The organism is Ectothiorhodospira mobilis, from assembly GCF_016584115.1.
Classification (GTDB): Bacteria; Pseudomonadota; Gammaproteobacteria; order Ectothiorhodospirales; family Ectothiorhodospiraceae; genus Ectothiorhodospira; species Ectothiorhodospira mobilis.
In genome coordinates, this window is record NZ_NRSK01000001.1 from 54,828 (window position 1) to 166,257 (window position 111,430).

Sequence of the window (111,430 nt, forward strand, 5' to 3'; positions counted from 1 at the left end):
GCGGGGGGGTACTGATGGCCGGGCGTTTCTCCCGGTTGCGCCGTCATGGGGGATGGGTCTTTCTGGGGCTGGTGCTGCTGGCCTGGGCCGGGAGTGCCCTGATGGATCCGCAAGTGACGCGTCAGGCCCTGGAGGCCTTCCTGCGGATGGCCCGGGCGGTGGCCCCGGTGCTGGTACTGGTCTTCGCGCTCATGTACCTGGTGGAACGGCTGCTGGATCCCGGGCGCACCCGGGCCTGGCTGGGGCCCGGATCCGGGGCGCGGGGATGGCTCCTGGCCCTGGCCGCGGGCGTGCTCTCCACCGGCCCCGTCTATGCCTGGTACGGCCTGCTGGCCCAGTTGCGGGACCAGGGTATGCGCACCGCCCTGGTGGCGGTGGTGCTCTATGCCCGCGCCATCAAGCTGCCGTTGCTGCCCCTGCTGGCGCACTATTTCGGCGTCACCTATGTGATGGTGCTGACCCTCCTGATGGCCCTTTCCGCCCTGATCAGCGGCTGGCTCACCGAGCGTCTGGCGGGGGGAGCCGGCGAAGGGGTCCCCGGATCTGATTCCGGAAACGGATCAGAGTCAGGGCCCTCTTCGTAACCCTTGTGGAAGATGCCGGCCTGAATCAGGAGAGTGTCGGCATGCATTACACCTTTGGGGTCATGGTTTTGCTCGGGTGTATTAACGTTTTGATATTAAATAAAAATAATTTTATGGCATGGAGGGTGCTTACATGTGCGGGTGAGATTTCCGTCACAAAGGGGGTGCTCAAATGATGAAGGAAAGATTCCTCGCTGGATGCATGGTGGGGCTGTTGTGCGCCGTATTCTCCGGGTCTGCGTCGGCGGGTCTGATCGTGGATCGGGGTCTGCCGGACTCGAATCTGAACAATGGGGCAGGCAGTGATCGCAGCAACGTGGCCTGGGACCTGGGGCCGCAGGGGGGCAGCTATATTGCGGGAGACGATTTCACCATACCGTGTAGTGAAGGCCGCTCATGCGGAACCAAATATTTTGACTATTGGCGGATCGACCGGGTCACCGTGTGGGGTGTCGCGGGGGGATATGACTCGGACTTCCAGCTCGGGGATCGCTACGATACGGTATCCCTTTTCCTGGGGCCGGATCAGGGGGAGGGGACGGTCGTTCCCCGGGTGGCGACGTCTTCGGTGACCGGCGATCAGGCCGATGCCGAGAACATCGAGATCAGCAGGGTGGATTACCCTAATAACGAGGGTGTGGCTTATCAGGGAAGCGGTGGGGGATTCATCCAGATATGGGAGTTCAATTTTGATGATCTGGGGCTCTTCAGGGAAGGAAACTTTCTCTTCGGACTCGATTTGATGGATTCCGATGGGGAAAGCTCCCCCTACTGGTTCAATCATGCCTCGAATGCCGCCTTGAGCGGCACTCCCCAGGAACAGTCGGATGATAGGTATAACTGGTATGCCGGAAATGCGGATATGACGGAAATCGTCTTTGGGGGTATGCTCGATTCCAATGGGTTTGGCTGGGATAAGTCCAGCGATATCAATATACAGGTGTATGCCACTTACCTGGAAACCCGCATTCCGGAACCGAATATCCTGGCCCTGTTCGTTGGGGGTGGGGGGCTCCTGCTGGTAATGCTGTGGGGCCGCAGGTCGTATCCCCGGTGTTAGGCCTCTGTTTCGTTTTTGAACGGCCCGCTGTGGACAGCGGGCCGTTATTCCCTTACTGGATCCCTGAAGGCAGCGTCGTCTCTGCCATCTGCCGCAGCGAGGGGACTGCCCATACGTTCCTAGGGTAAACGGTTGATTCTATGGCAGTGGGGCAGGCGATGTGCAGGGATGCGCTCATGAGGGAGCTCCCGGAATTTCATGCCTGAATTCAGGATGGAATATACCCAGGGAATAAGGGTGGATCTGCGAAAGATCAAGCCTGGATCTCCTGAAAATCAGATCCACTCCCATGGTCCATATCTAGATCCCGATTTCCTCCAGGGTCTCGCGCTTGCGGTAGACGGTGCCCTGGAAGAGGGCGATCAGGGTTTGGTCCTCGCCGGTGACCCGGATCTCGTAGGTGGCCAGTTTCGGGTTGATGGCCACCTCCCGCGCCTCGGCATGGAGGACCCCGCCGCGGGAGGCCCGCAGGAAGGAGACGGACACGTTCACCCCCAGGGCCACCGTACCGTGGGAGTTGGAGGCCATGGCGAACACCAGATCCGCCAGGCTGAAGATGGCCGCCCCGTGGGTGACCCCCGCCGCGTTGCGGTGGCGTTCGTCCAGGACCAGCCGCGCCCGGGCGCGGCCGTCCCCCGCCTGCAGCAGTTCGATGCCCACATGGGCGGCGAAGCGATCCTTCTCGAAGAAGCGGGCGAGGTCATCCTGGATCATGGCGTATCGGTGTCCGGTTGGCGTGAAGGGTGCAATATAGCGCCACATGGCGTGGGTTGTCGCTGCGTGGCCTGCGCCTTTTCAGTGTCCCCGCGGGCCGGGATATCATGGCCGGGAAGCATCCGCGACCACGTCAGCGAGCAGGAGGAGGGATGCCATGCGATGCGTGCAGATGACCGCCATCGGTGGATCGGAGGTGCTCCGGATCGCCGATCTTCCCCGCCCGGAACCGGGTCCCGGCCAGGTGCGGGTGCGCCTGGCGGCGGCCGGGGTCAATCCCGTGGACACCAAGATCCGGGCCAAGGGGTTGCTGGATCCCGAAGCCGGGCTGCCGGCGATCCTGGGCTGCGACGGTGCAGGCACGGTGGATGCCCTTGGTGAGGGGGTGGCCGGGATCGGGCCGGGGCAACGGGTGTTGTTCATGAACGGGGGGATCGGTCGGGCACCGGGGAATTATGCCGAGTACACCAGCGTCGACGCCCGCTTCGTCGTCCCCATCCCGGAGGGGGTGGACGATGTGGCGGCGGCGGCCATGCCCCTGGTGGCGCTCACCGCCTGGGAGGGGCTGTTCGACCGCGCCCGCCTGGAGCCGGGGGAATGGGTGCTGATCCATGGCGGTGCCGGTGGTGTGGGTCACGTGGCCATCCAGCTGGCCCGGCAGGCCGGTGCCCGGGTCATGACCACCGTCGGCGATGACGACAAGGCGCGTATCGCCGAGGCGCTCGGCGCCGAGGCCGTCATCCGCTACCGGGAGGAGGACTTCGTCGCCTCGGCCCGGCGCCGGACCGACGGCGAGGGCGTGGCCGTGGTCCTGGACACCGTGGGCGGCGAGACCTGTACCCGCTCGCTGCAGGCCCTGGCCACCTACGGGCGCCTGGTGTCCATCCTCACCCTGCCCGGGGATCTGGACTGGAACCATGCCCGCCTGCACAACCTGGGCGTGACCCAGGAATGGATGCTCACCCCCATGTTCCTGGGGCGGGACGATTACCGCCTGCATCAGACCGCCATCCTGCGCCAGTGCGCCGCCCGCATGGCCGATGGCCGGCTGAAGGTGCACGTGGCCGGGACCTATCCCCTGGAACAGGCGGCAGCGGCCCACCGCCGGCTGGAGGCGGGGGGGATGAGCGGCAAGCTGGTGCTGATCCCCGGTTAGCCGCGGCGGCGCGGATCCCCGGGTGCGAATGCGCCCAAGGGGCCTCCTGGGTTACACTGGCCGGATCGGCCCCGACGGCGAGATCCGCCGGGGCACACCCGCATCCCCATCCGCCCAACCCCGATCCGCCATTGGCCCAGGCTCGCCCGAAGAAACGCAAACCCGCAGACCGCTCCGCCGGGGACGCCGAAGGACCGCGTCCGCGCCGCACCCTGAGTGCCCATTTGCGCCGTGGGCTGCGGGAGGGGGCCCTGCTGGTACTCACCGCGGCGGCGGTCTATCTGTGCATCGCCCTGGTCACCTTCGATCCCGGGGATCCCGGCTGGTCCCGGACCGGGATCCACGACGGGGTGGACAATCTGGGCGGGCGTGTCGGGGCCTGGTTCGCGGACCTGTTCCTGTATCTGTTCGGTTATCTCGCCTACCTGGCCCCGGTGATGGTGGCCTACAGCGGCTGGCTGGTATTCCGCGGGCGTAGGGGGAGCGGAGAACTGGATCTGCATCTTCTGGGGGTGCGCTGGCTGGGGTTCTCCCTCACCCTGATCGCCGGATGCGGGCTGGCGACCCTGCATTTCCTGCCGGGGATATTGCCCATGAATGCCGGCGGCCTCGTGGGCGAGGTGATCGGCAAGGGATTGCTGCCCATGTTCGACCTGGTGGGGGTGACCCTCTTCCTGCTGGCGCTTTTTCTCACCGGCTTCACCTGGTTCACCGGGCTCTCCTGGTTCGTGCTCATGGACCGTACGGGGCGCTGGACCCTGTGGCTGTTGCAGCGGGCAGGGGAGCGACTGGAGCAGGCCCGGGCCCGTTACCGCGAGCGACGGGCCAGCCGGGCCCGGGCGGCGGAGGAGAAGGACGAACGCCGGGAGGAGAAACGCCGGGAGACCGAGCGCCGCCGGGCGGAGAAGCAGCGTAAGGCCGAGGCGCGCCGGGAGGCCAAGGCCAGGAAGAAGGGGGAGGAGACACCGCCCCCGTCCGCGCGCGTGGAACCGGTGCTGACGGGGGCGCCGGATGATGCGCTCACCGGGGCGCCGGAACGGGCCGGGAAGGCCGCCGGTGACGCGGCCATCGAGGAGGCCACGCTGCCGGTGCCGGAGAAACCCGAACCCTCTGCAAGGCCCCCCTCCGGGACCCCTGCCCAGGTGGAGCCGGGCACCCCGCCGCCGGTGACCCTGCTGGATGATCCCAAGCCCCAGGAGGGGGGGTTCTCGGAGGAGGACCTGGAGTCCATGTCCCGCCTTGTGGAGGAGAAATTGCGGGACTTCGGCGTGCAGGTGGAGGTGGTGGAGGTGCATCCGGGGCCGGTGATCACCCGCTTCGAGCTGCAGCCTGCGCCGGGGCTCAAGGTGAGCCGCATCTCCGGTCTCTCCAAGGACCTGGCCCGTGCCCTGTCGGTGATCAGCGTGCGCATCGTGGAGGTGATCCCCGGCAAGTCCACCGTGGGCATGGAGATCCCCAACCAGAAGCGGGAACTGGTGAGCCTCTCGGAGATCTTCCGCGCCCCGGTGTTCGACGGCGCCGGTTCGGCCCTGACCCTGGCCCTGGGCAAGGACATCGGCGGCCAGGCGGTGGTGGCGGACCTGGCGAAGATGCCTCACCTGCTGGTGGCGGGCACCACCGGATCGGGCAAGTCCGTGGCCATCAACGCCATGCTCCTCTCCCTGCTGTTCAAATCCCGGCCCGAGGAGGTGCGTCTGATCCTCATCGACCCGAAGATGCTGGAGTTGTCCATCTACGAGGGCATCCCGCATCTGCTGGCGCCGGTGGTGACCGACATGAAGGAGGCCTCCAACGCCCTGCGCTGGGGTGTGGCGGAGATGGAGCGGCGCTACAAGCTCATGTCCCACATGGGGGTGCGCAATATCGCCGGCTACAACCGCAAGATCCGGGAGGCCACGGCCCGGGGCGAGCCCATCCCCGATCCCTTCTACAACCCCCAGGGGGCCCTGGATCCGGAGGCCCCGCCGCCGCTGCTGGAGCCCCTGCCGTTCATCGTCATCGTGGTGGACGAGTTCGCCGACATGATGATGGTGGTGGGCAAGAAGGTGGAGGAGCTCATCGCCCGCCTGGCGCAGAAGGCCCGGGCCGCCGGCATTCATCTGATCCTGGCCACCCAGCGGCCCTCGGTGGATGTGATCACCGGCCTGATCAAGGCCAATATCCCCACCCGCATCGCCTTCCAGGTGTCCTCCCGGGTGGATTCCCGCACCATCCTGGACCAGATGGGGGCGGAACAGCTCCTGGGCCACGGGGACATGCTCTACCTGCCCCCGGGCAGCGGGCATCCCGTGCGCCTGCACGGGGCCTTCGTGGCGGACCACGAGGTGCATGCCGTGGTGGATTTCCTCAAGGCCCAGGGGGAACCCCACTATCTGGACGAGGTGCTGGAGGAGCCGGAATCCGGCGGGGCTTCGGTGCCCGGTCTGGAGCCGGTGGAGGGCGGCGAGGAGTCCGATCCCCTCTACGACCAGGCCGTGGCCATCGTGCTGGAGTCCCGCAAGGCCTCCATCTCCTATGTGCAGCGGCGACTGAAGATTGGCTACAACCGGGCCGCCCGCATGATCGAGGACATGGAACATGCCGGGGTGGTGAGCCCGCTGCAGTCCAACGGCAACCGCGAGGTGCTGGCCCCGGCCCCGGCGCAGGAGGATTGAGCGCCCCCGGGAACTCAGACGGTTTCGTCTGATCCCATTCCCGAAACCAGGAGACGAGCCCCCATGTACCGAATCCTGCCCCTGTTGCCCCTCCTCCTGTCCCTGGCGCTGACGCCGGCCCTGGCCGGGGAGGGACGCCAGCGCCTGGAGTCCTTCCTCCAGGAGATGGACACCTTCCGCGCCGCCTTCGAGCAGGTGGTCACCGATGAATCCGGGGAGGTGATGCAGCGCTCCGGGGGGCGGGTCTACCTCAAGCGGCCCGGCCGCTTCCGCTGGGACTACGAGACCCCCTACCGGCAGCAGATCATCGCCGACGGCGAGTCCCTGTGGACCTATGACGCGGACCTGGCCCAGGCCACGGTGCAGCCCATGGGGGAGGCCCTGGGGCGTACCCCCACCCTGCTGCTCACCGGGGACGGGGACCTGGAGGCGGCCTTCCGCCTGGAGGAGGCGGGCAGTGAGGGGGGGTTGGCCTGGGTGGAGCTGATCCCCCGGGAGGGGGGTACGGACTTCGAGCGTCTGCGCCTTGGCCTGGATGGGCAGGGCCTGCGGGAGATGGTCCTGGAGGACCAGTTCGGCCAGCGCACCCGCATCCGCTTCAGCCAGCGGGAGATGAACCCCGGCATCCCGGAGAGCCGCTTCCGCTTCGAGCCGCCGGCGGAGGTGGATGTGATGCGTAACGGATGAACACGATGGATCCTGCGCCTCACCCGGACCGCCCCCTGGCGGACCGGATGCGTCCCCGCAGCCTGGAGGCGTTCGCCGGTCAGGCCCATCTCCTCGCCCCGGGCAAGCCCCTGCGCCGTGCCATCGAGGAGGACCGCCTCCACTCCATGCTCCTCTGGGGTCCACCGGGGACGGGCAAGACCACCCTGGCGCGGCTCATCGCCGGTTCCTGCGGGGCGCATTTTCTCACCCTATCCGCCGTGCTGGCGGGGGTGAAGGAGATCCGCGAGGCGGTGGAGACGGCACGGCGGGTGCGCCGGGAGGAGGACCGCCCGACCCTGCTCTTCGTGGACGAGGTGCACCGTTTCAACAAGTCCCAGCAGGACGCCTTCCTGCCCCACGTGGAGGACGGCACCATCGCCTTCATCGGGGCCACCACGGAAAACCCCTCCTTCGAGCTGAACAACGCCCTGCTGTCCCGGGTACGCACCTATGTGCTCAAGCGCCTGGAAGTGGAGGACATCCGCGCCGTCATCGACCGCGCCCTGGCGGACACGGAGCACGGGTTGGGGACGCGGGGCCTGCACATGGAGGCGCAGCACCGGGATCTGCTGGCCCGGGTGGCGGACGGCGATGCCCGCCGTGCCCTGAACCTTTTGGAGATCGCCGCCGATCTGGCGGTGGAGGGGCCCGGGGGGCCGGTCATCGACGCCTCCGTGCTGCAGGAGGTGCTGGGTGAGGACTCGCACCGCTTCGACAAGGGGGGCGATCTCTTCTACGACCAGATCTCGGCCATGCACAAGTCGGTGCGGGGCAGCGATCCCGACGCCGCCCTGTACTGGTTCTGCCGCATGGTGGACGGCGGGGCGGACCCGGCCTACCTGGCGCGGCGCATCGTGCGCATGGCCAGCGAGGACATCGGCAACGCCGATCCCCGCGCCCTGACCCTGGCCCTGCAGGCCTGGGACACCTACGACCGTCTGGGCAGCCCCGAGGGGGAACTGACCCTGGCCCAGGCGGTGATCTATCTGGCCTGCGCCGCCAAGAGCAACGCCGTCTACACCGCCTACAAGGCGGCCATGAAGGATGTGCGCGCCCGGGGCACGGAAGAGGTGCCCATGCACCTGCGCAACGCCCCGACGCGTCTCATGAAGGCCCTGGACCACGGCAAGGGCTATCGCTACGCCCATGACGAGCCGGACGCCTTCGCCGCCGGCGAGTGCTACTTCCCGGAGGCCATGGGGGAGCCGCGCTACTACGAGCCGGTGGAACGGGGGCTGGAGATCCGCATCGGGGAGAAGCTGCGGGATCTGCGCCGGCGCAACGAGGAGGCCCGGGCCCGCGGGGGCCGGGCCGGGGGCAAGGCCTCCTCCTGAACGGCCGCTACCGGGTCAGGCCCGCATAGAGCATGGGCAGGGTCTCGGGCAGTCGCTCCACGTGATCCACCACCCGGTAGCCCCGGGGGCCGAAGATGCGTTCCACGTAGTCATCGGCGTGGGGGTCCAGGCTCAGGCAGAAGGTGTCCACCCCCAGGCGGGCCATCTCCTCCACGGCGTGATGGGCATCCTGGCGCAGGTACTGCGGGTCGCGCACATCCGTGTCCGAGGGTTCCCCGTCGGTGATGATGAGCAGCAGCTTCTTGCGCGTGGGCCGCTGTTGCAGCAGCTGCCCGGCGTGGCGGATGGCCGTGCCCATGCGCGTGGACAGCTGCCCCCGCATCCCCGCCAGACGGGCCCGGGCCTGTTCGTCATAGGGCTCGTCGAAGTCCTTGAAGCGGAAATACTCCACGTCGTGGCGGCCGTCGGAGTCGAAGCCGTGGAGGGCGAAGGGGTCGCCAATGCGGTCCATGGCCCCGGCCAGCAGGGTGGTGGCCTCCCGCGCCAGCTCCAGGATGGTGCTGTCGGTGCCGTGGACGGTGTCGTTGGTGGATTCCGACAGGTCGATGAGCACCAGCACGGAGAGATCCCGCACCCGGCGTTCGTTGCGGATGTACACCCGCGGGTCCGGCTGGCGGCCCGTGCGGTGGTCCACCATGGCCTCCACCAGGGCGTTCAGGTCTAGCTCGTCCCCCTCCGGCTGGCGCCGATGGCGCTGCATCCCCTGGGGCTGCAGCGCCTCGATGAGGTATTTCAGGCGGCTCACCAGGGGGCGGTACTTGTCCACCACCGCGTCCACCACGGCCGGATCCCCCTTGCCCGGGCGCCGTTCCAGCAGGGTGCACCAGTGGGGACGCTCCAGCTGCATCTGGTAGTCCCATTCCGGATAGTGGTAGGGCAGGGAGACCGGGGGACGGCCCTCCTGTTCGTTGAGACTGGTGTCCTCCGAGTCCCGGAAGAACTCGCTGGAGAGGATCAGGATCTGCTGGGCATCATCGCCGGCGCCGGGCACGTCCAGTTCATTGACCATCTCCATGAGAGAGACCTGGATGCGTTCCTGGGGGGCCTGGAGGAAGCCCGCCCGTTCCGCCTCCTCGCCGCTGCCCACGGCCCAGAGGTAGCGGTTGTCGTCCCGGTAGGGCACGGGGATGTGGTCGTGGACGGCGTGGAAGCGGTCCCCGCCGGGGAAGTGGGGGGCCAGGGCATGGCCCAGTTCCCAGGCCAGGCCATGGCGCTCCAGGTGCCCCTCCCGGGCGGCGAAGGCCTCCCGTGCCCGGGTGACGAAGGCATGGTCATCCGCGTAGTCCGGGTCCAGCAGTGCGCGGGCGGTGCGGCCCAGCAGGGGGGTGACCCCGTCGCCGTCCGCCGGCGTGGTGGTGTGCAGGGGGGCCCAGATCTGGCGCAGCCCCGGGAAGGCGGCCATGGCCAGGGCCTCGACCCGGGCGTCCTCCATGAGCCCGATGAGCATGCCGGTGATGCCCCCGGGGTCACTGCCGGGCATGGGGCCGCGGCTGTGCACCACGTGGGCGGCGGCGTGGGCGGTGGCGGCGCGGTAGATCTGCAGCCCCTCCACCCCGTCATGACCGTCATAGGCATCGGGGACATGGATGGTGAAGCCATCGATGAAGGGGCGGATGCCCTCCCGGGATTCGAAGTCGCCGCTGGTGGGGCGCAGGAAGAAGTCCCGGCCCCAGAGGGCCCGCAGGTACATGTTGAGGCGCCGGTGCACGTCCACGAAGAGGGTGCCGCGGCGTTCCTTCTGGAACACGGAGCGGGATTCGGGGGTCTCCAGGCCGAAATAGGCCACCTGGGCCTTGAAGTCACGGCCGTGCACCCTGGCCCCCCACAGGGCCCAGCGGCGCAGCCCCCCCAGGGTGAGGTGGGTGAGCAGGACATCCAGGTGTTCCAGCATGGGGCGGATGCCCCGGGGGGCCTGGGCCACCAGGGTGTCCAGCAACTGCAGGTAATGGCCGAAGAGGGCGGGGTCGTTGAGCCTGCGGGCGGCCACCGGGCTGGTGCCGATCACCAGGCTCACCACCGCCCCGCTGGTGCGGGAAGTGAGGCGGGCCACGGCCTCCAGCAGATCCCGTACCGCGTCCTCCCCCAGTTCCCGGGCCACCGAGGGGGCCTCCTGGATGAAGGCCACCACCGGTTCGCTGCCGCGTCCCAGGTTCTGCAGGGTGCGCGCCCCTTCCAGGTAATAGGCCTGCAGGCCCTGGCGGCTGAAGGTGCGCACCGCGTCCTGCCAGGCGGAGGCCATGACCTCGGCGGCGTGGTCCCCCAGATCGTCCAGCAGTTCGCGGTAGTCTTCCAGATTGATGCTCATGGCAATCCCCCACTGCGTCCAAGGGTACGGCGTCCGGTCCCGGGCGCCCGGCCTGCGGATGGGTCTCAGAAGAAGGTGGTCACCGCCGCATCCAGGGCGTCGCGCATGTCCGGATCGTCGGTGAGCGGCCGCACCAGGGCCATGCGGCAGGCGGCCAGGGGGGGCACGCCACGGTGGATGAGGGAACCGGCATGCACCAGCATGCGGGTGGAGATGCCCTCGTCCAGTCCGTGCCCCTTGAGGTTGCGGGCCCGCTCCGCCACGCTCACCAGCTTGCCGGCGGTGTCGGCATCCACCCCGGTCTCGTGGGCGACGATCTCCCGCTCCACCTCCGCCTCCGGGTAGCCGAAGTCCAGGGCGCCGAAGCGCTGTTTGGTGGACTGCTTCAGGTCCTTCATCAGGCTCTGGTAGCCGGGGTTGTAGGAGATCACCAGCTGGAAGTCCGGATGGGCCTGGACCAGTTCCCCCTTCTTCTCCAGGGGCAGCACCCGGCGGTTGTCGGTGAGGGGGTGGATCACCACCACGGTGTCCTGGCGGGCCTCCACCACCTCGTCCAGGTAGCAGATGGCGCCGTGGCGCGCCGCCAGGGTCAGGGGTCCGTCCTGCCAGCGGGTGCCGTCGGCATCCAGCAGGTAGCGGCCCACCAGGTCCGAGGCGGTCATGTCCTCGTTACAGGCCACGGTGATCAGGGGCTTGCCCAGTTTCCAGGCCATGTACTCCACGAACCGCGTCTTGCCGCAGCCGGTGGGGCCCTTGAGCATCATGGGCATGCGCACGGCATAGGCCGCTTCGTAGAGTTCCACTTCCTCCCCGACGGCACGGTAATAGGGTGCCTCGGGGATGTGGTAGTCGCGGATATCGTCTTGCATGATCACTCCTCCGGGACCTCCGGGCATCGCCGGAGGCGACTGCGTCAGGATCCGGGCCCGCGGGCACGGGCCCGGGAGGTGGCCGCTCCCTTGTCCCCGCAGGGCCTCCCCGCGGGGGCGGGCCGGGGTGTCCCCGGCCCGCAGGGGGTCAGCTCCGGTGCACCACGAAGGCCAGGCCCTGGCTCTGGGCGAAATTGTCGTAGCCGATCAGGCGCACCATGTGGCCGGGGTTCTCCTGACGGCAGGCCTCCACCTCGGCCAGTACGGTGTCCACCGACTGTTCGCCGAACATGGGCAGCTTCCACATGTACCAGTAGTGGCCGAAGGCGTTTTCCGGCTCGCTGTGTTCCACCGCCGGGTTCCAGCCCTGTTCGATGATGTACTCCACCTGCTTGCGTACCTGCTCCGGGCTCATCTCCGGCAGGTAGGAGAAGGTCTCGTATTTCTGCGACTGCTTGAAGCTCTGGATGTCGGACATGGGTTATCCCTCCTGAAAACCTGAAAATCGGGGCCTGTGGGCGCCCGGCGGGCGCCCCAGAGTGGGTGCGGACCTCAGCGGTGCTGCACGTCCAGCTTGTCCACGGTGTCGAACTCGAACTTGATCTCCTTCCAGGTCTCCATGGCGACCTTGAGTTCGGGGCTGTGCTGGGCGGCGGCGGTGAGGATCTCTTTGCCTTCCTTCTCGGTCTCGCGGCCTTCGTTGCGGGCCTGGACGCAGGCCTCCAGGGCCACGCGGTTGGCCGTGGCCCCGGCGGCGTTGCCCCAGGGATGGCCCAGGGTGCCGCCGCCGAACTGGAACACGGCATCGTCGCCGAAGATGGAGAGCAGGGCGGGCATGTGCCAGACGTGGATGCCGCCGGAGGCCACGGCGAAAACGCCGGGCATGGAGCCCCAGTCCTGGTCGAAGAAGATACCCCGGGAGCGGTCCTCCTTGATGTAGTCGTCCCGCAGCAGGTCGATCCAGCCCAGGGTGGCGTCTCGGTCCCCCTCCAGCTTGCCCACCACGGTGCCGGTGTGCAGGTGGTCGCCGCCGGAGAGGCGCAGGATCTTGGCCAGCACCCGGAAGTGGATGCCGTGACGGGGATGGCGGTCCATGACCGCGTGCATGGCGCGGTGGATGTGCAGCAGCATGCCGTTGTCGCGGCACCAGTTGGCCAGGCCGGTGTTGGCGCAGAAGCCGCCGGTGATGTAGTCGTGCATGATGATGGGGGCGCCGATCTCCTTGGCGTACTCGGCACGCTTGTACATCTCCTCCGGCGTGGGGGCGGTGACGTTCAGGTAGTGGCCCTTGCGCTCACCGGTCTCCGCCTCGGCCTTCTCGATGGCCTCCATGACGAAGTCGAAACGCTGGCGCCAGCGCATGAAGGGCTGGGAGTTGACGTTCTCGTCGTCCTTGGTGAAGTCCAGGCCGCCGCGCAGGCATTCGTACACGGCGCGGCCGTAGTTCTTGGCGGAGAGGCCCAGCTTGGGCTTGATGGTGCAGCCCAGCAGGGGACGGCCGTACTTGTTCATGACGTCCCGTTCCACCTGGATGCCGTGGGGCGGGCCGCCGCAGGTCTTGACGTAGGCGATGGGGAAGCGCACATCCTCCAGGCGCAGGGTGCGCACCGCCTTGAAGCCGAAGACATTGCCCACCAGGGAGGTGAAGACGTTCACCACCGAACCCTCCTCGAACAGGTCGATGGGGTAGGCGATGAAGGCGTAGAAGCATTCGTCGTCGCCGGGCACGTCCTCGATCTTGTAGGCCCGGCCCTTGTAGTAGTCCAGGTCGGTGAGCAGGTCGGTCCATACCGTGGTCCAGGTGCCGGTGGAGGATTCGGCGGCCACGGCGGCGGCGGCCTCCTCGCGGTCCACACCGGGCTGGGGGGTGACCTTGAACACGGCCAGGATGTCCGTGTCGCGGGGGGTGTATTCGGGGGTCCAGTAGGTCTGGCGGTAGTCCTTCACACCAGCGCTGTAGGTCTTTACGGCCATCGTCGACTCCTTTGGGTTCGGGTTCTGTTCATCCCGCCGCTGGGCGGTCGAAATGAATGTAGTCGTGTTCGACGTGGGAAAGCCTACGCCCGCTTTCTCATTAATGAAAATCAATCTTCATGATGATGTTCATCAAGGATTGCTGATGGTTTGGCAGGGGTATTTGCGCGGGCGGAGCCGGATTTCGGCTGCAGGGAGGTTCAACGAATGATCACCCCCAGATCAGGGGGATGAGGGCCAGGGCCACCGCGCCGGTGAGCAGGGTCATGGGGATGCCGGCGCGCAGGTAGTCGCTGAAACGGTAGCCGCCGGGGCCGAAGACCATGAGGTTGGTCTGGTAGCCGAAGGGGGTGGCGAAGCTGGCGGAGGCGGCGAACATGATGGTGACGGCAAAAGGCAGCACGCTCATCCCCAGGTCCTGGGCCACCGACAGGCTCACGGGGAACATGAGCACGGCGGCGGCGTTGTTGGTGATCAGGGCCGTGAGCAGGGCGGTGGCCAGGTAGACCCCAAGGAGGTTCATCCAGGGCAGGTCCCCGGCCAGGGCGGTGATGCCCAGGGCCAGGTCCCGGGCCAGGCCGGTGTTCTCCATGGCCGCGGAGATGCCGAAGGCGGCGGCGATGGTGAGCAGCACGGACCAGTCCAGGCTGGCGCGGGCGTTGAACATGCCCACGCAGCCACTGAGGATCATCCCCCCCGCCGCCGCCAGGGCCGCCTCCAGCATGGTCAAAAGCCCCGAGGCGGCCGTGGCCACCATGGCCATCAGGATGCCCAGGGCCACCAGGGCCCGGTCGTGGCGCGGCGCCGCCGAGTCCTGGATCTGGGTCATGAGGAAGAAGTCCCGCCGGTTGCGGTGCTGGGCCAGGAAGCCGGAGCTGGCCTCCACCAGCAGGGTGTCGCCGGGGCGCAGGGTGATGTCGCCGATCTTGCCGTGCAGGCGCTGGCCGTTGCGGGCCACGGCGATGACCACGGCGTTGTAACGGTTGCGGAACCGGCCGTCGCGGATGGTCATGCCGGCGATGGGGCAGGTGTCGGAGACCACCATCTCCAGCAGCACCCGGTCGGCGCGGTGGCCGTCCAGCTTGAATACCTGCCCGGTGGCCGGGGACAGGCCACGAATGCGCTGCAGGTCCGCCATGGAGTCCACCACCCCCACGAAGATGAGGCGGTCGCCGGCCTGCAACCGCTCCTGGGGGGAGACGGCGGGCAGCAGGGTGCCCTGGCGGTCCAGTTCCATGAGATAGCCGCCGGGCAGGTGGCGCAGGCCTGCCTCCTCGATGGTGCGCCCCACTAGGGGGCCGCCCGGTTCCACCAGCATCTCCAGGGTGTATTCCCGCGGATCGTCGATCTTGTCCATGACCGGGCGCCGGTCGGGGAACAGCTGGCGGTTGAACATCAGCATGAAGACCAGCCCGGCCAGGGCCACGGGGCCGCCCACCCAGGCGATGTCGAGGATCCCCAGGCCCTCGCCGTCGTGCTGGATGAGCAGGCCGTTGATCACCAGGTTGGTGCTGGTGCCGATCACCGTCACCGTGCCGCCGAGGATGGCGGCGTAGGACAGGGGCATCATGAGCCGGGAGACGGGCAGTTCCAGCTTGCGCGCCCATTCGTTCACGGCGGGGATGAGCATGCCCACCACCGGGGTGTTGTTGAGAAAGGCGCTGAGGAAGGCCACCGGGGCCGTGAGCCGCCACTGGGCCCGGCGCAGGGAGCGGGGGCGTCCCAGCAGGGCGTGCACGATCCACTGGATGCCGCCGGTCTCCCGCAGCCCGGCCACCACCACGTAGAGGGCGGCGATGGTGATCACCCCCTCGTTGGCGAACCCGGAGAAGGCCTCGGCGGGGGTGATGACCCCGGCCAGCAGCAGCACCACCACGCCCCCCAGGAACACCAGGTCCGGGGCGGCGCGGGTGAGGGTGAGCACCGCGAGCATGCCCGCCACCACCAGGGCGGTGAGCCCGGCATCCATGGGCAGGGGCATGGCGGGGCCTAGCGGGGGATCATGCCCTGGTCCCGCAGGGCCTGGATGACCCGGTTGGAGGCGGCCTCCACGTCCAGATGGGCGCCGTCCAGGGTCACCTCCGGGTTCTCGGGGGGTTCATAGGGGGAATCGATGCCGGTGAAGTTCTTCAGCTCGCCCCGGCGGGCCTTGCGGTAGAGCCCCTTGGGATCCCGCTGTTCGGCCACCTCCAGGGGGGTGTCCATGAACACCTCCACGAATTCCCCGTCTTCCAGCCGGTCCCGGGCCAGGCGGCGCTCGGAGCGGAAGGGGGAGATGAAGGCGGTGAGCACGATGAGTCCGGCATCCACCATGAGCCGGCTCACCTCGGCGATGCGGCGGATGTTCTCCACCCGGTCCTCCTCGGTGAAGCCCAGGTCGCGGTTGAGGCCGTGACGGACGTTGTCCCCGTCCAGCAGGTAGGTGTGCACCCCCAGGGCGTGGAGCTTTTCCTCCACCCGGTTGGCCACGGTGGACTTGCCGGAGCCGGAGAGCCCGGTGAACCAGATCACCCCGGGACGGTGCCCCTTGAGGGCGGCGCGGGCGGCCTTGTCCACGTCCACGTGCTGCAGGTGGATGTTGTGGGCGCGGCGCAGGGCGAAGTCGATCATGCCGGCGCCCACGGTGTGGTGCTCGAAACGGTCGATGAAGATGAAGCTGCCCATGTCCCGGTTCTCCTCGTAGGGGTCGAAGGGGATGGGCCGGTCCAGGCTGATGTTGCACACGCCGATGCCGTTGAGCTCCAGGGTATCGGCGGCCAGGCGCTCCAGGGTGTTCACGTTCACCTGGTATTTGATGTCGGTGACCGTGGCCTGCACCGTCTGCACCCCGGCCTTCATCAGGTAGGTGCGACCGGGGTAGAGGGGCTCCTCGTGCATCCAGACGATCCTGGCCTCGAACTGGTCGGCCACCTGGGCGGGGGCGTCGGCACCGCAGATCACCGAGCCCCGGGAGACATCGATCTCGTCCTCCAGGGTGAGGGTGATGGATTCCCCCGCCAGGGCCCGGGGCCGGTCCCCTTCGTCGCTGACGATACGCGCCACCCGGGTCTCCTTGCCCGAGGGCAGGACCCGCACCCGGTCGCCGGGGTGCAGGATGCCGCCGGCCAGGGTGCCGCAGAAGCCGCGAAAGTCCAGGTTGGGGCGGTTGACCCACTGTACCGGCAGGCGCACGGGGGCCCGCTGCATGCGCGTCTCGTCCACCTCCACCGTCTCCAGACAGCCCATGAGGGTGGGGCCATGGAACCAGTGCATGGCGGGGCTGGGGTGGAGGATGTTGTCCCCCTTGAGGGCGGAGACGGGGATGGCGGTGAAGTCCTCCATGCCGATGAGATCGGCGAAGGCGCGGTAGTCGTCCACGATGCGCCGGAAGACCGCCGGATCGTAGTCCACCAGGTCCATCTTGTTGATGGCCAGGATGATGTGGCGGATCCCCAGCAGGTGCACCAGGTAGCTGTGGCGGCGGGTCTGGGTGAGCACGCCGTGGCGGGCGTCCACCAGGATCACCGCCGCGTCCGCCGTGGAAGCGCCGGTGACCATGTTGCGGGTGTACTGCTCGTGGCCGGGGGTGTCGGCGACGATGAACTTGCGCTGCTGTGTGGAGAAGAAGCGGTAGGCCACGTCGATGGTGATGCCCTGTTCCCGCTCCGCCGCCAGGCCGTCCACCAAAAGGGCCAGGTCCATGGCGTCCGCCTGGGTGCCCCATTTCTTCGAGTCCTTCTCGATGGCGGCCAGCTGGTCCTCGAAGAGCATCTGCGAGTCGAACAGCAGGCGGCCGATGAGGGTGCTCTTGCCGTCATCCACGCTGCCGCAGGTGAGAAAGCGCAACAGGCCCTTGTGTTCGTGCTGCTTGAGATAGGCCTCAATGTCCGAGGCGATGAGTTCATCCTGGACGTGGGACATCAGAAATACCCCTCTTGCTTCTTTTTCTCCATGGAGGCGGCGCTGTCGTGGTCGATGACGCGGCCCTGGCGCTCCGAGGTGCGGGTGAGCAGCATCTCCTGGATGATGCCGGGCAGGGTGTCCGCCCCGGATTCGATGGCCCCGGTGAGGGGATAGCAGCCCAGGGTGCGAAAGCGCACCTTCTTCATCTCGGGTTCCTCCCCCGGTTCCAGGGGCATGCGATCGTCGTCCACCATGATCAGGGCGTTGTCCCGCCGCACCACCGGCCGCTCGGCGGCGAAGTACAGGGGGACGATGGGGATGTCCTTGAGATAGATGTACTGCCAGATGTCCAGTTCCGTCCAGTTGGAGAGGGGGAAGACGCGGATGGACTCCCCCTTGTGCTTGCGGGCGTTGTAGAGCTTCCACAACTCCGGGCGCTGATTCTTGGGGTCCCAGCGGTGCTGGGCGGTGCGGAAGGAGAAGATGCGCTCCTTCGCCCGGGACTTCTCTTCGTCCCGGCGGGCCCCGCCGAAGGCGGCATCGAAGCCGTGGGCGCTCAGGGCCTGCTTCAGGGATTCCGTCTTCATGATGTCGGTGTGCAGGGCCGAGCCGTGGGTGAAGGGGTTGATGTCCCGCTCCACCCCCTCGGGGTTGATGTGCACGATCAGGTCCAGCCCCAGCTCCCGGGCCATGCGGTCGCGGAAGGCGTACATCTCCCGGAACTTCCAGCGGGTGTCCACGTGCAGCAGGGGAAACGGGGGAGGTGCCGGGTGGAAGGCCTTCATGGCCAGGTGCAGCATCACCGAGCTGTCCTTGCCGATGGAGTAGAGCATCACCGGGTTCTCGGTCTCCGCCGCCACTTCCCGCATGATGTGGATGCTCTCCGCCTCCAGGCGCTGGAGGTGGGTGAGGTAGTCGCCGTCGCGCATGTCGCGTGCCTGTGTTTTCGGGTGCCGGATGGTGATGGCGGGAAATGATGGAGGAAAACCGGTCGGCTTGCCAGCATCGCCCGTTGCCCTGAAGGGGTGGTTTCCCACAGACCCGTTGCCATTGTCGCCTTTGCGACACCCCGCATCCCCCTGGGGGCGCCGCGCCGCGCCGGATCCACCCTGGCCCGCAAGTTGCTAATCCTCCCCTCAAGAAACACGCGGCAAGGGGAACGGACATGAAGGCGGGCGAGATTAAGGCGCTGATGGACGAACCGGCCTGCGGGCACAACACCGCCGCCAAGTCCGGCTGCGCGCGGCCGAAGCCGGGGGCTGCCGCCGGGGGCTGCGCCTTCGACGGGGCCCAGATCGCCCTGCTGCCCGTGGCGGACGTGGCCCATGTGGTCCACGGTCCCATCGCTTGCGCGGGTAACTCCTGGGACAACCGCGGCACCCGCTCCTCCGGGCCGGATCTGTTCCGGCGGGGCCTGACCACGGACCTGACGGAGCAGGACGTGATCATGGGTCGCTCGGAGAAGCGCCTGCTGCACGCCATCCGCCAGGCCATCGAAACCTTCGATCCCCCGGCGGTGTTCGTCTACAACACCTGTGTGCCGGCCCTGGTGGGGGACGACGTGGGGGCGGTGTGCCGTGCGGCACAGGACCGTTTCGGCGTGCCCGTGGTGTGCGTGGACGCGGCCGGGTTCTACGGCTCCAAGAATCTGGGCAACCGCATCGCCGGGGAGGCCATGGTGGAGCAGGTGGTGGGCACCGGCGAGCCGCCGCCCCCGCGGCAGGCGGGACACGGGGGGCGGGTCCACGACATCAACCTCATCGGCGAGTACAACATCGCCGGGGAGTTCTGGCATGTACTGCCCCTGCTGGACGAGCTGGGGCTGCGGGTGCTGTGCACCCTCTCGGGGGATGCCCGCTTCCATCAGGTGCGCACCATGCACCGGGCCCGGGCGAGCATGGTGGTGTGTTCCAAGGCCATGCTCAACGTGGCCCGCAAGCTGGAGGAACGCTACGGCGTCCCCTGGTTCGAGGGGAGCTTCTATGGCATCACCGACATGTCCGCGGCCCTGCGGGGTTTTGCCCGCCTGCTGCGGGATCCGGATCTGACCCAGCGCACCGAGGCCCTGATCCGGCGCGAGGAGGACCGCATCCGTGCGCTCCTGGCCCCCTGGCGGCAGCGCCTGGCGGGACGGCGGGTGCTGCTCTACACCGGTGGGGTGAAATCCTGGTCCGTGGTCTCGGCCCTGCAGGACCTGGGCATGGAGGTGGTGGCCACCGGCACGCGCAAGTCCACCGAGGCGGACAAGGCCCGCATCCGCGACCTCATGGGGGAGGACGCCCGCATGATCGAGGAGGGCAATCCCCGGGCCCTGCTGGAGGTCTTCGAGCAGACCCGGGCGGACGTGCTCATCGCCGGCGGGCGCAATCTCTACACGGCCCTCAAGGCCCGCATCCCCTTTCTGGATATCAACCAGGAACGGGAGCACGCCTATGCAGGGTATGAAGGGATGCTGGAACTGGCCCGGCAGCTGGCCCTCACCCTGGAGAGCCCCATCTGGCCCTGGGTGCGGGGCGAGGCCCCCTGGGATGAGCAGGGATGGCCCCACACCGCCCCGTCCGCGGCGGAGGTGCGCTGACATGGCCCAGGTCACCCAGCGTGCCCGCCCCCTGTCCGTGGGTCCCCTCAAGGCCAGCCCGCCCCTGGGGGCGGCCCTGGCCCTGCTGGGGATGGACCGGTCCATCCCCCTGCTGCACGGGGCCCAGGGATGCACGGCCTTCGCCAAGGTCTTCCTGGTGCAGCATTTCCGTGAACCCATCCCCCTGCAGACCACGGCCATGGACCAGGTGAGCGCCGTCATGGGGGGTGATGATCACCTGCAGGAGGCCCTGGTGACCCTCTGCGGGAAGAACCGGCCGGCCCTCATCGGCGTGCTCACCACCGCCCTGAGCGAGACGGAGGGGGCGGATGTGCAGCGGGTGATCCGGCGCTTCCGGGCGGATCACCCCGAATTCGAGGACGTGGCCGTGGTGCCGGTGTCCACCCCCGATTTCAGCGGCGACGCCGAGACCGGTTTCGCCCGGGCGGTGACGGCCCTCATCGACACCCTGGTGCCCGCAACCGACTGTGCCGGCGCAAGCCCCCGTCAGGTGAATGTGCTGGCGGGGCAGCACCTCACCCCGGGGGATGTGGAGGCCCTGCGGGACCTGATCGCGGCCTTCGGCCTGGACCCGGTGATCCTGCCGGATCTTTCCGGCTCCCTGGACGGTCACCTGGCGCCGGCCCGCCTCAGCGCCACCTCCACCGGGGGCACCCCTGTGGAAGACCTGTGCCGCATGGGGGAGGCGGCCCTGACCCTGGTGGCCGGGGCCGCCCTGGCCCCGGCGGCGGACCGGCTGCAGGCGCTCACCGGTGTGCCGGACCTGCGTCTGGACACCCTCATGGGCCTGGCGGCGGTGGACGAGCTCCTGGTGGCCCTGTCCCGGCTGAGCGGCCGTCCGGTCCCGCCCCGGCTGCGGCGTGAGCGCACCCGGCTGCAGGACGCCATGCTGGACAGCCATTTCATGCTGGGGGCGCAACGCGTGGCCGTGGCCGGGGAGCCGGACCGGGTCTATGCCCTGGCCCGTCTGGTGTACGAGATGGGGGGGGAGGTGGTGGCCGCCGTGGCCACCCGCAATGCCCCCATCCTGGAACGGGTCCCCGCCGCACAGGTGCGGGTGGGGGATCTGGAGGATCTCGAGCAACTGGCGCGTCAGGGGAGGGCCGGCTGCCTGATCACCAACGCCCATGGTGTGGAGACCGCCCGTCGCCTGGGGATCCCCCTGCTGCGGGCGGGCTATCCCCAGCACGACCGCCTGGGGGGTTTCCAGCGCACCTGGATCGGCTACGCCGGCACCCGCCAGACCCTGTTCGACCTAGCCAACCTGCAACTGGAATCGGCGGGGCACCATGGCGTGGCGCCCTACCATCCCCTTCATGACCATCCCCCTGTGGAGGCACCGGAACATGGCCCTGCAACGCCGCCTGCGACTGGTTGCCCCGCATGATGGGGCCCCAGAAGGGGCCGACCTGCGCCTGGCCTTTGCCAGCGGCGACCTGGAACGGGTGGATCGCCATTTCGGTGACACCCCGGCCCTGGTGATCCATCGGCTGGATCCGGACGGTCCCCGGCGGGTGGCGGTGGCCCAGTTCACCCCCATGCCCCGGCGGGGGGAGACCGAGGCAGACCGGCTGACCCCCCGCATCCGGGCCCTGGAGGGCTGTGCCGCCGTGTACTGCGAGGCCGCCGGGGTCAGTGCGGTGCGCCAGCTCCTGGCGGTGGGCGTGCAACCGGTGAAGGTGCCCCCGGGCACCCCCATCCGGGATCTGTTGCAGGAGTTGCAGGCCTGTCTGGAGGCCGGCCGCCCCCCCGCCTGGATGCGCCGGGCTGCCCTGCGCCGCAAGGACGGCGCGGCGGGTTTCGAGGCCCTGGCAGACCTCCCCTGGGATGGGGGATGAGGCCCGCTGCCTCCCCGTATCCCAGGGCAGGATGAAGACCAGCACACACAAGAGCACAGCGAGGAAGAGAGACCCATGCCCAGCGAGACCCTGGAAAAAGACCCGATCCTGGAGACCGATTTCGTGCAGGAGGTGATCCGCCAGTTGCGCGCCCTGGACACCTTCGGCGCACGGGAAGGGGTGTCCGAACACCAGCTCCTGGAGCGCCTCCTGCTCACCCGGGAACGGTTGCGGGAGATCCCCATGGTAGGGACGCCGGATGCCGAGGCCCTGACCCGTCTGCAGGTCTTCTACAACGCCCTGGCGGCGCTGATCGAGCGGGAGTGCGGTCGCATGGCCTCCCCCATGATCCACGTCAACGCCGAGGGTTTCGGACGGGTGATCGTGTCCGTGGGCAAGCTGCTGGTGCTGGACCGGACCCTGAGGGATGTCCATCGCTTTGGCTTCGAGGACCTGTCGCGCATGAAGACGGAGGCGGACAAGCAGCTTTCCGTGGCCCTGAACATCCTGGGCGATCACCCCAGGGCCGCCGGTATCTGAATCCGGGGCACGCGCCCCAGGACAGGTCCGGGGCGTTGTGCGCCCTCACTCAAGAGGAGGCATCACTGTGGAACCCATCACCGGCGTGACCCGGGGCGGCACCCCCTGGACCCCCGCCTTCGTCATGGCCCTGAACGAGGCCCGATGCATCGGCTGCGGCCGTTGTTACAAGGTCTGCACCCGCAACTGCTTCGAACTGGTGGAGCGCGATGCCGGGGACGAGGATGAGGACGATCTGGACGAGGCCGGAATGGTGATGCGCCTCGCCGATCCCATGGACTGCATCGGCTGCGGGGCCTGCGCCCGGGTCTGTCCGAAGAACTGCCATGAGCATGCCCCGGCCTGCTGATCTCCCCTGGGCTGGGCTCCGGCCGGGGATGTCGCATATGCCACAGACAGGGCCGGGGTGTGCCACAAGGCCCCTCTGAAGACCCCTGTCATGTGGGTTCTTTTTTATGAAAATCAAGAAACTGAAATCATGGCACGGAGTTCGCTAAGGAGAAGGGCAGACCCCTTGGAGAACAGGCCATGTGCAGCCATCCGGCCCTTGTGATCGATGACACCACCCTGCGCGACGGCGAGCAGTCCGCCGGGGTGGCCTTCAGCAACGTGGAGCGCGCCGCCATCGCCCGCGGACTCGATGGCCTGGGGGTGCCGGAACTGGAGGTGGGCATCCCCGCCATGGGGCCCGAAGAACGGGAATCCATCCGCATGATCGCCGCCCTGGGCCTGCGGGCGCGGTTGCTGGTGTGGGCCCGCATGCGCGGTGATGACCTGGCCGCCTGCCGCGACCTGGGGGTATGGATGGTGGATCTCTCCATCCCCGTCTCGGATCAGCAGATCGGCCGCAAACTGGGCCGGGACCGGGCCTGGGTGCTGGCCTGCATCCACCGCCATGTGGCCGAGGCCCGGGCCCTGGGGCTGGAGGTGGGGGTGGGGGGGGAGGATGCCTCCCGCGCCGACCCGGATTTCCTCTGCCGGGTGCTGGAGACGGCCCAGGCCGCCGGGGCGCGGCGCTTCCGCTTCGCCGACACCGTGGGGATCCTGGAACCCTTCGGGGTCCTGGAGCGTTTCCGCCGCCTGGCGGCGGCCTCGGACCTGGAGCTGGAGATGCACGCCCATGACGACCTGGGTCTGGCCACGGCCAACACCCTGGCGGCGGCCCTGGGGGGCGCCACCCATGCCAACACCACGGTCAATGGCATCGGCGAGCGGGCGGGCAACGCGGCCCTGGAGGAGGTGGTCCTGGGTCTGCTCCAGCTCCATGGCATCGACACTGGGGTGGACCTGAAGGCCTTCCCCGCCCTGTCCCGCCTGGTGGAGACCGCTTCGGGACGCCCCGTCCACTGGCAGAAGAGTCTGGTGGGGGAGGGGGTGTTCACCCACGAGGCGGGCATCCATGTGGACGGCCTGATGAAGGACCCGGCCAACTACCAGGGGGTGGACCCGGCCCTGCTGGGGCGGGAACACCGCCTGGTGCTGGGCAAGCACTCGGGTACGGGGGCCGTCATCCAGGCCTACGCCCATCTGGGGATCCCCCTGGACCGGAGCCGTGCCCGGCTGCTGCTGCCCCGGGTACGCCGCCATGCCTGCGCCCACAAGCGCGCCCCCACCCCCTCGGAACTGGTGGCCTGGTACCGGGCCCTGGAGGGGGATCCCCCCGCCGCCGGCACGGCCGTTCCCGCCCTGGCCTGTTCCTGAGATCGATGCCCCATCCATGACCAGCCATCCACTGGAGGAGGACCCCCATGCACACCGCCCTGCACGATGAACTCCAGGCCCTGGAGTCCGCCGAGGACTTCCTGGAGCATTTCGCCATTCCCCATGACCCTGAAGTGGTCCGGGTCCACCGACTGCATATCCTGCAGCGTTTTCACGACTACCTGCAGGCCGGTCCGCCCCCCGATGGGGATCTGCAGGCCCAGCGGGACCATGGCCGGGCCCTGCTGCTGCGGGCCTATACAGACTTCGTGCATTCCGATGCCCGCACCGAACAGGTGTTCGCCGTCTTCCGGCGATCGCCCCCGGGGGTGACCTGCATTCCCCTGGAGCAGGCCTTCCCGGGCCGGGGGCCGGGCCATGTTCGCGCCTGAGGTGGGGATGGACGAGGCATATGACTACGGCACCCGGGTGCGGGTGGTCCGCAGCCTGCGCAACGACGGCACCTATCCGGGCCTGGACCGGGGGGATCTGCTGGTGCGCCGGGGGTCGGTGGGAGTGGTTATCGGCCGCGGCACCTTCCTCCAGGATCAGGTGATCTACAGCGTGCGCTTTTTGGACGTGGACCGCGTGGTGGGTTGCCGGGACCGGGAGCTGATCCCCGCCGATGCCCCCTGGGTGCCCAGCCGCTTCGCATCCCGGGATCGGGTACGGCCCCGGGTCCCCCTGGGGATCCGGGGGGCGGTGGTGGTGCCCGCCGGGACCCCCGGGGAGGTGATGCGGGTGCTGACGGATCGCCCTTCGGGGGTGACCTATCACGTGAATTTCCACGGGCGGATCCTGGAGGTGCCGGAGACGGCCCTGGCCGCCCCGCAAGCACCGGAAGAAGAGGAGACGGGATGATGGCAATGCAAACCCGGGAGCAGGATCCGGATCTGACCTATCTGTGCCTGCGCACGGCCCTGGACTGTTTCCAGAAACCCTGGGGGGAACTGGACGAAGCCCAGCAGGCGGTGGTGCAGACCCGGGCCCGGCGCGCCCGGGCCATCGGGGCCCGGGTCCTGGCCTCGCCGGAGGCCCTGGGCGTGCACGTGCCCAGGGAAACCCTGGCCCATGCCCTGGCGGAGATCCGGGGGCGCTATCCCGACGCGGCGGCTTTTGTCCGGGATCTGCAGGCCCAGGGGTTCGATGAGCCGGCCTTTCGCCGGGCCCTGGAACGGGATCTGCACCTGGAGGCGGTGCTGGAGCGGGTGGCCCACCGTGCCGCCCCGGTGACCGAGGTGGAGGTGGAACTCTTCTATCATCTGCACCTGGAGCGGTTCCAGCGCCCCGAGACCCGCAGCGTGCGCCAGATCCTGGTGACCGTGAATCCCGACTACCCGGAGAATACCCCCGAGGCCGCGCGCCGGCGCCTGGGGGACATGGCCCGGGCGCTGCGCCGGGGCGAGGCGCGGTTCGAGGAGCTGGCGGCGCGCCACTCCGAATGTCCCAGTGCCCTCCACGGCGGACTCCTGGGCAGTGTCCCCCGGGGAACCCTCTTCCCCGAACTGGACCAGGCCCTCTTCGCCATGCAACCGGGAGGGATCAGTCCGGTCCTGGAGACGGAGGTGGGGCTGCACCTGCTGCGCTGTGACCAGGTGATCCCGGCGGGGACGGTGCCTTTGGAGCAGGTCCGGGACCGCATCCGCGCGCAACTGGAGAAACGCCGCCGCAAGGCCTGCCAGCGGGCCTGGCTCGAGGCACTGCAGGCGGCCTGAAGGGGGATCAGCCGGCAGCGGGGGCCGGCTCCGGACCGTAGGGACCGCTGCGTACCCGGTCGTGGACCTCCATGCGGTAGTGGACGAAGGCCTCGGGATCCTCGAACTGCAGGAAGGGATTGCCCCGGATCTGCTGCTCCAGGGTGGTGGAGGGCTCCACGCCGTAGTCGTGTCCGGGATGGATGAGGGTCCGGGGCGGGAGGGTATCCTTCAGGCGCTGCAGGCTGGCGTACAGGGCCCGCGGGTCGCCGCCGGGGAGATCGCAGCGGCCGCAGCCGTAGACGAACAGGGTGTCCCCGGTGATCAGGTCGTCCCCCACGTGATAGCAGGCCCCGCCCGGGGTATGCCCCGGGGTGTGCAGCACCCGGATGGGGGTGGCCCCCAGATGGAAGATGTCTGCGTCGTGGTGCAGGATGGCATCGTCGGGGGCATGCCCCCAGGCCTCGGCCTCCGCCGCGGTGAGATGCACCCTCAGGTCGGCCCGGGCGCGCAGGGGTTCCAGGGCATTGATGTGGTCCGGGTGGCTGTGGGTGAGCAGGACATCGGTGAGGGTGAGCCCGTTGCGGTTAACACAGTCCATGATGGCATCGGCGTCCCAGGCCGGGTCCACCACGGCGGCATGGCGCGTGGCCCGGTCCTCGATGAGATGCACCAGGTTGTCCATGGTGCCAAGTCGCAGGGTGTGGATCAGATGGCCGGGGGCGTTGGACATGGGGACTCCGGCGGGCATGGGGAATGAGGGGATCAAGGCGGGCCCCGCCGAAGCGGGGCCGCCCCATGTCGGGCCGGCTCAGTTGAAGGCCTGGCCGGGCTTGAAGCCGAACTTCTTCAGGAGGATGGCCGCGGGGCAGAAGCCCGTGAAGGCCGACTGGATCAGGTTCACCCCCACGAAGGCGGTGAGCCACAGCCACAGGGGACTGGTCAGGGACAGCAGCAGGCTGAGCAGGATCATGCTGCCGGCGACCACCAGGACGGCGCGGTCGATGCTCATGTTGTTCATGCTCCGTTCCTCTCCTTGAAGTTTGGGTAAGGCCAATATAGACCCGGGTTCAGCGCTTCTCAATGGGGATGTAGTCCCGCGGCGCGGCTCCGGTGTAGAGCTGGCGGGGGCGTCCGATGCGGGATTCGGGGTCCTGCATCATCTCGCACCAGTGGGCATTCCAGCCAACGATGCGGGCCAGGGCGAAGATGGCGGTGAACATGTTCAGCGGGATGCCCATGGCCCGCAGGATCAGCCCCGAGTAGAAGTCCACGTTGGGGTAGAGTTTGCGTTCCTTGAAGTAGTCGTCCTCCATGGCGATGCGTTCCAGTTCCATGGCCACCTCGAACATGGGCTGGTTCTCCGCCCCCATCTGCCGCAGCAGTTCATGACACATCTTGCGGATGATCTTGGCGCGGGGATCGTAGTTCTTGTAGACGCGATGCCCGAAGCCCATGAGCCGGAAGGGGTCGTCCTTGTCTTTGGCGCGCTGGACGAAATGTTCCACCTTCTGGCCGCTCTCGACGATGTCCTCCAGCATGCGCACCACCTTCTCGTTGGCGCCGCCGTGCAGCGGCCCCCAGAGGGAGGCGATGCCGGCGGAGACGGCGGCGAAGGGGTTGGCCTCGGAACTGCCCGAGAGGCGCACCGTGGAGGTGGAGGCGTTCTGCTCGTGGTCCGCGTGCAGGATCAGGATCAGGTCCAGGGCCTTGGCGAAGATGGGGTTGGGTTCGTAGCGCTCGGTGGGCACGCCGAACATCATGCGCAGGAAGTTCTCGCTGTAGCCCAGTTCGTTGTCCGGATACAGGAAGGGCTGGCCGATGGCGTACTTGTAGGACCAGGCGGCGATGGTGGGCATCTTGGAGATCATGCGGTGGGCCGCGATCTCCCGGTGATGGGGGTTGTGCACATCGGTACTGTCGTGGAAGAAGGCCGACAGGGCGCCAAACACCCCCACCATGATGGCCATGGGATGGGCATCGTGGCGGAAACCGTCGTAGAAGCGGCGGATGGCCTGGTGGGGCATGGAGTGCTTCTGGATGATGCGGGTGAAGGTCTCCAGCTGCGTGGCCGTGGGCAGCTCGCCGTAGAGCAGCAGGTAGCAGGTCTCCAGATAGGTGCTGTGTTCCGCCAGCTGTTCGATGGGGTAGCCGCGGTACATGAGGATGCCCTGCTCCCCATCGATGAAGGTGATGTCGCTGCGGCAGCTGGCGGTGGACATGAAGCCGGGATCGTAGGTGAAGTAGCCCAGTTCCCTGGACAGGGGGCGGATGTCCACCGTGGCCGGGCCCAGGGTCCCCTCGAGGACGGGCAGTTCCACCTGTTTGCCGGTGGCGTTGTCGATGACCGTGACGGTACGGGATGTCATGGGGAATTCCTCGTCATCCGTTGTGCTGAAATAGGGATCGTCCCGGGGCGGTGTGCGAATCCGCCATGTCCGATGAGCCCACGCCGGGGACCGGCCTGCACTGTATTGCGTTGCAGCACCCGGCGTCCACGTTCCTGGCCCGAAAAGGCTGTTGTCCTCCTCCCGGTTTCGGTGGGGCCGGCGGGCATGAATCCGACCATTATGCCAGAGAATATCCCGGGGGGGATCGCCCGGCGGGTGTTTGACAGGGGGAGGGGGCCGGCCTAATTTCTTAGTAAATAGGTCAACAATGGGGTGATGTGATGTACGTGTGCCTGTGCCGGCAGGTGACCGACCGGGTCATCCGCCGCGCCATCGCCGAGGGGGCGGACAGCCTCGAGGCCCTGCAGGCGCAATTGGGGGTGTGCCTGGAGTGCGGCCGTTGCACCGCCCAGGTGGAGTCCCTCCTGCGGGAGGTACGGGGGCAGCGGTGCCCGGGAGGGGAGGAGGTATCCAGCCCTGCCTGTCCCCCGCGCTGAATCCCTTCCGTGGCTGGCATTTTTCCGGATTTGGTTTAGACTCGATCTAAATCAGGCATGGGCCGGGGTAACCGGTCCACAGGGAACACCCACGCAGCGGGAGGGAGGCATCATGAAAGGCGACCACCAGGTCATCGAACACCTCAATCAGGCCCTCAAGGGGGAATTGACCGCCATCAACCAGTATTTCCTGCATGCCCGCATGTTCAGGAACTGGGGGCTGAGCCGGCTGGATGCCTATGAATACCGGGAGTCCATCGACGAGATGAAGCATGCCGACCGGCTCATTGAACGTATCCTGTTCCTGGAGGGGCTGCCCAACCTGCAGGACCTGGGCCAGCTCTACATCGGCGAGCATGCCCGGGAATGCCTGGAATGCGACCTGAAGCTGGAGCTGGAGGGGCACGCCGTGTACAAGCGCGGGATTGCCCACGCCCACGAGGTGGGGGATCACGTGACCCGGGACCTGCTCACGGAGATCATCACCGAGGAGGAGGGGCACATCGACTGGATCGAGACCCAGCTGGAACTGATGGACCGCATCGGCGTGGCCCGCTGGGAGCAGACCATGATGGGGGATCCCACGGCCGGGGAAGAGGCGACCTGATCCCGGTTCGGGCCGAAAAGACCGCGGCCCGACGATGCCTTTCGGGGGGGCGGGGAACTGGGCTATCCTATATTCCACCTCGCCGCACTGCGGGCGGGGCATGCCCCGGTAGCTCAGCTGGATAGAGCATCCCCCTCCTAAGGGGAAGGTCGCAGGTTCGAATCCTGCCCGGGGCGCCAGTTCTCCGACAGGGCCCGGGGCGGCCCGGAACCGCCAAGGCGAGGGATCCCATGAACGAAAAGATCGGTGTCATCGGCCTCGGGTACGTGGGCCTGCCCGTGGCCCTGGCCTTTGCGCAGCGCATTGCCGGCACCGTTGGATTCGACATCAGCCCCCGCCGCATCCGCACCCTGCGCGACGGCCACGACTACACCGGCGAGGTGACGGCCCGGGAGCTGCAGGAGGCGGATCTGCATCTCACAGACGATCCGGGTGACCTGGCCGGATGCACCTTCCTCGTGGTCACCGTGCCCACCCCCATCGATGCGAACCGCCAGCCGGATCTGGACCCCCTGATCCGGGCCTGCGAGACCGTGGGGCGGGTGCTTGCGCCGGGCGCGGTGGTGGTCTTCGAGTCCACGGTCTACCCCGGGGTCACCGAAACGATCTGCGGCCCCGTCCTGGCCCGGGTCTCCGGGCTGCGCCAGGGGGTGGACTTCAAACTGGGCTATTCCCCCGAACGCATCAATCCCGGCGACCGGGAACACACCCTGGAACGCATCGTCAAGGTGGTGGCCGGCGAGGATGAGCACACCCTGGAACGGGTGGCCGCCGCCTACGGGGCCATTGTCGACGCCGGCGTGCACCGGGCCCCCAGCATCCAGGTGGCCGAGGCCGCCAAGGTGATCGAGAACACCCAGCGGGACCTGAACATCGCCCTGATGAACGAGCTGGCCCTGATCTTCGACCGCCTGGGCATCCGCACCCGGGATGTGCTGGAGGCCGCCGGCACCAAGTGGAACTTCCTGCCCTTTCGCCCCGGCCTGGTGGGCGGGCACTGCATCGGCGTGGACCCCTACTACCTCACCGCCAAGGCCAAGGCGGTGGGCTATTACCCCCAGGTGATCCTGGCGGGGCGTCGCATCAACGATGGCATGGGGGCCTATGTGGCCCAGCGCCTGGTGAAGCTGCTCATCGAACAGGACCGGCCCGTCAAACGCGGCCGCGTGGGGGTGCTGGGCATCACCTTCAAGGAGGACGTGCCGGATCTGCGCAACTCCCGCGTGCCCGACATCCTCCAGGAGCTGCGCCAGTTCGGCATCGAGCCTTGCGTGCACGATCCCCTGGCGGACCCGGAAGAGGCCCGGGAGGAGTACGGCCTGGAGCTGGTCGACCTGGAGGCCTTCACCGACCTGGACGGGCTCATCCTCGCCGTGCCCCACCGGGCCTACCTGGAGCAGGGCCCTGCGGGGCTGTGCCGGCACCTGGTGGACGGCGGGGTGCTGGTGGATGTGAAGTCTGTCCTGGCGCCGCAGGAGATCCCCGGAAACCTTCGCCACTGGAGCCTCTGAAGCCTCCGTGGCGCGTCCATCCACACCAACCGTCCAGTACACGAGGGAAGACATGAAGGTCCTGGTCACCGGCACGGCGGGATTCATCGGCGCGGCCCTGGCCCTGCGCCTCCTGGAGCGCGGCGATGAGGTGATCGGCGTCGACAACCTCAACGACTACTACGACGTGAATCTCAAGCGGGCGCGTCTGGAGCGGCTCACCCCCCACCCGGGGTTCACCGACGTGCGCGCCGACATCGCCGACCGCGAGGCCATGGAGACGGTCTTCGCCCGCCACCGTCCGCAGCGGGTGGTGCACCTGGCCGCCCAGGCGGGGGTGCGCTACTCCCTGGAGAATCCCCACGCCTATGTGGACACCAACCTGGTGGGCTTTCTTCATATCCTGGAGGGCTGTCGTCATTTCGGTGTGGAGCACCTGGTCTACGCCTCCTCCAGTTCCGTCTACGGCGCCAACACCCGACTGCCGTTCACGGTGCACGACAACGTGGACCATCCCATGAGCCTCTACGCCGCCAGCAAGAAGGCCAATGAGCTCATGGCCCATACCTACAGCGCCCTCTACGGCCTGCCCACCGCGGGCCTGCGCTTTTTCACCGTCTACGGCCCCTGGGGCCGGCCGGACATGGCCCTGTTCCTCTTCACCCGCAATATCCTGGAGGGGCGGCCCATCGATGTCTTCAACTACGGCCACCACAGGCGGGACTTCACCTTCATCGACGACATCGTCGAGGGGGTGCTGCGCACCCTGGACCAGGTGGCCGAACCCGACCCGGCCTGGTCCGGGGAACGGCCGGATGCCGCCACCAGCTTCGCCCCCTACCGCCTGTACAACATCGGCAACCACCGTCCGGTGGAACTCCTGCACTACATCCAGGTGCTGGAGGACTGCCTGGGGCGCAAGGCGGAGAAGAACCTGCTGCCCCTGCAGCCGGGGGATGTGCCCGACACCTTCGCCGATGTGCAGGACCTGATGGACGACGTGGGCTATGCCCCTGCCACGCCGGTGGAGGAGGGGGTGGAGCGCTTCGTGCGCTGGTACCGGGATTTCTACGGGGTCTGACCGTGTCCGCCATGCCCCCCTGTTTCAAGGCCTATGACATCCGCGGCCGCGTCCCTGACGAGCTGGACGCGGACCTGGCCCGGCGCATCGGCCAGGCCTATGCCCGGGTGATCGCCCCCCGCGGACCCGTGGCCGTGGGGGAGGACATCCGTCTCTCCAGTCCCGGTCTGGCCCGGGCCCTGGTGCGCGGGCTCAACGAGGCCGGGGTGGACACCCGTTCCCTGGGGCTGTGTGGCACGGAGACGGTCTACCACGCCGCCTCCCTGGAAGGGATGGGGGGCGGCATCATGGTCACCGCCAGCCACAACCCCATGGACTACAACGGCATGAAACTGGTGCGGGCCGGCGCCGTGCCCGTCAGCGGCGACAGCGGCCTTGCGGACATCGGCCGCCTGGCGGCCTCCGGGGATCTGCACACGACCGCCGCCACACCCGGCGAGGACCGGCCTCTGGAGGTCACCGCCGGCTATGTGCAGCGCATCCTCGGTTTTGTGGACCGGGACCGCCTGCAGCCGCTGCATCTGGTGGTGAACGCCGGCAACGGCGCCGCCGGGCCCACCTTCGACGCCCTGGCGGCACATCTGCCGTTCCGGGTCACCCGCATCCAGCACGCCCCGGACGGGCATTTCCCCAACGGCATCCCCAATCCCCTGCTGCCGGAGAACCGGGAGGTCACCGCCCAGGCCGTGCGGGTCCATGGCGCCGACCTGGGCATCGCCTGGGACGGGGACTTCGACCGCTGCTTCCTGTTTGACGAAAACGGCGGCTTCATTGAGGGCTACTACATGGTGGGCCTGCTGGCGGCGCAGATGCTGGAGAAGGCCCCCGGCGGGCGCATCATCCACGATCCCCGTCTGGTGTGGAACACCCGGGACATGGTCCGCGCGGCGGGGGGCGTGGCGGTGATGAGCAAGACCGGACACGCCTTCATCAAGGAACGCATGCGCCGGGAGGACGCGGTCTACGGCGGGGAGATGTCCGCCCACCACTACTTCCGCGGCTTTTCCTACTGCGACAGCGGCATGATCCCCTGGCTGCTGGCCGCCGAACGCATCAGCATCACCGGCCGCCCCCTCTCGGCCCTGGTGGCCGAGCGCCAGCGCGCCTACCCCTGCAGCGGCGAGATCAATTTCCGTGTCCCGGACACGGACGCCGTCATGGCCCGGGTACGCACCGCCTTTGCCCCCCACGGGCCCGAAGTGGACGAGACCGACGGCCTGAGCATGGCCTTTCGCGACTGGCGCTTCAACCTGCGCAGCTCCAACACCGAGCCGGTCCTGCGCCTCAACGTGGAGACCCGGGGAGACACGGCACTGCTGCAGGAACGCACCCGGGCCCTGGAACGGCTGATCCGGGAATGACCCGGATGTTCCATCGTCCCCGGGATCGGTCGGCAACGAGCCAATCACCTGAAGGGCCAAAGGGCCAGGGAGCCCACCGGGGCCGGACCCCCGAAGGCGGGTGTGCGCCGCAGGGAGGCGGCGCGCAAGCCTCCATGGAGGGATTCACGGCGTCCCGCCGCAGGGGGTCCGGCCCCGGTGGGCGGGGCATCCCGAAGCCAGATGGCCCCGGGGAGGCGGCGTGCAAGCCTCCATGGAGGGATGCATGGCGTCCCGCCGCAGGGGGTCCGGCCCCGGTGGGCGGGGCATCCCGAAGCCAGATGGCCCCGGGGAGGCGGCGCGCAAGCCTCCATGGAGGGATTCATGGGGTCCCGCCGCATGCGGGTCGGCCCCGGTGGAGCGGATGGAACATGGCCCGGTCGGCGTCGGGGAAGGTGCGCCGACCGGACCGATGGGTCAAAGGAGGGTCAGTCGGAGTCGGCGGCTGAATCCGCCCCATCCTGCGCAGTCGCGTCACCCTGGGGTGCCGTTTCCATCGCCGGGGTCCCGGCCGTGCCTCCTGGGTTGCCGCTCCCACCGTCGCGGATCTCGATGTCCGCTCCGGTACGCAGCTCCTCCACATAGTCCTGCAGGGCCCGGGTGGCCAGGATCTGCTGGATGCGCCCGCGCACCGATTCGAATTCCGGCGGCGTGCGTTCCCGGCTGTCCTCCCGCAGGATCACATGCCAGCCAAAGCGGGTCTCCACGGGCTCGGAGGTGTATTCCCCATCCTCCAGGCCCTGCACCGCCTCGGAGAAGGCCGGCACCATCTCCCCGGGGGTGAACCAGCCGAGATCGCCGCCGGCCTCGGCGGTGGGATCCCCCGAGTGCTCCCGGGCCAGATCCGTGAAGGCCGCGCCGTTGTCCAGGGCGGCGATCATCTCCACGGCCGTCTCCCGGTCATCCACCAGGATATGCCGCGCCCGGTATTCCCGGGTCTCCATGGCCGCCACCTGACGCTCGTACTCCTGGCGCAGGGCCTCCTCGGAGAGATCCAGGTCATCCACGTAGCGCTCCACCAGGGTGTTCACCAGCAGGTTGGTGCGGGTGCGCTCCAGCTGGTCCCGGACCCCGGGATCCTCGTCCAGGCCGCGTTCCAGGGCCTCCTGGCGCAGCAGCTCCATGTTCACCATCTCCTCCAGGGCGGCATCCCGGGAAGGGGCCTGGCCCGCACCGTGGCCGGCCATGCCGCGGAAGTCGATGAAGGCCTGGAGTTCCTGCTCACTGATGGGCACATCGTTGACCACGGCCACCGCATCGGCGGTGGAAGAGGCCGATTCCGGGTCCTGGGAGCAGGCACTGAGGGTGAGGGTGACGGCGGCCGCCAGGGCGGCATATCTGAATCGGGTCATGGGCTCTGCGCGTCCTCTCTGGATCAGGGAAAGACTTTCTTGAAGGGTTTGACAGTGACCTGGGCGTAGACCCCCGCGGCCATGTAGGGATCGTCGTCGGCCCAGGCGCGGGCCGCCTCCAGGGAGTCGAATTCGGCCACCACCAGGCTGCCGGTGAAGCCGGCCGGACCGGGGTCGGGGGCGTCCACCGCCGGGCAGGGACCGGCCAGCACCAGGCGACCGGCGTCCTGCAGGGCCTGCAGGCGTTCCAGGTGGGCGGGACGCGCCGCTTGCCGGCGCTCCAGGCTGTCCTCCACATCCTGACTGATGATCGCGTACAGCATTCGCCATCTCCTCCCGGGGCGTTGTCGCCTTCTTTGCGCTGAAAGGGTAACGCAGCGCCCGCCGGGAAAACAGGGCCACGGAACGGGGCCCGGGATCTGGTAGGATAACGGCCTGTGACCCAAACCCCGGGAGGGGCCCCATGAGCCGCGTGTTCGAGATCCATCCGGAGACCCCCCAGGCACGCCTCATCCGCCAGGCGGCGGAGGTGATCGGGGAGGGCGGCGTCATCGTCTATCCCACGGACTCCTGCTATGCCCTGGGCTGTGCCCTGGGGAACAAGGAGGGGATGGAGCGCATCCGCCGCATCCGCCAGCTGAATGATCAGTACCATCTGACCCTGGTGTGCCGGGATCTGTCCGAGATCGCCACCTACGCCAAGGTGGACAACACCGCCTACCGCTTCCTCAAGGCCATCACCCCGGGCCCCTACGCCTTCATCCTCAAGGCCACCCATGAGGTGCCGCGGCGCCTGCAGCACCCCAAACGCAAGACCGTGGGGCTGCGGGTGCCCGATCATCCCATCGCCCGGGATCTGCTGGAGGCGGTGGGCCAGCCTTTGATGAGCAGCACCCTGCAGCTCCCGGGGGACGAGTTGCCGCTGGCGGACAGCGTCGATATCCGCGAGCGCATGGCCCCCCTGGTGGATCTGGTGATCGACGGCGGTCCCTGCGGGCTGGAGCCCACCACAGTGATCGACTTCGAAGGGGAGGTGCCCCGGCTCCTGCGCCGGGGCAAGGGGGAGGTACCCCCGGGGGTCGAGGAGACGGGGACCGACTGATGGATCAGATCCTGCCGGTGATCGCCGTGGCCGCCCTGCCGGTCCTGTTCGCCATCACGTTGCACGAGGCGGCCCACGGCTTCGTGGCCGGAAAGCTGGGGGATCCCACGGCGCGTATGCTGGGCCGGCTCACCCTGAACCCCCTGCGGCACATCGATCCGGTGGGCACCCTGCTGGTGCCGGCGGGGCTGCTGGTGCTGGCCGTGCTCACGGCGGCCCCGCCGTTCATCTTCGGCTGGGCCCGGCCCGTGCCGGTGAACGTGAACAATCTGCGCCATCCCCGCCGGGGCATGGCCTGGGTGGCCGTGGCCGGTCCCGCCGCCAACCTGCTCATGGCCCTGTTCTGGGCCCTGGTGATGAAACTGGCCCTGATGCTCCAGGGGAGCCTGGACTGGGCGGCGATGCCCCTGCTGTACATGGGGATCGCCGGCATCACCGTCAATATCCTGCTGATGGTGCTCAACCTGCTGCCGCTGCCGCCCCTGGACGGGGGGCGGGTGGTGGCCGGTTTCCTGCCGCCCCGGCTCGCCGCGGGCTATGATCGCATCGAGCCCTATGGCCTGATCATCGTCCTGGGGCTGCTGTTCACGGGGGTGCTGGGGGCCGTTTTGTTCCCACTGGCAGGGGCCCTGACGGATGCCATCCGCCTCCTGTTCGGTCTGCCCGCCTGGCGCCCGTAACCCCATGGCCGTGAAGATCATCCACCACTGACGTCAATGTGCGAGGAGTCCCCTTGAGTTCCCTGCCGACACAACATCAGCGGGTCCTGTCGGGCATGCGCCCCACGGGCCGCCTGCACCTGGGCCACTACCACGGCGTACTGAAGAACTGGGTCGAACTGCAGCACGCCTACGAGTGCTTCTACTTCGTCGCCGACTGGCACGCCCTCACCACCCACTACGAGGATCCCCGGATCCTGGGGGAGAGCGTCTGGGAGATGGTGGTGGACTGGCTGGCGGCGGGGGTCAGCCCCGGCTCCTCCCGGATCTTCATCCAGTCCCGGGTGCCGGAGCACGCCGAGCTGCATCTCCTGCTGTCCATGATCACCCCCCTGGGGTGGCTGGAGCGGGTGCCCACCTACAAGGACCAGCAGGAAAAGCTCCGGGAACGGGATCTGGCCACCTATGGCTTTCTCGGCTATCCGCTGTTGCAGAGCGCCGACGTGCTCATCTACAAGGCGGGTCTGGTGCCGGTGGGCGAGGATCAGGTCTCGCACCTGGAGGTGACCCGGGAGGTGGCCCGGCGCTTCAACCACCTCTACGGCTGCGAGCCGGGTTTCGAGGAGAAGGCCGAGGCGGCGGTGGACAAGATGGGCAAGAAGAACGCCCGCATGTACCGTGACCTGCGCCGCCGCTATCAGGAAAAGGGTGAGGAGGAGGCCCTGGACGTGGCCCGGGCCCTGCTGGAGACGCAGCAGAATATCTCCCTGGGGGACCGGGAGCGGTTGTTCGGTTACCTGGAGGGGGGCGGTCGCATCATCCTGCCGGAGCCGGCGCCGCTGCTCACCAAGTCCTCCCGCATGCCGGGCCTGGACGGGCAGAAGATGTCCAAGTCCTACGGCAACACCATCGCCCTGCGGGATGAACCCGAGGACGTGGAGAAGAAGATCCGCACCATGCCCACCGACCCGGCGCGGGTGCGCCGCAGCGATCCGGGGGATCCGGACAAGTGCCCGGTATGGCAGCTGCACCAGGTCTATACCGATGAGTCGGTGCACGCCTGGGTGCAGGAGGGTTGCCGCAGCGCCGGCATCGGCTGCCTGGAGTGCAAGCGGCCCGTGGTGGATGCGGTCCTGGCCGAGCTCAAGCCCATGCAGGAGCGGGCGCGGGAGTACGAGAGCGATCCCAATCTGGTGCGTTCCGTGGTGGCCGAGGGCTGCGAGGCGGCCCGGGACATCGCCCGGGATACCCTGGAGGAGGTGCGTCGGGCCATGGGCCTGGGTTACCGCTGAAGGCCATGGAGGAGACGGGGGCCAAGCCGGCCGAGGAAACCCCTCCGCCCCCACAGGGCGGGGGGCAGGCTGCATCCGATCTGCCGTTGGCGCGGGTCCGGGGGGAACCCCTCACCTGCGTTCCCCAGGACCTGTACATCCCGCCGGATGCCCTGAAGGTGATCCTGGAGGCCTTCGAGGGGCCGCTGGACCTGCTGTTGTACCTCATCCGGCGCCAGAATCTGGATATCCTGGACATCCCCATCGCCGAGATCACGCGCCAGTACATCCGCTACATCGAACTCATGCGCGAGTTGCAGCTGGAGCTGGCGGCGGAGTATCTGGTGATGGCGGCCATGCTGGCGGAGATCAAGTCACGCATGCTCCTGCCCCGGCCCGCCGAGACCGAGGAGGAGGAAGACCCCCGGGCCGAACTGGTGCGCCGCCTGCAGGAATACGAGCGCATCCGCCAGGCGGCCCTGGATCTGGACCAGCTGCCGCGCCTGGAGCGGGATCTCTTCCAGGTGGCGGTGGAGCCGCCCCCCATGGAGCAGGTCCGTCCCCTGCCTCAAGTGGAATTGGATGAACTGCTGCGGGCCTTCTCACAGGTCCTGGGTCGGGCCGAGATGTTCAGCCACCACCAGGTGCAGCGCGAGCCCCTGTCCGTGCGCGAGCGCATGACCCGGGTGCTGGAGGCCCTGGAGGGGGGGCGGCAGGTGCCCTTCGGTGCCCTGTTCACCCCGGAGGAGGGACGCCGCGGTGTGGTCGTGACCTTCCTGGCCATCCTGGAACTCATCAAGGCCCGCATGGTGGACTGGGTGCAGGCGGAGGTGTACGCCCCCATCTATCTGCGCCCCGCAGGGGAGATGGCCCAGGCGGGGGACGGGGCATGACACCACAGGAGCTGCAGCGCATCCTGGAGGGGGCCCTCATGGCCGCCCAGCGTCCCCTCTCCCTGAAGGAGCTGGAAGGCCTGTTCCCGGAGGTGGAGCGTCCGGGGCGGGAGGAACTGAAGGCGGCCCTGGCGGCCCTGGAGCAGGCCTGCGAGGGGCGGGGCTATGCCCTGCGCCAGGTGGGCAGCGGCTACCGCTTCCAGGTGCGGGAGGAGCTGGCCCCCTGGGTGTCGCGGCTGTGGGAGGAGAAGCCCCCCCGCTACAGCCGCGCCCTCTTGGAGACCCTGGCCCTGATCGCTTACCGTCAGCCCATCACCCGGGCCGAGATCGAGGAGGTGCGCGGGGTGACGGTGAGTTCCCAGATCATCCGCACCCTCACGGAACGGGAGTGGATCCGGGTGGTGGGCCACAAGGACGTGCCGGGGCGTCCCGCCCTGTTCGCCACCACCCCCGGCTTCCTGGACTATTTCAACCTGTCCTCCCTGGACGATCTGCCCACCCTGGCGGAAATCCGGGAACCGTAGCCGGGAGGGGCATCGGCGGCCCTCCTATTCCTTCAGCCGGGGCAGGAGCGCCGCCAGGTTGCAGGGCCGCGTGCGCCGGTCCAGCTGCGGGCCCAGGATGCCGTTCCAGGCGGTGCGGCAGGCCCCCGGGGAACCGGGCAGGCAGAACACCCAGGTGCCGTTGGCCACCCCGGCCAGGGCACGGGACTGCAGCGCCGCCGCGCCGATCTCCGCGAAGGAGAGGCTGCGGAACAGCTCGCCGAATCCCTCCAGGGGCTTGTCCAGCAGCGGCGCCACCGCCTCCGGGGTGCCGTCGCGCCCCGTCACCCCGGTGCCCCCCGTGGTGACGATGGCCTGCACATGGGGGTCGGCGATCCACTGGGAGACCACGGCGCGGATGCGGTAGCGGTCGTCGGGGACCAGGCGGCGGTCCTCCAGGGTGTGGCCGGCCTCATGGATGGCTTCCACCAGCACGGCCCCGGAACGGTCCTCGGTGGCCCCGCGGGAGTCGGAGACGGTGAGCACGGCGATGGCGACGGGGATGAACTCGGGGGTCTCGGGCATGGTTCCGGGCCTGTGGCACAATAAAAGGCTGTCAGTAAACTGGATCACCCCGTCCCCTGGCAAGGGGCGGTGCCCCTCCATCTCCCTGCATACGGAATACCTGATGAGCGAACGTCTCCACAAGATGCTGGCCCGGGCGGGCCTGGGTTCACGGCGTGAAGTGGAGCGCTGGATCGCCCAGGGATGGGTCACCATCAACGGCCGCGTGGCCCGGCCCGGGGATCAGGCCGGGCCCGACGACGAGATCGCCGTCCAGGGGCGCCCGGTGTCCACCCGCGCCCCCGAGGCCCGGGTGGTGGCCTATCACAAGCCCGAGGGGGAGGTGACCGCCCGCAAGGATCCGGAGGGGCGGCCCACGGTGTTCCAGCATCTGCCGAAGCTGCGCCAGGGGCGCTGGGTGAGCATCGGCCGACTGGACCTGAACACCTCGGGGCTGTTGCTGTTCACCACCGACGGGGAACTGGCCCACCGCCTCATGCACCCCTCCGCGGGCGTGGAGCGGGAATACGCCGTGCGCGTCCTGGGGGCGGTGGAGCCCGGGGTGCTGGAGCGGCTGTGCCAGGGGGTGGAACTGGAGGATGGTCCGGCGCGCTTCGATGCCATCCGGGATGCCGGTGGCAGCGGGGCCAATCACTGGTATCACGTGATCCTGCGGGAGGGACGCAACCGCGAGGTGCGCCGGCTGTGGAACGCTGAGGGGATCACCGTCAGCCGCCTCATCCGGGTGCGCTATGGACCCGTGGCCCTGGGCACCGGCCTGCGCCTGGGGCGCTGGCGGGCCCTGGAGCCCGGCGAGATGCAGGCCCTGTACGAGGCCGCCGGTCTGGCCGCGCCGCGCCAGCACGCCCCCCGCATGGCCCGCCCACCCCGTACGCGACGCGCCCCCAGGCGATGAGTCCCGGGCGCCTGCGTCGGGTCTTCCGCCTGCTTTCGGACCACCACGGACCCATGCACTGGTGGCCCGGGGAGACCCCTTTCGAGGTGATGGTGGGGGCCATCCTCACCCAGAACACGGCCTGGTCCAACGTGGAACGGGCCATCGCCGCCCTCAAGGAGGCCGGGCCCCTGGAACCCGCCGCCCTGCTGGCGCTGCCGGAAGGGGAACTGGCGGCGCGGATCCGTCCCTCGGGGTATTACAACGTCAAGGCCCGGCGTCTGCAGGCCTTCTGTCAATGGCTGCTGGATGCCGGTGGTGAGCCGGCCCTGCGCGAACGCCCCACCGAGAGCCTGCGTCCGGCGTTGCTGGCGGTGAAGGGCATTGGTCCGGAGACCGCCGACGATATCCTGCTCTATGCCCTGGAGCGGCCCGTGTTCGTGGTGGATGCCTACACCCGGCGGCTGTTCTCGCGCCTGGGGCTCGCCCCCGCCGACGCCCCCTACGAGACCCTGCGTGCCGGTGTGGAATCGGCCCTGGGGCCGGATGTGCCGGTGTTCAACGAATTGCATGCCCTGATCGTGCAGCACGGCAAGGCCGTGTGCCGGCCCCGTCCCCGCTGCGGCGACTGTATCCTGCGCCGGGAATGCCCCGTGGGGGGCACGGCGTAGGCCGCCTCAGGCCAGCTGGAGGTTCTCGCCGGTGGTGCCCCGGGACTCCGGCCCCAGCAGGTAGAGGTAGGGGGCGATCACCTCCTCGGGCGGGGGGTTCTTCTCCGGGGCCTCGCCGGGATAGTGGTCGATGCGCATGTGGGTGCGCACCGGGCCGGTGTCCACCCCGTTCACCCGTATGCGTTCGCTGCCCTGGTATTCCGCCGCCAGGATGCGCATGAGCCCCAGCTGACCCGCCTTGGCCACGCCAAAGGCGCCCCAGAAGGCCTTCTGGCAGTCATGGGTGGAGAACACGACACTGGGGTCCGGGGCCTTCTCCAGCACCGGCAGGAGGGCGTGGGTGAGCAGGAAGGGGGCGTTCAGGTTGGTGGCCATGACCCGTGCCCAGAGCTCCAGCGGATAGTGGCGCATGGGGGTGAGGCTGCCGATCCAGCCGGCGTTGTTCACCAGCCCGTCCAGGCGGCCGAACTCACCATCCAGGTTGTCCGCCAGGTCCTGATGGTCCTTGGCGGTGGCCCCCTCCAGGTTCATGGGGTAGATGGCCGGCTGGGGACCGCCGGCGGCCTCGATCTCGTCGTACACCTTCTCCAGGCGCTTGATGACCTTGTCCAGCAGCACCACCGTGGCCCCGTGCCGGGCGCTGGCCAGGGCCAGGGCGCGGCCGATGCCGTCGGCGGCGCCGGTGATCAGGATCACCCGGTCCTTGAGCAGGTCCGGGGCCGGCTGATAATCGAGCAGGGGATGTGCGGTCATGGGGCGGGGGTCGTTCCTCGGGTCGTTTGGGTCATGGCTCGGGCGCATTGTACCCCACTGATCACCGCCCCCTCGAGTGTCCCGGGCAGGCCCGTGGCGGTGTAGTCCCCCGCAAGCCAGAGATCCGGCAGGGGGGTGGCGTTGTCCGGGCGCAGGGCGTCGCAGTCCACCCCGGCGCGGAAGGTGGCCTGCCGTTCCCGGATCACCCAGCTTTGCCGTGGTCGCCCCCATTCGGGGAAGAAGACCGCCAGTTCCTCCCGGATGCGCCCCGCCAGGGCCTGGCGGTCCAGGGCCATGTGGGGCCCGGAGGCGGAGATCACCACGGCCATGCGCCCGGGTTCCCCCACGAAGCGGCGGTCGAAGACCCACTGACCCGTGGTGCCCAGCAGACCCAGCAGGGGGGTGGGCAGCCGGGCCGACTCGGTATACTGCAGATAGACCGTGCAGATGGGTTCGGTCTCCAGGCGGCGCAGGCGGTCCACCGTATCGGCCAGGCCCGGCAGGGGGGCCAGCAGGTGCGCCGCCTCGGGATGGGCGGTGGCCAGCACCACCCGCTTTGCGGCCAGGGTGTCCCCGCCGCGCAGGGCCAGGGTGAATCCGCCGCCGGGGTGGGGCTGCAGGGCCTGCACGCGGGTGCGGGTATGCACGCGGGCGCCGTGGGCGCGCAACCAGCGCACGGCCGGGTCCGGCAGGGCGGCGCTCAAGGACCCCCGGGGCATGAGCAGGTCGGCGTGGCTGCGGTGCCCGCTGAAGGCCCCGCGCATGACCGCCGTGAACAGCCGCGCGGAGGCCCGCTCCGGTGCGGTGTTGAGGGTGGCCACGCACAGGGGGGCCCAGAGGCCGTCGATGAGGCACCCGGGCTGGCGGTAGCGGTGCAGGAGGGCGAGCACGGAACAGTCTTCCTGTCCCTGCCAGCGCATGAGGCGGGCCAGGCCGGGCAGGGCCCGCAGGCGTGCCAGGGCGGGCAGCCCCCGGGCCGTGAGCAGCCCCCCCAGCAGGTGCAGCGGGGTGGGCAGGTAGAGGCTGGAGAGGCCAATGTCCGCTGACCCGGCGCGGCGGATACCCAGGTCCATGGGCAGGCGCAGGAAGGCCGCCGATTCCTGTACCCCCAACTCGCGCACCAGGTCCAGGGTCTCGCCGTAGGCCCCGAGCAGCAGGTGCTGGCCGTTGTCCAGCCGGGTCCCGGCCAGGTCCACGCCCCGGGCGCGTCCCCCGGGGTGGGGTGCCGCCTCCAGCAGGGTCACCGCCTCGCCGGCCTGGGTCAGGCGCACGGCGGCCGCCAGTCCCGCCCAGCCGGCGCCGATGACGCAGACCCCTGCGGGTGTCATGGGCGATCGCCGCGGCGCTGATGCCGTCGTTCCCGGCGGGCGGTGCGCCAGGCGATCCACAGCTTGCGCAGGGGGGTGAGGTGGATGCGGTGTTCCAGTACGCGGTAGCCGTCCTCGGCGATCTCGTCCAGCAGGCTGCGGTAGATGGCGGCCATGATGATGCCGCTGCGCTGGGCGTAGCGGTCCGTCTCGGGCAGATGGGCGAAGGCGCGGCGGTAGTATTCCCGCGCCCGGTCCGCCTGGAAGGCGAACAGGGCCTGCAGCCGTTCGGAGGTCTGCGGGCGCTGCAGGTCCCGCGGGTCCACGCCGAATTTCTCCAGCTCGTCCAGGGGGATGTAGATGCGACCCCGGCGGGCGTCCTCGAGCACGTCCCGCAGGATATTGGTGAGCTGGAAGGCCATGCCCAGGTCATGGGCGTAACGGGCGGTTTCCCGGTCCTGATAGCCGAAGATCTCCGCCGACAGGAGTCCCACCACACTGGCCACGCGGTAGCAGTAGAGGGAGAGTTCGGTGAAGGTGGGATAGGCATCGAAGTCCAGATCCATCTGCATGCCATCGATCACCTCCTGGAAGTGCTCCTGGGGGAGATGGAAGCGTTCCAGACTGGGCTGCAGGGCCTGGCCCACCGGGTGGCTGGGGCGTCCCGCGAAGGTCTCCCGCACCTGCTCGCGCCACCAGTCCAGCTTCTTGCGGGCCACGTCCGGTTCGCGGCATTCGTCCACCACGTCGTCCACCTCCCGGCAGAAGGCGTAGAGGGCGGTGATGGCCCGGCGCCGCTCCGGGGGCAGGAAGAGGAAACTGTAGTAGAAGCTGGAGCCGCTGGCGGCGGCCTTTTTCTGGCAGTACTGGTCGGGGGTCATGGATCCGGATGCAGGTTGCCGTTGAGGGGATAAATTACCACAGGGCTGCGGTGGAAATGGGGGGCACGATCCGTTTCACGCCCGGCCGGCCAGGGCGCGCAGGAGGATGAGGCCGTAGTCCGCCCCCCGCAGGCGGGGGCGGGAAAACAGGTCCGTCTCCTGCTGGCGCAGCCGCGTCAGCACCCGTCCGCCGGCGGCGATGATCAGGCGGATCTCCAGGCCGATGCGTCCCGGCAGCATGGCCCCGAGGGGGGCGCCCTGGTGCAGCCGTTCCCCGGCGCGCTGGAACTGGTGATGCATCAGGGCACGGAAGGCGTCGTCGGTGATGCGGTGACGGAAATGGTCCTCGTCCACGCCGAAGGCCCGCATCTCCTCCCGGGGGATGTAGATGCGTCCCAGCTCGTGAAAGTCCTGCGCCAGATCCTGATAGAAGTTGATCAGCTGCAGGGCGGTGCAGACCGCATCCGAGCGGGCGATGCGTTCCGCATCCGCCCGGTCGCACAGGTGCAGCAGCAGTCGTCCCACGGGATTGGCGGAGCAGCGGCAGTAGGATTCCAGGTCGGCAAAGTCCTCATAGCGCTTCTGGGTGATGTCCCGGCGGAAGGCCTGCAACAGGTCATGGAAGGGTTGTGCGGGCAGGTGGTGCGCCGCCATGGCATGGGCCAGGGCGATGAAGGTGGCATCCTCGTCCGGATCGCCGGCGGCGGCCGCGTCCAGTTTGCGGCCCAGGTCATCCAGGCCCCGCAGCCGCTGCTCAGCCGACCCACCCCCCTCGTCGGCCAGGTCGTCACCACGGCGGGCGAAGCTGTAGATGGCCGCCACCGGGCGCCGCAGCCGGGGGGGGAGCAGGCGCGAGGCCACCGGAAAGTTCTCGTAATGGCTGCGGGCCTGCTGCAGGCACTGGCCATAGGCCCGTTCGACGGCTTCGGGGAGCGGATACATGGCGCCGGGGGGAGTTGGATGCGGGGTCAGTGTACCCGCGGTGGTGCGGGTGGGCCATGGCCCCGCGGCGCCCCGCTATCCAAGGAAGGCCCCGCGGCGTAGGATGATGCCCACCGAGACATCACCCGTGCAGCCGCAGGGGGAGGAGATGAGCCTGATCCGTCCGCGTCACCGGCAGGATCCCCATGCCACACCCCGGGGCGGGGCCGCGGCACGTCCCGCGCCTTCCGCCCGCCACCGCTTCCCCGTTCAGTGGGGGCGGGGAAACCAGATTCGCCCCCTGCGCGAGGGGGACGTGCAGGGGATCCCCGCCCTGCTGGCCCATCCCGGGGAACTGGCCTGGGTCTTTCCGGGGGCCCCCTATCCTCCGGATCCGCAATGGCTGGAGGCGGCCCTGGCCGGGTGCCGGGAGGTGGCCGTCTGTGCCGAGCGGGGGCGCATCGTGGCCCTGGCGGCCCTGCGGGACCCGCAGCCCGGAGGGGCCGCGTTCATCGAACACCTGGTGGTGCACCCGCAGCGCCGTTGCCGCGGCATCGGCAGCCTTCTGCTCAGGCATCTCCTGCAGCAGGCCTTCCACCAGCACCGCTGCCGCGAGGCCCATGCCCGGGTCTGCAGCGATCACCTGCCCGCCACCCTGTTCTTCTACGAGGCCGGTTTCCTGCCCTACGGCATCGATGCAGGGGCCGATGCCGGGGCCGTGCTGCGGCTGCGGCTGGGCCGCCGGGACTTCGAGGAGGGGTGACGGGCGACGCTGACCACGGTCAATTGCGTCGGCTGGACGGGCTTTGTTTTTTGTCCCGATTCATGGATCATTACGCGCTTTATGCGGCGGTCCCAAGTCCCCTGCGGCCTGCTTCCCCTCCGGTGCGGGGCGCACCATGGGCCGTTGAGGACCCGGCCGCTGCGGGATGGCGCACATGCCCGGGGCACGGCGCTCCGGGGCCGAATTCAAACCACGGCAGGGGCACGGCGTCCTACGCGTGCCCGTCCGCGATCTAAGGCAGACAAGAACGACATGGCTTTTACCTTTCCGTTTTCCGCAATAGTGGCGCAGGACGAGATGAAGCTCGCCCTGTTGATCTCCGCCATCGATCAGAGCATCGGCGGGGTGCTGGTCTTCGGTGACCGGGGCACGGGCAAGTCCACCACGGTGCGTGCCCTGGCGGCCCTGCTGCCGCCCATGGAGGCCGTGGAGAAGTGCCCCTACGGCTGCGCCCCCGACCAGCCCGCCGGTCTGTGCCCGTCCTGCCAGCATCTGGGGGAGGGGGAGACCCCCAAGAGCCACAAGGTGCCGGTGCCGGTGGTGGACATGCCCCTGGGGGTGACGGAGGACCGGGTCGTGGGCGCCCTGGACCTGGAGCGGGCCCTGACCCAGGGGGAAAAGGCCTTCGAGCCGGGGCTGCTGGCCCGGGCCCACCGGGGCTTCCTCTATATCGACGAGGTGAACCTGCTGGAGGACCACCTGGTGGACCTGCTGCTGGACGTGGCCGCCTCCGGCGAGAACGTGGTGGAGCGCGAGGGCCTGAGTGTGCGCCATCCCGCCAAGTTCGTCCTCATCGGTTCCGGCAACCCGGAGGAGGGGGAACTGCGGCCGCAGCTGCTGGACCGCTTCGGCCTTTCGGTGGAGATCAGCACCCCGGAGGATCTCAAGACGCGGGTGGAGGTGGTGCGCCGCCGGGACGAGTTCGAGAAGGATCCGGAGGCCTTCATCGCCCGCTGGCAGGAACATGACGTGGCGCTGCGGGACAAGATCCTGGCGGGCCGCGATCTGTTGCCGGATGTGGTGGTGCCCGACGCCGCCCTGGAGCGGGCCGCCCAGCTCTGCCTGAGCCTGGGTACCGACGGCCTGCGCGGGGAACTGACCCTGATCCGCGCCGCCCGCGCCCTGGCCGCCTTCGACGGCGACCGGGAAGTGAGCGATGAACATCTCAAGCGGGTGGCTCCGCCGGCCCTGCGCCACCGCCTGCGGCGCAATCCCCTGGACGATGCCGGCTCCAATGTCCGCGTGGGCCGTGCCATCGAGGAGCTGTTCGGCGCATGACCGAATCCGCGGCACTGGAACTGACCCCCTGGGAGCTGGCCAGCATCGCCGCCGGTCTGTTCGCCGTGGACCCCGCCGGTTGCGGCGGGGTGGCGTTGAAGGCCCACGCCGGTCCGGTGCGGGACCGCTGGCTGGAACTGTTGCGGGGGCTGCTGCCCGCATCCGCCCCCATGCGCCGCCTGCCGTTGCACATCGCCGATGGCCGCCTGCTGGGTGGTCTGGACCTGGCCGCCACCCTCAAGGCCGGTCGTCCCATCGCCGAGCGCGGGCTGCTGGCGGAGAGCGATGGCGGCGTCGTGGTGGCGGCCATGGCCGAGCGCCTGACACCGGCCACCGCCGGCCGCATGGCGGCGGTGATGGATGCCCATGAGGTGCGCCTGGAACGGGATGGCCTGGGCATGCGTCTGCCCACCCGCTTCGGTGTGGTGGCCCTGGACGAGGGGGTGGCCGAGGAGGAGCAGGTGCCCCATGTCCTCTCCGACCGCCTGGCCTTCCACCTGGATCTGATCCCCGTGTCCACGCGCGAGGTGGCCCCTTCCCTGTGGACGGCGGACGAGGTCCTGGCCGCGCGCCAGCGGCTGGCCAGCGTGGAGGCGGGGGATGAGATCCTGGAGGCCCTGTGCGGTGCCGCCGTTTCCCTGGGGATCGCCTCGTTGCGCGTTCCCTTCCTGGCCCTGCGGGTGGCCCGGGCGGCGGCGGCCCTGGACGGCCGCGATACCATCTCCCAGGAGGATGCCACCCTGGCCGCCCGGCTGGTGCTGGCCCCGCGGGCCACGATGCTGCCCGCCGCGGAAGAGGAGAATGAGGAGCCCCAGGAGCAGGAGCCCCCGCCGCCGGAAGACCAGCAGCAGGAAGAGCCGTCCGAGGAGGAGCATCAGGACCCCGCCGACATGGACAAGCCCCTGGAGGACCGGGTGCTGGAGGCGGCCAAGGCCTCCCTGCCGGCGGGGTTGCTGGCCCAGCTGAAGATGGGGGCGGGGAGCCGTTCCCGTTCCTCCACGCCGGGCAAGGCCGGTGCCCTGCAGCAGGGCAACCGCCGGGGCCGCCCGGTGGGCACCCGCCGCGGGGAACTGCGCGCCGGCGCCCGGCTCAACGTCATCGAGACCCTGCGGGCGGCCGCCCCGTGGCAGCCCCTGCGCCGTGCCCATGCCCTGGCGGAGGACCCCGAGGGCAGCCGTCGCGGGCCCCGGGTGCATGTGCGCCGGGACGATTTCCGCATCACCCGCTTCAAGCAGCGTACCGAGACCACCACCATCTTCGCCGTGGACGCCTCCGGCTCCGCCGCCCTGCACCGCCTGGCGGAGGCCAAGGGGGCGGTGGAACTGTTGCTGGCGGACTGCTATGTACGCCGTGACAGCGTCGGCATGATCGCCTTCCGCGGGCAGGGGGCCGAACTGCTGCTGCCCCCCACCCGCTCCCTGGTGCGGGCCAAGCGCAGCCTGGCGGCACTGCCCGGGGGCGGGGGTACGCCCCTGGCGGCCGCCATCGACGCGGTGCGGGAACTGGCGGAATCGGTGCAGCGCCGCGGGGATTCCCCCGTGGCGGTCTTCCTTACCGACGGCCGTGCCAATATCGCCCGGGACGGTGCCACCGGCCGCGCCAAGGCCACCGAGGATGCCCTGGCCGCGGCCCGGGAACTGGCGGGCCAGGGGGTGAAGACCATCCTGGTGGACACCTCCCCCCGTCCCCAGCGCAGCGCCCAGGAACTGGCCCGGGCACTGGATGCCCAGTACCTGCCGTTGCCCCACGCCGACGCCGCCAGCCTCTCCAGCGCGGTGCAGACGGCCACCGGCTGAGCCAGACCATGGGCGGCGGGCCGGACTGGGCGCGGGACGGGGCCGACTGGCCCCATCGCCGCTCCAGCCGCTTCGTCCGTGCCGGCGGGGTGTCCTGGCATGTGCAGTGCCTGGGGCATGGGCCGGCGGTGCTGCTCCTCCACGGCACCGGCGCCGCCACCCACAGCTGGCGGGACGTGGCCCCCGCCCTGGCGCGGCGTTTTCGCGTCATCGCCCCGGACCTGCCGGGGCACGGATTCTCCCGTCCCCTGGAACCCGGGGCGCGGGTCTTCACCCTGCCGGGCATGGCCGCCGCCCTGTCCGCCCTCCTGGAACGCCTGGGGGCCCATCCTGAATTCGTGGTGGCCCACTCCGCCGGTGCCGCGGTGGCGGCGCGCATGTGCCTGGACGGGGGCATGCGCCCGCAGGCGGTGTTCGCTGTCAACGGTGTCCTGATGCCCTTTCCCGGGGCTGTGACCCTGCTTTTCTCCACCACGGCCCGCATGCTCTCCCTCGTGCCCGGGGTGGCCCATATGGTGGCCTGGCGGGCGGCGCAGCCGGGGTTTGTGGAGCACCTGCTGCGGGGCACGGGATCGGTGCCGGATGACCGCGGCGTGGAACTCTACGGGCGCCTGGTCAGAAGCCCCGGCCATGTGGCCGCTGCCCTGCGCATGATGGTGAACTGGGATCTGGAGCCCCTGGCCCGGGATCTGCCGCGGCTGCCCACCGAGCTGGTGCTGCTGGTGGGGGAGAATGACCGCACGGTACCGCCCGCGGAGGCGGCGCGGGTGCAGGCCCGGCTCCCCGCGGCGCGGATCCTGCGCCTGCCGGGGCTGGGGCACCTGGCCCATGAGGAGCGGCCCGGGACCGTGGTCTCCCTGTTGGAGCGCCGTGTTTCCCATGGCCCGCAAGCACAGCAGGGGCAGGGGGATGACCGGGATCAGGTTTCCTGCTAGCACGGGTATGCCCCCCCTGCTAGACTGTCGCGCAAGTCTGACAATCGACAGGGTTAAATGTGTCCACCGTACCTGCCACCAGCGCCATGTTCCGTGTCCATGATGACCTGCGACCCCATGCGGTCGTGATCGGCAGCGGCTTCGGGGGGCTGGCGGCCGCCATCCGCCTGGGGGCCCGGGGCTACCGGGTCACGGTGCTGGAGAAGCGGGATGGCCCGGGGGGACGGGCCTATGTCTACGAGCGGGACGGTTTCGTCTTCGATGCGGGGCCCACCATCGTCACCGCCCCCTTCGTCCTGGAGGAGCTCTGGCAGCTGTGCGGGCGGCGCATGGAGGAGGACATCGACCTGCGCCCCATGGATCCCTTCTACCAGATCCGCTTCCACGACGGCCAGGTGTTCAACTACTGGGCGGACATCGAGGCGGTGCGCGAGGAGGTGCGGCGCTTCTCCCCCGGGGATCTGGAGGGCTACGACGCCTTCATGAAGGCCAGCCAGGCCAATTACAAGGTGGGCTTCGAGGGCCTGGCCCATGTGCCCTTTAACTCCCTTGCGGACATGGCCCGGGTGGTGCCGGACCTGGTGCGCCTGGGGGCCTACCGCAGCGTCTACGGTCTGGTGTCGAAGCACATCCGGGATCCGCGGCTGCGTCAGGTGCTCAGCTTTCATCCCCTGCTGGTGGGGGGCAATCCCTTCCGCACCACCTCGGTCTACTGCCTGATCTCCTTTTTGGAGCGCCGCTTCGGGGTGCATTTCGCCATGGGCGGCACGGGCAGTCTGGTCAAGGGGATGGTGGGGCTGATCCAGGGGCAGGGCAATGCCATCCACTATGACAGCGAGGTGGAACGCATCCTGGTGGAGGACGGCCGGGCCCGCGGGGTACGCCTCAAATCCGGGGAGGAGATTGCCGCCGACGTGGTGGTCTCCAATGCCGATTCCGCCAGCACCTATCACGATCTGATCCCCGCGAAGGACCGCCGCCACTGGACCGATCGGCGCATCGAGCGGGCCCGCTATTCCATGGGGCTGTTCGTCTGGTACTTCGGCACCCGGCGCCGCTACGAGGACGTGCCCCATCATTCCATCCTCCTGGGCCCCCGCTACAAGGAGCTGATCGAGGACATCTTCGAGCGCAAGGTGCTGGCGGAGGACTTCAGCCTCTACCTGCACCGGCCCACAAAGACGGACCCCTCCATGGCCCCGGAGGGCTGCGACACCTTCTATGTCCTCTCGCCGGTGCCCCATCTGGGGGCGGATGTGGACTGGGAGGCCCAGGCCGAGCCCTACCGGCGGCGGATCGAATCCTTCCTGTCCTCCAGCATCCTGCCGGACCTGGAGAACCAGGTGGCGATCTCCCATGTGGTGACGCCGCGTTATTTCCAGGATGAACTCAATTCCTTCCAGGGGGCCGGGTTCGGCCTGGAACCGGTGCTCTGGCAGAGCGCCGCCTTCCGCCCCCGCAACCGCAGCGAGGATGTGGACCGGCTCTACCTGGTGGGCGCCGGGACCCATCCCGGGGCGGGGCTTCCGGGGGTCATCTCTTCGGCCAAGGTGCTGGATGAGGTGGTGCCTGATGCACAGCGTGTAAAGGAGGGCGCATGAACCGCTTCAAGGCACCTGCAAGACGACCCACCCGGACAGCCGACCTGGCCGCCTGCCGGGATCTGCTGTGCGACGGCTCGCGCTCGTTCTATGCCGCCTCCTTCTTCCTGCCCCGGCAGATCCGGGAGCCGGCCACGGCCATGTACGCCTTCTGCCGGCTGGCGGACGACGCCATCGATCTGGATGAACGGGGTGATGGTCTGGAACGCATGCAGGACCGGCTGGACCGCATCTATGCCGGCGAACCCAGGGATTTTGCCGCGGACCGGGCCTTTGCCCGGGTGGTGGAGCGTTTCTCCATCCCCAAGGCCCTGCCCCAGGCCCTGCTGGAGGGGTTCGAATGGGACACCGGCGGGCGCACCTATCCGGACCAGGCCGCGCTGGAGGACTATGGGGCCCGGGTGGCGGGCACCGTGGGGGCCATGATGACCCTGGTGATGGGGGTGCGCTCCCCGGATGCCCTGGCCCGGGCCTGTGACATGGGCGTGGCCATGCAGCTCACCAACATCGCCCGGGATGTGGGCGAGGACGCCCGCAATGGACGCATCTATCTGCCTTTGGAGTGGATGCATGAGGAGGGGGTGGACCCGGAGGCCTTCCTGGCCCAGCCCCGCTTCACGCCGGGCCTGGGGCGGGTGGTGCAGCGCCTGCTGGCGGCGGCGGATGTCCTCTACGAGCGCGGGGCCGTGGGCATCCAGACCCTGCCGCCGTCCTGCCGCCCCGGGATCCAGGCCGCCATGGTCCTGTATGCGGAGATCGGCCGGGAGGTGGAACGCAACGGGCTGGACTCCGTGACCCGGCGGGCGGTGGTTCCCCCGGCGCGCAAGATCCGCGCCCTTTCCCGCATCCTCCAGCGCTGCTCCGCCGAGGAGCTGCAGGCCATGAACCGCATCCTGGCGGAGGAGCCCCTGGAGGCCAACCGCTTCCTCGTGGATGCGGTGCGCGAGCAATCCATGGAGGCGGGCAGCGTGCGCCCCGCGGCCCTGGCCATGGGACGGCTGGAACACCGCCTCATGTGGCTGCACAACCTCTTCCTCCGCCTGGAACAACGGGATACCGGCGCCGGCGTGCAACGGGGGACACGCCGGCGCAGTCCGGTGGCGGGCTGAGCCCTCCTAGCCCCGGGCCCGCCGGGGCATGCGAAAGGGCAGCATCCACTGCACCACCGGGGAGATAAACCGGTCCAGGGACAGGCTCTCGTGGAAGGCGGTGACCTGTTCCCCGTGGATGCCCATGTCCACCAGGGAGCGGGCGTAGAAGGGGGTGTCCTCCAGGGTCTGACGGATCCGGGCACTGCCGGCGTCCGCCCGGGTACCCCGTGGGGCCCGCCATACGGTGGCCGTGGGCAGGGTCTGGTGCGGCGGCGGTGTCATCGCTTCGGCCCGGCCCCGGTCGTCAAAGCGCAGGCTCAACAGGCGGTGCTCCTCCTCGCGGGTCCGCGCCTCGTAGAGTACCACCGTGCCTCCGTCCCCCATGGGGGCCCGGGACCAGTCCCAGTAGCAAAATCCCGCCTCCAGGGGTTCTTCCCCCCGGTTGCTGTCCAGGTAGGCATGCCCCTCCCAGCGCATGGCTGGATGATTCATTTCGACGCGGATACGCCCCGACGGGGCCAGCGGTCGCCAATGGTGGCGGCTGCCCCCATCCAGATCGAAGTGATAGCCCGTGAGGAAGTCCGGGGTGAGGGTGATGGTGCCTTCAAGGCGTGAGGGCAGGGGGGCGGTGACCTCGCGCACCTGCATCACCAGGTGTTCACCATCCCACTGGATGCGGCTGGGACCGATGGTCAGGTATCCGTCTCCCCGTGCCAGGTCACCCCGGCCCCGTTCCGTCATGGCCCAGCGCTTGCCGCCCTCGCCGTACAGGGCCAGGTTCACCGCGCAGTGCTGTTCCGGATCCGCCGATCCGCGCCGCCGCGCACGGGCGTAATAGGGGGAGAAGACGCTGCCCACGAAGGCGATGAGGGTGAGCCCCCGCCGGCCGTCGTCGCTGAGGGCATCCACATACCACCAGAGGTACCCACCGGGGGCTACCGCTTCCGAGAAGTCAGGTCCGACAGCAGGGCCGACGCGGCAAGCCGCCCCGAGAGGGTCGCCATCGGCACCCCCGCCCCCGGGTGCACGCTGCCCCCCACCAGGTACAGCCCCGGGATCCGACTGCGCGTCCCGGGACGATTGAACGATGCCCGCCATCCATGCATCGCCTGGCCGTAGAGGCCGCCCCCCGTCCCCGGAAACAGCTGCTCGAACTGGGGCGGGGCGGTCACCACCGCCCCTGTCCCCGGGCGCTCCAGTTGCAGTCCACAGCGTTGCAGCAGGCGGAAGCTGGTCTCCTCGCATCGTGCGATCTCCTCGGGGCTGGGGGCGGGTCGGTCACCCAGGGGGGGGGCGTTCACCAGGCAGAGCAGACGGTCCTCCTGCGGAGAGATCCCGTCGCTGTCCCGGTCGCCCCGGTCCTGGGCGCAGACGTAGACCGTGGGTTCGGCCGGGAGACGACCGCGGCCGAACACATCCTCGAACTCGGCGTGGTAATCCCGGCAGAAGAATACATTATGGCGCAGCAGGGGAAAGCCACCCACCGGCGCACGCAGGTTCCAGGTGACGGCGGACAGGGAACGCTGCCGTCCCCGGTCGTGGGCCACGGCCTGGCGGACCGCAGTCCCCAGATGTCCCTGCTGCAGGGCCGCCACGTCGGCGTTGCTGAGCACGGCATCGGCCCGGATCTCCTCGCCGTCCGCCAGGCGCACCCCCCGGGCCCGGCCCCCCTGCACCAGGATCTCGGTCACGGCATGGCCGTGGCAAAACCGTGCCCCGCGGCGGGCGGCAAGGTTCGCCAGGGCCCCGGGGATGCGGGCCATGCCCCCCTCCACCATCCATACCCCCTCCTGCTCCACATGGGCGATGAGCATGAGGGTGGCCGGGGCCTGAAAGGGGGAGGAACCGCAGTAGGTGGAATAGCGCGCGAAGAGCTGGCGCAGGCGGGGATCGTGGAAGTGATTCCCCAGGGCCCGCCACAGGGTGTCGTAGGGCGAGATGCGGATCAGGTCCCCCAGCCCGCGTATGCCGGCCCGGCCCACCAGGGTGGCGGGACTGGGCCGCGGGGCGCGGATGAAGGTGTCCTTGAGGGTGTGGTAGGTGCGCCGCGCCCGTTGGCAGAAGTCCTGGAAACGGGCGGCCTCGGCGGTTCCGGCAAAGTCGGCAATGGCCCGGGCGGAGTGCCCCGGATCGGCGTGCAGGTCCAGGCGTTCCTCCGGCCCCCAGGCGTGGCGTGCCAGGAGTCCCATGGGCTGGAGGGTCAGATGGCTCTCCAGGGATTCCCCCACGGCCTCCAGCAACTCGTCGAAGACCCAGCGCATGGTGAAGACGGTGGGTCCGGCATCCATGGGTGTCCCGTCGGCCTCCACCTCCCGGATCTTGCCCCCGGGGGCTTGGGCCTTTTCCACCACGGTCACGTCCAGGCCCCGGTGGGCCAACTCCAGGGCCGCGGAAAGGCCGCCGATACCGGCGCCGATGATCACGATTCTGGGTGTATTCACAGCGTTCCCTGTCTCCTGGGCGGCCTTTGACTCGGCCGGGGGTTGTGTCTATGCTGGACAGCATCCAATACTGACAAGTAAACCTGACACAGGGGGCTTAGGTAAACCATGGAAGCCACGACGCGAATCGAGCAGGCACTGGAACGGGCGCTGGCACATGGTGAATCCCCCGCCGGCCCGCCCCTGCTGCTCGAGTCGATTCGCTACGCAGTCTTCCCCGGTGGCGCCCGTATCCGCCCCCAGCTGGTGCTGGCGGTGGCCCAGGCCTGTGGGGATGATGCCCCCGAGGTGACGGATGCCGCCGCCGCTGCCATCGAGCTGATGCACTGCGCCTCCCTGGTGCATGACGATCTGCCCTGTTTTGATGGTGCCGACCTGCGCCGGGGCAAGCCCTCCGTACATGCTGCCTACGGGGAGCGTCTGGCGGTACTTGCCGGAGACGCCCTCATCGTCGTGGCCATGGAGGCCCTGGCCCGGGGGGCGATGCAGGCGCCCGAACGCCTGGCATCCCTGCTCACCACGGTGGGGCAGGGGGTGAGCGTACCCTCCGGGATCATCGCCGGCCAGGCCTGGGAATGCGAACCCCGGGTGGATCTGGCCGAATACCAGCGGGCCAAGACCGGCGCCCTGTTCGCCGCCGCCACCATGGCGGGTGCCGCGGCTGCGGGGTATGAACCCGCCCCCTGGCGTGCCCTGGGGGAGAAGCTGGGGGAGGCCTTCCAGGTGGCCGATGACCTGCGCGATGCCGTGTCCAATCCCGAGGAACTGGGCAAGCCGGTGGGTCAGGACGAGGCCCTGGACCGTCCCAATGCCGTGCGCCAGCTGGGCGTGAAGGGGGCCACCGAACGGCTCAAACGGCTCCTGGAGGAGGCCATGGCCTCCATTCCCGCCTGCCCCGGGGAGGAGGAACTGCGGGTCCTGTTGTTGAAGCAGGCCGCTCGCTTCCTGCCCAAGGAACTGGCCCAGCAGGCCGCCTGATCCCCATCCCATCATGCCTCGTCCCGGCAGACGGCTGGTCGCGGGGGTGCCGTTTACGGCCCCCTGGCGGGGCGGCCTGCTCCATCTGCGCAACCGCATCCTCTCCAGCCGGCGTTTCCAGCGCTGGGCGGCCGCCTTCCCCCTGACGCGGCCTGTCGCCAGGCAGCGGTCCCGGGCCCTGTTCGACCTGGTTTCCGGATTTGTCTACTCCCAGATCCTGTACACCTGTGTGCGTCTGGATGTCCTGGGCCATGTGCACCGCGAAGGTCCGCAGACCCCGGCACAGCTGGCGGCCTGGATGGAGATGCCTGAGGAGAATGCACTCGTCCTCATCAAGGCCGCCTGTGCCCTGGGGCTGCTGGAGCCCTTCGGCCGTGGCCGCTACGGCCTGGGGGTGCACGGGGCGGCGATGATGGCCCATCCCGGCATCCCCGCCATGGTGGCACACCACGCCATGCTCTATGACGACCTGCGCGATCCGCTGGCCCTGTTCCGGGGTGAGGCCGGAGAGACCCGTCTGGGGGCCTATTGGGCCTACGCCGGGGATCGGCCGCCGGCGGAACTGGAAGGGGCGCACGTCACCCCCTATACCGAGTTGATGGCCGTTTCCCAGCAGTTGGTGGCGGAGGAGATCCTGGATGCCTTCACCCCCCGGGGCTACCGCCGCCTCATGGATCTGGGAGGGGGGAACGCCACCTTCCTCACCGCCGTGGGGGCGCGGGTGCCGGAGATCCGGCTGAGGCTCTATGATCTCCCTGCCGTGGCGGAACAGGGCCGCCGCCGCCTGGCGTCTGCAGGTCTGGAGGAGCGCGCGGAGGTCTGCAGCGGGGACTTCTTCCGGGATCCGCTGCCTCCGGGGGCCGACCTGATCTCCCTGGTGCGCGTGGTCCATGACCACGACGACGCCGACATCCTCGGACTGCTGCAGGCCGCCCGCCAGGCCCTGGAACCCGGCGGGGCATTGCTTCTGGCCGAACCCATGGCCGGGACCCCCGGGGCCGAGCCCATGGGGGATGCCTATTTCGGCGTCTATCTCTTTGCCATGGGGCGTGGCCGCCCCCGTACCCCCGAGGAACTGGAGGCCCTGCTGCGGCGGGCGGGGTTCTCCCGGGTGCGTCTTTTGTCCACGCGGAATCCTTTATTGACGCGGGTCATGTTGGCCGAACCGTGACCCGGGGCGGGTGTGAGTTTGGGTTGACAACCTTTAGGGTCACGCTAGACTTACACGCATATTTCGCAGGGGTAACCCGCCCCGGGTCCGAACGCCATGAAAGCGACCGCCGTCGTCATCGAAAAGCCCGAGCAACTGGTCGTCAGCGAGCTGGAACTGACCGCTCCGGGTGATGCCGACGTGGTGGTGGACATCCTCTGGAGCGGCATCAGCACCGGCACGGAACGCCTCCTGTGGACCGGCCGCATGCCCGATTTCCCCGGCATGGGGTATCCCCTGGTGCCCGGCTACGAGTCCGTCGGGCGGATCGCCGCCGCCGGACCGGATTCCGGCCGCCGGGAAGGGGAAAGGGTCTTCGTGCCCGGCGCCGCCTGTTACGGTGAGGTGCGGGGACTCTTCGGCGGGGCCGCCTCCCGTGTGGTGGTCCCCGGCGCCAAGGTGGTGCCGCTGCCGGAGGGTCTGGAAGAGGAGGGCGTCCTCCTGGCCCTGGCCGCCACCGCCTATCACGCCATCTTCCAGGGGCAGCCGCCCCAGGATCACCTCCTGCCCGAACTCATCATCGGCCATGGTGTGCTTGGCCGCCTCCTGGCCCGTATCGCCGTGGCCACCGGGGGGAGCCCCGTGGTCTGGGAGGTGAACGAGGCCCGCCGGGAAGGGAATGAAGGGTACCAGGTGGTGCATCCCGATCAGGACACGCGCCAGGACTACGGACGGATCATCGACGTCAGTGGCGATGCCGGCCTGCTGGACACCCTCATCGCCCGCCTCGGCCGTGGCGGCGAGCTGGTGCTGGCCGGTTTCTACAGCCAGCCGTTGAGTTTTGCCTTCCCCCCGGCCTTCATGCGCGAGGCGCGCCTGCGTTGCGCGGCGGAATGGCAGCCCGGTGATCTGACGGAGATCAACAACCTGATCGGGTCAGGTCGCGTATCCTTGCACGGACTGATCACGCACCGCCATCCTGTAAGTGAGGCTCAGCAGGCCTACCAGACGGCCTTCGGTGAGCCACGGTGCCTGAAGATGATTCTGGACTGGAGGAGTGGGCAGTGAAAGGCGCCATCGGCCAGTCCCCGGTATCCATGCCAGGCCTGCGCGACCGGCTCCGTGAAGGGAGTGGCCGCGACGGTCAACAGCCCAAAGGTGAAACCAGCGTGCAAACCCCTGCTGCCAATCAGACCCAGATCATTGCCATCTACGGTAAGGGCGGCATCGGGAAGAGTTTCACGCTCTCCAACCTTTCCTACATGCTGGCCCGGCAGGGCAAGCGTGTGCTGCTCATCGGCTGCGATCCCAAGAGCGACACCACCTCCCTGCTGTTCGGTGGCCGGGCCTGCCCCACCATCATCGACACCGCTGCCAGGAAGAAAGAGGCAGGCGAAACCCTGGAGATCGGGGATGTCTGCTTCAAGCGGGACGGTGTCTTCGCCATGGAACTGGGTGGCCCCGAGGTGGGGCGCGGCTGTGGTGGCCGCGGCATCATCCACGGCTTCGAGATCCTGGAGAAGCTGGGATTCCACGAGTGGGGTTTCGACTATGTCCTGCTGGATTTCCTGGGGGATGTGGTCTGCGGCGGCTTCGGTCTGCCCATCGCCCGGGACCTGTGCCACAAGGTGATCGTGGTGGGGTCCAACGACCTGCAGTCCCTCTACGTGGTGAACAACGTCTGCTCGGCGGTGGAGTATTTCCGCAAGCTGGGGGGACATGTGGGCGTGGCCGGCATCGTCATCAACAAGGATGACGGCACCGGTGAGGCCCAGGCCTATGCCGAGGCAGCGCGGATCCCGGTGCTGGCCTCCATCCCGGCCAATGACGACATCCGGCGCAAGAGCGCCAATTACCAGATCGTGGCCCATCCCGACGGGGAATGGGGGCCGCTCTTCCAGGAATTGTCCACCCAGGTGGCCGAGGCCCCGCCGCAACAGCCCAACCCGCTCACCCAGGACGAGCTCCTGGGTCTGTTCAAGAGCGAGGCCGTGGGCCGGGATGTGGTGCTGGAGCCGGCGACGCCGGAGGATATGCGCGGCGGCACGGTGGTCAAGAAACCGTCCCTTGAGGTGATCTATGACGATGTCTGAAGGATATCGCGGACACCCGGGAGACACTGAGGGTGTCCTGGACGCCGCCATGGGGGGGGCGGGCAACGCTTTTGACGCATCCGTTGCATCCGGCCGCGACCACGATCCCATGACTCAAAAGACCGCGGAAAAATCCCAGGGTTCCCCCGAGGCACCTGTCTTCCGCTGTGAGGGGGAGCGGTCCGAGGTGCGCCGCCAGGCGGCTGTTGCCAGCGGCGAGGCGGTGCTGCACCGCCGCGACAAGGATACCCCCAAGGGGCCCCATGACCAGCCCCAGACCATGTGCCCCGCCTTCGGATCCCTGCGGGTGGGGCTGCGCATGCGCCGCACTGCCACGGTGCTGAGCGGTTCCGCCTGCTGCGTCTATGGCCTGAGTTTCACCTCCCATTTCTACGGGGCCCGGCGCACGGTGAACTACGTGCCCTTCGACTCCGAGACCCTGGTCACCGGCAAACTGTTCGAGGATATCCGCGACGCCGTGGCACAGTTGGCGGATCCCGAAATCAACGACGTGGTGGTGGTCATCAATCTCTGTGTGCCCACCGCCTCCGGGGTCCCGTTGCGGCTGCTGCCCAAGCAGATCAATGGGGTACGCATCATCGGCATTGATGTCCCCGGTTTCGGGGTGGGCACCCATGCCGAGGCCAAGGACATCCTTGCCGGTGCCATGCTGCGCTATGCCCGGAGCGAGGCCGAGCAGGGCCCGGTGCAGGCCCCGCGGGAAGGGCGCAAGGCCCGGCCCACGGTGACCTTCCTCGGGGAGATGTTCCCCGCGGATCCGGTCACCCTGGGGGCCCTGCTGGATCCCCTGGGACTGGACACCGGTCCGGTGGTACCCACCCGGGAGTGGCGCGAACTCTATGCCGCGCTGGACTGCGCCGTGGGCGCCGCGATCCATCCCTTCTATACCGATTCCATTGGCGAGCTCAACGAGGCCGGGCGCGAGGTGGTGGGCTCCGCCCCCGTGGGCTATGACGGCACTGCCGCCTGGCTGGAGGCTATCGGCGAGGCCTGCGGTATCCAGGCGGATGCCGTGGGAGCCGCCAAGGACCGTTTCCTGCCCGCCATCCGTCAGGCATTGGCCGACGCCCCGGTGAAGGGGCGCATCACCCTGTCCGGATACGAGGGCTCCGAACTCCTGGTGGCGCGCCTGCTCATCGAGAGCGGGGCCGAAGTGCCGTATGTGGGGACTGCCTGCCCCCGGACCCCCTGGTCTGAAACGGATCGGGAATGGCTGGAGGCCCGGGGGGTTCGGGTGCAGTATCGGGGAACCCTGGAGCAGGACCTGGAGGCCATGGCGGAATTCGGGCCTGATCTGGTGGTCGGCACCACGCCGGTGGTCCAGGCCGCCAAGGAACGGGGCATCCCGGCCCTGTACTTCACCAATCTCATCTCTGCCCGTCCCCTCATGGGACCGGCGGGGGCCGGCTCCCTGGCCCAGGTGATCAACACGGCGATGGGGAACCGGGAGCGTTTCGACCGCATGAAGGCCTTCTTCGGCTCGGTGGGCTCCGGTACCAGCGCCGGCATCTGGGAGGGCATGCCCGAGGAACATCCGGAATTCCGGGAGAAGATGCGCCGCCGTATGAAGCGTCAGGGGGGTGCATCCTGATGCTGATCCAGGATCTGGACAGGGCAGGGGGCTATTGGGGCGCGGTCTATGTATTCACCGCCGTCAAGGGCCTGCAGGTGATCATCGATGGGCCCGTGGGCTGCGAAAACCTGCCTGTGACTTCGGTGCTGCACTATACCGACGCCCTGCCGCCCCATGAATTGCCCATCGTCGTCACCGGTCTGGGTGAGGAGGAGCTGGGTCAGAGCGGTACCGAGCAGGCCATGAAGCGGGCCCACGACACCCTGGATCCGGAACTGCCTGCCGTGGTGGTGACCGGCTCCATCGCCGAGATGATCGGCGGCGGGGTGACCCCCGAGGGCACCAACATCCAGCGTTTCCTGCCCCGCACCATCGACGAGGATCAGTGGGAATCCGCAGACCGGGCGCTGAACTGGCTCTGGACCCAGTACGGCAGCCGCACGGTCCCTGAAGTGAAGCCCCGCAAGGCGGGAGAGCGCCCCAAGGTGAACCTCATCGGCCCCAGCTACGGCATCTTCAACATGCCGTCGGATCTGGCGGAGGTGCGTCGCCTGGTGGAAGGGATCGGCGCCGAGGTGAACATGGTGTTCCCCCTGGGCAGCCATCTGGCCGAGGTGCCGCGCCTGGCGGAGGCGGAAGTGAATATCTGCATGTACCGGGAATTCGGGCGCATGCTGTGCGAAACCCTGGAGCGGCCCTATCTGCAGGCCCCCATCGGCCTGCACAGCACCACCCGTTTCCTGAGAAAGCTGGGGGAACTGCTGGACCTGGATCCGGAACCCTTCATCGAGCAGGAGAAGCACACCACCATCAAGCCCCTATGGGACCTGTGGCGGTCGGTGACCCAGGACTTCTTCGGCACGGCCAGTTTCGGCATCAGCGCCACCGAGACCTACGCCCGAGGCATTCGCCATTTCCTCGAGGACGAGATGGGCATGCCCTGCAACTTCGCCTTCGCCCGCAGCGCAGGCAAGAAGCCGGACAACCAAGCGGTGCGCCAGGCAGTGCACGAGAGGACCCCGCTGGTGCTCTTTGGCAGCTACAACGAACGCATGTACCTGTCCGAAACCGGGGGGCGCGCCGCATACATCCCGGTCTCCTTCCCGGGGGCCATCGTGCGGCGGCATACCGGGACCCCCTTCATGGGCTACGCCGGGGCCACCTATCTGGTGCAGGAGGTGTGCAACGCCCTGTTCGATGCCCTGTTCCACATCCTGCCCCTGGGGACGGATCTGGACCGGGTGGATGCGACACCCACCCGCTCCCATCACGAACTGCCCTGGGACGATGAGGCCAAGCGGGCCCTGGACGAGATGGTGGAGCGCTACCCCATGGTGACGCGCATCTCCGCCGCCAAACGACTGCGGGACGGCATCGAGGCGGCTGCCCGCAAGGCGGGAGAGGAGCGGGTGACCGCGGAGCGCGTGCACCAGGCGCGCAACGGCGAGGGGGCGCCGGCATGATGCTCCGATGGAATGACCTGTTTTCGTCCCCTGGTTGGGGTGGGCCCGTGACCGGGTCCGCTCCACGGGACGGGATTCCCCGGTCCGGGGGATCAGGAATCGGTCGCGGGAGCGCAACTCCGGTTGCGGATGCCGTGATCGTTGATTTTGTCGCGGTGCAAGACAGGCCGCGGCGATCGTGATCGCGTTGAGTCAACGCGGTATTTGCCAACAAGGCTCAATTGGAGGGTAAGTAAATGGTTGACGAAACGAAAGGTTCGCTCTCTGGGCTCAACGAAGAAGAGGCCATGGAATTCCACGGCGTCTTCATGACCAGCATGATGGGCTTCCTGGCCGTGGCCGCTGTGGCTCACGTCCTGGCCTGGATGTGGCGTCCCTGGGGTGTGGCTTGGTAAGACCTTCTGCCCAACGGGCGAAGCAAGTCTCAAGCCGTACCTAAGCGAAGAAGTATAAGCTGTTTCATCTCAATGTAGGAGATATCAATATGTGGCGCATTTGGCTGCTGTTCGATCCGCGCAGAGCGCTGGTTGCCCTGTTCACCTTCCTCGCCGTGCTGGCGCTGCTGATCCACTTCATCCTGCTGAGCACCGAACGCTTCAACTGGATGCACACCGCCGCGGTCGACACGACCGCCGTGGAGGCTCAGGCGGGCACGTCAACACTGTCGTAACAGCGTCTGCAGCCAAGGGTATCGGGCGGGGAAAGGTGCATATGCCGGCCCCGCCCGGCACCTTGAGCAGCGCGCTGGTTGGCGTGTTGAGAGTATAGGGCGACGGCCGGAATCTCCGGCCGAAGCCTTTCTGACCGGAGGTTCTAGGAATGTCCATGCTGAGCTTTGAGAAGAGGTACCGCGTACGCGGGGGGACGTTGATCGGGGGTGATCTATTCGACTTCTGGGTCGGCCCCTTCTACGTCGGATTTTTCGGGGTTTTAACGGCCGTCTTCGCGTTGTTGGGGACGCTCCTGATCGTCTGGGGCGCGGCGATGGGCCCGACCTGGAACATCTGGCAGATCAGCATCAATCCCCCCGATCTGAGCTATGGCCTGGGCCTTGCGCCACTGGATGAGGGCGGGCTGTGGCAGTTCATCACCATGTGTGCCATCGGCGCCTTCGTGTCCTGGGGGCTGCGCCAGGTGGAGATCTGCAACAAACTGGGCATGGGCTATCACGTGCCGATCGCCTTTGGCGTCGCCGTATTCGCCTATGTCACCCTGGTGGTCTTCCGTCCGATCCTGCTGGGCGCCTGGGGCCACGGATTCCCGTACGGCATCATGAGTCACCTGGACTGGGTGTCCAATGTCGGTTACCAGTTCCTGCACTTCCACTACAACCCGGCCCACATGCTGGCCATCACCTTCTTCTTCACCACGGCCCTGGCGCTGTCCCTGCACGGCGGCCTGATCCTGTCGGTGACCAACCCGAAGAAGGGACAGGCGGTCAAGACCCCCGAATACGAAGACACCTTCTTCCGCGACACCATCGGCTACTCCATCGGTGCCCTCGGCATCCACCGTCTGGGCCTCTTCCTGGCGCTGAACGCGGCCTTCTGGAGCGCGGTCTGCATCATCATCAGCGGCCCCTTCTGGACCCGCAGTTGGCCGGAATGGTGGAACTGGTGGCTTGACCTTCCGATCTGGGCTTAATGAAAGGGGACCCACAATGGCCGAATATCAGAATATATTCAATCGGGTGCAGGTTCAGGCAGAGCCTGAAGCCGGCGTGCCGATCGAGCGCGGAAATCGTGAACGCATCGGCAAACCGACGCTGGTCTACTGGTTTGGCAAGATCGGTAGCGCTCAGCTTGGACCCATCTATCTAGGCTGGACGGGATTGCTGTCCATCGTCTTTGGTCTGACCGCAATCCTGATCATTGGTTTCAACTTCCTTGCACAGGTGAACTACGACGTCATCCAGTTCATCCGCCAGCTCTTCTGGCTGGGACTGGAGCCGCCGCAGCCGGAGTACGGTCTGGGGATTCCTCCCCTGCAGGAAGGCGGCTGGTGGCTCATGGCCGGGTTCTTCCTGACGACCTCCCTGTTGCTGTGGTGGGTACGCATGTACCGCCGGGCGCGGGCCCTGGAACTGGGCACTCACGTGGCCTGGGCGTTCGCCTCCGCCATCTTCCTGTTCCTCTGCCTGGGCTTCTTCCGCCCGGTGCTGATGGGGGACTGGTCCGAGGCGGTGCCGTTCGGCATCTTCCCGCATCTGGACTGGACCACGGCGTTCTCCCTGAAGTACGGCAACCTGTACTACAACCCGTTCCACATGCTGTCCATCGCCTTCCTGTATGGTTCGGCCCTGCTGTTTGCCATGCACGGTGCGACGGTGCTGGCGGTGGGCCGCTACGGTGGTGAGCGCGAGATCGAGCAGATCACGGACCGGGGCACCGCCTCCGACCGTGCCGCCCTGTTCTGGCGCTGGACCATGGGCTTCAACGCCACCATGGAATCCATCCACCGCTGGGCCTGGTGGTTCGCCGTGCTCGTGCCGGTCACTGGCGGCATCGGCATCCTGCTCACCGGTACGGTCGTGGACAACTGGTACCTGTGGGCGATCGACCATGGCGTCGCCCCGTCGTATCCGGATGTCCATCCGGGTGTTGAAGATCCGGTCAAGTAAGGGATGTCGCAATGAAAACGATGAAGCGCAAAGTGTTTACAGCGGCGGCACTCACGGGCGCCGCGATCATGGTGACTGGCTGTGAACTGCCAGTCGGGGTTGAAACGGACCAGAAGGGCTATCGAGGCCTGGGCCTGGAACAGGTGACCAAGCGCCACCTGGAGGCCCGCAAACGGGCCGATATGGAGATCCCTCCGGTGGAAGGGCCGGCATCTTCCAGTGGTCCCAAGGCCGGGGATATCTACGAGAACGTGGAGGTGCTGGGCGATCTCAGCATCGGCGAGTTCAACCGTCTGATGAACGCCATCACTGCCTGGGTGGCGCCGGAAGAGGGTTGTAACTATTGCCACGTTCCGGGGAACTTCGCGGATGAGAACATCTACACGAAGATCGTCTCCCGGAACATGCTGGAGATGACCAAGACCATCAACACCGAGTGGGATGCCCACGTGGGGCAGACCGGCGTCACCTGCTATACCTGCCATATGGGCAACCCTGTGCCGGAGAATATCTGGTACGAGGATCCGGGCATGAAGCAGGCCAGCGGGTTCTCGGCTCAGCGCATGGGGCAGAACCTGGCGGGGGATAACGTCGCCTCCACCTCCCTGCCCAATGATGTCTTCTCCGCCTTCCTGCAGGAGGATCCGAAGAACCTCCGGGTCACCCCGCGCACCTCGCTGCCCGGACCCGAGGATCCGGACAACCTGATGGATGCGGAGTGGGGATACGGTCTGATGATCCACTTCTCCAAAGCCCTGGGTGCCACCTGCACCACGTGTCATAACACCAACAACTTCCCGGACTGGGGGACCAGCCCGGTGCAGCGTGTCACCGCCTGGCACGGGATCGAGTTGGTGCGCATGCTCAACGTGGACTACCTGAACCCGCTGCAGCCGGTGTATCCGAGCAACCGTCTGGGTGTCGCCGCTGGGGATGCCCCCAAGGCCAACTGCGCCACCTGCCACAATGGTCTGCAGTTGCCCCTGGATGGCGCTCCGATGCTCAACGATTATCCGGAGCTGAACCGGGTGGAGCGTCGGGAAGGCTGGACGCCCGCGCAGGATGAGGCAGCCACCACCGAGGCCAAGGCCGACGTGGCCCAGGACGCCGCCGACGCCTGATCCATCGGCGTCTCAGGAAGGGGCCGGGCTTGTCCTGACCCCGGAAAGGAAGCATCGCAAGGGGACCCTTCGGGGTCCCCTTGTCGTTTGTGCCTCCGAAGATTCCGCCAACGGGGTGCGGGCCGGTTCCCGGGGGGATATGATCCGGGAAAGGGGAGCGGTGCCGCCATCTCCCATGTCCTCCGGCAGAGGGGCAGGGCCCCTCCTCATTGCCATTGCAGACGGATGGATAGCCCGGAGGCCATGGATCCCGTGAATCCCATGCAAGGAGACGATATGAACCTGATTCCCGTGATCCTGTCCGGTGGGGCCGGGACCCGCCTGTGGCCCATGTCCCGGCAGCTGTATCCGAAGCAGTTTCTGCCCCTGACGGGCACAGGGGAAACCCTGCTGCAGGCAACGCTGGCCCGCCTGCCCGCCGGAACCGCACCGCCCCTGATGATCTGTAACGAGGCCCATCGTTTCCTGGTGGCGGAACAGCTGCGTCAGATGGACATCCGGCCCGGTGGCATCCTGCTGGAGCCGGTGGGACGCAATACGGCCCCGGCGGTGGCGGCGGCGGCTCTTTGCGCCCGCGCCTCAGGGGAGGATCCGGTGCTGCTGGTGATGCCGGCGGACCATCTGATCCAGGATGTGGAGGCCTTTCGCCGTTCGGTGGCCATGGCCGTGGAAGCGGCCCGTTCCGGGGCCCTGGTGACCTTTGGGGTCCCACCGACGGAACCCCATACCGGTTACGGCTATATCCGGGTGGAGGCCGGTGCCGGTGGGGGGGGGGCGCCGGTACGGGAATTCGTGGAGAAACCCGACCTGGATACGGCCCGCACCTATGTGGCCAGCGGGCACTACTACTGGAACAGCGGGCTGTTCGTCTTCCGGGCCTCCACCTTTCTGGAGGAACTCAAGGTCCATGCACCGGATATCCTGGAGGCCTGTGAGCAGGCCTGGGCCGGAGCCCGGGGGGATCTGGACTTCCTGCGCCTGGACTCGGAGGCATTTGCGGCCTGCCGCAGCGAGTCCGTGGACTATGCCGTGATGGAGCCGACGCGGCGTGCCGTCATGGTGCCCCTGGAGGCGGACTGGAGCGATGTGGGTTCCTGGACCGCCCTGTGGTCCGCCGGTGAACGGGATCCGGAAGGCAACGTGGCGGTGGGGGATGTCCTGCTCACAGGGACGCGCAACTGCTATCTGCATGCCGACGCCCGCCTGGTGGCTGCCGTGGGGGTGGAGGATCTGGTGGTGGTGGAGACGAAGGATGCCGTGCTGGTGATGCACAAGGACCGCCATCAGGAGGTGAAGGAGATCGTCGCCCGGCTGCGGGCCGACGGCCGAGAGGAGTCGGAGAACCACCGCTGTGTCGCCCGCCCCTGGGGGACCTATGAGCAGATCGATGCCGCCTCCCGCTTCCAGGTGAAGCGCATCACCGTCAAGCCCGGGCAGCAGCTCTCATTGCAGATGCATTACCATCGGGCGGAACACTGGATCGTGGTGCGGGGGACGGCGCGCATCACCCGGGGGGAGGAGCAGTTCATCCTTTCGGAGAACGAATCCACCTACATCCCCCTGGGCATCAGCCATCGTCTGGAGAATCCCGGCCGCATCCCCCTGGAGTTGATCGAGGTGCAGTCGGGCAGCTATCTGGGGGAGGACGATATCATCCGCTTCGAGGACACCTACGGGCGCAGCTGAGCCCCTGGGGGCTCAGGCCGCCCGGGTCTCTTCCCGCAGGGACAGCCGATCCAGCAGGCGCAGCACGGCCTGGACCCGCTGATCCAGGCTCTGGGTGTCCTCCTCGAAACGCAGCCGGTCCTGTCCCTCCAGGCGGTAGCGCTGGGGATCCGACTGCACCAGTTCGATGATGCTGGCCGGATCCACCGGCGGTTCGGGGAGGAACTGCAGCCGCCCGCCCCGGGGGCCCATCTCCAGCTTGCGCACCCCATAGGGCTGCAGGCGCAGTTTCAGCCGCGTGGCCTCCACCAGGTGCTTCGCCGGTTCCGGCAGCAGGCCGAAACGGTCCACCATCTCCACCTCCATCTCCCGCACCTGATCCTGGTCCTTGCAGGCGGAGAGGCGCTTGTAGAGGATCAGGCGGTTGTGGATGTCCGGCACGTAGTCATCCGGGAGCAGGGCGGGCAGACCCAGCTCCACCTCGGTGGTCTCGCCGCCGGCGGGCTCCAGTTCCGGCATGCGGCCCTCCCGCAGGGCGCGGACGGCCCGGTCCAGCAGTTCGTTGTAGAGGGAGAAGCCCACCTCCTGGATCTGGCCGCTCTGTTCATCCCCCAGCAGTTCCCCGGCGCCACGGATCTCCAGGTCGTGACTGGCCAGGGTGAAGCCGGCCCCCAGATCCTCCAGGGAGGCGATGGCCTCCAGGCGCTTGCTGGCGTCCTTGGTCAGGGCGGAGGGGTGGGGGGTGATGAGATAGGCATAGGCCCGGTGATGGCTGCGCCCCACGCGGCCGCGCAGCTGATGCAGCTGGGACAGTCCCATGCGGTCGGCCCGGTCGATGAGGATGGTGTTGGCCGTGGGCACGTCGATGCCGGTCTCGATGATGGTGGTGCACACCAGGATGTGGTAGCGCCGGTGATAGAAGTCCAGCATCACCTGTTCCAGCTCCCGCTCCCGCATCTGGCCGTGGGCAATGCCGATGCGGGCCGAGGGCACCAGCCGGGCGAGATGCTCCGTGGTCTTTTCGATGTCCTGCACCTCGTTGTGCAGGAAGTAGACCTGCCCACCGCGGCGCATCTCCCGCAGGCAGGCCTCCTGGATCAGGGTATCGTTCCACTGCCCGACGAAGGTCTTGATGGTGAGCCGCTCCTCCGGGGGGGTGGCGATGATGGAGAGGTCGCGCAGGCCTGCCAGGGCCATGTTCAGGGTACGCGGGATGGGGGTGGCGGTGAGGGTGAGCATGTCCACCTCGGCGCGCAGGGCCTTGAGCCGCTCCTTGTGACGGACCCCGAAGCGCTGTTCCTCGTCCACGATCACCAGCCCCAGGTTCTTGAAGCGGACGTTCCCCTGCAGCAGCTTGTGGGTGCCGATGACGATGTCCACGCGTCCCCCTTCCAGGCTGCGGAGCACCTCCTGCTGCTGCTTGCCGGAACCGAAGCGGGAGAGGGATTCGATGCGGATGGGCCAGTCCGCGAAGCGGTCCCGGAAGTTCTGGTCGTGCTGCTGGGCCAGCAGGGTGGTGGGCACCAGCACCGCCACCTGGCGCCCGTTCTGCACCGCCACGAAGGCGGCGCGCATGGCCACCTCCGTCTTGCCAAAGCCCACGTCCCCGCAGACCACCCGGTCCATGGGGCGTTCCGAGGCCATGTCCGCCAGCACCGCATCGATGGCACTCTGCTGGTCCGGGGTCTCCTCGAAGGGGAAGGTGGCGGCGAAGGCGGCGTATTCCTCGTCCTGGGTGCGGTAGCTGTGGCCCTTGCGGGCGGCCCGGCGGGCGTGGATGTCCAGCAGTTCCGCCGCCACGTCCCGGGCCTTCTCCGCCGCCTTGCGCCGGGCCCGGGACCAGGCCTCCGAGCCCAGACGGTGCAGCGGGGCGTTTTCCGGGTCGGCACCGGTGTAGCGGCTCACCAGGTGCAGCGAGGCCACCGGGACGTAGAGTTTGTCGCCGCCGGCGTACTCCAGGGTGAGGAACTCCGTGTCCTGTCCGCCCACGTCGATCTTCTGCAGCCCCAGATAACGGCCCACGCCGTGCTCCTCGTGCACCACCGGGGCCCCGGGGTGCAGGTCGGTGAGGTTGCGCACCACGGCATCGGCGTCCCGCGTGGGCTTACGCCGGCGCCGCTCCTGCCGGGCGCGTTCGCCGAAGAGGTTGGATTCGGTGAGCACCGCAAGGCCCGCGCCGGGCAGGCACAGTCCCTCCTGCAGCGGTCCGGTGAGCAGTACGGGGGAGGCGTCGGTGGCCAGGGCTTCGGACCAGTCGGCCACGGGGGTGGGCACGATCCCGGCATTTCGCAGGGTATCCAGCAGCACCTCACGCCGGCCGGCGGATTCGGCCAGGAGGATGACCCGCCCGTGAAACCGCGTCAGGAAGTCCTCGAGGGCGGCGGCCGGCCGGGACTGGCGCGGCTGGATGCGCAGGTCCTCCAGGGGGCGGGCATCCATCTCCCGGTCTGACGGGCCGCGGGGTGGTGCAAGGGTCTCCGGGGAGAGATCCACCCGGGGATAGGTCTCCAGGCGGGCTAGCAGTTCCTCCTCCTCCAGGAAGAGGGATTGCGGGGGCAGCAGGGGGCGTTCCCGGTCGTGGCGCCGCTGCTCATAGCGCTGGGCCACCTGCTCGCTGAAGGTGCGGGCCGGGGTGTCCACGTCCCCCAGGCGCAGCACCAGGGTGTGGGCCGGCAGGTGGTCGAACAGGGTCTCCAGGCCCTCGAAGAACAGCGGCAGGTAGTATTCCACCCCTGCCGGGGCGTGGCCCTGGCTCACCTCCCGGTAGATGACGCTGGCCTGGGGGTCGCCCTCGATGAGGGTGCGGTAGCGGCGGCGGAAGGTCTTGATGCCGGCCTCGTTCAGGGGGAATTCATGGGCCGGCAGCAGACGCACCCGGTCGATGGTCTCCCGGGACCGCTGGGTCTCCGGATCGAAGGTGCGCAGGGTCTCGATCTCGTCGTCCATCAGGTCGATGCGGTAGGGCGCCTCGCTGCCCATGGGGAACACGTCCACCAGGGCCCCGCGCACGGCGTATTCCCCGTGCTCCATCACCTGGCTCACGTGGCGGTACCCCGCCTGCTCAAACCCCCGGATCAGGGCCTCCCGGTCGATGCGCTGGCCCCGGCTCAGGTCGAGGCATTCGGATTGCAGCCAGGCACGGGGGGGCAGGCGCTGCAGGAGGGTGTTCACCGGGATGATCAGGGCGCCACGGCGCAGCCCGGGGAGTCGGGCCAGGGTCTGCAGGCGCCGGGAGACGATATCCTCGTGGGGGGAGAAGACGTCGTAGGGCAGGGTCTCCCAGTCCGGCAGGGAGAGCACCGGTAGGTCTTCCCCGGCGAGGAAGAAGTGCAGGTTGGCCTCCAGGCGTTCCGCCGTCTGCACGTCGGGGGTGACCAGGAGGGTGAATCCGTCGTGACGCCTCAGGGCGGCACTGGCCGCCAGGTCCAGGGCGGAACCGGCAAGATTCCCCCAATGGGCGGTCTCTCCCCTGGCTGGCAGCGGGAGGTCGGCAAAGGGGAGCGTCGGATGGTTTGCAGACATGCGTTCGGTCGGGCCGTGTGGGATCGTGCGGGCCGCCGATTATACCGTGATGCAGGAAGGGGGTGGGGCCCGGGCGGCCCGGAAGACCGGCCGGGCCCCGGCTGGCGCGGTTACGCCTCTTCGTCGGAGTTGGTGCGGATGTTCAGCAGGGTGTAGGCCGGGCACCAGCTCATCAGGGCGGTGGCCAGCGGGATCAGGCCGAGCCAGCCCCAGGGGGTCTGCGGACCGACGAAGACCAAGGCGATCAGCACCAGGCCGACGACGAGACGGATCAGGCGGTCATTGGTTCCCATGTTCTTTTCCGCATTCATGTGACGTACTCCTTCTGCTGTGGTGGTCACTCGTAACCTATCCTATAGGCATGTCAACGCCGTGTCCGTAGCGTAGATCAATCATTGCTGAGTTTGATGTCCGGTCTTTCCCCATCCGGTCCTTACGCGGGATCCCGGAAGCGGCGCAGAAGTTCCCCGTAGGCATCGATGCGCCGGTCCCGCAGGAAGGGCCAGATGCGCCGCACCGCCTCGCTGTGGCGCAGGTCCACGTCCACCATCAGCACCGCCTCCTCATCTTCGGGGGCCCGGGCCAGGAATTCCCCCTGGGGGCCGCAGACGAAACTGCTGCCCCAGAAGCGGCTGCCGGCGGTGACCCCGGAGGGGTCCGGCTCGAATCCCACCCGGTTGCAGGCCGCCAGGGGCAGACCGTTGGCCACGGCGTGACCGCGCTGCACCGTGATCCAGGCCTCCCGCTGGCGGGCCTGTTCATCCGGTTCGTCCTGCGGGTTCCAGCCGATGGCCGTGGGATAGATCAGGATCTCGGCCCCCGCCAGGGCCATGAGACGTGCCGCCTCGGGGAACCACTGGTCCCAGCACACCAGCACCCCCAGGCGACCCACCCGGGTGTCCACGGGATCAAAGCCCAGGTCCCCGGGGGTGAAGTAGAACTTCTCGTAATAGCCGGGATCATCCGGGATATGCATCTTGCGGTAGCGCCCGGCCAGACGCCCGTCGGCATCCAGCACCACGGCGGTGTTGTGGTACAGACCCGCCGCGCGGCGCTCGAACAGGGAGGCCACGATCACCATCCCCAACTCCGCCGCCAGGGCCCCCAGGGCCTCGGTGGTGGGGCCGGGGATGGGCTCGGCCCGGTCGAACAGGGCGGTGTCCTCGGTCTGGCAGAAGTAGGGGCCGGTGTGCAGTTCCTGCAGGATGCCCAGTTGCGCCCCCTGGCGGGCGGCGGTGCGCAGGGCCTCCATGTTCCGCGCCAGGTTCTCGCGGGCGTCGGCGACGCAGGTCTGCTGGATGAGGGCGATGCGCATGGGCGGATCCTGTGGAGTGGTTCGCGGGCTGGATTCTAGCACCCGTACACCGGCGCACTCACGGCCTGTACCCCAATGCATGTTTTTCCGCGGGCGGGATCCATCCCTGGGCCGGGCAGATGAAGGTGCTGCGGATGGGGCGGCGGCCCGGACATGGCTCCCGGTGTGTCCCGGGCCGGTGCATGGATTTGCGGATTGCGTTCCCCCGTTTCTGCCGGCTCCGGTATGCGCTAGGGTGCGCGACAGTCCATAAATCGGGGGATGGGCAATGAAGGTTGCACAGGGGCGGGACCAGGGGGAGGCCGGGGAGCCGTTCTCCAGAAAGCCGATGATCGTGGCCTTGGCGGTCCTGGTACTGGTGATCGCCGGCGTGGCCGCCTCCTGGCCCTGGATCGAGGCCCGGGTGGCTGGCATGGGGACCATCCAGATCGGTCTGCTGGCCAGCTTCGTGGCCAGCCTGTTCACCCTGGTGGGGGCCTTGCCGGTGCTCTTCATCCGCCGTATTCCCCGTCCGGTGGAGGATGCCATGATGGGTTTCGGGGCGGGGGTGATGCTGGCGGCGGCGGCCCTGGAACTGGCCCTGCCGGCCCTGGAGGGGGCGGAGGCCCAGTACGGTCCCACCTTTCTGGCCGTGGTGGTGCTGGCCGCGGGTGTGGGTCTGGGGGGCGGGTTTCTGCTCTTTTTGCATCACCGCGTGCCCCACGAGCACTTCATCCTCGGGCCCCAGAGCGGGGCGGATCCCGACAAGGTGCGCCGCGTGTACCTGTTCGTGCTGGCCATCGCCCTGCATCACCTGCCGGAGGGTCTGGCCGTGGGGGTGGGGTTTGGCGGGGACCTCAGCGACGGCATGACCCTGGCCGTGGCCATCGGCCTGCAGAACATGCCGGAGGGCCTGGTGGTGGCCATCGCGCTCCTCTCCCTGGGCTACGGCAAGGCAACGGCCCTGGGGGTGACCCTGCTGACGGGGCTGGTGCAGCCCGTGGGCGGCCTGGTGGGGGCAACGGCCATCACCTTCATGACCTTTCTCCTGCCCTGGGGACTGGCCTTCGCCGCCGGGGCCATGCTGTTCGTGGTCAGCCACGAGATCATCCCCGAATCCCACCGCCAGGGCCATGAGACCCAGGCCACACTGGGGGTGCTGGTGGGGTTTGTGGCCTTCATGGCCATCGGTCACGTCCTTTCCTGATCGGCAGGCCCGTGGGCCGGATGCGGGGGGGATCCGCCCCGTCGTCTGGATCAGCGTGCATCATTGGTGCCCGGAGCCGGAGTCGAACCGGCACAGCCTTACGGCCGAGAGATTTTAAGTCTCTTGCGTCTACCTGTTCCGCCATCCGGGCTCAGTTTGATGGGCCTTGAGTATACCCCTCGGTAGGGGTGTGAAAAAGCGTGCCTGGTCGCCATCCTGTTGCGGGCCCGGTATGGAGCAGGGCTGTCCCGGACCCTGCGGTAACGGCGCGGCGGGTGTTTTTAAGGGCACAATCAGTAACGATTATCACTTGCAACTGAATCCCGGTTGTCTATACTGATCGCCGCATCGATTCGTCATCGAAAAGCCATATTTCCAACCAATCGCAAGGCGGAGACACCATGCAGAAGAAGATGCGTTCTACAAACCATGGGGCATGGGCCCGGCATCCCCTGGCCTGGGCGGTGGGCGGGGCGCTGGCCCTGGCGGGCGGCACCGCCCAGGCCCAGCAGGACTGGGCCTGGGACTGGGGCGGCACGGTGGAGCTGGAGGCCGGCTGGGCCGAGGATTACGCGGGGGATTCCGAGAGCGACCTGAACCTGGCCACCTTCGAACTGGCCCTGGAGGCCCGCCTGAATGAATGGGTATCCACCCGGGGCGTGCTGCTCTACGAGGACGAGGGCCCGGATTCGGAAGTGGAGGTGGACGAGGCCGTGATCTCCATGATGCTCCCCGGTGGCTCCGGGGCCTATGTGGATGCCGGCCGTCAGTATGTGCCCTTCGGCCGCTTCGATACCGGCCTGGTCTCCGATCCCCTGGCGCTGGAACTGGCCGAGACCCGGGAGACCGCCGCGGTGCTGGGCTGGTCCGGGGAACGGGCCTATGGCTCCGTCTGGGCCTTCGCCGGGGATACCCGGGACGAACTCTCCAACGGCGGGGCCAACGCCGGGGTCCTGCTGCCCCTGGGCGGCGGGGAACTGGACCTGGGGGTGGGCTACCTCACCAGCCTGGGGGATTCCGACAGTCTGCAGGAGGATCCCGCCATGGCGGAGGGCAGCCGCGTGGGCGCCTACAACGTCTACGCTACCGCCCACCTGGGTGATCTGACCCTGGCGGGGGAATACATCGCCGCCGATGAGGCCTTCGAGGCCCGCCAGCTGGCATTCGAAGGCCAGGGGGCCGAACCCGCCGCCTGGGGCCTGGAGGCGGGGTATACCCTCAAGGGCCTTGCCCGACCGGTGACCCTCTCCGCCGCCGTGCAGGGCAGTGACGAGGCCCTGGCCATGGGTCTGCCCGAGACCCGTTATCTCGCCGGCGTGTCCGTGGCACTGATGGACCGCCTGGGACTGGCCTTCGAGTATGCCCACGACAAGGACTACGACCGGGCCGATGGGGGCACCGGCGATTCCGGCGACAGCGCCGTGGTGCAGCTGGCGGCGGAATTCTGACGCCCTGGCCGGTGGCCCCTTCGTGGGGCCACCGGAGCCTTTTTCCGGAACGGCCCGCGCCGAAGTCTCCCTCCCGCTGCATCCTCCCCTTCAGTTGTCCAAAACCCGGACCTGCTCCGGCCGCAGGCGTCGTCCCTGTTCAGCATCGTGGGTGAACTGTCCGGTGATGCGCACCCGCTGTCCCAGATGGTTTGCCACCGCGTCTTTGGGGACCACCGCCACACGGCGAAGCTGCGCATCCTCGATCCAGTAGTGCAGGGGGTCCTCGAAACGCCGCACCACCCCCTCGGTGGTCACCGTCTCGCCGTGGAAACTCGAGGGCTGGGCGTGCAGGGCCATGAGGGGCACCGGCTGCGGCGTGGTGTTGCCACTGCAGCCGGCCAGGAGGAGGGCCGCCGCCAGGAGCCATGCCATGCGGGGATGTGCCATACCACTCCCCCCTCAGCCGTGGTGACCATGGGTATGTCCGTGCCCATGTCCATGACCATGGCCATGATCATGGGGAGCCGGTTCGGGGAGGGGGCGCCCCGCAAACAGGGCACGGGCGGCGGCCACGGGATCCGTCTCCCCGGTCAGGTGCACCCGGATGCCCATGGCATCCAGACGCTGCCGCAGCTTGTGGCCGGCACTCTGGGTCACCAGGGCGTTGACACCGGATTGAAACAGGGGATGATGGTCCGTGCCCTGGCCGAGGGTCGCATGCAGCGATTGGTCCCTGGGCAGGTCCAGCCGATCCCGCTCCACGGGTTCGCCGTCGGGTCCTGCCTCATAGATCAGGAAACGGCGGGTCATGCCGGCGTGGCCGGTAATGGTGCGGAAGTTCTGACTGGTCACCGCGATGCGCATGGAAAATCCTCTCGGGGGGTGAATCTTGTTCGGTCATATGTTCATAATTTTCCCGGACTGAATCAACAGGGGCGAGTATGCCAAGACCCAGAGGCCCGAGAAGGATCGTCTGTCATCCCCATTGCACCTATTTCAAGCCCGCCGGCGTGCCCCTGCGGGACCTGGAGGAATCGGTGCTGCAGATGGAGGAGGTGGAAGCCATCCGCTTGGCGGATCTGGAGGGAAAGTACCACGAGGATGCGGCCCGATCCATGGGCGTTTCCCGCTCCACCTTCTCGCGCACCCTGGTGTCGGCCCGACGCAAGATGGCCGTAGCCATCCTCCAGGGGCGGGCCATCCGCATCGAGACCGGCACGGCCGATCATGTGGCCGAGGCGGCCCTGGAGGCGGCGGCCCTGGAGGGGATGCTCTGTCCCCATTGCGCCCGTCCCCTCAAGGGGATCCTGGAGGATGCCTGAGGGGCCTCAGACGGCGATGCCGTCCTCGTCCTCGCCGATCACCAGGCGGTGCTCGTCCAGGTACATATGGCGCGGCACCACCAGGTTGGTGGGGGCGGGCTGGTTGCGCCACACCCGTCCGGCCAGGTCGAAACGGGAGCCGTGGCAGGTGCAGAAATAACCCCCGTACCAGTGAGGACCCAGATCCTCGGGTTTGACCTCGGGCCGGTAGATGGGGGTGCAGCCCAGGTGGGTGCACACCCCCACCAGCACGGAGATCTCCGGTTTGCGGGAGCGGTGGGGATTGCGGGCGTATTCGGGCTGTTGCGTGGTCACCTCCGAGTCCGGGTCCGCCAGCCGCGGGCGGTTCTTCTCCAGCAGATCCAGCATGGGTTGGGTGCGGTGGGTGATCCAGATGGGTTTGCCGCGCCACTCCACGGTGATCATCTGGCCGGGTTCGATGCCGCTGATGTCCACCTCCACCGGGGCGCCGGCATGGCGTGCCCGGGCGCTGGGGGACCAGGAGGCCAGGTACGGGTAGGCCAGGGCCGCGACACCGGCCCCGCCCACCAGTCCGGTGGCGGCGGTGAGAAACCGCCTGCGGGTCAGCTGGGGTTGCTGCTCTGTCATGGTCGTCACCTCCGGGGCCCTGGGGGGGCCTCTGTCGATGGGTTTCCACAACCAAAACGGTTCCCCACGCCGTCCCCCGCGAAGGGGGCTGGGCGGGGGTTGATCCAGAAGATGTTGATCCGCCGGATCCAATAGGGTCGTTTCATTGCCTTTCAAGGCCAGAAATCGGGGTGCACGGTGAAACGTCCACGTGCTTATTTTGGGTATATGTTCATTTTGATTGCAAGCATCCGGGATCGTGCCCTGGGACGGGGAATCCGGCACCGGTCCCGTGGTTTTGGCCGCGGACGCGTTACCATAGGGGATTGGTGGAAAAGGAACGGTTCATCCAAGGCACCCGGGGTACCATGAAGCGCTTGAGAACCCATTACGACAATCTCCAGGTGAGCGAGAACGCCAGCCAGGAGGTCATCCGGGGGGCATACAAGTTCCTCTCCCAGAAATGGCATCCGGACAAGAACCCCGATCAGAGGGCCCGGGCGGAACGCATCACCCGCATCCTCAACGATGCCTATGCCGTCCTTTCCGATCCGGAGCGGCGCCGGGAGCACGACCGCTGGATCGCCGACCAGCGCCGGGCCCTGGCCTTCGACGTGACCCTGGCGGCCCCGCCCGGTGGGAGCGAGGCACGGACCTTCTCCTATGGCTGCACCGAGGGCCTGCAGCCGGTCCTGGTGGGGCGCGGGCGGCGTTTTATCAGCCTGCAGGACGGCACTGTGCTGGATACCCGCACGGCCCTGCACTGGATGACCCATTCCGTGGGGGAGGCTTGGCAGGACGGCCGTTTCAGCGGCCATCCCGAGTTCTACGATGCCGGGCGCGCCCAGGATGCGGCGCGGCGCTTCAACGAACGCTATGGCTGTGGCCGGGAGACCCCCTGGCGCCTGCCCAGCAAGCGCGAACTGCGTTCGCTCTTTCAACGTTCCATGGTCCCGTTCAAGCGCATCCTGGACGAATCGGTCTTCTCCCCGGACTACCACGCCCCTTACTGGACCCGCACCGATAACCTCTGGCTGCAGGAGGACCGTCCCCGTCTGGTCTCCCTCCACGGCGATCCACCGCCGGGCAATGACCGCCCCCTGGGCCGGGTGCGGCTGGTGCGGGGGCCGGATCCGGTGATGCTGGCCGAAGCCATGCACCAGGTGGCCCAGGGTCTGCTCAGGGAGAAGGAGCAGGAGGCGGCCCTGGAGGTCCTCAATGAAGGGCTGGCCCACGCCCGGGAGACCCGCGGCATGGAGGACCGCAATGTGGTGCTGTGGATCCGCGACCTGGCCCGGGCCCACTTTCAGGGCAACGACTACGACCGCGCGGAGTGGTGGCTCAAGGAGATGGTGCAGGAGGCCCGCAAGCGGTTCGGCAAGGCGCACATGGAGGTGTTCAACAGCCTCATGGATCTGGGCTATTTCTACAAGACGACGCAGAACTACCTGCTGGCCCGGGATACTTTCATGGAGGGTTATGAGCTGCTGCGCGGGCTGGAGGGGGATGAGGGCGATGAGGGTCTCCTGCTGGCCCTCCTGCACGACCTGGTGGTGCTGCTGCTCATGCACCGCCAGTATGGTCAGGCGGAGGAGATCATCCGCACCCATCTCAAGGACCTGGTGGCGGACGGGGAGGGGGCCTGGCCCGCCCGGGCGGGGATGCTGGTGCTGGTGCTGGGGCTGCTGCGGGAACGCAACGGGCAGACCGGCGGCAGCCGCGACCTGTTCACCACCTTCCTCAATGCCCTGCCGCCACCGGTGGCCGGGGCGGAGGATTTCCGGCGCCCCGGGCTGTAAGGTCCCGCCGGCGGCGGCTGGCCTCGGTTGTCTCCCCCCTAGTATGATCGGGCCATGCTGCAGTCTTTGTCTTCCCAGAAGCCGAATCCGGCCCCTCCGGCGCCCCGCCGGCCGGCATCGGTGGATTCCGTCCCGGCGGGGGCCGGGTGGTGATGGCCCGGGCCGAGATCGAACCGGCCGTGCACAAGGGGCACGAGGCCTGGCGCACCATCTGGGAGCAGCTGGACGCGGCGGAGCGCAGCCGTGCGGTGATCGCCTTCCTGGAACGCCTGCGGGACCCGGCGGCCCGGCTGGAGCGGGTCTGTGACGCCACCCTCAAGACCCTGGCCCGGCGCAAGCGATTCCGTGTCGAGACCCTCAAACGCATGGGCAACCCCCAGCTGGCGGAGGTGCTGCTGCCCCATGTCCCCGCCGTCCTGGGGGCGCGGGAGTGGACCCTGCTGTTCCTTGGCTACTTCGCGGACTACAAGACCGCCATCATGTGCCGGTTCCTGGATCTGTGCGGCGTGGAGCACGACGAGCGTGGCTTTGTCGTGGGGGGCGACGAGCGTATCCGTCCACCCCGGGACATGGAGGCGGTCACCGCCACCCTGGTGGAGTCCTTCGGGGTACGGGAGGTGGCTTTGTACTTCGGGGTCCTGCGGCTCATGGACCCGGATCTCTGGCATTTCCTGGAGCCGGTCCTGCCGGGGCTGTGGCGGGACCTGGAGGCGCAGGGGAAGACTCAGGGGGCCGGACCCGCCTCTGCCCCTTCCCCTGCCCGGGAAGGCGGGGGCGCCCTGGACGTGTCCGAGGACTTCACCCAGCTGGACCGGGTGATCATTGAGCAGATCCTGGCCACCCTGTCCCGCCAGGACCGGGCCCTGACCCCGGACGAACTGGTGGACCTGGTGGAGTCGGTGCATGCCCTGGATACCGGGCGCCAGCGCACCTATTTCCATCTGGGCTTTCTCGATGCCCTGCTGCCGGGGCGTGCGGCGGAGATGAACCGGCCGGAGATGAACGATGGTCGCCGCCACTGGTACCTCTCGGGGCTGCTGGCGGGCTATGTGCGCCAGCGCGACCACGAGGCGGTGAAGACCTGCCTGCGCCGCCACGCCGACGCCCTGCGCGCCGCCTCCGCCATCCCCGGCGGGGCCGGGGCCAGTCTGGTGAACGAGGTCTATCCCTATCTCCTGGAGATGGGGTTCACCCAGGAGGCCATCCGCCTGCTGCGGGGCCAGCGGCGGCACCTGACGGCCCGCACCGTGCGCCGGGTGCTGGAATCGGCCGCGCGCGCCCTGCATGCCGGCGATGCGGAGCTGGCCAATGTCCTCCTGGTGGAACTCAAGGAGGGGATGCCCCATGCCGCCCTGGATGCGGATGAACAACGGGAACTCCATCCCCTGCTGCAACGCCGCCTGGGGCAGGCCCTTCAGGCCCGGGGGAATTTTGCCGGGGCCCGGGCCCTCTTCGAGGGGCTGCTGGAGTCGGGGGACGGCGGGGATCCGGGGCTGCTGGCGGACATGGGGCTGGTGCTGGGGGGGTTCCGCGGCCTGGAGGAGCTGGAGTTGCCCCAGGATGCCGAGCAGGGGCGCAACCTCCTGGCCCAGTTGCGCAATGGCCGGCCCTATTTCTCGCAGGCCCTGGAGCGCTTCGGCCGCGCCGGGGTGGCGGCCCATTACATCCTGGGTTTCATGGGCTATCTCGCCTGGGTGGAGTCCGACGGCCTGGATGCCGGCCGGGAGGAGGCCCTGGACCATATCAACGAGGCCCTGGTGGGCCTGATGAGCGATGCCGCCTCCCTGGCGGCGGAACGCCACGCCCTGCTGGACCGTTGCCGTTTCATGCAGGCGGTGCTCCTCATGGCGCGGCTGGACCGGGGATCGGCCCGCGTCGCCATGGAGGCCTGGCGGGCCATCGCCGGGGAGATGCCCACCCTGGCGGGCCTGGGGGTGCAGCGGCTGATGGAATGTGCCGATCTGGTGGATCCCGCCCTGGCAGCAGAGATCGCCGAGGCGGTGTGGCGGCGTCACGGGGAATCGGCCCCCGGGATCGTGGAACGGCCGGAATGGATCGCCCGTTCGGCCTATCTCCTGGATGCGCTCCTGGCCCTGTGCCGGGAGAGCGGGCAACGGGACAAGGCGGGGCAGTGGCGTCTGTGGTCCTCCCTGGTCTCCGCGGCCCTGTCCGCCGGACGCGTGGAGACGGCCCAGGAGGGGCTGGATGCCCTGGAGGCCCTGGCTGCGGACAGCCGCTTCTGCCAACCCCTGCTGGCCTGGCTGGAGGCCCCGGAACGGGTGGACCCGGCCTGGTCGGAGACGGAGGTGCTGCGCGCCCGGGTCCGGCTTTATCGTCGTCTGGGCAAGGATGCGGAGGCCTTCGCCCAGTTGCGGGCCCTGTTCTTCGCCCTGCGCGACACCCGTCCGGTGGAGGCGGGTCAGATCCTGGACCTGTTCCGGGAGTACGGGGCCTCGCCGGAGCACTATGCCGATCTTTCCCTGCCCGCTGGGGAGGATGCCGAGACGGGGCAGGAGGCGGACCTGGACCGGAGGCTGCAGGAGGGGGCCGAGGTGACGGTGCTGTTCGTGGGGGGCAACGAGACCCAGGCGCGCCACGCCGAGGAGGTGATCCGGGCCGTGGGGGCGCAATGGCCCGGGGTGCAGGTGATCTTCCGCCTCACCGGGTGGTCCTCCAACTGGGGCCGGGAGGTGGATGCCCTGGCGCGCCAGGCGGCCGAGGCCGATGCCGTGGTGCTCATGACCATGATGCGCACCCTCCTGGGCCGGGCCCTGCGGGAGGCCCTGAATGACCCGCCGCGGCCCTGGGTGCCCTGTACCGGCACCGGTCGGGGGGCCCTGGTGGAGAGCATCCGGCGGGCCGCCCGGGTCGGCCTGCGCATGAACCTGCAGGCCGCTTCGGGGGCGGCGCCGCCGGCGCGGCGATAGGTGCCTTCCCCCCTTGCGGCGCAAGGGGCGGATCTGCATCCGGTATCCCGCAGCAGGGGGCTTTTGCCGGCCCTGGGGGTGCGTTCGTCGCGTTTTGGCTTGCAAGCCCTTGCGCTACCTGATCCAATGCGGCCCATGGGTGAAGACGATCCTTTTGACAGTGTCCTGTCCATCCACGACCGTCTGCCCCTGCGCTGGTCGGTGGCTGAGCCGCCCGGGGACGAGGGGATGGCCCGGATCAATGAGGCCAATGAGAGCCTGTTGCGGGTCTGTGCCAGTCTGGATGATACCGCGCCCCACACGGTGGAAGAGGCCGGAGAGCTCTCCCACGAGTTGCAGCGCATCGAGTCCAAGCTCAATGTCCTTGTGGAGATGGTGGGTTCGCTGCTGCACAGCCAGGTGCAGTTGCCGCCGGCCGTATCCATGTGCATCGCCTCGACGGGTCTGGCCTGGGAATGCCAGGAACAGGTGCCGCCGGGGACCGGGCTGCACCTGCACTGGTATCTGTGCCCCCATTTCCCCCGCCCCCTGGAACTCTTCGCCCGCAGTTGTGCGGCACCGGGGGAGGGCATCACGGCCCGATTCGAAGGGCTCAGCCCCCAGGTGGAGGACGGCATCCAGAAGATGGTCTTCCGACGCCACCGGCGCAGCATCGCCCAGTCCCGTGCCCGCAGGAGAACGGACTGAAGGCGGGTCCGCCGTTTGAGCTTCACACACCGGATCACATCCATGGCAACTGAACAATCCAGTACCACGTCCACAGGGGAAGTCGATTGGCCGCGGGTGCCCTGCCGCGTCTTGGTGATGGCCGGCGACGCGGAGCGGGCCCGCCGCCTGCAGACCGTGCTGGAGTTTCTGGAATGCACCCCCGTGCTCCACGGCGATGGGGCTGTGCCGGCACAGGATGGGGGCTGGCTCATGGTCCTGGCCAGTGGTTGCCGGGGGCTGCCGGACCCCGGGGTGCTGCAGGAGCTGGCCGGGGACCAGGGTCCCGTCCCCCCGATGGCCCTGGTGGGGGCTGCGGAGGAGTTCGATCCCCTGCCTGAGGCGCTGCAGCCGCGGCTGCTGCGCCGCCTGGATTATCCCCCGCGCTTTCATCAGCTGGCCGATACCCTGCAGCAGGCCCGGCACCTGATGGTCAACGGCACGGATGCGGGCAGTGGTGCCAGCCGTCAGGCCCTGTCCCGATCCCTGGTGGGCAGCAATCGCCGCATGCGTCGCATCCGTGAGCTCATCGAGCAGGTGGCCGCCACCGAGGCCAATGTCCTTATCCTGGGGGAGACCGGCACCGGCAAGGAGGTGGTGGCGCGCAATGTGCACCGCTGTTCCTCCCGCCGGGACAAGCCCTTCGTGGCGGTGAACTGCGGGGCGATCCCGGGGGATCTGCTGGAGAGCGAACTCTTCGGACACGAGAAGGGGGCCTTCACCGGGGCCATCAGCAGCCGCGCCGGGCGCTTCGAGCTGGCCCAGGGGGGCACCCTGTTCCTGGATGAGATCGGCGACATGCCCCTGCCCATGCAGGTGAAGCTGTTGCGGGTCCTGCAGGAGCGTACCTTCGAACGGGTGGGGGGCACCAAGACCCTCACCACCGATGCCCGCATCATCGCCGCCACCCACCGCAACCTGGAGGACTCCATCGGCGAGGGGCGCTTTCGCGAGGATCTGTACTATCGCCTGAACGTCTTCCCCATCGAGGTGCCTTCGCTGCGCGAGCGTATCGAGGATCTGCCGCTGCTCATCGGCGAACTGATCCACCGCATGGAGGCGGAGGGACGGGGCAGTGTGCGTCTGTCCGAAGGGGCCCTGCGGGTGCTGGCGCGTCACGACTGGCCGGGCAATGTGCGTGAACTGGCCAACCTCGTGGAGCGCCTGGCCATCATGCATCCCGGGGAGACGGTGTCCCCGGCGGACCTTCCCGCCAAGTTCCAGAGCGGGATCGAAGCCGCGGAACTGGAGGATCTCTCCCGCGACGGGGGCGCCCCGGCCGGAGGATCTCCCCTGGGCGGGCTCCCCGAGGGTGGCGTGGATCTGAAGGAGTATATCGGCGAACTGGAGACCCGGCTCATCCGCGAGGCCCTGGAGCGGGCTGACGGGGTGGTGGCCCACGCCGCCAAGCTGCTGGGGATGCGTCGTACCACCCTGGTGGAGCGCATGCGCAAATTCGGCATCAGTCGCCCCGAGGATGCGACGGAAACCTGACGCCTGGCATTTCATCCCTCCCAGGCCCTTGATTCCAAAGGGCTTATTAATCTGGCATACAACCTGCTTCCATCCGGGTGACGCCCCTTCATCCGCCGGATCATCGGCGCAAGGCGTTCAAGCCGGGGCCCAACCGGACCACATTCGGAGCAGGTGCAATGACCCAATCGACCCTACTGACCACGGACCCGGAGGACGGGGCCACTGAACTGGTCGCCGAGGATCCCAGGAGCCGGGAGTTGCTGGAGCTGGCCGGCCGCGTGGCGGCCTCGGACGTGACCGTGATGCTCAATGGGGAATCGGGCGTCGGGAAGGAGATCTTCGCCCGCTTCATCCATGCCCGTTCCCATCGCGCTGACGGACCCTTCGTGGCGGTCAATTGCGCGGCCATCCCCGAGAACATGCTGGAGGCCATCCTGTTCGGCCACGAGCGGGGGGCCTTCACCGGCGCCACCGAGGCCCGTCCGGGCAAGTTCGAACTGGCCCAGGGCGGGACGCTGCTGCTGGACGAGATCTCGGAGATGGACCAGGCCCTGCAGGCCAAGCTCCTGCGGGTGCTGCAGGAGCGGGAGGTGGAACGTCTCGGCGGCCGCCGCCCCATGGCCATGGACGTGCGTGTCCTGGCCACCTCCAACCGCAATCTGCAGGCAGCGGTGGCCGATGGCCTGTTCCGCGAGGACCTGTTCTACCGCCTCAATGTCTTCCCCCTGCATATCCCGCCACTGCGGGAACGACCGGGGGACATCCTGCCCCTGGCGCGGCGCATGATCGAGCGTTACGGCCGGGGCATCCACCGGGTCCGCCTCAACCAGACGGCGGCGGCGCGGCTGGTGGATCACCCCTGGCCGGGCAATGTGCGGGAACTGGATAACGTCATCCAGCGCGCCATGATCCTGCATGAAGGCGACAGTATCGACGCTGTTGATGTCCGCTTTGAGACCGCTTCCGCATTGAATCACGACCGTGGGGAGGATCGCGGCGACCTGACGCCGTCCGCCCCGCGGCCCCAGCGTCTGGGGGATACCCTGCGCTCCCGTGAGGAGCAACTCATCCTTGATGCCCTGCGGGAGGAGGCGGGCAGCCGCAAGGAGGCCGCCGCCCGGCTGGGTATCAGTCCCCGCACCCTGCGCTACAAGCTGGCACGTCTGCGGGAGGCGGGCGTGAGCATCCCCTGAGCCCGCCGGGCACTTGCCGGCAGGGCGTTTGTAGAAATCCACGAGAGATAGGGGCATCCCGTTCAGGAGGATCAAGCCATGAGCAATACACAGATCGACCAGGTGCTGCAGCAGATGCGGGTACTGGCGGCCAGCGCCGGATTGGAACAGGGCGCGGGGCAGCAACAGGGTACGGCACAGCCCAGTTTCGCGGCCATGCTGCGCCAGTCCATGGATAAGGTGAACGAGTACCAGCAGACCAGCGGTGAACTCACCACCCGCTTTGAGAAAGGGGATCCGGATACGGATCTCGTGGATGTCATGGTGGCCAAGCAGAAGGCGAGTGTCGCTTTCGAGGCCACCATGCAGGTGCGCAACCGCCTGGTGTCCGCCTATCAGGACATCATGAACATGCAGGTCTGAGGACATATTGAGAAGCCGCCATGGCCACTTCACTGACCGCCACGCTGAACCAGCAGATGCAGGGGTTCACCCAGATGCCGAAGCAGAGCCAGATCGGCCTGATCGTCGGTATCGCCGCCGCCGTCGCACTGGTGGTGAGCCTGTTCATCTGGCTCACCCGACCGGAGTATTCCATCCTGTATCCCGACCTGGGGCAGCGCGAGGCCGGGGAGGTGATGCAGGCCCTGGAGGCCCGGGGTATCCCCCACAAGGTGGACCCGATCACGGGGGCCCTGACGGTGCCCGCGGAGCAGGTCCACGAGGCACGCCTGCAGCTGGCCACCGAGGGGCTGCCCAAGTCCTCGGGCTTTGGCTTTGAACTCATGCAGCAGGAACAGGGCATCGGCACCAGCCGGCTGGTGGAGACGGCCCGCTACCATCGCGCCCTGGAAGGGGAGCTGGCCCGTTCCATCGCCACCCTCTCCAGTGTGGAATCGGCGCGGGTGCACCTGGCCATGCCCAAGGAATCGGTCTTTGTGCGCGACCGCAGCAAGCCCAGCGCATCGGTGGTGCTGACCCTGCATCCCGGGCGCACCCTGTCCGAGCACCGGGTGTCGGGGATCGTGCATCTGGTGGCCTCCAGCGTTCCGGACATGGAGCCGGAGCAGGTCACCGTGGTGGATCAGCGGGGGAACCTGCTGACCCCGGACGATCCGGCCGGGGGGGGCATGGATCTCTCCACCCGCAACCTGGAGTTCCGGCGGCAGGTGGAGGCCGACTACCGGCAGCGCATCGAGGACCTGCTCACGCCCCTGGTGGGCAAGGATGGGGTGCGCGCCCAGGTCTCCACGGAGATGGATTTCTCCCGTATCGAGCGCACCATGGAGAACTACGACCCCGAGACCATCGCCCTGCGCAGCGAGCAGATCTCCGAGGAGGAGCGCCGTGGCGGGCCGCAGGACATGGGCATCCCCGGGGCCCTGACCAATCAGCCTCCGGACGGCGGTGAACTGGGTGCCGAGGAAGGCGCGGATGGGACCGGTCAGTTGCCCGGTTCCTCCAGCCGTCAGGCCACCCGAAACTATGAGGTGGACCGTACCGTCAGTCATGTCCAGGAGGCCCCCGGGGCCATCCGCCGGCTTTCCGTGGCCGTGGTGGTGGATTTCCAGGAGCGCGTGAACGAGGATGGGGAGACGGTGCGCGAACCCGTGCCCCCGGAGGAGCTGGACCGCATCGAGGGGCTGGTGCGTGAGGCCGTGGGCTTTACCCCCGCCCGGGGTGACACGGTGGAGGTGATCTCGGCCCCGTTCGTGGGTCTGCCCGAGCCCGAACCGGTGCCGGAACCGGCCCTCTGGGAGCAGCCCTGGTTCCAGGATCTGGCCCGCACCGGCCTGCTGGCCCTGGTGGGACTGCTGCTGATCCTCCTGGTGGTGCGTCCGCTGATGCGCAACCTGGCCGTCCAGGGTGGCGCCGGGGAAACGGCCGAGGGCCGCGCGGAAGGTGAAGGCGAAGGCGAGGAAGGCATGGGCGAGGATCAACTGAGCCTGACCCACGAGGGGGGCGAGGAGGCCATGGCCCTGCCCGGGAAGAAACCCGCCAGTTACGAGGCCAATCTCGAACGCGTGCGGGAACTGATCAAGGACGATCCCAAACTGGTGGCACAAGTGGTGAAGAACTGGGTGGCGGAAGATGGAGCCTAAAAGCAAACTGGCAGGTCCCGATCGCGCGGCGGTGTTGCTCATGAGCCTCGGAGAGGAGGCCGCCGCCGAGGTCCTCAAACACATGGGACCCAAGGAGGTGCAGCGGATCGGCACCTCCATGGCCTCCCTGAACAACGTCTCCAAGAGCGAGGTGGGGGAGGTCCTGGACGACTTCGTCACCACGGTGGAGGAGCAGACGGCCCTGGGCATGGGTTCGGACGACTACATCCGCAGCGTGCTCACCTCGGCCCTGGGCAAGGACAAGGCCGACGGGGTCATCGACCGCATCCTGCTGGGACGCAACTCCAAGGGTCTGGAATCCCTCAAGTGGATGGACCCGCGGGCCGTGGCGGAGGTGATCCGCCTGGAACACCCCCAGATCATCGCCATCGTCCTGTCCTATCTGGACCCGGACCATGCCGCGGCGGTGCTCTCCTTCCTGCCGGAGCGGGCGCAGCCGGACGTGCTCATGCGCATCGCCACCCTGGATGGGGTGCAGCCCTCCGCCCTGCAGGAACTGGACGAGATCCTGGAGCGCCAGTTCGCCGGCAACATGAACGTCAAGTCCTCCTCCGTGGGGGGCGTCAAGAGCGCCGCCAACATCCTCAACTTCGTCGATTCCTCCAAGGAAGGTCTCATTCTGGACAAGGTGCGGGAGGTGGACGAGCAGCTCAGCCAGAAGATCCAGGATCTCATGTTCGTCTTTGCCAACCTGGCCGAGATCGACGACCGCGGCATCCAGGCCCTGCTGCGGGAGGTCTCCACCGATTCCCTGGTGCTGGCCCTCAAGGGGGCCGACGACACGCTCAAGGAGAAGATCTTCAAGAACATGTCCAAGCGCGCCGGCGAGATGCTGCAGGACGACCTGGAGGCCAAGGGCCCCGTGCGCCTGAGCGAGGTGGAGGCGGCACAGAAGGAGATCCTGAGCATCGCCCGGCGCATGGCCGAGGAGGGCGAGATCGTCCTCGGCAACAAGGGCGCGGAACAGATGGTCTGACGAGGTCCGGTAGCCATGGCGATGATCGAACGGGTGATACCGCAGGAACGGGCCGGGGACTACCGGCGCTGGGACCTCCCCGATGTGGGGACCCCGCCGCTGCCCCCGGAGCCCGCGCCTGCGGCGGAGGAGCCGCAACAGGCCGCGGAAGAGGAGGTACAGGATCCCCAGGCCGGACCCACGCCGGAGGAGCTGGAACGCTTGTACGAGGCGGCCCGCCAGGAAGGCTTCGAACAGGGGCGCAGGGAGGGATATGAGGCGGGCCATGCCGAGGGCCGGGAGGCCGGCCACCGCGAAGGTGAGGCCCGGGGGCGCAGGTCCGGGGAACGCGCCATGCGGACGCATATCCAGGCCCTGGAGCAGTTGTTGCAGGGGCTGGCCACGCCCTATGCCGAACTGGACGAGACCATGGAGGAGGAACTGGTGCAACTGGCCATGGCCGTGGCACGGCACCTGGTGCGGCGGGAGCTGCGCACCGATCCCTCGGCCGTGGTGGCGGTGCTGCGCGAGGCCCTGGGGGCCCTGCCCAGTGCCGAGCGTAAGGTGCACCTCTACCTGCATCCCCAGGATGCACGGCTGGTGCGGGAGGCCCTGCAGGTGGAGGAACTGAACCGGCCCTGGTCGGTGGTGGAGGACCCCACCCTGAGCCGGGGCGGGGTGCGCGTGGAGACGGATACCTCGCGGGTGGATGCCACCCTGGAGACGCGGCTGAATGCCGTCATCGCCTCGGTCTGGGGTGGGGAGCGCCGTGGGGACCGGGAGCCGGACCCAACCCCGGAGGAGGTTGCCGGGGCCGATCCCTCAGCCCGGGAGGAAGGGGACGACGGCCCGCAGACCCGGGCCCCGTCCCCCCCCGCGCCGGATGCCGGTGCCGCTTCCGCTTCCGATGAGGCCGCCGAGGAAGGGGAGGACCTGTGGGCGGCGCTGCTGCAGGACGCGGACTCTGCCGTGGGGGAGGATGCATCTTCCGGGGAGGGTCGTCATGACTGAGCCCGCCCAGGTCCTGCCCGCCTCCCTGCGCCCCGGGGTGCGCCAGCGCGCCCTGGCCCAGCGCCTGAACCGCTACCGCCAGCGGGTGCAGCACACCCGCACGGTGGTGGCGGAGGGCCGTCTGGTGCGCATGGTGGGGCTCACCCTGGAGGCGGAGGGTTGTCAGGTCTCCGTGGGGGGGCGCTGCCGTGTGGTGAGTGCCGGCGGTCACGAGGTGGAGGCGGAGGTGGTGGGCTTCTCCGGGGAACGCACCTATCTCATGTCCGTGGGGGATGTGGGCGGACTCACCCCGGGTGCCCGTGTCATCCCCACCCGTCACGCCCGTGAGACCCAGGTGGGGGAGGCCCTGCTGGGACGTGTCCTGGACGGTTCCGGCCAGCCCCTGGACGGTGGTCCCGTGCCCCGTTGCGAGGACCGGGTGTCGCTGCATGGCCGACCGGTCAACCCCCTGGCGCGGGCCCCCATCCGCGAGCCCCTGGACGTGGGGGTGCGCGCCATCAACGGCCTGCTCACCGTGGGCCGGGGGCAGCGCATGGGCCTGTTTGCCGGCAGTGGCGTGGGCAAGAGCGTGCTGCTGGGCATGATGACCCGCTACACCACCGCCGATGTCATCGTGGTGGGGCTGATCGGGGAGCGCGGGCGCGAGGTGAATGAATTCGTGCAGAACAGCCTCGGCCCCGAAGGGCTCGCCCGGGCCGTGGTGGTGGCGGTGCCCGCGGACCACCCCCCGCTGATGCGCATGCACGGGGCTATGCTGGCCACCAGCATCGCCGAATACTTCCGCGACCGGGGCTGCAATGTGCTGCTGCTCATGGACTCCCTCACCCGCTTCGCCCAGGCGCAGCGGGAGATCTCCCTGGCCATCGGCGAACCCCCGGCCACCAAGGGCTACACCCCCTCGGTCTTCGCCCGCCTGCCACAGCTGGTGGAACGGGCCGGCAACGGGGACCATGGCCAGGGTTCTATCACCGCCTTCTATACGGTACTGGCGGAGGGGGACGATACCAACGACCCCATCGCCGACGCCGCCCGCGCCATCCTGGATGGCCATGTGGTGTTGTCGCGGCGCATCGCCGACATGGGCCGCTACCCGGCCATCGACGTGGAGGCCTCTGTGTCCCGCGTGATGAACGACATCGCCGCGCCGGACCACCTGCGCGCGGCACGGCGGTTCAAGCAGATCTATGCCCAGTATCAGCAGAACCGCGACCTGATCAGCGTCGGGGCCTACCAGAAGGGGGCCGATCCCCGCGTGGACGAGGCCGTGGCCCTGTATCCCCGCCTGGAGGGCTATCTGCAGCAGGACATGGGCGAGTCCGTGCGTCTCGAGGACAGCGTCCGCGCCCTGCAGGAACTGACCCCCGCCGGTGAGGCCGGGAGTCATGAGCTGCGCCGCAAATCCGGCGCAGCTGGTGTCCCCCTGCGGGCGGCAAAGGGTGAGTCGTCATGAATCGTTCCCGGCGCATGGAACCGGTGGTGCGGCTGGCGGATCATCGCCAGCAGGATGCGGCACGGCAACTGGGGGGTTGGCAGCGGACCCTGGAGGAACGCCTGCAACGCCTGCACGAATTGCGTGACTACCGGGACGAATACGCCCGCCGCTTCCAGGACCAGAGTGTCGGGCCCATGACGGCGGTCTCGGTGCGGGACTACCGGATCTTTCTGGAGCGGCTCAACGCCGCCATCGAGCAGCAGGACCGCCTGGTGGCGGCCGCCCGGGAGGAACTGGAGCGCAGCCGCGGCACCTGGGTCCGGGCCCGGGGGCGCACGGAGGTCCTCACCCGCCTGGTGGAGCGCTTCGAGCAGGAGGAGCGTCATGAACGGGAACGCCGCGAACAGGCGGAGCAGGACGACCGTCCCCGCCGGCGCGGTCCCATGGATCCCTGATGCGAGTTTGGCACGCTTATTGTATTTGTTTCCACAGGTTTTGTTGACACAGGGTTCGCCGGCATGGACATGAACTTCACGCAGTGGTCCGCATTGCCCCGGAATGCCACCGGGCCGGAGGGCGCGGCCGTACTGGAATCCCTGCCCGCCGGGTTACGCCAGGAACTGGGACAGGGTGGGGATTTCTGGAGCAGTCTGCTGGATCACCTGCGGCAGCTCCACCCGGAGCTGCCCGAGGATCTGGATCCCGAGGGGCTCCTGGCACTGCTGGGCTCCCAGGGCTCCGGAGAGGACCCGGCGCCGGCCGGGCTGCTCATGGGGCTGCTGGCCGCGGCCATGCAGGAAGGCGGGGCCGCCGGCAGGCCGCTGCCATCGGAGGGCGGGATCCTGCCGGCGGGGCGGCCGGAGGCGGGCGGCGCCAAGCCCCCCGCGGCGGATGATCTTGTGGGAGTCCTCCTGAGCCAGCGTCTGGCCGGGGCGGCCGCGACGGCCCAGGAAGGGGCCAACGGAGGCCGTCCGGAGGCCGGCTGGCAGCAGGCCCTGCTGCTGCGCGCCGTGGGGGGCCAGGGAGAGGCCCCGTCCCTGCTCCAGGGGGAGGGGACGGGGCGCATCCTGCGGCTTGCGGAGGGGATGCAGTCCACCCTCCCCGGCGTATCCCCCGACGGGGGGCCGCAGCCGGCGTCCATGATCCAGTCCCCGGCCCAGGGTGTGGCCCTGCGCCCCCTGGCCCTGGAGGTGCCCGTTGCCCAGCCCAATTGGAACGAGGCGGTGGGCAACCGCGTCCTGTGGATGGTGAATCAGAACGTGCAGGGGGCGGAACTCAAGCTCAATCCGCCGCAACTGGGTCCCCTGGAGGTGCGTATTTCCATGGAGGGCGACCGGGCCCATGTGCAGTTTGTGGCCCACCATCCCGCCACCCGGGAGGCCCTGGATGCCGCCATCCCACGCCTGCGGGAAATGCTGGCCGGCAACGGTGTGGACCTGGGTAACGTGGACGTCTCCCAGCGCCAGGGCCAGGGTGGCGAGGCCGGTAGCGGCGGGGGCGGGGACCGGCAGCACCCCGGTGCGGGTGGCGGGGAAGGGCAAACGGTCCCGGCCGCAGGTGTGCAGGCCACCTCCACCCCCGACCGGGATTCCGGCCTCCTGGACGCCTACGCCTGATCCCGCAAGGATCCACCCCTGCCTGGATCCCGCTGCGGCTCCGGAGCCCCCCTCAACGCCAACCCCATCCGCTTCTCATTCCCCTTTTCTCATCGGCTCTGTCCCGACGACGGTCGGGGCGATGGATCCATGGGGCGATCCGGCGCGTCATCTGCGTCATAATGCCCCGGCATCGTCCCCGCCGCGCCGGATCGCCGACGCCCATCCCGCACCCGGGACGACCGGCGCTGGCCCGGGACGTCAATAATCCGCCGCACAGTGGCGGTGGCCCCTGTAAATCACCTAAAAATAAAGAAAAATATCTTTCCCCCGGTATGGCATGGGGATTGCAATACTGGGCAAAACGGAGACGGGACAGTCATGGCCAAGAGACCCGAGAAAAAACTGAACCTGGAGGCAGGCAACGCCAAGCCCAAGGGGGGGCGGCTGAAGCTGATCCTCCTCATCCTCCTCAGTTCGCTGCTGGCCGCAGGCGTGGGTGGGGGCGCCGCCTGGTACCTGCTGGGGGGCATGCAGGCCCAGTCCCCCTCGGAGCCGGCCCCGAAGGAGCCCGGCTACCTGGCGCTGGATCCGCCGCTGGTGGTGAATTTCCAGGGTAACGGGCGGGTGCGTTTCCTGCAGGTGGGGGTCGTGCTCATGGCCCGGGATCCCCAGGTTCTGAAGGCCGCCCAGGAGCACCTGCCGGCCATCCGCAACGATCTGATGCTCCTGTTCGGTGACGAACGCTACGAGGCGCTGCTCACCCGTGAAGGCAAGGAGGCGGTGCGCCAGGAGGCCCTGGAGGCGGTGCGGCAGGTGCTCATGGACCGGGGGGAGCCGGCGGACGTGCAGGCCATCTATTTCAACAGTTTCGTGATGCAGTGAGGCGGGCACATGGGCGCGAACGATGTCCTTTCCCAGGACGAGATCGATGCACTGCTCCACGGGGTGGACAGTGGTGCGGTGGAGACCCAGGAAGATGAATTCCTGTCCCACGACGGGGTGGCGCGGCAGTACGACCTGACCACCCAGGACCGTATCGTCCGGGGCCGGATGCCCACCCTGGAGATGATCAACGAGCGCTTCGCGCGCTACATGCGCATCGGTCTGTTCGAGATGCTGCGCCGCTCCTCGGAGATCTCCGTGGGGGGCGTGAAGATGATGAAATTCGGGGAGTATGTGCATTCCCTCTACCTCCCCACCAGCCTCAACATGGTGCGGGTCAAGCCGTTGCGGGGCACCGGCCTGTTCGTGCTCGACCCGAAGCTGGTGTTCATCCTGGTGGACAACTTCTTTGGCGGTGACGGGCGCTACCCCGCGAAGATCGAGGGGCGGGAGTTCACCCCCACGGAACTGCGGGTGATCCGTGTGCTGCTGGACCAGGCCTTCGAGGATTACCGCAAGGCCTGGGCGCCGGTGATGGGTCTGGAGTTCGAGTTCAGCCGCTCCGAGGTGAACCCGCAGTTCGCCAATATCGTCAGCCCCACGGAGGTGGTGGTGGTGTGCACCTTCCACGTGGAGCTGGACGGCGGTGGCGGCGAGTTTCACATCACCCTGCCGTATTCCATGATCGAGCCCATCCGCGAGCAACTGGACACCGGTCTGCAGAGCGACCGGGCGGATGTGGACGACCGCTGGGTGAAGGCCCTGCGGGAGGAATTGAAGATGGTGGAGGTGGATCTCAGCGCCCGGCTGGCGGAGACCAGCCTCACCGTGGCGGAGATGATCAATCTCAAGCCCGGGGACATCATCCCCTTCGAGATGCCCGAGACCATCACCCTCAAGGCCGAAGGTATCCCCGTATATCGCGGGCGGTTCGGCACGTCCAATGGCTTTAATGCCGTCAAGGTGACGGGGCGCGTCAAGCTCTGGAACTGATGACGAGGAGAGCGACCCATGAGTGAAGAGAACGAACAGGATCCCAACGCCGAATCCGTGGATGATGTCTGGGCCGCGGCCCTGGCGGAGCAGGCCGAGGCCGGGGAAGGGTCCGAGGACGAGTCCACCGCTGCCTCCGGGGGGGAATCCACCGCACAGGAGGCGGGCGAGGCCGCAGGCGGCGGGGCGGCGGATGCGGAAGCGGCCGCGGCACAGGGCAAGGAGACGGAAGGTGCGGCGGCCGCACAGGCCGCGGCGGAGAAGGACACGTCGCGCATGCGCGGCGGCGGGGCGGATGAGAGTGCCTCGGCCCTGGGGGCCTCCCATGTCTCCAAGGCGGAGTTCGATGACCTCATGGACGAGTCCAACCGCACCGGGGATCCGGACGTAAACCTGGACGTGATCCTGGATGTGCCGGTGACCATCTCCATGGAGATCGGCCGCACCAAGATCCCCATCCGCAACCTGCTGCAGCTCAACCAGGGCTCGGTGGTGGAACTGGACCGGCTGGCGGGGGAACCCCTGGATGTGATGGTCAACGGTACCCTGGTGGCCCACGGCGAGGTAGTGGTGGTGAACGAGAAGTTCGGTATCCGCCTCACCGATGTCATCAGCCCGGCGGAACGCGTGAGAAAGCTCAAGTGAGGCACGCCATGGCCAGGTTCAGGGCGAGCGTGATGGCCGCATGCCTGCTGCTGCCGGCGGGGCTAGCGGCGGCCCCGGAGGGTGCCGATCCCGCGCCGGGTCTGGGCATCACCTCCGGCGGGGCGGCCTATCTGTTGCAACTGGTGCTGGGGCTGGGGGTGGTGATCGCCGCCATCCTGGTGCTGGGCTTCGTGCTGCGCCGCACGGGCGGGGTCGGCGGTCGCCTGTCCGGGGAGTTCCGGGTGCTGGGCAGCGTCTCCCTGGGGGCGCGGGAGCGCATGGTGCTGGTACAGGTGGGGGAGCAGCAACTGGTGCTGGGGGTGGCCCCGGGCCAGGTGCGCACCCTGCATGTGCTGGATCAACCCCTGGAACCCCGGGGGACGGCGGCCCCGGCGGGGGAGGAGAGCTTCACCGCCCGCCTGCGGGCGGCCATGGGCGCACGGGGGGAGTCATCATGAGCCTGATGCGCCGGTTCCTCCCGCTGCTGCCCGCGGTGCTGGCGCTTCTGCCCGCGGATGCGGCCCTGGCCCAGAACGGTTTTGAGATCCTCACGGTGGAGCCCGGTGAGGAGGGCGGCGAGACCTATTCGGTGACGCTGCAGATCCTGGTGCTGATGACGCTGCTGAGCCTGCTGCCGGCGGCGCTCATCATGCTCACCTCGTTCACGCGCATCATCATCGTCCTGGGGATCCTGCGCCAGGGCATCGGCACCACCCAGACCCCGTCCAACCAGATCCTCATCGGTCTGGCCCTGTTCTTGACGCTGTTTGTCATGGCACCGGTGTTCCAGGCGGTCTACGAGGAGGCGGTGCAGCCCTTCATGGCGGAGGAGATCTCCCAGGACGAGATGGTGCAGCGGGCCTGGGGCCCCATGCGGGACTTCATGCTGGAGCAGACCCGGGAGACGGACATCGCCCTGTTCGCCCGCATCGCCGACCGCGACGGCTTCGAGACCCCGCAGGATGTGCCGTTCTCCATCCTGGTGCCCTCGTTCATCATCAGTGAGCTCAAGACCGCGTTCCAGATCGGGTTTCTGATCCTGATCCCGTTTCTCATCATCGACCTGGTGGTGGCCAGCGTGCTCATGTCCATGGGGATGATGATGCTCTCGCCGCTGATCATCTCGCTGCCGTTCAAGATCATGCTGTTTGTGCTGGTGGACGGCTGGGCCCTCATCGTGGGCACCCTGGCCAGCAGTTTCTTCGTCTAGTTCCTCCGGGGAGGCATCCATGAGTCAGGACATCGTCATCGACGTGGGACAGCATGCCCTGATGGTCATCATCATGCTCTCCGCCCCGGTGCTGCTCACCGGCCTGGCGGTGGGTCTGCTCATCGGTATGCTGCAGGCGGCCACCTCCATCCAGGAGATGACCCTGTCCTTCATTCCCAAGCTGCTGGCCATGTTCGTGGCCCTGATCGTCTTCGGCAGCTGGATGCTGGATCTGCTGGTGGAGTATGTCCTGCGGCTCTATGACGCCATCCCGGGGCTGATCGGGTAGGGCGGCCATGTTCCAGTTCACCGAGGCACAGCTGATGGCCTGGGTCGGATCCTTTGTCTGGCCCTTCGTGCGCATCACCGGCATGTTCCTGGCGGCCCCCATCTTCGGTGCCGGCATGATCCCGGTGCGGGTGCGCGTCGGGCTGGCCATGCTGCTGGCGCTGTTCGTGGCCCCGCTGCTGCCCCAGCCCCCGGCCATCCAGCCCTTCAGCCTGGAGGGGCTGGCGGTGACCGTACAGCAGATCCTCATCGGTGTGAGCATGGGCTTTATCCTGCAGATGGTGATGAGCGCCCTGACCATGGCGGGGGAATCCATCGCCCTGTCCATGGGGCTGGGCTATGCCTCCATGGTGGATCCGGGTATGGGGGTGCAGGTGCCGGTGGTGTCGCAGATCTTCGTCATCATGGGGACGCTGCTCTTTCTCAGCATGAACGGTCACCTGTTCATGCTGGATATGCTGGTACAGAGCTTCACGCTCCTGCCCGTGGCGGTGGACGGTCTCACCCGCGTGGATCTGTGGACGGTGGTGCAGTTCGGTTCCACCATGTACGTGGGGGCCATCCTGGTGGGGCTGCCCGTGGTGGCCGCCATGCTCATGGTGAACCTCTCCATGGGGGTCATCACCCGGGCCTCGCCGCAGCTGAACATCTTCGCCGTGGGCTTCCCCATGATGATCCTGCTGGGCTTTCTGCTCATCCTGTTCAGCCTGCCGGCCCTGGTTCCCCGGGTGGAGGACCTGGTCCTGTCCGCCTTTGAGGCCATTCAACGGATCCTGGGGGCCTAGACCATGGCAGAGAATGAATCCTCCCAGGAGAAGACCGAGGAACCCACCCCGAAACGCCTGCGGGATGCCCAGGACAAGGGGCAGGTGGCCAGTTCCAAGGAGCTGAACACCACGCTGGTGCTGCTGGCCGGGTCGGTGACCCTGCTCACCTTCGGCGGGGCCATGATGGACCGCATCCAGGAGCTCTTCCGCCGCAGTTTCATGATCGACCGGGGTCGCATCTTCGATCCCGCCTACATGCTCACCGCCCTGGAGGACCGCCTGGCCCAGGGGCTGCTGATCCTGGCCCCGCTGATGGGGGTGCTGGCCATCGCCGCGGTGATCGGGCCGGTGGTCATGGGGGGCGGACGCTTCCGGCCCCAGGGGATGGCCTTCAAGGGGGAGAAACTGGATCCCATGAAGGGCCTCAAGCGCATCTTCGGCCCCCAGGGGGCCATGGAGCTGGGCAAGACCCTGGCCAAGTTCGGCCTCATCGCCACCGTGGCCACCATCATCCTCTGGACCTTCGCCAACCGCATCATCGCCCTGGGCAGCCAGGAGATGGGGCCCGGACTGGCTCATGCCGGCTATCTCATCGCCTGGACCTTCGTGGCCCTGAGTTCCACCATGGTCTTTGTCACCCTGGTGGACGTGCCCTTCCAGATCTGGAATCACCAGCGCCAGCTGCGCATGACCAAGCAGGAGGTCAAGGATGAATACAAGGAGACCGAGGGCAAGCCGGAGGTCAAGAGCAAGATCCGCCAGACCCAGCAGGAGATCTCCCGCCGGCGCATGATGGCCGAGGTGCCCAAGGCGGACGTGGTGGTGACCAACCCCACCCACTTCGCCGTGGCCCTGAAGTACGACCAGTCGAAGATGCGGGCGCCCCGGGTGGTGGCCAAGGGGGCCGATCTCGTCGCCGCCGAGATCCGCGAGACGGCCCGCAGCCACGGCGTGGCCGTCTTCTCCGCGCCCCCCCTGGCCCGGGCCCTGTACTTTGGCACCAAGCTGGATCAGGAGATCCCGGCGGCCCTGTACGTGGCCGTGGCCCAGGTGCTGGCCTATGTCTATCAGCTGCGCAGCGCGCAGCGTCAGGGGGGGGAGCCGCCCCCGCCGCCCACGGATCTGCCCGTGCCGGACGATCTGGCCAATCCCGATTCCACGCCTTCGGAGAACGCATAAATGGCGACCCTGGCCGACTCCCTGCAGACGATCAAGCGTTCGGGTCTGGGGGCCCCGCTGCTGCTGATGGCCCTGCTGGCCATGATGGTCATCCCGCTGCCCCCTCTGGCCCTGGACCTGCTGTTCACCTTCAACATCGCCCTGTCCCTGGTGGTGATCATGGTGGCCGTGTATACCCCCCGGCCCCTGGAGTTCGCCGTCTTCCCCACGGTGCTGCTGGTGGCCACGCTGTTGCGCCTGGCCCTGAACGTGGCCTCCACCCGGGTGATCCTGCTGGAGGGGCATACCGGTACCGCGGCGGCGGGCAACGTCATCCAGGCCTTCGGCGACTTCGTCGTGGGGGGGAATTACGCCGTGGGTCTGGTGGTGTTCACCATCCTGGTGATCATCAACTTCGTCGTGGTGACCAAGGGGGCGGGGCGCGTCTCCGAGGTGAGCGCCCGCTTCACCCTGGATGCCATGCCCGGCAAGCAGATGGCCATCGATGCCGACCTCAACGCCGGCCTCATCTCCCAGGACGAGGCCCGCCGGCGGCGGGACGAGGTGGCCCAGGAGGCGGATTTCTACGGCTCCATGGACGGGGCCAGCAAGTTCGTGCGCGGGGATGCCATCGCCGGCATCCTGATCCTGTTCATCAACATCATCGGCGGCCTGGTGATCGGCACCCTGCAGCAGGACATGAGCGTGGGCGACGCCGCCACCAACTACGTGCTGCTCACCATCGGCGACGGCCTGGTGGCGCAGATCCCGTCGCTGCTGCTGTCCTCGGCCACGGCCATCATCGTCACCCGCGTCTCCAGCGCCCAGGACATGGGCCAGCAGGTGCTCTCCCAGCTGTTCGGGGCCTCCCGCGCCCTGTACGTGGCCGCCGGCATCATCGGCCTGCTGGAGCTGGTGCCGGGGATGCCCAACCTGGTGTTTTTGAGCCTGGCGATCCTCATGGCCGCCAGCGGCTATCTCATGCAGCAGCAGCGGGCGGCGGCGGAACTGGCCGAGTCCCGCCAGATGGAGGCGGAGGCGGCCCCTGCGCCCAGTCCGGAGACCAAGGAACTCACCTGGGACGACGTGCCGCCGGTGGACCTGGTGGGGCTGGAGGTGGGCTACCGCCTCATCCCCCTGGTGGACCGTTCCCAGGGGGGGCAGCTCATGGGCCGCATCAAGGGGGTGCGGCGCAAGCTCTCCCAGGAGTTGGGTTTCCTCATCCAGCCGGTGCACATCCGGGACAACCTGGATCTCGGTCCCAACCAGTACCGCATCACCCTCATGGGGGTGACCGTGGGCGAGGGGGAGGTCTTCCCGGACCGGGAACTGGCCATCAACCCCGGCCAGGTCTTCGGCGAGATCAAGGGTACCCCCACCAAGGACCCCACTTTCGGCCTGGATGCCCTGTGGATCGCCCCCTCGCAGCGGGAGGAGGCCCAGGGCCTGGGCTACACGGTGGTGGACGCGGGCACCGTCATCGCCACCCATCTCTCCCAGATCCTCAAGGACCATGCCCACGAACTGCTGGGCCATGAAGAGGTGCAGCACCTGCTGGACACCCTGGCCAAGCACTCCCCCAAACTGGTGGAGAACCTGGTGCCCAAGACCCTGAGCCTGGGGGTCATCCTCAAGGTGATGCAAAACCTCCTGGCGGAGCAGATCCCCATCCGGGACATGCGCACCATCGCCGAAACCTTGGCGGAGCATGGCGTGCGGAGTCAGGATCCTGACGTCCTCACCGCCGCCGTACGGGGGGCCCTGGCCCGTTCCATCGTCCAGAACATCGTCGGTACCGCGCCGGAACTGCCTCTGATCGCCATCGACCCCTCGTTGGAACAGATATTGCAGAAATCTGTCCAGGGGACATCCGGAGGGGGTCTCGGGATGGAGCCGGGGCTGGCGGAACGCCTGCAGCGCTCCATCTCCGAGGCGGCCGACCGCCAGGAACGGGCGGGGGAACCCGCGGTGCTGGTGGTCTCCCCGGATATCCGGCCCTGGATGGCCCGCTGGCTGCGCAGCGCCGTGCGCGGACTGCATGTACTGGCCTACACGGAGATCCCGGACAACAAGCAGATCCGCGTGGTGGCCACGGTGGGCCGGGAAGACCAGTAACCGAACACAGGGGCAGGGGATCACGACGGTGCCCGCCCCACCAGGCTGATGGACAGGTATCGACATGAAGATCAAACGCTATTTCGCCCCCGACATGCGCCAGGCCATCAACCGGGTGCGCGAGGCCCAGGGGCCCGACGCGGTGATCCTCTCCAGCCGCAAGGTGGAGGGGGGCATCGAGCTGATCGCCGCCATCGACTACGACGAGGAGGAGGTGCATCGCATGGCCTCGGCGGCCGAGCCCTCCGGGGACCACGCCGGGGATGCGGGCAGACGCCAGGAGACACATCGGTCCGCCCCTGAAGGTGCAGCCGCCCCCGGGGACGACGACGATCCCCTGGGGGCCCTGCTCACCCCCGTGATGGAGCCGCCGCAGGACGCAGCGGTGGAGTCCCCGCGGGGGGGCGAAAGCGGAGCCACCGGACGCAGCCGGCGCGATCCCATGCGCGAGCCTGCCCTGCTGGCCATGCAGAAGGAGATCCAGGGGCTGCGGGGCATGCTGCAGGAACAGCTCTGCAGCCTGGCCAACCAGGAGTTCGCCCGCGCCGAGCCCTGGCGGGCCACCATCGCCCGCCGCCTGCAGTGGATCGGCCTGGAGCAGGAACTCTCCCGGGACATCGCCCGTCAGGTGGATACCCCCGACGATCCGGTGGAGGGCTGGGAGGAGGCCCTGTCGGCCTTTGCCGACCGCGTGCCGGTGTCCACTGACGGTCTCCTGGATGAGAGTGGTATCATCACCCTGGTAGGGCCCAGTGGCGTGGGCAAGACCACCACGGTGGCTAAGCTGGCCGCCCTCTACACCCTGCGCCATGGTCAGGATTCCGTGGCCCTGATCACCACCGACGGCAATCGCCTGGGGGCCCAGCGCCAGTTGCAGACCTTCGGCCAGTTGCTCGGGGTCCCCGTCTACGCCGCGCAGACAGGGCGGCAACTCAACGATATGCTAGAGAGGCTCCAGTCCAAGCAGATGGTCTTCATCGACACCGCCGGCACTAGCCAGCGGGACATGCGCATGCTGGACGAACTGGCGGGCATGACCTCCATCCCCTCGGCCCGGGTGTTGCTAGTGCTGGCGGCCAACGTGCAGAAGGCGGCCCTGGGGGAGACCCTGCAGGCCTTCAGCCGGCTGGAGCCCGACGCCTGCATCCTCACCAAGGTGGACGAGGCGGCCAGCCTGGGCGAGGCCCTGTCCGCCCTCATCCGGGCCGGATTGCCCCTGTCCTTCGTCAGCGAGGGGCAGCGCATCCCCGACGACCTGCGTCCCGCACAGGCCCAGCGCCTGATGCATCAGGCGGCCGAGATGGTGGATCATCGCCGCCGGGAGCGCAGCCGCGTGGCCCGACGCGACGAGGAACAGACCCCGGCCTTCAGCATTCCGTCGACCCGGGAACGGATCCACGAACCCAGCACCAGGTTTGCCCATGCCTCCAGCCACTGAAGACCGGGCCGCCGCAGCGCAGCCCGGGGACCGTCTCAAGCCGGTACGCGTCATCGCCGTATCCAGCGGCAAGGGCGGGGTCGGCAAGACCAATGTCTCGGTCAACCTGAGCGCCGCCCTCTCCCGGTCCGGCCAGAGCGTGATGCTCATGGACGCCGACCTGGGCCTGGCCAACGTGGACGTGCTCCTGGGGCTCCAGCCCCGGCTCAATCTCTCCCATGTCCTGGCGGGGGAATGCGGTCTGGAGGAGGTGATCATCGATGGACCGGGGGGGATCGCCATCGTGCCCGCCGCGTCCGGCATCGCCCGCATGGCGGACCTGGAGCCGGCGCAGCATGTGGGGATCATCCACGCCTTCAGCGAGCTCACCCGGTCCGTGGACGTGCTGGTGGTGGACACCGCCGCCGGCCTGCACGACAGCGTCACCAGCTTCTGCCGCGCCGCCCAGGAGGTGCTGGTGGTGGTGTGTGACGAGCCCGCCTCCATCACCGACGCCTATGCCCTCATCAAGGTCCTGTACCGGGACCACGGCATCCAGCGTTTTCGCATCCTGGCCAACATGGTGCGCAACGAGCAGGAGGACGAGGGCCGGGGCCTGTTCCGCAAGCTGGTGGCGGTATGCGAACGCTTTCTGGATGACGTCATGCTGGACTACCTGGGTTCGATCCCCCATGACGACTATCTGCGCAAGGCCGTGCAGCGGCGCCGCTCCGTGGTGGACGCCTTCCCGTCCTCCCCCTCGGCCCGGGCCTTTGCCAGCCTGGGCCGGCGCATCCAGCAGTGGCCCATGCCACGCGGGGCCCGGGGGGGGATCGAATTCTTCGTGGAACGCCTGGTGGCCAGTGGCCAGGGCGATCCGGAGCCCGTGCCATAAGCAGCCAAGCCATGTACGCCACGCCACAGTTGGACCAAAACCGCCTGGTGGACGAGCACGTGCCGCTGGTGAAGCGCATCGCCTATCACCTGCTGGCACGATTGCCCGCCAACGTGCAGGTGGATGACCTCATCCAGTCGGGCATCATCGGCCTGCTGGAGGCGGCACGCCACTACGACCCGTCCCAGGGGGCCAGCTTTGAGACCTATGCCGGCATCCGTATCCGTGGCGCCATGCTGGACGAGGTGCGGCGCAGCGACTGGACCCCGCGTTCGGTGCACCGTCATTCCCGCCGCATCAGCGAGACCATCCGGGAGATCGAGCACCGGGAAGGGCGGGAGGCCACCGCCGCGGAGATCGCCGACGGTCTTGGGGTGGACATGAAGACCTACCAGGACATGCTGCGGGACGCCGTCACCAGCCGCGTGCTGGCCTTCGACGACCTGGGGGACCCCGAATCGGGCGGCGAGCCCGCCTTCCCGGACCACGGTCCGGATCCCCTGCAGAGCCTGGAACGGGGGGATTTCAAGACCTCACTGGCGGAGAATATCCAGGGATTGCCAGAGCGGGAGCGGCTGGTGCTGTCCCTGTATTATGATGAGGAACTGAACCTGCGGGAGATCGGGCAGGTGCTGGGGGTCAGTGAATCCCGCGTCTGTCAGATCCACGGCCAGGCGCTGATGCGCCTCAAGGCCCGCATGAGCGAGTGGGTTGCCGACGGGGAACGGGTCTGAGGACACCGTCATCCACTCACCGGGATATCGATCCTCCGCCGCCCTTGCGGGGATCGGCTACGCATCAATCGGGAGGCTTTCGTGAACAAGAACATGAAGATCCTCATCGTGGACGACTTCTCCACGATGCGGCGCATCATCAAGAACCTGCTTCGGGATCTGGGCTACAACAACACCGCCGAGGCGGATGATGGCAATACCGCCCTGCCCATGCTGCAAAACGGCAACTACGACTTCCTCGTGACGGACTGGAACATGCCCGGGATGCCCGGCATCGACCTGTTGCGCGCGGTACGTGCCGACCCGCGTATCAAGGACCTGCCGGTGCTCATGGTGACCGCCGAGGCCAAGCGCGAGCAGATCATCGAGGCGGCCCAGGCGGGGGTGAACGGGTACATCGTCAAGCCCTTCACCGCCGAGACCCTGCGGGAGAAGATCGACAAGATCTTCGAACGCCTGGAACAGCAGCAGGCCTGAAGATCCGCCATGAACCATTCAGACGAAGATACCGCCGCCATCTTCAAGGAAGAGCAGCTGGCCCGCGCCCGGGAGCTGGTACAGCTCATGGAGGCGGGGGATGAGGTCGGGGCCGGGCGCCTCATCGAGGAACTGGGCCAGACCCACGAGAGCGTGCTCTTTTCCCAGCTGGGCAAGCTCACCCGGGACCTGCATGAGGCCCTCAACGGCTTCCGCCGCGACACGCGGCTCGCCGAACTCACCCGGCAGGACATCCCCGACGCCAAGGAACGCCTCAACTACGTGGTTACCATGACCGAGCAGTCGGCCCACCGCACCCTCAATGCCGTGGAGGAGAGCCTGCCCCTGTCCGAGTCCCTGGCCCAGCGGGCGGGGCATCTGCGGGCGGAGTGGTCGCGTTTTCGCCAACGGGAGATGTCCCTGGAGGAGTTCCGCGAGGTGAGCGCCCACCTGGGTCGTTTCCTGGAGGATGCGGAGCGGGATGCCGAGAAGCTGCGCCAGGCCCTCTCCGAGGTGCTCATGGCCCAGGACTTCCAGGACCTGACCGGCCAGGTGATCCGCCGGGTGATCACCCTGGTCCAGGAACTGGAGGACAACCTGGTGGGGCTGGTACGGGTCTCCGGGCAACGCCTGGCCAAGCCGGAAGAGGGCGGCCATGCGCAGACGGCCGACCAGGACGGTGAGAAGGACAGCCGCGGCACGGGTCCGGCGGTGTCCGGCACCTCGGACCAGGGGGACGTGGTCAGCGGCCAGGACGACGTGGACGAACTGCTGTCCAGCCTCGGCTTCTGATCCTGCGCATTCGTCGCGGTGCAGACCGCCTCCACGTCCGGCCCCGCCGCAGGTGGGGCCGGACGTTCAGAATTTCCCGCACCGGCCGCAAACCTCGGGGTAGACGGGGTAATCGCATGACGCGCGAGAGATCGACATGAGCCTGGACACCGATGACGAGATCCTGAACGACTTCCTCGTGGAGGCCTCCGAACTATTGGATGGCCTCGGGGAACAGTTGGTGGAGCTGGAGCGCACACCCGACGACAAGGATCTGCTCAACTCCGTCTTCCGCAGTTTCCATACCATCAAGGGCGGGGCCGGTTTCCTCAATCTCGAGAACCTGGTGAAGATCTGCCACCGCTCGGAGGACGTCTTCAACCTGCTGCGCCAGGGGCAGCGCCAGGTGGACAGCAACCTGATGGATATCATCCTCCAGGTGCTGGATGTGCTCAATCGCATGTTCGACGAGATCCGCTCCGGCGAGGAACCCGCCCCGGCCCCCCAGGAACTGCTGGATGCCCTGGAGCCCCTGACCTATCCCCCGGGGGAGGAACCCGCCGGCATGGCCCCCGCCGCGGCTCCGGAGCCATCTGCAGGACCATCAGCGGAGCCCGCAGAGACCCCCATGCCCGGTCCGGCGGAGGCATCCGCCCAGACCGGAGGCGGGGATATCACCGACGAGGAGTTCGAGGCCCTGCTGGATGCCATGCAGGAACAAAAGGGTCAGGGGGGCGGTGGGGCCGCGTCGCCTGCATCCCCTGCCCAGTCCCAAACCACCGGCGGTGGTGGGGATCTCATCACCGACGAGGAGTTTGAACAGATCCTGGATGAACTCCAGGGCAAGGGGAACGGTACAGGCGCCCCCCCCAGCACCGGAAAGGATGCCGGCAAGGGGGACGACGAGATCAGCGAACAGGAGTTCGAGCAACTCCTGGACAATCTCCATGGCAAGGGCCATCCCCCCCGTCCCGTGGAGGGCCAGGCGGCGCCGAAGACCGCCCAGGGGGGCGCGGGCGGTGCGCAGCCCCCCGCCCACGGGGGGGACAAGCCGGCGGCGGCCCCCTCCGGCGGGCCGGACAAGGAGCAGGGCCCGGGCAGGGAGCAGGGCAAGGAGGGGGACAAGGGCGGTGCCCCGGCCCGGTCCGCACCCGCCGAGACCTCGGTGCGTGTGGACACCAAGCGTCTGGACGACATCATGAACCTGGTGGGGGAGCTGGTGCTGGTGCGTAACCGCCTGGCCACCCTGCGCTCGCGCATGGGGGACGAACAGGTCTCCAAGGCGGTGACCAACCTGGACGTGGTCACCGCCGATCTGCAGACGGCGGTCATGAAGACCCGCATGCAGCCCATCAAGAAGGTCTTCGGGCGCTTCCCCCGGGTGGTGCGGGACCTGGCCCGCAGCCTCAAGAAGGAAGTCAACCTGGAACTCCAGGGGGAAGACACCGACCTGGACAAGAACCTGGTGGAGGCCCTCTCCGATCCCCTGGTACACCTGGTGCGCAACGCCGTGGACCATGGCATCGAATCCCCGGAGGAACGGGAGGCGGCCGGCAAGCCCCGGGCCGGACACGTGGTGCTCTCCGCCACCCAGGAGGGGGATCACATCCTGCTCACCATCAGCGATGACGGCAAGGGCATGGACCCCGAAATCCTGCGCAACAAGGCGGTGGAGAAGGGGCTCATGGACGAGGAGGCCGCGGCCCGCTTGTCGGACCACGATGCCTACAACCTCATCTTCCGTGCCGGTTTCTCCACCAAGACGGAGATCTCCGATGTCTCCGGACGCGGCGTGGGCATGGATGTGGTCAAGACCCGCATCGCCCAGCTCAACGGCCGCATCGAGATCACCTCCGAACTGGGCAAGGGCAGCATCCTGCGGGTGCGCCTGCCCCTGACCCTGGCCATCCTGCCCACCCTCATGGTGGTGCTGGGCAAACAGCGTTTCGCTTTGCCCCTGGCCAACGTCAGCGAGATCTTCGACCTGGACCTGTCGCGTACCAACCGCGTCGACGACCAGGAGGTGATCATGGTGCGCAACCGGTCCATCCCCCTGTACTATCTGCGTCGCTGGCTGGTGTCGGGGGATGCACCGCCGCCGGACGGGGTGGGCCATGTGGTGGTGGTCTTCTCCGGCAACCAGCGGGTGGGGTTCGTGGTGGACAGCCTCATCGGCCAGGAGGAGGTGGTGATCAAACCCCTGGGCAATGTGTTGCACGGCGTGCCCGGTCTGGCCGGGGCCACCATCACCGGCGACGGCGGGATCGCGCTGATCCTGGATGTCCCCGGTCTGCTCAACAGCTATGCCCGCCGGGGCTGAACGGGCCGTTCGCTCCCCGGAGGACGGCCGGGACCCAACGCGCGCCGCAGTGCGTGTGAAGATCGGAGAGACTTGATGGCAGTTCGCGTTCTGGTGGTCGATGATTCCGGGTTCTTCCGGCGCCGCATCGTGGATATCCTGAATGCGGATCCCGCCCTGGAGGTGGTGGGCACGGCCGCCAACGGACAGGAGGCCATCGACCAGACCCTGGCCCTGAAGCCGGATGTCATCACCATGGACATCGAGATGCCGGTGATGGACGGCATCACCGCTGTGCGCCGCATCATGGCACGCCAGCCCGTGCCCATCCTCATGTTCTCCTCCCTCACCTTCGAGGGGGCCAGGGCCACCCTGGATGCCCTGGAGGCGGGGGCGGTGGACTTCCTGCCCAAGCGCTTCGAGGACATCGCCCGGGAACAGCAGGAGGCCAAGGATGTCCTCTGCCGGCGTGTGCGCAACATCGCCCGCCGTGGCCGCGTGGGGCGGACGCCCACACCCCCCGCCGCACCCCCGGGTACCGCAACCCGTCCGGCCCCGGGGGCCGGCGTGCGGACGCGACCGGAGCCGGCCCCTGCGGCCCGCCCGGAGGGGGAGCGTGCCCCGGCCCTGAACCTGCGGGATTTCCGCGTGGTGCTCATCGGCACCTCCACCGGCGGCCCCCTGGCCCTGCAGAAGGTCCTCGCCCAGCTTCCGGCCCGTTTCCCCCTGCCGCTGCTGATGGTGCAGCACATGCCCGCCAGCTTCACCCCTGCCTTCGCCCAGCGCCTGGACCAGCTCTGTGCCATCCGCGTCCGGGAGGCCCAGGATGGCGATGCCCTGGAACCCGGTCTGGCCCTGCTGGCCCCGGGGGGGCAGCAGATGCAGGTGGAGTCCCGGGGGGGGCGCAGCCGGGTGCGCATCACCGAGGCCACGCCGGACCAGCACTATCGCCCCTGTGTGGACGTCACCTTCAACTCCGCCGCCGCCGCCTTCCGCGGGGATGCCCTGGCTATCGTCCTCACCGGCATGGGAGCGGATGGGCGCGAGGGGGCAAGGCTGCTCAAGCGCTGCGGCTCCACCGTCTGGGCCCAGAACGAGGACACCTGTGTGGTCTATGGCATGCCCGCGGCGGTGGTGGATGCCGGTCTGGCGGACCGGGTGCTGCCCTTGGAGCAGATCGGCAAGATCCTTGCGGAGGCCTGCTGAGTCATGGATATCCTGAGCTTCATCGGCATGCTCCTGGCCCTGCTGGCCATCCTTGGTGGCAGCATCGCCAAGGGGAGCGGTCTGGCGGCCCTGTGGAACCTGGCGGCCTTTCTCATCGTCGGTGTGGGCACGGTGGCGGCGTCCCTGGTGCAGACCCGCCCCGGGGCCATGCTGCGGGCCATGCGCATCTTTCCCTGGGTGTTCCGTCAGCCGCGGCTGGACCCGGAGGCCACCATCGAGCGCATCGTCGGCTGGAGCCAGGTGGCCCGCAAGGAGGGGCTGCTGGGTCTGGAATCCATGGCCGAGGAGGAGACGGACGCCTTTGCCCGCAAGGGGCTGCAACTGCTGGTGGACGGCACCGAGCCCGAGGGCATCCGCACCATCCTGGAGGTGGACATGAGTACCCAGGAGGAATACGACACCGAAGGGGCCAAGGTCTTCGAGGGCATGGGGATCTATGCCCCCACCATGGGGATCATCGGGGCGGTCATGGGCCTGATGGCGGTGATGCAGAACCTGGCGGATCCCAGCCAGCTGGGTTCGGGCATCGCCGCCGCCTTCGTGGCCACCATCTATGGCATCTCCTCGGCCAACCTGTTCTTCCTGCCGGTGAGCAACAAGCTCAAGACCACCATCAAGCACCAGGCCGCCTATCGCGAGATGATCATCGAGGGGATCATCTCCATCGCCGAGGGCGAGAATCCCCGCAATATCGAGACCAAGCTGCAGGGCTATCTGCAGCGGTGATGCCAGGGGGCAGCCAGCCGAGCCATGGCCGGACGCAAGAAAAAACACGAGGAGCATCAGAACCACGAGGCCTGGGCGATCCCCTATGCGGACCTGCTCACCCTGCTGCTGGCCTTCTTCGTCGTGATGTACGCCATCTCTTCGGTGAACGAGGGCAAATACCGCATCCTCTCCGAATCCCTGATCTCCGCCTTCAAGGCCCCCCCCAAGGCCGTGGATCCCGTGCAGGTGGGCGAGGTCATCCGCACCCCCACCCCCTCCATGGTGCAGAGCGCCCCCGAGACCGCCCCCATCGACCTGGGGGAACCCATGAGCCGCAGCCTGGAGGAGATCCTCGGGGACATGGACATGCAGGGCCTCTCCGAGGCCATCCTGGGCATCAACACCATGGCCGACGAGATCGAGCGGGCCATGGCCCCGCTCATCGAGTCGGGCATGATCGACGTGGGCCGCGATCAGCTGTGGATCGAGGTGGAGATCAACACCAGCATCCTGTTTGGCAGCGGCAGCGCGGAACTGGCCCCGGATGCGGTCCCCATCCTGGAGCGCCTGGCGGGGATCCTCAGCCAGTTCCCCGTGCGCGTGCACGTGGAGGGGCATACGGACAACGTCCCCATCAACACCTCGGTCTATCCCTCCAACTGGGAGCTCTCCGCCGGGCGGGCCGCCACGGTGGTGAACCTGTTCGCCCGCAACGGGGTGGATCCGGACCAGATGGCGGCCATCGGGTTCGGCGAATACCGGCCCATCGCGGACAACGACACCCCCGAGGGACGCATGAAGAACCGCCGGGTGAACATCGTCATCCTGGCGGGGCAGCGTCCCAGGACCGGGCAGGGGGCGCCCCCGGAACTCCTGCAGGAGGATATGGAACTGCTGCTGCAGCGGGGACGGGATCCCGGGCAGGAGGGCGTGCCATGACGACGCTGACCTGGGCCGTGGCCAACCAGAAGGGGGGGGTGGGCAAGACCACCACCACCGTCACCCTGGGCGGACTGCTCTCGCAGCGGGGGCGGCGCACCCTGCTGGTGGACCTGGATCCCCACGGCTCCCTCACCGCCTACTTCGGCCATGACCCGGAGGGGGCCACCGGCGGGGTCTACAGCCTCTTCCAGCGGGTGGGGGACCGGCAGCCCATGCGCCCGGAGACGGCCCTGCGCGCCACCGGCTTCGAGAACCTCTGGCTCCTGCCCGCCTCCACGGCCCAGGCCACCCTGGACCGGCAGCTGGGCACCCGCCAGGGCATGGGCCTGGTGATCCGCCGTGCCATTGAGGCCCTGTCGGATCGCTTCGACCACGTGCTGCTGGATTGCCCCCCCATGCTGGGGGTGCTCATGGTGAACGCCCTGGCCGCCTGCGAGCGCTTGCTCATCCCCGTGCAGACGGAATACCTGGCCATCCGCGGTCTGGACCGCATGCTGCACACCCTGGAGATGGTGCAGCGCTCCCGGGGGCAGGGCCTGGATGCCCTGGTGATCCCCACCCTCTACGACCAGCGCATCCGGTCCGCCACCCAGGCCCTGTGGGAGCTGCGGGAGCGTTACCGTGACCGCCTCTGGCGTGGGGTGATCACCGTGGACCCCCTGTTCCGGGAGGCCAGCGTCGCCGGACAGCCCCTGCCCATCATGTACCCCGATGCCCAGGGGACCCAGGCCTATGAGCGCCTGCTGGATGACCTTTTGGGCACCAACGATTACCGGCACAGGGCGGTCTCATGAACGCACGACGCCAGGCACCCGTTCTCATGGAGGAACAGCAGGCCCTCAGCGCCTACCTGGATGGCCTGCTCCAGGAGATTGCGCAGGAGGAACCGCCCACCGCGCCCCCGCTCCCGGAGCAGCAGGACCGGGCACCGCAACCCGTTGTGCGGCCGGCACCGTCCCCGCCGCCTCCGGAGAAGGCGGACCATGGACCGCCGTCATGGGCCGCGGAGCGCTTTCAATGCCTGATCTTCCGGGTCGCCGGTCTGCCCCTGGCGGTCCCCCTGGTGAAGCTCAACGGCATCCTGAAGATGCCGCAGCAGATCACCCCCATGCCCGGGCACGGTCCTTTGTTCATGGGGCTGGCCCAGCACCAGGGGCAGCAGGTCAAGGTGGTGGACATCGCCCGCCTGGTCCTGCCCGCCGACCGGCTGCCCGGACAGCGCCCGTCCCCCGGACATCTCATCCTCATCGACGAGGCCCGCTGGGGACTGGCCTGTGACCGGGTGGAGGAGACCCTGACCCTGGACCCCGAATCGGTGCGCTGGCGCACCCCCCAGGGCAGGCGTCCCTGGCTGGCGGGCACGGTCACCCGGCAGCTGTGCGCCATCCTGGACGTGGATTACCTGGCCCAGGCCCTGGCCAGCGGCCGTTGGGATTGAGTCCCATCCCGTGTATCCTTGGATTCCGCCAGGCGGGGAGGGGACGTGCGTCGGATGCAGGCCGTGGCCGGGCCGGTGTAATCCGCCGGGCAACATCGGTCGTTCGATTCCCTAGATGGAGGTAAGAGCTTCATGGCCAAAGAATCCGTGTCCACCGCCGCCGAGGCGTCCCAGTATGTGACCTTCCGGCTCGCCGAAGAGACCTATGCCATCAACGTCATGCAGGTGCAGGAGGTGCTGCGGGTGTCGGAGATCGCCCCGGTCCCGGGGGCACCCCACTACGTCCTGGGCATCATCAACCTGCGGGGCAACGTGGTGACGGTGATCGACGCGCGGCGGCGCATGGGGCTTCCCGACAAGGAACCCGACGATGCCTCCCGGGTGGTGATCATCGAGGTGAGCGGGCAGGTCATCGGCATCCTGGTGGACAGCGTGGCGGAGGTGATCGAGCTGGCGGCCAGGGAA

The 111,430-nt window shown here is 68.3% G+C and carries 108 protein-coding genes and 2 tRNA genes (2 of these 110 only partly in view); 83 read left to right on the top strand and 27 right to left on the bottom strand.

The window, feature by feature from the left end; translation table 11 throughout:
* From CKO33_RS00280 to CKO33_RS00290, 3 genes are all read left to right on the top strand, one after another.
* Window positions 1–15 carry the 3' portion of a hypothetical protein gene (locus CKO33_RS00280; RefSeq protein ID WP_200178102.1) on the top strand. Its footprint begins 453 nt before the window's first position, so only the last 15 of its 468 coding nucleotides appear in the window; the start codon falls outside the window, past its left edge; its stop codon occupies window positions 13–15.
* Window positions 15–584: a hypothetical protein gene (locus CKO33_RS00285; protein ID WP_200178104.1), complete on the top strand. Its 570-nt coding sequence runs from the start codon at window positions 15–17 to the stop codon at window positions 582–584. Before CKO33_RS00280 ends, CKO33_RS00285 begins: the two co-directional genes overlap by 1 nt.
* 172 nt (window positions 585–756) lie before the next feature.
* On the top strand, window positions 757–1,644 hold the full coding sequence (locus tag CKO33_RS00290; protein ID WP_200178106.1) for a hypothetical protein: 888 nt from the start codon (window positions 757–759) through the stop codon (window positions 1,642–1,644).
* A gap of 300 nt (window positions 1,645–1,944) precedes the next feature.
* Here the strand turns inward: CKO33_RS00290 and CKO33_RS00295 are convergent, their stop codons facing one another.
* On the bottom strand, window positions 1,945–2,358 hold the full coding sequence (locus CKO33_RS00295; protein ID WP_200178107.1) for a PaaI family thioesterase: 414 nt from the start codon (window positions 2,356–2,358) through the stop codon (window positions 1,945–1,947).
* 157 nt (window positions 2,359–2,515) lie between these two features.
* Between CKO33_RS00295 and CKO33_RS00300 the strand changes: the two genes are divergently transcribed.
* The 4 genes from CKO33_RS00300 to CKO33_RS00315 all read left to right on the top strand — a co-directional run bounded on the left by CKO33_RS00300 (window position 2,516) and on the right by CKO33_RS00315 (window position 8,210).
* Complete coding sequence (locus CKO33_RS00300) at window positions 2,516–3,514, top strand: zinc-binding dehydrogenase (protein ID WP_200178108.1); 999 nt, start codon at window positions 2,516–2,518, stop codon at window positions 3,512–3,514.
* A 131-nt stretch (window positions 3,515–3,645) separates the two neighbouring features.
* On the top strand, window positions 3,646–6,168 hold the full coding sequence (locus CKO33_RS00305; protein ID WP_200178112.1) for a DNA translocase FtsK: 2,523 nt from the start codon (window positions 3,646–3,648) through the stop codon (window positions 6,166–6,168).
* Between the two features lie 63 nt (window positions 6,169–6,231).
* Entirely contained in the window at window positions 6,232–6,855 is a 624-nt protein-coding gene (lolA, locus tag CKO33_RS00310; protein ID WP_200178116.1) for an outer membrane lipoprotein periplasmic chaperone LolA, read from the top strand.
* 5 nt (window positions 6,856–6,860) lie between these two features.
* Window positions 6,861–8,210 (top strand): replication-associated recombination protein A, encoded by a 1,350-nt coding sequence (locus CKO33_RS00315; RefSeq protein WP_274600707.1) that lies wholly within the window; start codon window positions 6,861–6,863, stop codon window positions 8,208–8,210.
* Between the two features lie 7 nt (window positions 8,211–8,217).
* Here CKO33_RS00315 and CKO33_RS00320 read toward each other — a convergent pair whose 3' ends face one another.
* The 7 genes from CKO33_RS00320 to cysD form a co-directional block, all read right to left on the bottom strand.
* Complete coding sequence (locus tag CKO33_RS00320) at window positions 8,218–10,536, bottom strand: nitric oxide reductase activation protein NorD (protein WP_200178118.1); 2,319 nt, start codon at window positions 10,534–10,536, stop codon at window positions 8,218–8,220.
* A 65-nt stretch (window positions 10,537–10,601) separates the two neighbouring features.
* Complete coding sequence (locus CKO33_RS00325) at window positions 10,602–11,405, bottom strand: CbbQ/NirQ/NorQ/GpvN family protein (RefSeq protein WP_200178119.1); 804 nt, start codon at window positions 11,403–11,405, stop codon at window positions 10,602–10,604.
* A 148-nt stretch (window positions 11,406–11,553) separates the two neighbouring features.
* A complete protein-coding gene (locus CKO33_RS00330; protein WP_200178120.1) occupies window positions 11,554–11,883 on the bottom strand; it encodes a ribulose bisphosphate carboxylase small subunit in 330 nt (109 codons plus the stop codon).
* A gap of 74 nt (window positions 11,884–11,957) precedes the next feature.
* On the bottom strand, window positions 11,958–13,379 hold the full coding sequence (locus tag CKO33_RS00335) for a form I ribulose bisphosphate carboxylase large subunit (protein ID WP_200178122.1): 1,422 nt from the start codon (window positions 13,377–13,379) through the stop codon (window positions 11,958–11,960).
* A 211-nt stretch (window positions 13,380–13,590) separates the two neighbouring features.
* Window positions 13,591–15,360 carry an SLC13 family permease gene (locus tag CKO33_RS00340; RefSeq protein WP_439099403.1) on the bottom strand — a complete coding sequence of 590 codons (1,770 nt, stop codon included), beginning with the start codon at window positions 15,358–15,360 and terminating at the stop codon, window positions 13,591–13,593.
* A gap of 8 nt (window positions 15,361–15,368) precedes the next feature.
* Entirely contained in the window at window positions 15,369–17,279 is a 1,911-nt protein-coding gene (cysN, locus tag CKO33_RS00345) for a sulfate adenylyltransferase subunit CysN (RefSeq protein ID WP_200178123.1), read from the bottom strand.
* Entirely contained in the window at window positions 17,279–18,190 is a 912-nt protein-coding gene (cysD, locus tag CKO33_RS00350; protein WP_200178124.1) for a sulfate adenylyltransferase subunit CysD, read from the bottom strand. Before cysD ends, cysN begins: the two co-directional genes overlap by 1 nt.
* 236 nt (window positions 18,191–18,426) lie before the next feature.
* Here cysD and nifE point away from each other — a divergent pair, with 236 nt between their 5' ends.
* From nifE to nifM, 9 genes are all read left to right on the top strand, one after another.
* Complete coding sequence (gene nifE, locus CKO33_RS00355; protein ID WP_200178126.1) at window positions 18,427–19,839, top strand: nitrogenase iron-molybdenum cofactor biosynthesis protein NifE; 1,413 nt, start codon at window positions 18,427–18,429, stop codon at window positions 19,837–19,839.
* A 1-nt stretch (window position 19,840) separates the two neighbouring features.
* On the top strand, window positions 19,841–21,247 hold the full coding sequence (gene nifN, locus CKO33_RS00360) for a nitrogenase iron-molybdenum cofactor biosynthesis protein NifN (RefSeq protein WP_200178128.1): 1,407 nt from the start codon (window positions 19,841–19,843) through the stop codon (window positions 21,245–21,247).
* Window positions 21,207–21,698 (top strand): NifB/NifX family molybdenum-iron cluster-binding protein, encoded by a 492-nt coding sequence (locus CKO33_RS00365; protein WP_200178131.1) that lies wholly within the window; start codon window positions 21,207–21,209, stop codon window positions 21,696–21,698. Before nifN ends, CKO33_RS00365 begins: the two co-directional genes overlap by 41 nt.
* A gap of 75 nt (window positions 21,699–21,773) precedes the next feature.
* Window positions 21,774–22,238, top strand: coding sequence for a NifX-associated nitrogen fixation protein (locus CKO33_RS00370; protein ID WP_200178133.1), 465 nt, complete (start codon window positions 21,774–21,776; stop codon window positions 22,236–22,238).
* A gap of 67 nt (window positions 22,239–22,305) precedes the next feature.
* Window positions 22,306–22,587, top strand: coding sequence for a ferredoxin III, nif-specific (gene fdxB, locus CKO33_RS00375; protein ID WP_200178134.1), 282 nt, complete (start codon window positions 22,306–22,308; stop codon window positions 22,585–22,587).
* A 179-nt stretch (window positions 22,588–22,766) separates the two neighbouring features.
* Entirely contained in the window at window positions 22,767–23,939 is a 1,173-nt protein-coding gene (gene nifV, locus CKO33_RS00380; RefSeq protein WP_200178136.1) for a homocitrate synthase, read from the top strand.
* A 47-nt stretch (window positions 23,940–23,986) separates the two neighbouring features.
* Window positions 23,987–24,331 carry a nitrogenase-stabilizing/protective protein NifW gene (gene nifW, locus CKO33_RS00385; RefSeq protein ID WP_200178138.1) on the top strand — a complete coding sequence of 115 codons (345 nt, stop codon included), beginning with the start codon at window positions 23,987–23,989 and terminating at the stop codon, window positions 24,329–24,331.
* 7 nt (window positions 24,332–24,338) lie between these two features.
* Window positions 24,339–24,800 (top strand): nitrogen fixation protein NifZ, encoded by a 462-nt coding sequence (locus CKO33_RS00390; RefSeq protein WP_200178398.1) that lies wholly within the window; start codon window positions 24,339–24,341, stop codon window positions 24,798–24,800.
* Entirely contained in the window at window positions 24,797–25,654 is an 858-nt protein-coding gene (nifM, locus tag CKO33_RS00395; protein ID WP_200178140.1) for a nitrogen fixation protein NifM, read from the top strand. The genes CKO33_RS00390 and nifM overlap by 4 nt, the downstream gene beginning before the upstream one ends.
* 7 nt (window positions 25,655–25,661) lie before the next feature.
* Here the strand turns inward: nifM and CKO33_RS00400 are convergent, their stop codons facing one another.
* Genes CKO33_RS00400 through CKO33_RS00410 form a run of 3 tightly spaced genes read right to left on the bottom strand, consistent with a single transcriptional unit; the run spans window position 25,662 to window position 28,002 of the window.
* Window positions 25,662–26,384, bottom strand: coding sequence for an MBL fold metallo-hydrolase (locus CKO33_RS00400; protein ID WP_200178399.1), 723 nt, complete (start codon window positions 26,382–26,384; stop codon window positions 25,662–25,664).
* 60 nt (window positions 26,385–26,444) lie between these two features.
* Window positions 26,445–26,645: a YgaP family membrane protein gene (locus tag CKO33_RS00405; protein ID WP_200178401.1), complete on the bottom strand. Its 201-nt coding sequence runs from the start codon at window positions 26,643–26,645 to the stop codon at window positions 26,445–26,447.
* A gap of 58 nt (window positions 26,646–26,703) precedes the next feature.
* Window positions 26,704–28,002 carry a citrate synthase gene (locus CKO33_RS00410; RefSeq protein WP_200178147.1) on the bottom strand — a complete coding sequence of 433 codons (1,299 nt, stop codon included), beginning with the start codon at window positions 28,000–28,002 and terminating at the stop codon, window positions 26,704–26,706.
* 302 nt (window positions 28,003–28,304) lie between these two features.
* Between CKO33_RS00410 and CKO33_RS00415 the strand changes: the two genes are divergently transcribed.
* The 6 genes from CKO33_RS00415 (at window position 28,305) to CKO33_RS00440 (ending at window position 33,059) form a co-directional block, all read left to right on the top strand.
* Window positions 28,305–28,520: a (2Fe-2S)-binding protein gene (locus CKO33_RS00415; protein WP_200178149.1), complete on the top strand. Its 216-nt coding sequence runs from the start codon at window positions 28,305–28,307 to the stop codon at window positions 28,518–28,520.
* A 112-nt stretch (window positions 28,521–28,632) separates the two neighbouring features.
* Complete coding sequence (gene bfr, locus CKO33_RS00420; protein ID WP_200178153.1) at window positions 28,633–29,127, top strand: bacterioferritin; 495 nt, start codon at window positions 28,633–28,635, stop codon at window positions 29,125–29,127.
* 102 nt (window positions 29,128–29,229) lie between these two features.
* A tRNA-Arg gene (locus tag CKO33_RS00425) sits at window positions 29,230–29,306 on the top strand.
* Between the two features lie 51 nt (window positions 29,307–29,357).
* The gene (locus CKO33_RS00430; RefSeq protein WP_200178158.1) at window positions 29,358–30,638 is read left to right on the top strand and encodes a nucleotide sugar dehydrogenase; all 1,281 of its coding nucleotides are present in this window, start codon (window positions 29,358–29,360) and stop codon (window positions 30,636–30,638) included.
* Between the two features lie 52 nt (window positions 30,639–30,690).
* Complete coding sequence (locus CKO33_RS00435; RefSeq protein ID WP_200178160.1) at window positions 30,691–31,698, top strand: NAD-dependent epimerase; 1,008 nt, start codon at window positions 30,691–30,693, stop codon at window positions 31,696–31,698.
* 11 nt (window positions 31,699–31,709) lie between these two features.
* Window positions 31,710–33,059 (top strand): phosphohexomutase domain-containing protein, encoded by a 1,350-nt coding sequence (locus CKO33_RS00440; protein WP_200178161.1) that lies wholly within the window; start codon window positions 31,710–31,712, stop codon window positions 33,057–33,059.
* A gap of 446 nt (window positions 33,060–33,505) precedes the next feature.
* Here CKO33_RS00440 and CKO33_RS00445 read toward each other — a convergent pair whose 3' ends face one another.
* Both CKO33_RS00445 and CKO33_RS00450 read right to left on the bottom strand, forming a co-directional pair.
* Window positions 33,506–34,429: a peptidylprolyl isomerase gene (locus tag CKO33_RS00445; protein WP_200178162.1), complete on the bottom strand. Its 924-nt coding sequence runs from the start codon at window positions 34,427–34,429 to the stop codon at window positions 33,506–33,508.
* 23 nt (window positions 34,430–34,452) lie between these two features.
* Entirely contained in the window at window positions 34,453–34,752 is a 300-nt protein-coding gene (locus CKO33_RS00450; protein ID WP_200178163.1) for a YciI family protein, read from the bottom strand.
* 140 nt (window positions 34,753–34,892) lie between these two features.
* Here CKO33_RS00450 and CKO33_RS00455 point away from each other — a divergent pair, with 140 nt between their 5' ends.
* From CKO33_RS00455 to scpB, 5 genes are read left to right on the top strand one after another with little or no spacing between them, the layout of a single operon-like run.
* Complete coding sequence (locus CKO33_RS00455) at window positions 34,893–35,531, top strand: L-threonylcarbamoyladenylate synthase (RefSeq protein ID WP_200178168.1); 639 nt, start codon at window positions 34,893–34,895, stop codon at window positions 35,529–35,531.
* The gene (locus CKO33_RS00460; RefSeq protein WP_200178169.1) at window positions 35,531–36,211 is read left to right on the top strand and encodes a site-2 protease family protein; all 681 of its coding nucleotides are present in this window, start codon (window positions 35,531–35,533) and stop codon (window positions 36,209–36,211) included. The genes CKO33_RS00455 and CKO33_RS00460 overlap by 1 nt, the downstream gene beginning before the upstream one ends.
* A gap of 53 nt (window positions 36,212–36,264) precedes the next feature.
* Window positions 36,265–37,482 (top strand): tryptophan--tRNA ligase, encoded by a 1,218-nt coding sequence (locus CKO33_RS00465; protein ID WP_200178170.1) that lies wholly within the window; start codon window positions 36,265–36,267, stop codon window positions 37,480–37,482.
* Between the two features lie 5 nt (window positions 37,483–37,487).
* Window positions 37,488–38,354, top strand: coding sequence for a segregation and condensation protein A (locus tag CKO33_RS00470; RefSeq protein ID WP_200178171.1), 867 nt, complete (start codon window positions 37,488–37,490; stop codon window positions 38,352–38,354).
* Window positions 38,351–38,878: an SMC-Scp complex subunit ScpB gene (scpB, locus tag CKO33_RS00475; protein ID WP_200178174.1), complete on the top strand. Its 528-nt coding sequence runs from the start codon at window positions 38,351–38,353 to the stop codon at window positions 38,876–38,878. The genes CKO33_RS00470 and scpB overlap by 4 nt, the downstream gene beginning before the upstream one ends.
* Window positions 38,879–38,902: 24 nt before the next feature.
* Here the strand turns inward: scpB and moaB are convergent, their stop codons facing one another.
* Window positions 38,903–39,421, bottom strand: a complete 519-nt coding sequence (moaB, locus tag CKO33_RS00480; protein ID WP_200178175.1) for a molybdenum cofactor biosynthesis protein B — start codon at window positions 39,419–39,421, stop codon at window positions 38,903–38,905.
* Window positions 39,422–39,524: 103 nt separating this feature from the next.
* On the opposite strand from moaB, the gene rluB reads away from it, so the two are divergent.
* The gene (rluB, locus tag CKO33_RS00485; protein ID WP_200178176.1) at window positions 39,525–40,316 is read left to right on the top strand and encodes a 23S rRNA pseudouridine(2605) synthase RluB; all 792 of its coding nucleotides are present in this window, start codon (window positions 39,525–39,527) and stop codon (window positions 40,314–40,316) included.
* On the top strand, window positions 40,313–40,966 hold the full coding sequence (locus CKO33_RS00490) for an endonuclease III domain-containing protein (protein ID WP_200178178.1): 654 nt from the start codon (window positions 40,313–40,315) through the stop codon (window positions 40,964–40,966). Before rluB ends, CKO33_RS00490 begins: the two co-directional genes overlap by 4 nt.
* Before the next feature lie 6 nt (window positions 40,967–40,972).
* Here CKO33_RS00490 and CKO33_RS00495 read toward each other — a convergent pair whose 3' ends face one another.
* The 4 genes from CKO33_RS00495 to hpnC form a co-directional block, all read right to left on the bottom strand.
* Window positions 40,973–41,719: a YciK family oxidoreductase gene (locus tag CKO33_RS00495; protein ID WP_200178180.1), complete on the bottom strand. Its 747-nt coding sequence runs from the start codon at window positions 41,717–41,719 to the stop codon at window positions 40,973–40,975.
* Window positions 41,716–43,047, bottom strand: coding sequence for a hydroxysqualene dehydroxylase HpnE (gene hpnE, locus CKO33_RS00500; protein WP_200178182.1), 1,332 nt, complete (start codon window positions 43,045–43,047; stop codon window positions 41,716–41,718). The genes CKO33_RS00495 and hpnE overlap by 4 nt, the downstream gene beginning before the upstream one ends.
* Window positions 43,044–43,907 (bottom strand): presqualene diphosphate synthase HpnD, encoded by an 864-nt coding sequence (hpnD, locus tag CKO33_RS00505; RefSeq protein WP_200178189.1) that lies wholly within the window; start codon window positions 43,905–43,907, stop codon window positions 43,044–43,046. Before hpnD ends, hpnE begins: the two co-directional genes overlap by 4 nt.
* A gap of 75 nt (window positions 43,908–43,982) precedes the next feature.
* Window positions 43,983–44,849, bottom strand: coding sequence for a squalene synthase HpnC (hpnC, locus tag CKO33_RS00510; RefSeq protein ID WP_200178191.1), 867 nt, complete (start codon window positions 44,847–44,849; stop codon window positions 43,983–43,985).
* 127 nt (window positions 44,850–44,976) lie between these two features.
* On the opposite strand from hpnC, the gene CKO33_RS00515 reads away from it, so the two are divergent.
* From CKO33_RS00515 to CKO33_RS00540, 6 genes are all read left to right on the top strand, one after another.
* Window positions 44,977–45,591, top strand: coding sequence for a GNAT family N-acetyltransferase (locus CKO33_RS00515; protein WP_200178193.1), 615 nt, complete (start codon window positions 44,977–44,979; stop codon window positions 45,589–45,591).
* 273 nt (window positions 45,592–45,864) lie between these two features.
* On the top strand, window positions 45,865–46,890 hold the full coding sequence (bchI, locus tag CKO33_RS00520; protein WP_200178195.1) for a magnesium chelatase ATPase subunit I: 1,026 nt from the start codon (window positions 45,865–45,867) through the stop codon (window positions 46,888–46,890).
* The gene (locus CKO33_RS00525) at window positions 46,887–48,686 is read left to right on the top strand and encodes a magnesium chelatase subunit D (RefSeq protein ID WP_200178197.1); all 1,800 of its coding nucleotides are present in this window, start codon (window positions 46,887–46,889) and stop codon (window positions 48,684–48,686) included. The genes bchI and CKO33_RS00525 overlap by 4 nt, the downstream gene beginning before the upstream one ends.
* Window positions 48,687–48,694: 8 nt before the next feature.
* A complete protein-coding gene (gene bchO, locus CKO33_RS00530; protein WP_200178199.1) occupies window positions 48,695–49,621 on the top strand; it encodes an alpha/beta fold hydrolase BchO in 927 nt (308 codons plus the stop codon).
* 86 nt (window positions 49,622–49,707) lie between these two features.
* Entirely contained in the window at window positions 49,708–51,222 is a 1,515-nt protein-coding gene (locus CKO33_RS00535; protein ID WP_200178403.1) for a phytoene desaturase, read from the top strand.
* Window positions 51,219–52,331, top strand: a complete 1,113-nt coding sequence (locus tag CKO33_RS00540) for a phytoene/squalene synthase family protein (protein ID WP_200178200.1) — start codon at window positions 51,219–51,221, stop codon at window positions 52,329–52,331. Before CKO33_RS00535 ends, CKO33_RS00540 begins: the two co-directional genes overlap by 4 nt.
* 6 nt (window positions 52,332–52,337) lie before the next feature.
* Here CKO33_RS00540 and CKO33_RS00545 read toward each other — a convergent pair whose 3' ends face one another.
* Together CKO33_RS00545 and crtD are read right to left on the bottom strand one after the other, a co-directional pair.
* Complete coding sequence (locus tag CKO33_RS00545) at window positions 52,338–53,222, bottom strand: carotenoid 1,2-hydratase family protein (RefSeq protein ID WP_200178201.1); 885 nt, start codon at window positions 53,220–53,222, stop codon at window positions 52,338–52,340.
* A 26-nt stretch (window positions 53,223–53,248) separates the two neighbouring features.
* A complete protein-coding gene (crtD, locus tag CKO33_RS00550) occupies window positions 53,249–54,754 on the bottom strand; it encodes a 1-hydroxycarotenoid 3,4-desaturase CrtD (RefSeq protein ID WP_200178202.1) in 1,506 nt (501 codons plus the stop codon).
* A gap of 108 nt (window positions 54,755–54,862) precedes the next feature.
* Here crtD and CKO33_RS00555 point away from each other — a divergent pair, with 108 nt between their 5' ends.
* The 12 genes from CKO33_RS00555 (at window position 54,863) to CKO33_RS00610 (ending at window position 67,459) form a co-directional block, all read left to right on the top strand.
* A complete protein-coding gene (locus CKO33_RS00555) occupies window positions 54,863–55,732 on the top strand; it encodes a polyprenyl synthetase family protein (protein ID WP_200178203.1) in 870 nt (289 codons plus the stop codon).
* 46 nt (window positions 55,733–55,778) lie between these two features.
* A complete protein-coding gene (locus CKO33_RS00560; RefSeq protein WP_338081710.1) occupies window positions 55,779–56,903 on the top strand; it encodes a methyltransferase in 1,125 nt (374 codons plus the stop codon).
* Window positions 56,904–56,999: 96 nt separating this feature from the next.
* Window positions 57,000–57,950, top strand: a complete 951-nt coding sequence (bchC, locus tag CKO33_RS00565) for a chlorophyll synthesis pathway protein BchC (RefSeq protein WP_200178205.1) — start codon at window positions 57,000–57,002, stop codon at window positions 57,948–57,950.
* Window positions 57,951–58,051: 101 nt separating this feature from the next.
* Window positions 58,052–58,975 (top strand): chlorophyllide a reductase iron protein subunit X, encoded by a 924-nt coding sequence (locus CKO33_RS00570; RefSeq protein ID WP_338081711.1) that lies wholly within the window; start codon window positions 58,052–58,054, stop codon window positions 58,973–58,975.
* A 109-nt stretch (window positions 58,976–59,084) separates the two neighbouring features.
* A complete protein-coding gene (gene bchY, locus CKO33_RS00575) occupies window positions 59,085–60,587 on the top strand; it encodes a chlorophyllide a reductase subunit Y (RefSeq protein WP_200178207.1) in 1,503 nt (500 codons plus the stop codon).
* Window positions 60,587–62,032, top strand: coding sequence for a chlorophyllide a reductase subunit Z (gene bchZ, locus CKO33_RS00580; protein WP_200178209.1), 1,446 nt, complete (start codon window positions 60,587–60,589; stop codon window positions 62,030–62,032). The genes bchY and bchZ overlap by 1 nt, the downstream gene beginning before the upstream one ends.
* A gap of 236 nt (window positions 62,033–62,268) precedes the next feature.
* On the top strand, window positions 62,269–62,427 hold the full coding sequence (gene pufB, locus CKO33_RS00585) for a light-harvesting antenna LH1, beta subunit (protein ID WP_025281025.1): 159 nt from the start codon (window positions 62,269–62,271) through the stop codon (window positions 62,425–62,427).
* A gap of 89 nt (window positions 62,428–62,516) precedes the next feature.
* Complete coding sequence (gene pufA / locus CKO33_RS00590) at window positions 62,517–62,702, top strand: light-harvesting antenna LH1, alpha subunit (RefSeq protein ID WP_200178211.1); 186 nt, start codon at window positions 62,517–62,519, stop codon at window positions 62,700–62,702.
* Window positions 62,703–62,851: 149 nt separating this feature from the next.
* On the top strand, window positions 62,852–63,676 hold the full coding sequence (gene pufL, locus CKO33_RS00595) for a photosynthetic reaction center subunit L (protein ID WP_200178213.1): 825 nt from the start codon (window positions 62,852–62,854) through the stop codon (window positions 63,674–63,676).
* Window positions 63,677–63,692: 16 nt separating this feature from the next.
* Window positions 63,693–64,652 (top strand): photosynthetic reaction center subunit M, encoded by a 960-nt coding sequence (gene pufM / locus CKO33_RS00600; RefSeq protein ID WP_200178220.1) that lies wholly within the window; start codon window positions 63,693–63,695, stop codon window positions 64,650–64,652.
* A 68-nt stretch (window positions 64,653–64,720) separates the two neighbouring features.
* The gene (pufC, locus tag CKO33_RS00605; protein ID WP_200178222.1) at window positions 64,721–65,773 is read left to right on the top strand and encodes a photosynthetic reaction center cytochrome PufC; all 1,053 of its coding nucleotides are present in this window, start codon (window positions 64,721–64,723) and stop codon (window positions 65,771–65,773) included.
* A gap of 276 nt (window positions 65,774–66,049) precedes the next feature.
* Entirely contained in the window at window positions 66,050–67,459 is a 1,410-nt protein-coding gene (locus CKO33_RS00610; RefSeq protein WP_200178224.1) for a mannose-1-phosphate guanylyltransferase/mannose-6-phosphate isomerase, read from the top strand.
* A 12-nt stretch (window positions 67,460–67,471) separates the two neighbouring features.
* Here the strand turns inward: CKO33_RS00610 and mfd are convergent, their stop codons facing one another.
* From mfd to CKO33_RS00625, 3 genes are all read right to left on the bottom strand, one after another.
* Entirely contained in the window at window positions 67,472–70,960 is a 3,489-nt protein-coding gene (mfd, locus tag CKO33_RS00615; RefSeq protein WP_200178226.1) for a transcription-repair coupling factor, read from the bottom strand.
* A 110-nt stretch (window positions 70,961–71,070) separates the two neighbouring features.
* The gene (locus tag CKO33_RS00620) at window positions 71,071–71,271 is read right to left on the bottom strand and encodes a YgaP family membrane protein (protein WP_200178228.1); all 201 of its coding nucleotides are present in this window, start codon (window positions 71,269–71,271) and stop codon (window positions 71,071–71,073) included.
* Between the two features lie 122 nt (window positions 71,272–71,393).
* Window positions 71,394–72,275 carry a carbon-nitrogen hydrolase gene (locus CKO33_RS00625; RefSeq protein WP_200178230.1) on the bottom strand — a complete coding sequence of 294 codons (882 nt, stop codon included), beginning with the start codon at window positions 72,273–72,275 and terminating at the stop codon, window positions 71,394–71,396.
* A 328-nt stretch (window positions 72,276–72,603) separates the two neighbouring features.
* Between CKO33_RS00625 and CKO33_RS00630 the strand changes: the two genes are divergently transcribed.
* Window positions 72,604–73,461: a ZIP family metal transporter gene (locus tag CKO33_RS00630; RefSeq protein WP_439099404.1), complete on the top strand. Its 858-nt coding sequence runs from the start codon at window positions 72,604–72,606 to the stop codon at window positions 73,459–73,461.
* 64 nt (window positions 73,462–73,525) lie between these two features.
* Here CKO33_RS00630 and CKO33_RS00635 read toward each other — a convergent pair.
* A tRNA-Leu gene (locus CKO33_RS00635) sits at window positions 73,526–73,612 on the bottom strand.
* A 250-nt stretch (window positions 73,613–73,862) separates the two neighbouring features.
* On the opposite strand from CKO33_RS00635, the gene CKO33_RS00640 reads away from it, so the two are divergent.
* Complete coding sequence (locus CKO33_RS00640) at window positions 73,863–74,909, top strand: LbtU family siderophore porin (protein ID WP_200178233.1); 1,047 nt, start codon at window positions 73,863–73,865, stop codon at window positions 74,907–74,909.
* Window positions 74,910–74,999: 90 nt separating this feature from the next.
* On the opposite strand, the gene CKO33_RS00645 is transcribed toward CKO33_RS00640, so the two are convergent.
* Entirely contained in the window at window positions 75,000–75,338 is a 339-nt protein-coding gene (locus tag CKO33_RS00645) for a hypothetical protein (RefSeq protein ID WP_242472391.1), read from the bottom strand.
* A 12-nt stretch (window positions 75,339–75,350) separates the two neighbouring features.
* Window positions 75,351–75,755 (bottom strand): NifB/NifX family molybdenum-iron cluster-binding protein, encoded by a 405-nt coding sequence (locus CKO33_RS00650; protein WP_200178235.1) that lies wholly within the window; start codon window positions 75,753–75,755, stop codon window positions 75,351–75,353.
* 77 nt (window positions 75,756–75,832) lie between these two features.
* Between CKO33_RS00650 and CKO33_RS00655 the strand changes: the two genes are divergently transcribed.
* Window positions 75,833–76,213 carry a DUF134 domain-containing protein gene (locus CKO33_RS00655; RefSeq protein ID WP_200178237.1) on the top strand — a complete coding sequence of 127 codons (381 nt, stop codon included), beginning with the start codon at window positions 75,833–75,835 and terminating at the stop codon, window positions 76,211–76,213.
* A gap of 6 nt (window positions 76,214–76,219) precedes the next feature.
* Here the strand turns inward: CKO33_RS00655 and petA are convergent, their stop codons facing one another.
* Complete coding sequence (gene petA / locus CKO33_RS00660; protein WP_200178239.1) at window positions 76,220–76,822, bottom strand: ubiquinol-cytochrome c reductase iron-sulfur subunit; 603 nt, start codon at window positions 76,820–76,822, stop codon at window positions 76,220–76,222.
* A 347-nt stretch (window positions 76,823–77,169) separates the two neighbouring features.
* Here petA and CKO33_RS00665 point away from each other — a divergent pair, with 347 nt between their 5' ends.
* The 33 genes from CKO33_RS00665 to CKO33_RS00825 form a co-directional block, all read left to right on the top strand.
* Window positions 77,170–78,600 carry a DnaJ domain-containing protein gene (locus CKO33_RS00665; RefSeq protein ID WP_200178241.1) on the top strand — a complete coding sequence of 477 codons (1,431 nt, stop codon included), beginning with the start codon at window positions 77,170–77,172 and terminating at the stop codon, window positions 78,598–78,600.
* A 152-nt stretch (window positions 78,601–78,752) separates the two neighbouring features.
* Window positions 78,753–81,527 (top strand): ATP-binding protein, encoded by a 2,775-nt coding sequence (locus tag CKO33_RS13780; RefSeq protein WP_200178243.1) that lies wholly within the window; start codon window positions 78,753–78,755, stop codon window positions 81,525–81,527.
* A 135-nt stretch (window positions 81,528–81,662) separates the two neighbouring features.
* Window positions 81,663–82,214 carry a PilZ domain-containing protein gene (locus CKO33_RS00675; protein ID WP_200178245.1) on the top strand — a complete coding sequence of 184 codons (552 nt, stop codon included), beginning with the start codon at window positions 81,663–81,665 and terminating at the stop codon, window positions 82,212–82,214.
* Window positions 82,215–82,256: 42 nt separating this feature from the next.
* Window positions 82,257–83,726 carry a sigma-54 dependent transcriptional regulator gene (locus CKO33_RS00680; protein ID WP_274600708.1) on the top strand — a complete coding sequence of 490 codons (1,470 nt, stop codon included), beginning with the start codon at window positions 82,257–82,259 and terminating at the stop codon, window positions 83,724–83,726.
* A 158-nt stretch (window positions 83,727–83,884) separates the two neighbouring features.
* Entirely contained in the window at window positions 83,885–84,901 is a 1,017-nt protein-coding gene (locus CKO33_RS00685; protein ID WP_200178247.1) for a sigma-54 interaction domain-containing protein, read from the top strand.
* Window positions 84,902–84,979: 78 nt separating this feature from the next.
* Entirely contained in the window at window positions 84,980–85,303 is a 324-nt protein-coding gene (gene fliE, locus CKO33_RS00690) for a flagellar hook-basal body complex protein FliE (RefSeq protein WP_090484057.1), read from the top strand.
* A gap of 20 nt (window positions 85,304–85,323) precedes the next feature.
* Entirely contained in the window at window positions 85,324–86,982 is a 1,659-nt protein-coding gene (fliF, locus tag CKO33_RS00695; protein WP_200178249.1) for a flagellar basal-body MS-ring/collar protein FliF, read from the top strand.
* Window positions 86,972–87,979, top strand: a complete 1,008-nt coding sequence (fliG, locus tag CKO33_RS00700) for a flagellar motor switch protein FliG (protein ID WP_200178251.1) — start codon at window positions 86,972–86,974, stop codon at window positions 87,977–87,979. The genes fliF and fliG overlap by 11 nt, the downstream gene beginning before the upstream one ends.
* Window positions 87,980–87,994: 15 nt before the next feature.
* Window positions 87,995–88,969: a flagellar assembly protein FliH gene (gene fliH / locus CKO33_RS00705; protein ID WP_242472392.1), complete on the top strand. Its 975-nt coding sequence runs from the start codon at window positions 87,995–87,997 to the stop codon at window positions 88,967–88,969.
* Window positions 88,962–90,419, top strand: coding sequence for a flagellar protein export ATPase FliI (fliI, locus tag CKO33_RS00710; protein ID WP_200178252.1), 1,458 nt, complete (start codon window positions 88,962–88,964; stop codon window positions 90,417–90,419). Before fliH ends, fliI begins: the two co-directional genes overlap by 8 nt.
* On the top strand, window positions 90,416–90,856 hold the full coding sequence (gene fliJ, locus CKO33_RS00715) for a flagellar export protein FliJ (protein ID WP_242472393.1): 441 nt from the start codon (window positions 90,416–90,418) through the stop codon (window positions 90,854–90,856). Before fliI ends, fliJ begins: the two co-directional genes overlap by 4 nt.
* Before the next feature lie 63 nt (window positions 90,857–90,919).
* Window positions 90,920–92,017, top strand: coding sequence for a flagellar hook-length control protein FliK (locus CKO33_RS00720; protein WP_200178253.1), 1,098 nt, complete (start codon window positions 90,920–90,922; stop codon window positions 92,015–92,017).
* Between the two features lie 360 nt (window positions 92,018–92,377).
* Window positions 92,378–92,881, top strand: coding sequence for a flagellar basal body-associated FliL family protein (locus CKO33_RS00725; protein ID WP_200178254.1), 504 nt, complete (start codon window positions 92,378–92,380; stop codon window positions 92,879–92,881).
* A gap of 9 nt (window positions 92,882–92,890) precedes the next feature.
* Window positions 92,891–93,874 (top strand): flagellar motor switch protein FliM, encoded by a 984-nt coding sequence (fliM, locus tag CKO33_RS00730; protein ID WP_200178255.1) that lies wholly within the window; start codon window positions 92,891–92,893, stop codon window positions 93,872–93,874.
* Window positions 93,875–93,892: 18 nt separating this feature from the next.
* Complete coding sequence (gene fliN / locus CKO33_RS00735) at window positions 93,893–94,519, top strand: flagellar motor switch protein FliN (protein ID WP_200178256.1); 627 nt, start codon at window positions 93,893–93,895, stop codon at window positions 94,517–94,519.
* A gap of 32 nt (window positions 94,520–94,551) precedes the next feature.
* A complete protein-coding gene (gene fliO, locus CKO33_RS00740; RefSeq protein ID WP_242472394.1) occupies window positions 94,552–94,977 on the top strand; it encodes a flagellar biosynthetic protein FliO in 426 nt (141 codons plus the stop codon).
* A gap of 5 nt (window positions 94,978–94,982) precedes the next feature.
* Window positions 94,983–95,729: a flagellar type III secretion system pore protein FliP gene (fliP, locus tag CKO33_RS00745; RefSeq protein ID WP_439099405.1), complete on the top strand. Its 747-nt coding sequence runs from the start codon at window positions 94,983–94,985 to the stop codon at window positions 95,727–95,729.
* 19 nt (window positions 95,730–95,748) lie between these two features.
* The gene (fliQ, locus tag CKO33_RS00750) at window positions 95,749–96,018 is read left to right on the top strand and encodes a flagellar biosynthesis protein FliQ (RefSeq protein ID WP_200178264.1); all 270 of its coding nucleotides are present in this window, start codon (window positions 95,749–95,751) and stop codon (window positions 96,016–96,018) included.
* Between the two features lie 7 nt (window positions 96,019–96,025).
* On the top strand, window positions 96,026–96,802 hold the full coding sequence (gene fliR / locus CKO33_RS00755) for a flagellar biosynthetic protein FliR (RefSeq protein ID WP_200178265.1): 777 nt from the start codon (window positions 96,026–96,028) through the stop codon (window positions 96,800–96,802).
* Between the two features lie 3 nt (window positions 96,803–96,805).
* Complete coding sequence (gene flhB / locus CKO33_RS00760) at window positions 96,806–97,963, top strand: flagellar biosynthesis protein FlhB (protein ID WP_200178266.1); 1,158 nt, start codon at window positions 96,806–96,808, stop codon at window positions 97,961–97,963.
* On the top strand, window positions 97,964–100,057 hold the full coding sequence (gene flhA, locus CKO33_RS00765) for a flagellar biosynthesis protein FlhA (RefSeq protein ID WP_200178267.1): 2,094 nt from the start codon (window positions 97,964–97,966) through the stop codon (window positions 100,055–100,057). It begins immediately after the preceding gene.
* A 64-nt stretch (window positions 100,058–100,121) separates the two neighbouring features.
* Window positions 100,122–101,495 (top strand): flagellar biosynthesis GTPase FlhF, encoded by a 1,374-nt coding sequence (gene flhF, locus CKO33_RS00770; protein ID WP_200178268.1) that lies wholly within the window; start codon window positions 100,122–100,124, stop codon window positions 101,493–101,495.
* Window positions 101,479–102,369: a MinD/ParA family protein gene (locus CKO33_RS00775; protein ID WP_200178269.1), complete on the top strand. Its 891-nt coding sequence runs from the start codon at window positions 101,479–101,481 to the stop codon at window positions 102,367–102,369. The genes flhF and CKO33_RS00775 overlap by 17 nt, the downstream gene beginning before the upstream one ends.
* A gap of 11 nt (window positions 102,370–102,380) precedes the next feature.
* Entirely contained in the window at window positions 102,381–103,103 is a 723-nt protein-coding gene (locus tag CKO33_RS00780; protein WP_200178270.1) for an RNA polymerase sigma factor FliA, read from the top strand.
* Window positions 103,104–103,196: 93 nt separating this feature from the next.
* Complete coding sequence (locus CKO33_RS00785; RefSeq protein ID WP_177217582.1) at window positions 103,197–103,580, top strand: chemotaxis response regulator CheY; 384 nt, start codon at window positions 103,197–103,199, stop codon at window positions 103,578–103,580.
* Between the two features lie 9 nt (window positions 103,581–103,589).
* Window positions 103,590–104,372 carry a protein phosphatase CheZ gene (locus tag CKO33_RS00790; protein ID WP_200178272.1) on the top strand — a complete coding sequence of 261 codons (783 nt, stop codon included), beginning with the start codon at window positions 103,590–103,592 and terminating at the stop codon, window positions 104,370–104,372.
* A gap of 136 nt (window positions 104,373–104,508) precedes the next feature.
* Window positions 104,509–106,671 carry a chemotaxis protein CheA gene (locus CKO33_RS00795; RefSeq protein ID WP_200178274.1) on the top strand — a complete coding sequence of 721 codons (2,163 nt, stop codon included), beginning with the start codon at window positions 104,509–104,511 and terminating at the stop codon, window positions 106,669–106,671.
* A gap of 75 nt (window positions 106,672–106,746) precedes the next feature.
* The gene (locus CKO33_RS00800) at window positions 106,747–107,856 is read left to right on the top strand and encodes a protein-glutamate methylesterase/protein-glutamine glutaminase (protein ID WP_200178275.1); all 1,110 of its coding nucleotides are present in this window, start codon (window positions 106,747–106,749) and stop codon (window positions 107,854–107,856) included.
* Between the two features lie 3 nt (window positions 107,857–107,859).
* Complete coding sequence (locus CKO33_RS00805; RefSeq protein ID WP_200178277.1) at window positions 107,860–108,603, top strand: flagellar motor protein; 744 nt, start codon at window positions 107,860–107,862, stop codon at window positions 108,601–108,603.
* A 24-nt stretch (window positions 108,604–108,627) separates the two neighbouring features.
* Complete coding sequence (motD, locus tag CKO33_RS00810) at window positions 108,628–109,524, top strand: flagellar motor protein MotD (RefSeq protein WP_200178278.1); 897 nt, start codon at window positions 108,628–108,630, stop codon at window positions 109,522–109,524.
* Window positions 109,521–110,321: a ParA family protein gene (locus CKO33_RS00815; protein WP_200178279.1), complete on the top strand. Its 801-nt coding sequence runs from the start codon at window positions 109,521–109,523 to the stop codon at window positions 110,319–110,321. Before motD ends, CKO33_RS00815 begins: the two co-directional genes overlap by 4 nt.
* A complete protein-coding gene (locus CKO33_RS00820; RefSeq protein WP_200178281.1) occupies window positions 110,318–110,965 on the top strand; it encodes a chemotaxis protein CheW in 648 nt (215 codons plus the stop codon). The genes CKO33_RS00815 and CKO33_RS00820 overlap by 4 nt, the downstream gene beginning before the upstream one ends.
* A 132-nt stretch (window positions 110,966–111,097) precedes the next feature.
* Window positions 111,098–111,430, top strand: partial view of a chemotaxis protein CheW gene (locus tag CKO33_RS00825; RefSeq protein ID WP_200178283.1) — the 5' portion only. The gene runs 144 nt beyond the window's last position; only the first 333 of its 477 coding nucleotides appear in the window; its start codon is at window positions 111,098–111,100; the stop codon falls past the right edge of the window.

What these genes read in the sequence shown, in the direction of transcription:
- CKO33_RS00285 (WP_200178104.1), top strand. Translation starts at nt 15, where the DNA reads ATGGCCGGGCGTTTCTCCCGGTTGCGCCGTCATGGGGGATGGGTCTTT.
- CKO33_RS00290 (WP_200178106.1), top strand. Translation starts at nt 757, where the DNA reads ATGATGAAGGAAAGATTCCTCGCTGGATGCATGGTGGGGCTGTTGTGC.
- CKO33_RS00295 (WP_200178107.1), bottom strand. Translation starts at nt 2,358, where the DNA reads ATGATCCAGGATGACCTCGCCCGCTTCTTCGAGAAGGATCGCTTCGCC.
- CKO33_RS00300 (WP_200178108.1), top strand. Translation starts at nt 2,516, where the DNA reads ATGCGATGCGTGCAGATGACCGCCATCGGTGGATCGGAGGTGCTCCGG.
- lolA (WP_200178116.1), top strand. Translation starts at nt 6,232, where the DNA reads ATGTACCGAATCCTGCCCCTGTTGCCCCTCCTCCTGTCCCTGGCGCTG.
- CKO33_RS00315 (WP_274600707.1), top strand. Translation starts at nt 6,861, where the DNA reads ATGGATCCTGCGCCTCACCCGGACCGCCCCCTGGCGGACCGGATGCGT.
- CKO33_RS00320 (WP_200178118.1), bottom strand. Translation starts at nt 10,536, where the DNA reads ATGAGCATCAATCTGGAAGACTACCGCGAACTGCTGGACGATCTGGGG.
- CKO33_RS00325 (WP_200178119.1), bottom strand. Translation starts at nt 11,405, where the DNA reads ATGCAAGACGATATCCGCGACTACCACATCCCCGAGGCACCCTATTAC.
- CKO33_RS00330 (WP_200178120.1), bottom strand. Translation starts at nt 11,883, where the DNA reads ATGTCCGACATCCAGAGCTTCAAGCAGTCGCAGAAATACGAGACCTTC.
- CKO33_RS00335 (WP_200178122.1), bottom strand. Translation starts at nt 13,379, where the DNA reads ATGGCCGTAAAGACCTACAGCGCTGGTGTGAAGGACTACCGCCAGACC.
- CKO33_RS00340 (WP_439099403.1), bottom strand. Translation starts at nt 15,360, where the DNA reads ATGCCCCTGCCCATGGATGCCGGGCTCACCGCCCTGGTGGTGGCGGGC.
- cysN (WP_200178123.1), bottom strand. Translation starts at nt 17,279, where the DNA reads ATGTCCCACGTCCAGGATGAACTCATCGCCTCGGACATTGAGGCCTAT.
- cysD (WP_200178124.1), bottom strand. Translation starts at nt 18,190, where the DNA reads ATGCGCGACGGCGACTACCTCACCCACCTCCAGCGCCTGGAGGCGGAG.
- nifE (WP_200178126.1), top strand. Translation starts at nt 18,427, where the DNA reads ATGAAGGCGGGCGAGATTAAGGCGCTGATGGACGAACCGGCCTGCGGG.
- nifN (WP_200178128.1), top strand. Translation starts at nt 19,841, where the DNA reads ATGGCCCAGGTCACCCAGCGTGCCCGCCCCCTGTCCGTGGGTCCCCTC.
- CKO33_RS00365 (WP_200178131.1), top strand. Translation starts at nt 21,207, where the DNA reads ATGGCCCTGCAACGCCGCCTGCGACTGGTTGCCCCGCATGATGGGGCC.
- CKO33_RS00370 (WP_200178133.1), top strand. Translation starts at nt 21,774, where the DNA reads ATGCCCAGCGAGACCCTGGAAAAAGACCCGATCCTGGAGACCGATTTC.
- nifV (WP_200178136.1), top strand. Translation starts at nt 22,767, where the DNA reads ATGTGCAGCCATCCGGCCCTTGTGATCGATGACACCACCCTGCGCGAC.
- nifW (WP_200178138.1), top strand. Translation starts at nt 23,987, where the DNA reads ATGCACACCGCCCTGCACGATGAACTCCAGGCCCTGGAGTCCGCCGAG.
- CKO33_RS00390 (WP_200178398.1), top strand. Translation starts at nt 24,339, where the DNA reads ATGGACGAGGCATATGACTACGGCACCCGGGTGCGGGTGGTCCGCAGC.
- nifM (WP_200178140.1), top strand. Translation starts at nt 24,797, where the DNA reads ATGATGGCAATGCAAACCCGGGAGCAGGATCCGGATCTGACCTATCTG.
- CKO33_RS00400 (WP_200178399.1), bottom strand. Translation starts at nt 26,384, where the DNA reads ATGCCCGCCGGAGTCCCCATGTCCAACGCCCCCGGCCATCTGATCCAC.
- CKO33_RS00405 (WP_200178401.1), bottom strand. Translation starts at nt 26,645, where the DNA reads ATGAGCATCGACCGCGCCGTCCTGGTGGTCGCCGGCAGCATGATCCTG.
- CKO33_RS00410 (WP_200178147.1), bottom strand. Translation starts at nt 28,002, where the DNA reads ATGACATCCCGTACCGTCACGGTCATCGACAACGCCACCGGCAAACAG.
- CKO33_RS00415 (WP_200178149.1), top strand. Translation starts at nt 28,305, where the DNA reads ATGTACGTGTGCCTGTGCCGGCAGGTGACCGACCGGGTCATCCGCCGC.
- bfr (WP_200178153.1), top strand. Translation starts at nt 28,633, where the DNA reads ATGAAAGGCGACCACCAGGTCATCGAACACCTCAATCAGGCCCTCAAG.
- CKO33_RS00430 (WP_200178158.1), top strand. Translation starts at nt 29,358, where the DNA reads ATGAACGAAAAGATCGGTGTCATCGGCCTCGGGTACGTGGGCCTGCCC.
- CKO33_RS00435 (WP_200178160.1), top strand. Translation starts at nt 30,691, where the DNA reads ATGAAGGTCCTGGTCACCGGCACGGCGGGATTCATCGGCGCGGCCCTG.
- CKO33_RS00440 (WP_200178161.1), top strand. Translation starts at nt 31,710, where the DNA reads ATGCCCCCCTGTTTCAAGGCCTATGACATCCGCGGCCGCGTCCCTGAC.
- CKO33_RS00445 (WP_200178162.1), bottom strand. Translation starts at nt 34,429, where the DNA reads ATGACCCGATTCAGATATGCCGCCCTGGCGGCCGCCGTCACCCTCACC.
- CKO33_RS00450 (WP_200178163.1), bottom strand. Translation starts at nt 34,752, where the DNA reads ATGCTGTACGCGATCATCAGTCAGGATGTGGAGGACAGCCTGGAGCGC.
- CKO33_RS00455 (WP_200178168.1), top strand. Translation starts at nt 34,893, where the DNA reads ATGAGCCGCGTGTTCGAGATCCATCCGGAGACCCCCCAGGCACGCCTC.
- CKO33_RS00460 (WP_200178169.1), top strand. Translation starts at nt 35,531, where the DNA reads ATGGATCAGATCCTGCCGGTGATCGCCGTGGCCGCCCTGCCGGTCCTG.
- CKO33_RS00470 (WP_200178171.1), top strand. Translation starts at nt 37,488, where the DNA reads ATGGAGGAGACGGGGGCCAAGCCGGCCGAGGAAACCCCTCCGCCCCCA.
- scpB (WP_200178174.1), top strand. Translation starts at nt 38,351, where the DNA reads ATGACACCACAGGAGCTGCAGCGCATCCTGGAGGGGGCCCTCATGGCC.
- moaB (WP_200178175.1), bottom strand. Translation starts at nt 39,421, where the DNA reads ATGCCCGAGACCCCCGAGTTCATCCCCGTCGCCATCGCCGTGCTCACC.
- rluB (WP_200178176.1), top strand. Translation starts at nt 39,525, where the DNA reads ATGAGCGAACGTCTCCACAAGATGCTGGCCCGGGCGGGCCTGGGTTCA.
- CKO33_RS00490 (WP_200178178.1), top strand. Translation starts at nt 40,313, where the DNA reads ATGAGTCCCGGGCGCCTGCGTCGGGTCTTCCGCCTGCTTTCGGACCAC.
- CKO33_RS00495 (WP_200178180.1), bottom strand. Translation starts at nt 41,719, where the DNA reads ATGACCGCACATCCCCTGCTCGATTATCAGCCGGCCCCGGACCTGCTC.
- hpnE (WP_200178182.1), bottom strand. Translation starts at nt 43,047, where the DNA reads ATGACACCCGCAGGGGTCTGCGTCATCGGCGCCGGCTGGGCGGGACTG.
- hpnD (WP_200178189.1), bottom strand. Translation starts at nt 43,907, where the DNA reads ATGACCCCCGACCAGTACTGCCAGAAAAAGGCCGCCGCCAGCGGCTCC.
- hpnC (WP_200178191.1), bottom strand. Translation starts at nt 44,849, where the DNA reads ATGTATCCGCTCCCCGAAGCCGTCGAACGGGCCTATGGCCAGTGCCTG.
- bchI (WP_200178195.1), top strand. Translation starts at nt 45,865, where the DNA reads ATGGCTTTTACCTTTCCGTTTTCCGCAATAGTGGCGCAGGACGAGATG.
- CKO33_RS00525 (WP_200178197.1), top strand. Translation starts at nt 46,887, where the DNA reads ATGACCGAATCCGCGGCACTGGAACTGACCCCCTGGGAGCTGGCCAGC.
- bchO (WP_200178199.1), top strand. Translation starts at nt 48,695, where the DNA reads ATGGGCGGCGGGCCGGACTGGGCGCGGGACGGGGCCGACTGGCCCCAT.
- CKO33_RS00535 (WP_200178403.1), top strand. Translation starts at nt 49,708, where the DNA reads ATGTTCCGTGTCCATGATGACCTGCGACCCCATGCGGTCGTGATCGGC.
- CKO33_RS00540 (WP_200178200.1), top strand. Translation starts at nt 51,219, where the DNA reads ATGAACCGCTTCAAGGCACCTGCAAGACGACCCACCCGGACAGCCGAC.
- CKO33_RS00555 (WP_200178203.1), top strand. Translation starts at nt 54,863, where the DNA reads ATGGAAGCCACGACGCGAATCGAGCAGGCACTGGAACGGGCGCTGGCA.
- bchC (WP_200178205.1), top strand. Translation starts at nt 57,000, where the DNA reads ATGAAAGCGACCGCCGTCGTCATCGAAAAGCCCGAGCAACTGGTCGTC.
- bchY (WP_200178207.1), top strand. Translation starts at nt 59,085, where the DNA reads ATGACTCAAAAGACCGCGGAAAAATCCCAGGGTTCCCCCGAGGCACCT.
- bchZ (WP_200178209.1), top strand. Translation starts at nt 60,587, where the DNA reads ATGCTGATCCAGGATCTGGACAGGGCAGGGGGCTATTGGGGCGCGGTC.
- pufB (WP_025281025.1), top strand. Translation starts at nt 62,269, where the DNA reads ATGGTTGACGAAACGAAAGGTTCGCTCTCTGGGCTCAACGAAGAAGAG.
- pufA (WP_200178211.1), top strand. Translation starts at nt 62,517, where the DNA reads ATGTGGCGCATTTGGCTGCTGTTCGATCCGCGCAGAGCGCTGGTTGCC.
- pufL (WP_200178213.1), top strand. Translation starts at nt 62,852, where the DNA reads ATGTCCATGCTGAGCTTTGAGAAGAGGTACCGCGTACGCGGGGGGACG.
- pufM (WP_200178220.1), top strand. Translation starts at nt 63,693, where the DNA reads ATGGCCGAATATCAGAATATATTCAATCGGGTGCAGGTTCAGGCAGAG.
- pufC (WP_200178222.1), top strand. Translation starts at nt 64,721, where the DNA reads ATGGTGACTGGCTGTGAACTGCCAGTCGGGGTTGAAACGGACCAGAAG.
- CKO33_RS00610 (WP_200178224.1), top strand. Translation starts at nt 66,050, where the DNA reads ATGAACCTGATTCCCGTGATCCTGTCCGGTGGGGCCGGGACCCGCCTG.
- mfd (WP_200178226.1), bottom strand. Translation starts at nt 70,960, where the DNA reads ATGTCTGCAAACCATCCGACGCTCCCCTTTGCCGACCTCCCGCTGCCA.
- CKO33_RS00620 (WP_200178228.1), bottom strand. Translation starts at nt 71,271, where the DNA reads ATGAATGCGGAAAAGAACATGGGAACCAATGACCGCCTGATCCGTCTC.
- CKO33_RS00625 (WP_200178230.1), bottom strand. Translation starts at nt 72,275, where the DNA reads ATGCGCATCGCCCTCATCCAGCAGACCTGCGTCGCCGACGCCCGCGAG.
- CKO33_RS00630 (WP_439099404.1), top strand. Translation starts at nt 72,604, where the DNA reads ATGATCGTGGCCTTGGCGGTCCTGGTACTGGTGATCGCCGGCGTGGCC.
- CKO33_RS00640 (WP_200178233.1), top strand. Translation starts at nt 73,863, where the DNA reads ATGCAGAAGAAGATGCGTTCTACAAACCATGGGGCATGGGCCCGGCAT.
- CKO33_RS00645 (WP_242472391.1), bottom strand. Translation starts at nt 75,338, where the DNA reads ATGGCACATCCCCGCATGGCATGGCTCCTGGCGGCGGCCCTCCTCCTG.
- CKO33_RS00650 (WP_200178235.1), bottom strand. Translation starts at nt 75,755, where the DNA reads ATGCGCATCGCGGTGACCAGTCAGAACTTCCGCACCATTACCGGCCAC.
- CKO33_RS00655 (WP_200178237.1), top strand. Translation starts at nt 75,833, where the DNA reads ATGCCAAGACCCAGAGGCCCGAGAAGGATCGTCTGTCATCCCCATTGC.
- petA (WP_200178239.1), bottom strand. Translation starts at nt 76,822, where the DNA reads ATGACAGAGCAGCAACCCCAGCTGACCCGCAGGCGGTTTCTCACCGCC.
- CKO33_RS00665 (WP_200178241.1), top strand. Translation starts at nt 77,170, where the DNA reads ATGAAGCGCTTGAGAACCCATTACGACAATCTCCAGGTGAGCGAGAAC.
- CKO33_RS13780 (WP_200178243.1), top strand. Translation starts at nt 78,753, where the DNA reads ATGGCCCGGGCCGAGATCGAACCGGCCGTGCACAAGGGGCACGAGGCC.
- CKO33_RS00675 (WP_200178245.1), top strand. Translation starts at nt 81,663, where the DNA reads ATGGGTGAAGACGATCCTTTTGACAGTGTCCTGTCCATCCACGACCGT.
- CKO33_RS00680 (WP_274600708.1), top strand. Translation starts at nt 82,257, where the DNA reads ATGGCAACTGAACAATCCAGTACCACGTCCACAGGGGAAGTCGATTGG.
- CKO33_RS00685 (WP_200178247.1), top strand. Translation starts at nt 83,885, where the DNA reads ATGACCCAATCGACCCTACTGACCACGGACCCGGAGGACGGGGCCACT.
- fliE (WP_090484057.1), top strand. Translation starts at nt 84,980, where the DNA reads ATGAGCAATACACAGATCGACCAGGTGCTGCAGCAGATGCGGGTACTG.
- fliF (WP_200178249.1), top strand. Translation starts at nt 85,324, where the DNA reads ATGGCCACTTCACTGACCGCCACGCTGAACCAGCAGATGCAGGGGTTC.
- fliG (WP_200178251.1), top strand. Translation starts at nt 86,972, where the DNA reads ATGGAGCCTAAAAGCAAACTGGCAGGTCCCGATCGCGCGGCGGTGTTG.
- fliH (WP_242472392.1), top strand. Translation starts at nt 87,995, where the DNA reads ATGGCGATGATCGAACGGGTGATACCGCAGGAACGGGCCGGGGACTAC.
- fliI (WP_200178252.1), top strand. Translation starts at nt 88,962, where the DNA reads ATGACTGAGCCCGCCCAGGTCCTGCCCGCCTCCCTGCGCCCCGGGGTG.
- fliJ (WP_242472393.1), top strand. Translation starts at nt 90,416, where the DNA reads ATGAATCGTTCCCGGCGCATGGAACCGGTGGTGCGGCTGGCGGATCAT.
- CKO33_RS00720 (WP_200178253.1), top strand. Translation starts at nt 90,920, where the DNA reads ATGGACATGAACTTCACGCAGTGGTCCGCATTGCCCCGGAATGCCACC.
- CKO33_RS00725 (WP_200178254.1), top strand. Translation starts at nt 92,378, where the DNA reads ATGGCCAAGAGACCCGAGAAAAAACTGAACCTGGAGGCAGGCAACGCC.
- fliM (WP_200178255.1), top strand. Translation starts at nt 92,891, where the DNA reads ATGGGCGCGAACGATGTCCTTTCCCAGGACGAGATCGATGCACTGCTC.
- fliN (WP_200178256.1), top strand. Translation starts at nt 93,893, where the DNA reads ATGAGTGAAGAGAACGAACAGGATCCCAACGCCGAATCCGTGGATGAT.
- fliO (WP_242472394.1), top strand. Translation starts at nt 94,552, where the DNA reads ATGGCCGCATGCCTGCTGCTGCCGGCGGGGCTAGCGGCGGCCCCGGAG.
- fliP (WP_439099405.1), top strand. Translation starts at nt 94,983, where the DNA reads ATGCGCCGGTTCCTCCCGCTGCTGCCCGCGGTGCTGGCGCTTCTGCCC.
- fliQ (WP_200178264.1), top strand. Translation starts at nt 95,749, where the DNA reads ATGAGTCAGGACATCGTCATCGACGTGGGACAGCATGCCCTGATGGTC.
- fliR (WP_200178265.1), top strand. Translation starts at nt 96,026, where the DNA reads ATGTTCCAGTTCACCGAGGCACAGCTGATGGCCTGGGTCGGATCCTTT.
- flhB (WP_200178266.1), top strand. Translation starts at nt 96,806, where the DNA reads ATGGCAGAGAATGAATCCTCCCAGGAGAAGACCGAGGAACCCACCCCG.
- flhA (WP_200178267.1), top strand. Translation starts at nt 97,964, where the DNA reads ATGGCGACCCTGGCCGACTCCCTGCAGACGATCAAGCGTTCGGGTCTG.
- flhF (WP_200178268.1), top strand. Translation starts at nt 100,122, where the DNA reads ATGAAGATCAAACGCTATTTCGCCCCCGACATGCGCCAGGCCATCAAC.
- CKO33_RS00775 (WP_200178269.1), top strand. Translation starts at nt 101,479, where the DNA reads ATGCCTCCAGCCACTGAAGACCGGGCCGCCGCAGCGCAGCCCGGGGAC.
- CKO33_RS00780 (WP_200178270.1), top strand. Translation starts at nt 102,381, where the DNA reads ATGTACGCCACGCCACAGTTGGACCAAAACCGCCTGGTGGACGAGCAC.
- CKO33_RS00785 (WP_177217582.1), top strand. Translation starts at nt 103,197, where the DNA reads ATGAAGATCCTCATCGTGGACGACTTCTCCACGATGCGGCGCATCATC.
- CKO33_RS00790 (WP_200178272.1), top strand. Translation starts at nt 103,590, where the DNA reads ATGAACCATTCAGACGAAGATACCGCCGCCATCTTCAAGGAAGAGCAG.
- CKO33_RS00795 (WP_200178274.1), top strand. Translation starts at nt 104,509, where the DNA reads ATGAGCCTGGACACCGATGACGAGATCCTGAACGACTTCCTCGTGGAG.
- CKO33_RS00800 (WP_200178275.1), top strand. Translation starts at nt 106,747, where the DNA reads ATGGCAGTTCGCGTTCTGGTGGTCGATGATTCCGGGTTCTTCCGGCGC.
- CKO33_RS00805 (WP_200178277.1), top strand. Translation starts at nt 107,860, where the DNA reads ATGGATATCCTGAGCTTCATCGGCATGCTCCTGGCCCTGCTGGCCATC.
- motD (WP_200178278.1), top strand. Translation starts at nt 108,628, where the DNA reads ATGGCCGGACGCAAGAAAAAACACGAGGAGCATCAGAACCACGAGGCC.
- CKO33_RS00815 (WP_200178279.1), top strand. Translation starts at nt 109,521, where the DNA reads ATGACGACGCTGACCTGGGCCGTGGCCAACCAGAAGGGGGGGGTGGGC.
- CKO33_RS00820 (WP_200178281.1), top strand. Translation starts at nt 110,318, where the DNA reads ATGAACGCACGACGCCAGGCACCCGTTCTCATGGAGGAACAGCAGGCC.